The sequence below is a fragment of the Taibaiella sp. KBW10 genome, assembly GCF_003852495.1.
Classification (GTDB): Bacteria; Bacteroidota; Bacteroidia; order Chitinophagales; family Chitinophagaceae; genus Edaphocola.
The window spans coordinates 530,709-646,051 of sequence record NZ_QAJI01000005.1; the positions used below are offsets into that span (position 1 = coordinate 530,709).

The window sequence follows — 115,343 nt, forward strand, 5'->3', positions numbered from 1 at the left end:
TTGGTAACGGCCGCGTCCAAAGTGCTGCTTACTTCAAAAATAAGGTCGATAGTGCTATAGGGTGACGCTGTCTTGATATAGTAATATTGTACCCCACCTGTACTGGTAACCTTAGGCAGGTTGGCCGTATTGAAAGAGACAGGGCCACCTGCATTTTGGCCAATCGTGTCGAAAGCTTTGACGATCACGCTGCTATCATGCCATTGATTTACCGGGATCAGAATCTCTGCGAATCCGCCGTGAGCACGCTGAAAGCAGATGTTACTCTGCGCTGAAGCAATATGGCTAAGGACTAAAAAGAGGAAAAATAAAATAGATTTCATAAAAAATAGTTTTTGGTTCGTACAAAAGTCTAAGGTTATTTCCTAATTAAATGAGTATTTTTAATGAAATGATATTTTTTTTTAATGAAATGATATCTTTATATAAAATATTAATATTTATTTCATTTTATATAGTTACAGATACATGAAGAACTATTTTAAGTCTTTTTTTTCTCTTTTATTTGGGCTGTGTTCTGTTGTCCTTGTCTATCCGCAACTTCATTTGAAACCGCAACCTGTTTATATACAGTATAATTCTTTTAACAGTAGTCTCCCTGCCGATATGGTCTATAAAATTATTCCGGATCCATATGGTTATGTCTGGCTGGCCACAGAAAAGGGCCTGGTGCGCTATAACGGCAAAGAGTTTACTTTGGTCGCTACCGGCCGGTTTGAAGATGTAATATCTATTTATAAAACAAATGCAAATATCCTGTGGTTATTTGCCTATACTGGTCATACCAGAGGATTAAACCTTAATAATCATCAAATTATCAATACAGACAGCTTGTATGGGCTGGATAAACTCAAGCTATCGGGCAAGCCCTTCCTTGTGGCAATGCAATGGGGAACAAATCTCTTATTGCGACGCCAGTCAATGAAAAATGGCGTCTGTATAGAGCTCGATAATCGCATAAGTTATTTTTCATCTGATCTTGCCACGCAAATAGCGACACATTATCATTTGCCTCAAAAGGTGAAATCGGAAATGGATACTATTTTAAAAAATAGTAATACCGGGATTTACGTAAATAATGATTACCTAATCATCGGCAATAAAATTTTCGGCATCGCCGGGGGGAATGCGCATGCTAAATTGATATTTGACGGAAATGATTATCATATACATGAATACATCCAAGCTGCAGTGCGCCTGGGCACTGATTTATACCTGGCGGGGATTAAGCATTTAGGCCTGACCAAGATCAACGGCTTTTTTAGTGTACCCAAAAGCCAGCAGGTAATTGAGAATATCCTTCCGAACGAGCAGATCACCGATCTCCGCAAGGACTATTTGAATAACCTTTGGGTAAGTTCTTATTATAACGGTATTTTCTTTTTTCCTTTTTCGGAAGCAGGAACCTTGCATTATAATAAAGCGACCAGTGGGCTTTATAGTGATGAGGTCTCTATGTTGAAGCAATACGCGGGTCATGGTACTGTAATTGGCTATAATGCATGTGCCGATTTTATTTCGGGCGGCAAACACAAGCGATTTTTATTGCCGGTTAGTGAGCATTTGCCAAGGCTGCTATCGGCCGAAAAAATGGCCCACAACTGGATCCTGCTCACAAGGTTGGAGGCATTCCGGGCACATTTACCCGGTAGTACTCGCTTTATACCTGCGTCGGTTGAGCCTTTATTACCTGCAGAGCGGGGCATCGCAAGAGGTTATAAAAATGGTGCGTTGCTTCATGATATTTTCTATTATGCCGGTGGCAACGGGGTGCTTACTATTGATCGTTTAGCGAAGATGCACAGATATAATCCGGCCTATGCCTTAAGCGAAAATAAAAATACATGTATTCTCCCCTTATCCGAAGCGAAAATGTTTATCGGCACGGTAAGGGGTGGATCTGTCAATGGCATAGCTTTGCCTTATCTATCCGATGATCAATTCTACAGTATACACACATTTGATAGTCTGATTGTGTTTTGTACAAACACAGGCGTGTACACGATAAAGGAAAAAAGGTAATGGATAAGTCATTCCTGAAAAGAATGGCGACGGGTGCAACTTACGACATCAAACAGGATGGCTTATATTTTTACCTGAGAAACAATCAGGAAGAAATTGTAATTATCGACAAGAAGAAATTAAAACCTGTTAAGGTGATTGCATGCAAAAAATATGTTATCCCATTTAGAGTGAACGATTTTCAGGTTGATGAAAAATACATAACAGTGGCGGGCACTAAAGGAATATTTTGTTTACCAAAAACAAGTCTTTCCTCTATTCCTGATCGGTTGGCGCCGATTGTCCATATTCTTTCCTCTCTGTATGGATTTTCTCCGGGGAATACTGTATTTGAATGTGCCTACGATAAACATTTTTCCGCTTCGTTTGAATTGGATATAATGGATTATCGGGATGATACAAAAATGATTATGTACAGGGTAATAAAAGACGAAAAAGAAATGTACCGCCGCACCGGCGTCAGCGAAAATACGCAGATGAACTTCCAGCCGGTTGGCCCCGGTAAGTACAGAATTGAATTTCATATTGATTTTGATGATCTGCAAAGGGCCAGGCAAGTTGTATCCTTTACCATAATCATAAAGCCGCTTTGGTACCAGCAACTTTGGTTTATCCCGATGCTCATCCTTCTGGGTGCTAGCATCGTGTTTTATTGCGCCATTAAAATAACTAACGATCAGTCTGTCCAAAAGCGGAAGAAACTGCAACAGCAACTCTATATATACGATCTGGAAGCTAGAAGCCTACAGGGGCAATTGAAATCTCATTTCATTTTTAATCTATTAATACCGCTACAGCGCTATTTTCTGAAAGGAAGTAAAATGGAAGGCTTGATTTATCTAGACAGCTTTTCGGCGCTTATGCGTGGTATTTTGACCGGTATGAGAGATCGGTATGCATCGCTCCAGGCTGAATTGGATTTTGTAAAACATTATCTCAATGTGCAGCAAAAAAGGTTTAGTAATAGTTTTTCCTACAGGATCAATGTTGCGGCCAACATTGTACCTTCTGAGCACATAATACCTACGCTGCTGATACAACCCCTGCTGGAAAATGCTATAGAACACGGAATAGATAAAGCGCATAATGATGGTATGATAACGATCAGCATTATGCAATGGGGACATACGCTGTGTCTCACTGTTACCGATAATGGAAAAGGACTGCCAGACAATTTTGAATTAGTCGATAACCATGCACTTAAAATTATTGAGGAGCGAATAACACTTTTGAAAAAGAAGACAAATACAGGCGGCTTTAGTATATCGAATAATATGCCTCCCTTGACGGGGGTGTCGGCTGTTTTACACTTACCCCTAAATATAGGTATATGAATATTATTGCGCTTATTGTAGATGACGAACAACCGTCGCGTGAAGCCATTCAGGAACTTTTACAGGAGTTTTGCCCGCAAGTTCGGATTGTCGGCGCAACAGGGAATATTGAAGAAGCAATGCTGATGATCGGCGAGGTCAAACCTGATGTGCTTTTTCTTGATATAAACCTCGGAAAGCGCACTGGCTTCGATTTATTAAATATGCTTGGCCAACAAGCTTTTGATGTGGTCTTTATTACAGCCTATGAAGACTTTGCCTTGAAGGCTTTCGAATACGCTGCAGTGAACTATTTACTAAAACCTGTAAATTATGAGCAACTAATAGAAAGTATACGCCGGATAGAACGAAAAAAGAGTACAAATATTAATAGCATGTCCAAGTTGATCTCGGATGTCTTGCCGAACACCCGTCCATTGCCCGGGATAATTCCCTTATCAGACATGCGCAGGACAGATTTCGTTCAAGTGGATACCATTGTGTATCTGGAGGCAAAAGGCGCTTATACAGTGTTATATTTAAATAATGGCGAGAAACATGTTAAATCGAAGAACCTAAAATTATATGAAGCTTTTTTCAAGTACCATAGCCAGTTTGTCAGGGTTCACAAATCTTACATTGTCAATAAGAATTACATTAAGGCTTATAAAAAAGATACGGCTGAATTGGTTTGCGCTAATGGGATCCTTATTCCAACTACACTTGCGTACAAAATATTACTCGGGTTAATTATATAACCAACGCATAAAGCAACCCTTAATGCTTTGTTTGTTTACGAAAAGTCTGTGTAGCAATGGGTGGTAATTGGTTTTAATCGGTGCTTCATCTTTACAAATCGGGTATAAATAGCAAGGAATAAGCACCCATAGAAATAGGAGCACATTTGAGCTCCTATTTCTTTCATTTAAAATATTTGTTCCTTAGTCCGGTTTATTACCATCCAGGAAGGTATTGATTGTACTGATATTTCCTCTGCCTTCCTCATTCACATTGTATGAAGATAAAAACGGCTTAGACGATTCGTCAATGGTTTCTTCTGTATTGGTATTACGACGCATATAAGCAGGTACGTTCTCAATTTCATCTGCATTGTTGCCATGAAAATTAAAGCTCATTCTTCTCAGGCGTTCTGCACGTTCTTCCAGGATTCTTTTTTGTTCTTCAAAACGATTGCGTTCTTCGATCTCATCCGGTGTTAAGTAGCGTTCTCCTACTTTCACATTATTATCGGCTGCTGTATTAGAAGCTTGCTGTGGCGCTTGTGGTGCCGGAGCGGGCATAACAGGCATAGGTGCTGCTTCCAGCGTCACCACTTGCTGAGGAGCACTGGCGATAAAGTCTCTTGGCTCTTCTGCTGTTTTAGGCAATTCCAACTCAAACGTATGAGTTACAGGTGCCGCTGCCGCTGCGGGTGCCGGAGCAGGTTGTGGCTGTACCATTTCCTGAATCAGACGCGGAGCCATAGGATCTACAACCGGAGCAGGTGTAGCCGCTACCGGAGCTGGCTCCGGAGTGGCAGGTGCCAGAGGTGTTGTCTCCTGTTGTAAAGACACAATTACTTTTTCTGGTTCGGCTGCAGGTTGTTTTGCTTTGGCAATGGCCGCTAGGTTATCTTTAATTTCATTTTGTTGAAAACCGGTAGCAATAATGGTTACCGCAATATTGTCGCCCAGGCTTGGGTCATGGCCCATACCTAAAATGATATCACAGTTATTGCCTGCCTGGTCTTGTACATAGCCCTGGATGATGTCCAGTTCATCTAAAGTGTGTTCGTTTTCTCCCTGAGAAGAGGTTACGTTCAACAAAATCCATTTAGCACCGGAGATATCATCATCGTTCAATAACGGAGAGTTTAACGCTTCGGTAACCGCAGTATAGGCGCGGCTTTCACCATTGGCGACAGCACTACCTAAGATCGCGACACCACCACTTTTCATCACCGTTTGCACATCATTAAAATCCAGGTTTACGCGGCCATCTACGGTAATCAGATCCGTGATACATTTTGCCGCAGTAGCTAAGATATTATCAGCTTTGGCAAAGGCCTGAGTAAACGGAAGGTTACCAAATTGCTGACGCAATTTATCATTCGAGATGATCAGGATCGTATCAACATGCTCTCTCATCGAAGCAATCCCGTTTTGCGCCTGGTTTAAACGCTTGCGGCCCTCATATGTAAAAGGTGTGGTTACGATACCAACCGTAAGAATACCTAAGTCTCTGCAGGTTTTGGCAATAACCGGAGCACCACCGGTACCCGTACCACCGCCCATACCGGCCGTGATAAAGGCCATACGGGTATTTACACTCAGTATTTTTGATATTTCGTCAATGGATTCTTCTCCTGCTTGTTTTCCTATCTCCGGATTGGCACCCGCACCCAAACCCTGGGTTAAGTGTGGTCCTAATTGGATTTTGTTAGGAATCGGACTTTGTGCTAAAGCTTGTGAATCGGTATTACAAACTATAAAATCTACGCCTTCTATTCCAAGATTATACATGGAGTTTACCGCATTTCCGCCACCGCCACCTACACCAATTACTTTGATGATGGATGATTGATTTTTTGGAATTTCAAAATGTATCATAATAGATTTTTTTAATTATGGGTTAATTAAATAAAGTTCTGTGTTTATATATGTTTAATTTAATTGCTGATCTTCATTTTCGCTGAACAATTCTTTGATACTGTTTTTTAAGGTACCAAAGATAGAGGCCACCCTTTGCGATACTTTTACGCCCGGGTTTTCCTTTGTTGCTTTCGGCTCTTCAATAAAGTCATCTTCAAAAGCCATATCAGCCGCTTCAGGAGCTGCAGTCGTTGGGCTTACTTTTGGAGGAGCAACAGATTCTGTATTGTTCAATGTTGGTCTTGCCGGTTCAGGCGTATTCACCTTAGCCACTTCATTTGGTTTGATCACATGCGTGGTCATATTATTTTTCTCCAGATCCAGATAGCCTTTCAGGATCAAACCGATACAGGTTGAGTACATCGGATTGTTCAGCACTTCATCATAGCCGCCCGATAAATGCTCCGTAGGGAAACCAATACGGGTATTTAAGCCGGTCTTGAATTCCGTCAATTGTTTTAAATGCTTCAGGCTGCTGCCACCACCGGTCAGGATAATACCGCCATGCAGTTTCTTATCCAGGTCATGTTGTTTCAGGTGATACACTACATATTCCAGAATCTCTTCCATTCTTGCCTGAATAATGTTAGACAAGGTTTTGGTCGAAAGGTTTCTTGCCGGCAAGCCTTTAAGACCAGGAATGGCGATATACTGATTGCTGTTCGCTTCATCTGCAATGGCCGTACCGAATTGTACTTTCAGTTGTTCTGCCTGTGCTTTTAAAACACCCAGGCCATTCTTGATATCATTAGTAATATTAGTTCCTGCAAATGGAATAACAGCAGTATGTTGTAAAATGCCATCTACAAATACAGCCATATCCGTTGTGCCACCACCGATATCCACGATCGCTACACCCGCTTCCAGGTCATCATCGGCCAATACTGCAGAAGCAGAGGCCAAAGGTTGCAAGACCAGGTCTCTGGTCGATAAACCCGCGCTGTCTACACAACGCTGTATATTTTTGATCGCCGTTTTATCACCGGTAATGATATGGAAATTGGCACCGAATTTAGTTCCATTCATACCCACTACAGAGCGCTCAGATACATTATTAATATTATCTACAGAGAACTCTGTGGGAATAATGTCGATAATCTCATCACCGGCAGGAATATGCGTCTTGCGCTGATCACTCATCAGCATTTCGATCTCTTCCTTGGTAATGATCTGCTCCGAAGAGGTCCTTACCCTGTCGCCACGGGAAGGAATGCTCTTAATATGTTGCCCTGCAATGCCTACATATACATTGTGTATATCCAGGTTAGGATTGTTTTCATGCAGGTTGTCGATGGCTTTCTTAATCGATGTGATACACTGATCCAGATTCAGCACGACGCCATGGCTCACACCATTAGACTCGGCTCTTCCAAACCCGATGATTTCGATTTTCCCAAATTCGTTTTTTCTTCCGGCGATGGCTACAACCTTGGTGGTACCAATGTCCAGGCCTACAATTATGGGGTTGTCATTCTTATTCATATCACAAAGATTTTAAAAATTATGCTATACTTATTTTTTAGTTGTTGTTTTATTTTTCCCGTTCGTGTACTGGTATTTCGGTTGCGCATCTGCAGCCTTTTTTACCGGCTTCGGGTCTTCTTTTTTTGTGCTTGCTTTTGGCTTAGGCTCAGGTTTTTTTACCGTTACCGGTGCTTCTGGCTTCTTCTTGTTTACTTCTTTTGGTGCTGCTGTTTTTGCAGTAACTACAGCAGGCTTAGCGGCTGCCGGGGTTTCATTGTCCTCTTGAACTGCTATAGTCGCAGCGGCCTGTTTTTGCAACACCACGATGTTGGTATCTTTAGGTGGTGTCCATCCGATAGAGGGGCTCGCTACTACCTGGTCTTTAAAACGTACATCCAAAGTCTGGTACTTATTCCATCCGATCTTATTGGAAACCTCCCGGTAAAAGGAATATAAATTATTCAGCTTACTATGCGCATTGGTTGTGTCTCCGAACAGAATTTTTTGTTTTCCGATGGTCGTATAAAAATTAAACCGTCCGTCATTCGACACTTCCACCTGCGTAACCTGATCATTCCAAAAGGTATCAGCCTTCAGGATGTAACTCAGGTACACCATTTTTCTTTTCAAATCATTATAAAGACTATCATTAACCGGTTTGATCACATTGGTAAACACTGCTACCGGGTAGGCATAGCGCTCACTTAAAGGCATTTCAAAACCTGCCGTGTCCATATAAAAACTCTGCCCTTGTGCGGTGAATACGCGCGCTACGGGTAAGCGTTGGGTCACCTCAATGTTTAGTTTATTATTATTGTCTACATATACTTCGGCTTTTTTTACCCATGGGTTTGTCTCCGCAAGTTTTTCAATATTGTTGAGATCCAGTGTCGCAATACTTTTATTCAGGATATCAATATGATTATTGGTCACAAATAACTGCTCCACATCTTTAGCCAATAAGAAATTCTCTTCTTCACCCTGGTTCTTCAAGGTGACTTTGACACCCAGGATTTTGCCTTCGGATTGCTTTTTCGTAGCAGCAAATAATATGAACGAAAAAGCCCCTAACAATAGCGTCGCTGCTATGAATCGTTTGACTTTTCTGTATGATATTTTTTTACCTGCTGACATTATATTGAATTCAAATACGGTTCTACTATTTTGCTGCTAATATTTCCCCGATTGGCGCGACCAGTTTGTCTATATCACCCGCACCGGCAGTAATAAATAAGTCTAAGGGTGCATTCGTTACATAAGATAATAAACCTTCTTTAGACAAGATCGTTACATTCGGATTGCCCATTTTGTTTTTGATCATTTGTGCATCTACTCCCTCAATCGGTAATTCTCTTGCCGGATAAATGTCTAACAGGATCACCTCATCTGCCATATCCAGGGCATGCGCAAATTCTGCTGCGAAATCACGGGTACGGCTGTACAAATGCGGTTGGAAGGCGATGACGATCCTGCGTTTCGAGAATAAAGTCTTTGCACTTTTGATCAGTGCGGCTAATTCTTCCGGATGATGCGCATAGTCGTCTATGTACACCACCTTTTCATTCTTCACAATATATTCAAAGCGGCGTTTTACGCCTTTAAAATTGGCGACTGCAGCTTTGATGTCGTCATCTTCAATTTCCAATTGCTTGGCTACCGTAATGGCCGCAATACAATTTTCTACATTGTGCATACCCCCTATGTCCAGGTGTATGCCTGTGATGAAAATGCCTTTTCCTTTCACGTCGAAAATATAGCCACCATTTTTGATTTGAATATTATCGGCATAGGCATCTGCACCCGTATTTTGTAAACTATAGCTTTTCTTATGCGCTCCTTTTAATAAATTCCCGTTTTTTAATCCGTGTTTTTTAATCAGGATACCATCGGGTTTTATATTTTCCGTGTATTGTATATAGGCTTCCTGGACGGCCTCTGCAGTGCCATAAATATCCAGGTGGTCGGCATCCATAGCGGTTAGTACCGCTACGTCCGGTTTTAGTTTCAGAAAACTTCTATCATATTCATCCGCCTCAATCACCGCTACCTTATTATCTGAACTCCAGTAATTGGTATTATAATTTACAGAAATGCCACCAAGAAAGGCATTACACCCATAACCACTTTCTCTCAAAATATGGCCGATCATGGTACTCACGGTTGTTTTGCCATGCGTACCGGCTACAGTAATGGAATACATCGCTTCAGTAATCCACTGCAACGCATCAGAGCGTTTGAAGACGGGAACATTATCGCGGCGATAGGCATTTAAAATAACATTATCCTGAGGGATAGCCGGTGTATAAATCACAACGTCTACATCCTTCTTCATCTCACTTTCTGCATCCGTATATGTCACACCGATCTCTTCCTGTACCAGTGTACGGGTCAGGTCCGTTTCTGTTTTATCATAACCATTCACGTCTACACCACGTTGTTTGAAGAAGCGGGCAAGAGCACTCATGCCAATACCGCCAATCCCAACAAAATATACTTTCTTTATCGCCTCTATATTCATGATCTTAGTTTTTTAGGTTCACTATATCGGTTATTATTTGTGCGATGCGTTCATCTGCATTAGCAATTGCTTCCTGCTTGAGGTTACGGTGCATCTGTTGCTGTTGTTCTTCATTCTTCAACAACTGTAACAGGCTGCCGGCCAGCTGCAGCTGTGCTTCGTCATTTTTAATCATGATTGCCGCATCTTTACGCGTCAGCGATAGGGCATTGCTGGTCTGATGATCCTCCGCCGCAAAGGGATAAGGAACAAAAATGACCGGTTTTGCCACTATACAGAGTTCTGCAATAGCCAGTGCACCTGCACGTGAGATCACGATGTCGGCTGCTGCATAGGCCTGCTCCATTTGGCGGATAAAGGCATGTACCTTCACCTGTGGATAGTCGGCTGCTGCTTTTACGGCTTCGGCATAGAAGGGTTCCCCCGTTTGCCATATGATCTGCAACCCTGCGCTGGTTAATAGTTCCAGGTTGGCGGCAATCGCTTCATTAATGGCTTTAGCTCCCAGGCTTCCGCCCACGATCAGGAGCGTTTTCTTATCTTCCCGTAAACCGAAAAAACCGATTCCCTCGCTTCTGCTTATGGTTGATTGGGCAATGACGGCTCTCACCGGATTACCCGTTTTTATGATGCGTTCAGCAGGGAAAAACACCTGCATCTCGTCATAAGCAACACAGATGGCTTTTGCCTGTTTGCCTAATATTTTATTACTCTTTCCTGCAAAAGAGTTTTGTTCCTGTATCAAAGTCGGAATGCCGAGCGACTGTGCGGCATTCAGCATAGGAAAGCTGGCATAGCCACCTACACCAATCACGATATCCGGTTTGAACGTGGCGATAATCTCTTTTGCTTTTTTACGGCTTTTCCAAAGCTTAAAGGGTAAAGACAAATTCTTTAGCCAGTTACTTCTGTTCAAGCCTGCAATATCTAATCCGATGATCTTATATCCGGCCTGAGGCACCTTCTCCATTTCCATCTTCCCCAAAGCACCTACAAACAATACTTCTGTACCGGCATCCATGCGCTGCAAAGCATTAGCTATTGCTACTGCCGGAAATATATGCCCGCCTGTTCCTCCGCCTGCGATAATTGCCTTCATCATTTATGAATTGTTTTGTGCAGCTGCCAGTGCCGCTTTTTCCTGTTCTTCTTTTTCTATTTGTTTCACCAGTTGTTGTTTTCCTTCCATTTCATCTACATACCGGCTCACACTCAAGATAACGCCAACCGCAATCGCGGTAAACACGATAGACGATCCCCCTTTACTGATAAAGGGTAAGGTCTGCCCTGTAACCGGCACTAAATGCACCGCCACTGCCATATTAATCATCGCCTGGAAGACCAGGGTAAAACTGAGCCCGATTGATAGGAAGGCCCCGAATGCATAAGGGCATCGCCTGAAAATATTAATGCTGCGCCATAAGAAAAGCAAATAACAGAACATCACTACACTTGCACCAAAAAGGCCGTACTCCTCAATCACAATGGCAAATACAAAATCGGAATAGGGGTGTGGTAAAAAGTTTTTTGCATAACTGTTTCCCGGGCCTCTTCCTAATATCTTCCCATTGGCAATAGCAATATTCGCCTGGTCGGTCTGATAGGTATCATCTGCATCGGCGTTTTTACCCATAAACACTTCGATCCGTTTTTGCCAGGTACCGCCACGTCCCTTACCGGTTAGTTTTGATATTGCAAAAATGCATAGTACTAAACCGATACCGGCCACAATCAGCAACAGAATATGTTTCATAGGTATGCGACCGATAAAGAACATAAAGCAACAGGTAGCCCCTAAAAGCAGTGCTGTAGAAAGGTTTGCCGGAGCAATAAGCCCACAGATCACCAAGACCGGGAACAATACCGGAAAGAATCCTTTCCAGAAATCGCCGATTACTTTTTGTTTTAAACTCAGCTGACGGGCCAAAAAGGTAAAAATGGCCAGTTTGGCTAAGTCTGAGGTCTGTATGGTAACGCCCACAAAGGGGATACTGATCCAACGAGACCCGCTATTCAACTCGGTACCGAAAAATAAGGTGTATAAGAGCAGGGGTATACTGGCTAAAAACAAGTACACCGACCACTTCATAAACCGGGTATATTTTATTTTATGGAAAATATATACCGTACCTAAACCCAGGATCAAATAAAAAATCTGTGAGATTAAGAAACGGAATGGCGTAGAATTGTGCTCCAGTGCCAACCTGTCTGTGGTACTGTATATCAAAAGCAGACTGAACAATGATAGAATCACTACCACTGACCAAATTACTTTGTCTCCTTTTATATTTTGCAACAATTTTTTCATGCCTTCTCTTTTGTCTTTTTACAAGCTTTTTACTGCCTCTTTAAATTGTGTTCCTCTGTCTTCGTAGTTTTTAAATAAATCGAAGCTCGCACAGCCTGGGGATAGTAATACCACATCTCCTTTATCGGCCAGGGCATAACAGGCGTTTACAGCATCTTTTGCACTGGCGGTATCCACAATCTGTGATACGACACCATCAAACGCTTTATGAATAGGACTATTGTCGATACCCATACATACGATTGCTTTTACTTTCTCCTGCACCAGTTCCATGATCTCGTTATAGTTATTGCCTTTATCTTGTCCACCTAAGATCAGTACCACCGGTTTGTTCATGCTTTCCAGCGCAAACCATACAGAATTCAGATTGGTTCCTTTACTATCGTTGATAAAATCTACGCCACGTACGGTCGCTACATATTCCAAGCGGTGCTCTAAACCGTCGAAGGTTTCAAAACAATCTCTGATCTTCTCTTTACGAATACCTGCCGCTCTTGCAGAAATGCCTGCTGCCATAGAATTGAATTGATTGTGTTTGCCTTTTAATGCCAGATCATGCACAGTTGTTTTCATATCATCACCATCCCATTTTATGTGCATTTCGTCATTGTTCATATATGCTCCGTCTTGATTATTATGTAGCTGATCGCTCATTGTGATATATATTGTTCGTGGGTTAATAGTATGTTGTTCTAAATATTGTTGTGTTGCTTCGTCTTCCTGGTTCAGTATAATAAGGTCTTCGTTGGTCTGGTTGTCGGCAATCTTAAATTTCGCTGCGGCGTATTTGTCAAAACTATATTCGTATCGATCCAAGTGATCGGGTGTGATATTCAATATCAGGGCAATGTCCGGTCGAAACGTTTTGATATCGTCCAGCTGGAAACTGCTGATCTCGGCCACATACCATTCTGCAGGTGCTTCTGCAATTTGTTTGGCAAAGCTGTATCCGATATTCCCGACCAGAGCGACATGCATTCCGTTTTGTTTCAGGATATGATAGATTAAGCTGGTTGTGGTACTTTTCCCGTTACTACCCGTTATGGCAATGATCTTACTGTCTCCTTTATAGCGATAGGCCCATTCTATTTCACTGATCAATTCTATTCCTTTGGCTCTGATCTCTTTTATAATACCTGCTTTTTCCGGTATGCCCGGACTTTTGATGATCAGATCGGCATTTAAAATCTGTTCTTTGCTGTGTCCTTGCTCTTCAAAGGCAATATCATGTGCTTTGAGTTCTGCTTTATACTGTTCTTTTATCGCGCCGAAATCAGAGACAAAAACATCAAATCCTTCCTTCTTTGCCAATATTGCGGCTCCATTGCCACTTTCTCCTGCACCTAATACAACGATTCTTTCCATTTGCTCTTTATTGTAATTTCATAGAAACAATACTCAATACAGCCAGTATAAGCCCGATGATCCAAAAGCGGGTTACGATCTTTGTTTCATGGTAGCCTAGTTTCTGGTAATGGTGGTGTAAGGGTGCCATTTTGAACAAACGATGTTCCCGGGCATATTCAACACCATTCTTTCTTTTTTGATATTTAAAGTATCCTGTTTGCAGCAATACGGATAAATTTTCTACCAGGAAAATGCCACAGAAAATAGGAATCAGTAATTCTTTCCGGATGATAATCGCCATACAGGCGATAATGCCGCCAAGCGCCAGGCTTCCGGTATCGCCCATGAAAACCTGTGCCGGATACGTATTGTACCATAAAAAACCGATACAAGCACCTACGAATGCCGCCATGAATATGGATAATTCTCCCAAGTTCGGGATATGCATAATGTTCAGGTACTCGGCAAACACATAGTTTCCGGAGAGATAAGCGAAGATACCCACACATACACCGATAATAGCAGAGACCCCTGTGGCCAAACCATCCAGACCGTCGGTCATATTGGCTCCGTTACTCACCGCAGTAATGATAAAGATCACGAAGAGGATATAAATGATCGGCGTTACCCAGTCTACATTCTTCTCTCCGAAAACAGAAGCCATCTTGGCGAAACTGATTTCATGATTTTTATTAAATGGTACGCTGGTTACAGCCGATTGTACTTTTACATACTTCCTTATACGGCCATCGTTTTCCTTTCTGAAGGTTGGCTCTCCAATAATTTTTTCTGCACTGTTATATACCGTAGGTTTTCCGTCTACCACTTCACGGGTCGTAACGACGTGGCTGTTGAAGTACATCATAGAGCCTATAATCACCCCCAGTCCGATCTGGCCGACCACTTTGAATTTACCTTTTAAGCCTTCTTTATTCTTCTTAAATACTTTTATATAATCGTCCAGGAAGCCGATAATGCCCAGCCAAATGGTACTGATCAGCATCATCAGGATATATACATTCGTGATGCGTGCGAAAAGCAGGGTCGGGATCAGGATACCCGCGATGATGATGATACCACCCATAGTAGGCGTACCTTTCTTTGACGTTTGTCCTTCTAAGCCCAGCTCTCTGATCGTCTCTCCAATTTGTTTTTTCTGCAAATATTTGATCACTTTCTTACCATAGATCATCGTAATGACTAATGATAAGATGATGGCCATAGAAGCACGAAAGGTAATGAACTGAAAGACGCCTGCGCCGCTCATTCCGAATACTTTTCTAAGGTATATAAATAAGTCGTAAAGCATTTCCTGATATTATTTGTCTAATAAGTTGAACATTTCTAATAACACTTCTTTATCGTCGAAATGCTGGCGTACGCCTTTTATTTCCTGATAGGTTTCGTGCCCTTTACCCGCAATTAAAATAACATCGTGTTCCTGTGCCATGCTTACGGCTGTTTTTATCGCTGCCTTACGGTCGCTGATGCGTAAGGCTTTGCGCATTTGTCCGGGTGTTAATCCCGCTTCCATATCGTCCAGGATCGCTTCAGGGTCTTCGCTGCGCGGATTGTCTGAGGTCAGGATCGCTTTATAACTCAAATCACAGGCTACTTTCGCCATCTCCGATCTTTTCGTGGTATCCCGATCACCGCCACATCCGATTACCGTAATAATATTCGCCTGTTGCCCGAACTGTTTGATCGTCGACAATACATTTTGTAAGGCATCCGGGGTGTGGGCATAATCCACAATACCCAGAATGTTTTCTTTAGCAGAATGATAGGTCTCAAAACGCCCCGCTGCCCCCTGCATATTGCTTAAAGCCGTTAATACGTCAATTTTATCCTTTCCACACAAGATCGCTGCGCCATATACCGCTAACAGATTGTAGGCATTGAACAATCCCGACATTCTGAAGTGAACATCCTGTCCGTCTACACTCATGATCAGCCCCGTCAGGTTATTTTCAAATACCCGGCCTTTAACATCACATGGGATTCTTAAACCGTATGCCTTTTTTAAGGCTTTTGTATTTTGCAACATTACCATACCGCGTTTATCATCAATATTGGTAAGGGCAAATGCGGTTTTAGGTAAATGGTCAAAGAATTGTTTTTTTACCCTGATATATTCGTCAAACGTCTTGTGATAATCTAAATGATCATGCGTGATATTCGTAAAAATACCGCCCTGGAAATGCGTGCCGCCAATACGGTGCTGGTGTATGGCATGAGAACTTACTTCCATAAAGGCATAGCTACAGCCCTGATCAGCCATTTGGCGGAATAAAGCCTGTAGACTGATCGCATCTGGTGTCGTATGCGTAGCAGGTGCAACTACCGCCCCTATTTTATTTTCTACAGTCGAGACCAGCCCGGAGGTCTCGCCCAACTCGTTGAATAATTTGTATAATAAAGTGGCTACCGTTGTTTTGCCATTGGTTCCGGTCACACCGATTACCTTCAGCTTTTTGGTTGGATGATCGTAAAAGGCTGCTGCCATAATACCGACCACCGCCGAAACATCAGCTACCTGTATATACGTTACTTCAGGTGAAAGGCTATCCGGTAACTGGCTGCAAACAATCGCAACCGCACCGGCTTCGATTACCGCAGGGATATATTGATGCCCGTCGGTAAGCGTGCCTTTCTGTGCAAAGAAGAGGGCGCCCGGCTTTGCCTTGCGGGAATCAATGATCAGTTCATTGACCGCAATGTCGGTATGCCCTTGTATCGAAATAACCGATACCTCTTGTATGAGTTCTTTTAACCGTTTCACCTTAACTTAATTGTATTGATATAGTTTGTCCTTTCTTAAAAGCATTGCCTGCCGGTATCGACTGGCTGTTTACGCTTCCCGCGCCACTGATATGTACTTTCAATCCTGCATTTTCTAATAGATACAGCGCTTCTTTTACACCCATTCCGATCACATCAGGCACAATGTCTGATTTTACTTCTTTGGCTGCGATCTTCAGCCGGTTTTGTGCATCGTTCTGTAAAGAGGCCAGCATCGCATTACTGTTTTCTTGATAAGGGCCATAGCCCAGTATTTTCAGGAGATAGAACAATTGTTGCGAAGGTGCCGCCTTGGCTACTAATAGCTTGTCTTTACCTAAAGAATCCGTATCTACTTTCCAGCCACCGATCTTAGTGGTATATAATTTGTCTGCAATAGCTTTGAACACCGGAACACCCAGTGCCGCGCCATAATAAACACCATGTGGTTTTGACCGTACTACCACCGCTATGGTATATTTAGGTTTGTCGGCAGGAAAATATCCTACGAAAGAACCTTGTTTTACCCCATCGGCATAACTGTAAAATACATCCCCGATCTTATCGGCCACCTGTGCCGTACCCGTTTTGCCTGCTGCAGTATAGAAAGGCGATTGTGCCGCTTTGGCGGTACCTTCTCTTACCACGGCACGGGTTACCTGTTGCAATTGTTTTATAGTTGATTCTTTACCTATTTTTTCAATCAGTACTTTCGGCTCTATTTGTCTCACCACGCGGCCATCCTGCTTGATGGCACTCACTAAGTAAGGTTGCATCATCTTGCCGTTATTGGCTACCGCATTGTACACCATACAGGTATGCAGAGGTGTAATCATACTTTCATAACCATAAGCAATCCAGGGCAAAGAGGTTACCGTATTCCAGCTCTTGCTTTTTGTTGTTTTAATCACCGGCGTGCGTTCGCCTGCCAGGTCTATTTGTGTTTTCTTATCTAATCCGAGAAATTGCAAATGCTTGATGTATTTCATCGGATTGTCCTTGTAATACTTATTCACCAGGGTTGCAAAAGCGACATTGGAAGACTGTGCAAAGGCTTTCTCTACTGTGATTGAACCTAGTCCGCCATGATCGTCTCTTACTGTTTGTGTACCGAATCTGGCCTGGCCGCCCATGCAATTGACCAAAGAACCGGCGGTCACATAATCATCTTCCAGCAGGGCGTATAAAGACATTAACTTAAAAACAGAACCCGGTTCAGAGGGTAGCATAGCATAGTTAAAATCTTCCCAGTACTGTCCGTCTTTTTGTCTGCCCAGGTTGGCAATGGCCCTGATCTTACCTGTAGCCACTTCCATAACGATAGCAGTACCTTGCAGGCACTCATACTGCGCCATGATATCGTGTAACGATTGCTCTGTTACTTCCTGTATATCAATATCAATGGTCGATACAATATCTTGTCCTTCTACCGCTTCAATCTCGGAACCTACCAGAGGTACCCATTGTCCGCCTACTTTGTGGATAACGCGGGTACCGGCACGGCCGGCAAGAGCAGTATCGTACGTTTTTTCCAGACCGATGATCTGTGCGTTCTCGCGCCATAAACCAATGGTACGATAGGCTAGCATGCCGTATGGATTCACCCGCTTCATCTGCGCTTCTGGCATAAAGCCGCCTTTATTCTTCGGCTTCCTTAACAGCGGTAGCGAGCGGATTTGCTGATAATCGTAATAAGCTACACCATTCTTTAGGGTCCAGTATTTATTTTTTCTTCTGTAGCCCTCTCTCATTCTCTGCTTTAAGGAGCTGGCTGTTTCCTCCTTCAGGATCTTAGCCAATGCTTCACAAAGCGTATCTACATTGCTGTAAAAAGTATCGTTATTAATTACCGAGAGGTCCATCTTCAAGTCAAACTTGGGAATGGTTGCCGATAAAATCTTTCCTTCTTCCGTATAAATGTTACCGCGGTCAGGGTATAAAGTTTCATTGTCTGAAAAAGACTTATTGGCCTGTGCCCTTAAGCGTTCTCCTTCGTTGATCTGTGTTAGCCCTGCTTTGGTAATAATCGCGGCACCCAATAGTACAATAGCACCAAAAGACAGGTTTACCCGTCTGCTGATGTCCTTTTTTACGCTGGATTTTCTTTGCTGTGCCAATGCTCTACGCTTTACTTTTTTGGTGTTTCTTTTATTTCAAATGCCGGTTTTGATAAGGGGGAAACCCCGATCGCCTCGGCCTGTTCACTGATCTGTCTTTCGGAGGTGTAATAGATCAGGCTTGCCTGAGCATCCTTATACCGCCACCGTACTTCTTTTAATTCCTTCTTTCTTTTTTCGATCTCCCGCGACAAAGACAAGCCTTTGTTGCTGTTAGAAATATACATCACGGCCAAAAGCGCTAAAAATATAAGATAGGGCACATTGAGTACCACCCCTCTGTAAGAGATGTTATCAAAGCGCTCTTTGATGATATTAATTTTATTTTTAGCTTTTTCCTCCGTCATGAGCTTAATTTCCTATATACTCCGCAATGCGTAAGCGTGCGCTTCTGGATCTGTTATTTACGTTTAATTCTGCTTCAGAAGGCAATACATCTTTCATCGCTTTAAAAGGATTTTCAAATGTTTTTCGGCCAAAGGCATCTGTTGTTATTTCGCTCAAAGTGCCGTTCTTCATCATTTTCTTGACCAACCGGTCTTCCAGAGAGTGGAAGGTGATGATGGCCAGTCGTCCATTCGGTTTCAGGCAATCTTTACTTTGTTCCAAAAACTGGCTTAATACCCCGATTTCATTGTTCACTTCTATTCTCAAGGCTTGGAAAACCTGTGCCAGATAGCGGTTTGGATTCCCTTTAATACAGGGAGCGATGGCATTCTTAAAGCCCTCTATCGTTTGCACGGTACCATTCTTTCTGCTATCCACAATGGTTTTGGCCAATGTTTTTGCATTACGCACCTCACCAAATTCCTCAAATAATTTGTGCAGCTTCGCTTCGCTATATCCTTTGATAATGTCGGTGGCGGTAAAATCCAATCGATCATCCATGCGCATATCCAGAGGTGCATCGAAGCGAATGGAAAATCCCCTTTCGGCAGTGTCAAAATGAAAAGAACTAACGCCCAAATCGGCCAGAATACCATCTACTTTAGGAACATTGTGCAGGCGTAAAAAGCGTTTCATGTACTGGAAATTTTCTTTTACCAGTAGAAAACGCTTATCATCAATCTCATTTTTCCAGGCATCTTTATCATGGTCAAAGGCGATAAGCCGGCCATGCTTGCCCAGCCGTTCCAAAATGGCCCTGCTGTGCCCGCCACCGCCAAAAGTACAGTCGACATACACGCCATTGGGCTTAATGTCCAAGGCGTCTATACTCTCCTGGAGCAATACGGAAATATGATGATAGGCCTGCTCCATGATGTTTAATTAAATAGTTCGTTTGCTAAATCTTCTTCTTCTGATTGCTGATCTGCTATATATTGTTCTTTACGGGCTTTGTCCCAGATCTCTACTTTATTACCCTGTGCCCAAAACACGATCTCCTTATTCAGTCCTGCAAATTCCTGCAGGGGCTTGGGGATCAGTATTCTTCCGGCACTATCTACTTCTACCAGGTTAATGCCATCCAGAAACAAACGTTTGAATTTTTGTACTTTAGGATTGAAGGCACTCATTTCGTCTAATTGCTGACTTAATTTCTCCCATTCACTCAATATATACAAGGTCAGGCAATTATCTAGTCCACGCTTTACCACATAAGTATGTACGTCCGTTTCCGGCAATTGCTTGCGGAAGTCGGCAGGAACGAGCAGTCGTCCTTTTGCGTCCATAGAAACCTTATATTCGCCGTAAACTGAGGCCATTAGGGGTGATTTGTGAATGATGCTACAAAATAACACAAATTCCCACAATTTACCACTATGGAGTTGTTTCTCATTTATCCACAATTTGAATGATTGTATATTGTTGATATTCAGTTAATTAACAATTTTAAATAAAATGTGGAAAAACAGAATGTGGATAAAAATGTGGATAAAATGAGCGGTTTTTGGTTCGTTTGATCCATGAAGTGGTGATTTGTGTCTGAAATGCGCATTTTTATCACTTGCCTATGCTACGCGCCTGATAATTAGGTACCTTTAGGGGCAAAATTTCTGGAGATGAAAAATGATATTGCTTCGATAGCAGATGTACAATTGTTTGTAGATGAATTTTATGCTGCAGTAGGAAGAGATGGCGTGATTGGCCCGATATTTGAAGCCAAACTACAGGGCAACTGGACACCCCATCTGGAAAAGATGTATCGATTTTGGCAAACGATCTTACTGCATGAACATACTTATAGTGGCAGTCCTTTTTTACACCATATCAAATTACCCATTTATAAAGAACATTTCGAGCTTTGGCTACGTTTGTTCCATGCGACCATTGATAAGCATTTTGAAGGAGCGGTTGCAGAAGAAGCAAAGAGCCGGGCTGGTAAGATGGCGGTTATGTTTGAGGCAAAGCTGGATTATTTGAGAAATAATCCGGATACCGTACCTTTAGTGTAAGCAAAGTGTACAAAGATGCGCTCATTTCGGAAATATTTCCTTAATCCCTTACTGGATTTACTCTATCCACAGTATTGTGTGGTCTGTGATACCCTGATTCCGGGTACTTCACAAGTATTGTGTCTGGCCTGTGCCCACAGGCTTCCTTTTACCGGATTGGAACAGATCGCCGATAATGAAACGGATATCAGGCTTTATGGGAAAATACACCACCTGAATGCGGCTCCTTTATTATATTTTATAGAAGAAGGGATGGTGCAGGTCATGATGCATCAGTTAAAATATAAAAACCGGCCCGATATAGGGCATTATCTGGGTACGCTTATTGCAGCACGCTATGCAGAAACAGAATGGTTTCAATCCATAGAAGCAATCGTCCCGGTGCCCTTGCATCCCAAAAAAGAATATCGGCGCGGCTATAACCAGGCACAGTGCATTGCGGAGGGGATTAGTGCCTATAGCCATATTCCTTTATTGCAAAAAGCGGTTGTCCGAAAGATTAATACAGACTCGCAGATCCATAAAAGCAGAGCAGCACGGCTTGTGAATGTAACCGGTGCTTTTGAGGTACACAAAGCACCGCAACTAAAAGGAAAGCATATTCTTTTGGTTGATGATGTCTTTACCACAGGTGCAACGATTGCTTCTTGCGGAAATTGTATCCTACAGGTTGAGGGCACTACTTTGAGTATGGCTACCGCTGCGATGGCGATCCTGTAACTATTTCTTTTTTCAATTATCTTTGCGGGCAAATCGAACAATAATAATGACAACATTACCCCAACATTTAATCATAAAGGAGATACCTCAATATTTAACGACACAGATCAGCTTATCTGAAGAAACATTACAGAAAGTAAGGGCCAACAGGGCTTTTCTGGAAAAAAAGATTGCGAGCGGGCAGACTTATTATGGGATCAATACCGGTTTCGGAAGCTTATGCAATGTGCGTATTGAAGATGATCAGCTGGGTCAGTTGCAACAAAACCTGGTATGTTCTCATGCCACCGGCTTCGGTGATGAGGTGCCGCAGGAAATTGTAAAAATTATGTTGCTGCTCAAGATCATGGGCCTGGGTCAGGGCTTCAGCGGTATTCATGAAGAAACGATACAACGTTTAGTTTTCTTTTATAATCATGATATTCTGCCTGTAGTATACGAACAGGGTTCTTTGGGTGCTTCGGGCGATTTAGCTCCTTTGGCACATCTCAGCCTGACTTTAATCGGGCAAGGTTTGGTTTGGTACAAAGGCCAGAAGCAACAGGCGATCGAGGTTTTGAACGAATTAGGCCTTACGCCGTTGACCTTAAAAGCGAAGGAAGGACTGGCTTTATTGAACGGGACACAATTCATGAGTAGTTATGCAGTACACAGCATGCTCGAAAGTTTGAAACTGCAAGACTGGGCTGATATGATCGCGGCCATGTCGCTGGATGCTTTTGACGGAAAGGTAGAGCCTTTTGCGCATCCGGTACATAGGGTAAGGCCTCATTCCGGCCAGATCAGTACAGCGGCCAATATCCGTAAGATCCTGGAGGGAAGTCCTATGCAGCAAAAAATAAAAACACAGGTACAGGATCCGTATTCCTTCCGTTGTGTACCACAGGTGCATGGCGCAACCAAAGATACTATAGCACATATTTATACCGTTTTTGAGACAGAGATTAATTCGGTTACGGATAATCCGATTGTATTTGAAGAAGAAGACCTGATCATTAGCGGGGGTAACTTCCATGGGCAGCCTTTGGCATTGAACCTGGATTTTATGGCGATTGCCATGGCGGAACTGGCCAGCATTTCTGAGCGCAGAACCTATTTACTGATCAGCGGACAAAGAGGCTTGCCGGCATTTCTGGCACAAGATCCGGGATTGAATAGCGGATTTATGATTGCACAGTATTCGGCTGCAGCGATAGTAAGTCAAAGTAAACAATACTGTACGCCTGCTTCTGTAGATAGTATTGTGAGTAGCAACGGACAGGAAGACCATGTGAGTATGGGTGCCAATGCCGCGACAAAATTGAAAAGAGTTATTGATAATGTGCGTAGGGTATTGGCCGTAGAACTGATGTGTGCCGCACAGGCATTAGATTTCAGAAAGCCCGACAGTTCTTCTGTGCTGGTAGAGAAAACTTATGCTGATTTTAGAAGCGAGGTTCGTTTTTATGATACAGACCGTTTGTTGCATGATGATATGATCAAGGCAGAGGCATTTTTGAAAAATAAAGCAATAAGCCTTTAAGGTAAACGAAGTGCTGATATAGCTAATAGGATAAAGTAGTAGGTAACTATTTTAAGTCCTACAGAAAAACATCAATAATGGAACATTATTTCCTATTATTGATGTTTTTCCTGTACAGTAGGTATAGCATGATCCTATTTGTAAGGAGATTATATTATTACTAAGTAGCGTAACTATTTTTAGACCTCTTATATATTGAAGTTGGAAGGAACAGTATCGAAAGATATACGTCACAATAGTGTTTTTGGAGAGTCGGCTCGTTGGAAGCATTTATTTATCGGCAGTATTATTCTGGTATTTAGCGTTATGACGCTGATGAGTTTTTGGTATGGCATTTCGGGAGATGAGGTTGATATGAATAATTATGGGAAAGCCATTCTTGAATATTATACTTCTTTCGGAGCCGAAAGAAATGCTTTGGGCATGCCGAAAAACCTGGACCGGGATGGTGTGCTTCATTTCTATGGCGGTTTTTTTGATCTGCTTGCTGTATTGGTCAATAAGGTCAGTCCTTTTGAAACATATACCACAAGACATATCCTCAACGCATGGGTTGGTGTGTTGGGCATCTGGTATACCGGTAAAATATGCATCCGGTTTTCGGGTTACCGTACGGCTACGCTGGCAGCCTGGTTAATGTTCCTGGCGCCCTTCTTTTTGGGTCATGCCATGAATAATCCCAAGGATATACCTTTCGCCACGGCTTATATTGCCGGTATCTACTACTTTATCCGTTTTTATGATCGCCTGCCCGGGGTAAAATGGAAGGACTATATAGCCCCGGTTATGGCCCTGGCCATCGCGATAGATATAAGGGTTGCCGGTATTTTGCTGATTCCTTTCATGGGGGTTTATTATGTGCTTAACCAGGTGTTTCATCCGGCCGGTCGAAAAGGTTTGAAGCAAGTAGTGCTGCCCCTTATGGCGATCGCCGTATGTGGCTATTTTGGCGCCAGTCTGTTATGGCCCTATGCTTTGCAAAACCCTTTGTTGCACCCGCTGAAAGCATTATCGGAGCTCTCCAATTTTAAGGTGAGCATCGACCAGATGTATAATGGGCATCGTATTCCCAGCCCGGAGCTACCTGCTTCTTATCTGTTGAAGAATTTTATCATTACAAATACCTATATCCTTTTGGCCGGCATACTCTTATTTTTTGCCTTGATGCCTTTCCGGAAAAGAAATCGGTATACAGCAGGAGTACTATTCCTGATTTTTGTGACCTTCTTCCCGCTTTTCTATATTATCTATAAGCATTCTAATGTTTACCATGCATGGCGGCATGTATTGTTCATCTTTCCGGGAGCGGCAGCACTTAGTGCATTGGGTTTGGGTTATCTTATGGATCTAATAAAAGCTAAGAAAGTACGTGTCTTTGTTTCAATGCTAATCATAGCCGGTTTCTTAGAACCGGCATATTTTATCATTAAAACCTTTCCTGATACAATCACTTATTATAATGGTATGGTCGGAGGTACAAAAGCCGCTTATTACAATTATGAAATGGACTATTACTATAATAGTGTACGGGAAGCGGCAGACTGGTTTATAAAAAATGAACTGCCCAAAATTCCTAAAACGGATACGGTAATTGTGGGGAGCAATGCAGAACATATCCTGTCTGTTTATTTTAAAGATTATCCCAACCTGAGTGTTGAATACGTCCGCTTTCATGAACGTAGTATGCGTAAATGGGATTACGGCATCTTTCACAGGGCCTTAATCCGTGAAAAGGTATTGCAAAGCCAAAGCTGGATGATTGATGGAAAATTGTATGCCGCGACTATTGAAGGATTACCGCTGTGTGTAGTGTTTAAAAGGGTTTCTTATAAAGATATACAGGCATTTGAACTCGTACGGCAAGGAAAGGCGGAGCAGGCATATCCCTATTTTCAAGAATACCGAAACATTGATCCTATGAATGAAATTGTGGATACGGTACTTTCTTCATTTTATACCCCTGCAGGACAACCACAAAAAGAATTAAGGCTCTACGGGAAAGGACAACAGTAAAACTAACGAAACCAATCTATGTCTATATCAAATTTATGGCTTGTAATGCCGGTTTATAATGAAGAAGAAGCAATCGGAAGTGTCGTGGCCGAATGGACAAAGGTCCTGGAACAACAGCAGATTAAATATACCTTTTGTATTTTGAATGACGGCTCAAAAGATAGCACTTTGGCGAAATTGCAGGCGCATCAACAAGCCGATCCTAGAATAAAAATTGTCGATAAGCAAAATACAGGCCACGGTCAGACCTGCGTTATGGGCTATAGGCTTGCCCTGGAAAATAAGGCAGATTGGGTCTTTCAGCTTGATTCAGACGGACAGTGTGATCCGGCATTTTTTGAATCTTTTGTGCAGAATACAGCACAATATAAAGCGATATTCGGGTATCGTAACAAAAGAGAAGATGGGTTTCCGAGATTCCTGATCTCCAGGTTTGTTTCTCTATTTTCTTATGCCGCTACAGGTGTATGGTTGCGGGATGCCAATGTGCCTTACCGGCTTATGAATGCTGCTGTATTAAACAAAGTACTACCCTTCATACACGATGATTTTTATCTCGCAAATATCTACCTGTCTATCCTGATCCGGAAGCAAACCAAAATCCACTGGATTGATATTGTGTTCCGGGAGAGAGCCGGAGGCTCACCCAGCATCAAAACCTATTCCATCATGAAGCATGGGATTAAACTATTTAAACAGTTAAAAGCAACCGCAAATGCAAAAGTCTAAAGCATACGATTACCTGATCATCGGTTCCGGCTTATTTGGCAGCGTTTTTGCACATGAAGCACATAAAAGAGGTAAAAAATGCCTCGTGATTGAAAAGAGAAATCATTTAGGGGGCAATGTGTATTGTGAGGATGTAGACGGGATTAACGTACATACTTATGGTGCGCATATCTTTCATACCAATGATAAAGGCATTTGGGAATACGTAAATCAGTTTGCCACTTTTAACCGGTATATCAATACGCCTTTGGCGCATTATAAAGGTAAATTGTACAATCTCCCTTTTAATATGAATACCTTTTACCAAATGTGGGGATTGACGACCCCCGAAGCAGTACAGGCGAAAATTCAGGAACAGATTGCTCAAATGAATATCGGAGCGCCTTCCAATCTTGAAGAACAGGCCTTAAAGCTCGTGGGCCCAGATATCTATGAGACCTTGATCAAAGGATATACCGAGAAGCAATGGGGTAGAAAAGCGACGGCACTACCTGCATTCATCATCAAAAGGCTTCCCCTGCGTTTTACCTTCGATAACAATTATTTTAATGATACCTACCAGGGCATTCCGATTGGAGGATATAATAAAATCATTGAGGGTTTATTGACGGGCATTGCGTGTAAGACGGGGGTAGATTATTTTGAAGATCGTCATTATTGGGATAGCCTTGCTGAAAAAACAGTGTATACCGGAAAGATTGATGAATATTTCGGATATGAGTTTGGCAAGCTGGATTACAGAAGCTTGAAATTTGAACAAGAGCGCCTTGAAATACCAAATTATCAGGGTGCAGCCGTAATGAATTATACCGATGCGGCAGTGCCCTTTACCCGGATTATTGAACACAAACATTTTGAGTTTGGCGAGCAATCACATACCATTATTACCAAGGAATATGCTACGGAGTGGACACCCGGAGCGGAACCCTACTATCCTGTAAATGACCGGCAAAATGACGCTTTAGCAAAAAAGTATAAAACACTTGCAGATACTTTAAACGAAAAGGTGCTTTTCGGAGGCCGTTTAGCCGAATACCGTTATTATGATATGCATCAGGTTATCGGATCGGCTTTAGTGAAAGTGAAGCATGAATTTAATCCCGGCTAAAAAAGGATTGCTATTGGTGTCGGCAAGTAAACATAAAACAAGGGGTGTCTGAAATACAGACACCCCTTGTTTTACAATATATTGAGATAAAATTATCCTTTTGCTTTATTAACCGCTTCAGTCAATTTAGGCAGAATTTCAAATGCATCTCCCACAACGCCATAATCGGCTGCTTTGAAGAAAGGCGCATCTGCATCTTTATTGATTACAACAATCGTTTTAGAACTATTTACCCCTGCCAAATGTTGAATAGCACCGGAAATACCTACGGCTACATATAAATTTGGACGGATGGTACCACCTGTTTGACCCACATGTTCGTGGTGCGGGCGCCAGTGTGCATCGGCTACCGGACGGCTACAAGCCAGGGTTGCGTTCATTGCTTTGGCCAGATCTTCCAGGATACCCCAGTTTTCCGGTCCTTTCAGGCCACGACCACCAGATACGACGCGTTCTGCTTCACTTAAAGGTACTTCTCCTTTAACCACATCTTCCGATACAAATTTCACACCGAAATCAGTATCAGCGAAGTCTACGCTTAAGGCTTGTACGCTTGCCGTACCACCCACTGCTGCTACCGCAAAAGTATTGGGCGTCAAGCTGATTACTTTCTTATCAGAGTTAATATTAACATGTGCAAATGCTTTACCAGAAAAAACAGATTTCTTAATGCTGAATCCGTTAGTTGTATTCGGGTAGTCTACGGCACCGGCAACAATACCTGCTTTTAATTGTGCGGCAACCATAGGGGCAACTGCTTTACCATTATTATTGGCAGAGACAACAATTACGGTAGCTCCGGACTGGTTTACTGCAGCCACAACCGCTTTGGTATAGGCTTTGGCACAGAAATGATCCAAACGGGTGTCATTACAGTGCAGGATTTGTGTTGCACCATAATTGCCCAGTGTAGCTAATTCACTGTCAGACGCGCTACCCAGCACCACAGCGACTACGTCGCCACCTGTTTTTTCTGCAGTTTTTGCTGCATAATTTATCGCTTCAAAGGCATTCTTTTTAAACGTACCCTGAGCGTGATCTACAAATACTAAAACAGACATTTTATATATAAGTTTTATGAGTTAGGATAAATAGGGTGTACACCCGGATAATATTAAAGTACTTTAGCTTCGTTTTTTAAAGCCGCTACTAAATCATCCATCTGATCGATGGTGAATAATTTTACCCCTTGTTTTGCAGGAGGTAATTCATAGCTTACGATTTGCGTTAATGCATCGGCCGCTATAGCAGGCACTACATTCAACGGCTTCGTACGTGCAGCCATAATACCGCGCATATTTGGAATACGGGGTTCTGCCATACCTTTTTGACAAGAGATCACAACAGGGAAATCACAAGTAGCCGTTTCTTCACCACCTTCGATTTCACGGGATACAGTAGCCGTTGTGCCACTCACATCCAATTTGCTTGCATTGCCAATATAGTTATACCCTAATATACCTGCGATGCAGGCACCAACAGCACTATTGTTATAGTCGATAGATTCTTTACCGGTTAAGATCAAATCATAACCATTCTTTTGTACCAAATCAGCGATTTGTGCTGCAATGGTATAAGGATCGTTACTTTCAGCATCTATTCTGAAAGCGTTATCGCCACCTAATGCTAAAGCTTTACGGATAATGGCATCTGTAGATGCATCTCCAACACTCACAAGGTGTATTTCACTTGCCGCTCCGCTTTCTTTCAACTCTATGGCACGTACCAAAGCATACATTTCATCGTATGGATTGATGATAAAGGTTACACCCGCTTCGTTGAATTTACTATCATTATCAGTAAATGAAATCTTAGAAGTCGTATCCGGTGCTTTCGCAATACAAACTAATATCTTCATATTTCGTTGTTTAGATTAGATTTTAAATTAAATATTTGTGCAAATATAGCACTTAGCCTATAATATAATTACATTGTTTTTGCCTCAAACAGCTTTGCGCGGCATTGTAAGGAAAGTTTTACATTAACACTTTTTTAAAGGTTTAACCTATATCTTCGCCTCTTACCAAAAGTAAAACCGAAAAAAATGCGTCAATTCTTAACCATTCTATCGGCTTGTATTATCGGGTCAATAACAACAACAAACGCGCAGAGAGCGCATCGCAATACGCAAATAGCCAGTGCAGAGGTGGAAGCAACAAATGATGCACCACGATTCATAGAAGGCCTTAGCCTGAATACGCCAACGGCTACTAAAAACATTTCTGTTAAAAATACAGTTGCCGTAAAAGAGAAAGTAGTTCCGGCCAAAGTAGAAATAGATGAACCGGTTCCTACGACCAAGGACAAAAAGGAAGCGGCAGAGAAAATTAAAGAAGGTTTAAGAAAAAATACGAGTTTATATTCATTCATCCAGGATTGGTACGGTACACCTTACCAAATGGGGGGGACAAGCAAAAAAGCAATTGATTGTTCTGCCTTTACCCGTCAGCTTTTATCTGATGTATATGGAAAGACCCTGGACAGAACAGCTGCGATGCAGTTTATGATGACCAAGCGTATTTACGATCAGGATGATTTGAAAGAAGGTGATTTAGTATTCTTCAGCATTCATACCAAAAGAATTTCGCATGTAGGCGTATATTTAGGCAACGGAATGTTTGTACATGCTTCTTCCAGCCGTGGCGTTATGATCAGCGAATTAAGCCAGGCTTACTGGACACGCTTTTATGCGGGAGCAGGACGCTTAAATTAAACTATTTTCAATTTTTTATAAAAAGGAAAGGACTTCATCGAAGTCCTTTCCTTTTTATATCCTATTTCTTGGATTCATTATCTCCATTTGCATTAATCTTTCTGAGCGCTGCTGTAGAGATAGTTATTAAGTTTGGTCCATTAGCAGTCCATATACTCACATAATCTTTACTGACAACTGTATGCTGCTTCCATTTTGTAAAAGGTGCATACAATAATAAAGTACAGATATCGGTTGGCGTCATTAACGGACCTGTTTCCGGAAGATGGGTATGTACTGCCTCCTTTATCTCTTCCCCCGCTGCTCCGTGGTTAAAGGGTATAAGGCTTTGGTGTAATTTCTTTTTTGATTTTAGTTGATTATTGTTGCTAAAGGACAATAAATAGTCATTCCCCAGAAAAACAACTCCTTCTTTTTGGCTACCTGTAATGATATAAACCTTTTTCTCTTTTTTATAGATCAAGGGTATAATATTATAATTGGTATTTTCATAGCTTTTAAAAAAGCCGTCCTTATTTTCACTAATGACTTCGATTGCTGATTGTCTCAGGTGGTATATAGATGATTCTAGGTCTGTAAATGTTCTTTCCGTGAGATTTATTTCTGCCGTGTATATATTATAAGTGGAATCAAAGCTAATTGTACCAATCACTTTGGGGGCTGCATCTTTGGAAAAGAAAATACACTTAGCATTATTTGAATCTTCGACATAAGAAAAATATCCACCAATATTGTCATGTTTTGTATAGTGCTCCCCGAAAAGGTCTGTACCGTGCCAGGAAGCTTTTTCAGACTGATATAACCGCATCCCTTCTTCAAGTATTGCCTTGTTTTGCTTTTCAAAATCTCTCTTTGCAAAGGATTGGAGCGTAGTGAATGATAAAATAAAGATGAGGATCTTTTTCATTATTTTAAAGAATGATTGAATTCGGAAAATACGGATTTCTGCGTAATAATAGTCTATAATTACAATACCTCTACCAGACTCCTGATTACGCCTGCCAATCGTACCGATTCAAAAATCTTCTGCTCCGAAACCCCATGTTGTTTTACCGAAGCTTCGTGTGATTTGATACACATTTCGCAGTTGTTCAATGCGGAGACCATTAAGCTGGCCAGCTCAAAAAACGCTTTTCCACTTACCGGGTTCATCATGATGTTCATGCGCAGGCCCGCAGGGGTATTGTTATATACGGTGTTCTCCTGAAAATAGTGACGGAAACGATAAAACACATTATTGGTGTTCATCAGAGAGGTCAGGGCATACATTTCCGAAATTTCTTCGGCGGTAGCCTCATGGCTCAACGCTATTTGTACCAGGCCTTTACCCAAAACGTCACAGCGATCATTAGCCGCAACACAAAGGGCTAGTAAAGCCACCTCTTTTTTATTTAATGCCGTATTCTTATTTAATACGGTGGCGATATTCAGTTTCAGATCTCTCAAATACTTACTATCCGTTGCCACCAGCTGCTCCAATGCAAAAGATGTATGGTTTGTATCTATCTTTAATTCTGTAAACAGGCTTTGTACTGTTTCGTGTGTGATACTCATAATCGAATTATATTTTTTGAAAAATTATCAGATATAAGAATGGCTGTAAGATCTGCGCTTACAGCCATTCTGTATCTTATTATAATAAGGTAATATTAGTTGTTAGCCATTTGGTGGGTTAGGGTGTCTTCTCCTTTTTTCCAGTTACAAGGGCATAATTCATCTGTTTGTAAAGCATCCAGTACACGCAATACTTCGTCTACATTACGGCCTACACTCAGGTCATTGATGTTTACCCAACGGATGATTCCTTGAGGATCTACGATATATGTCGCACGATAAGCAATTTTTTCATCTGCCTGTAAAATGCCTAACTCTTCCGCTAAAGATTTTGAAGTATCCGCAATCATCGGGAATTTTAAACCACGTAAATCATCATTTTCTCTTCTCCAGGCTAAGTGTACAAATTCTGAATCGGTAGAAGCACCTAATAAAACAGTATCTCTGTCGGCAAACTCACCAAAAGCATTATTGAAAGAAGCAATTTCTGTAGGACATACAAAAGTGAAATCTTTAGGCCACCAAAACATAACCATCCATTGGTCCGTAGCGGTATGAATTGCATTCGAAACCGTTTCAAATTCTTTTCCCGGGGCATCTGCATTTAAAGCATTTGCAACAACTGCGATCTTTTTAAATTCTGGAAATTGGCTACCAACTGAAATTACCTTGTTCATTGTCTTAATACGTTTTTTATTTTTTTTATGATTTTTTCAAGTGCAAATGTCTGATAATATTTGTAAACCCCGATTTAATTTTTGCTATTTAGATATAAGCATTGTCAATAGAGGATAAAATTAATAGACAATTTGTCAAATGATTATGATAGTTTACCGTACTTTTGCCCTACGATCGCATGATTAAAAAGAGTGTTCATATTATCCTGATCTCTATCCTGAGTCTGGTGCTGTGTTTTAATACCGGCATCCAGCAGTATGTACATAGCTTTGAACATCATCAGGAGACGGTCGATCATATCCACAAGGATGATCGCTGTGGCAGAGGAGATGGCGGATTTGCTTTTGAAGAGCAGCACCACCACTGTGATTACCTGACACAGGTATTACCACACTTTATTAAAAGTGAAGTAAGCTATGCCTTACTTTTCCTCAGCCCTAAACAATATCTTACCTATACGGTAACAGATTATACCGCATGGTTTGATAATGAACATTTCTCTTTTCTGCTTCGGGGGCCGCCGGCATTCCTTTCCTAGATTACGATATTGAGCGCATGTAAAGCATTTTTGGCTTTGGATGTCGATGACTATGTACACCACAGCATAGTGAGCTGTTCTGTATACAATAAGCAATCAGCACTCAATTCATTCCATTTTTTCTGTTTTATTAATAATTTATATGCCACATATTTTGGCAAAGCATATAAAATATCTCGCCCTGCTTTTAGGAATGGGCTTGTATTATAATGCTGCCGGGCAAAAGCCTAAATGTAACCATACCCTCGCTGTATTGGTTAAGGATGCCGCATCGGGTGAAAGCCTCATCGGAGCGGATGTACAAACGGATAACCTTCATATCCAAACCGATGTTGCCGGGCTGGCACCATTACAAAATGTATGCCCGGAAAGCCGTATTCATATTCACGTGACGCTGGAGCGGTATAAAGCCATTGACGAAACAATTCTTATCGGCCAGACGGATACCATAACACTTTCAATGCAACCTTTATCAAAGGATTTAAGTGAGGTACAGGTAATCGGGCATCATACGGAAGTAAAATCTGCGAATGCACAAGCCAGCATTGCCGGAGCAGCACTGGAGCAGGTCAAAGGCAATAATATTGCGGCCATGGCCAGCAAGCTCAGCGGTGTGACGATGCTGCAGACGGGAGCCTCCATTGCGAAACCCGTAATCAACGGTATGACGGGCAACCGTATTCTTATACTGAACAATGGCGTGCGCCAGGAAGGACAGCAGTGGGGTGCAGAACATGCTCCTGAAATAGACGGGATGACCGCCGATAATATTACGGTGGTCAAAGGAGCAGAATCTGTCCGTTATGGCAGAGATGCCATCGGTGGCGTCTTACTCATTAATCCTCCTGCATTACCATATCACTTTTCCGGTATACACGGAACCGTAAATCTAATGGGCATGAGCAACGGCCGAAAAGGCGTAGGAGGGCTTATGTTGAACGGTGCTTTAGGGAAACAGAAAAACTGGGCCTGGCGGGTACAATCAAGTCTTGCCGAAAGTGGGAATTACCGTACACCCGAATACTTTTTAGATAATACCGGAACGCGGGAACGGAATTACTCTGCAGCATTGGGCTATAATCAGAAAAAATGGAATGTGGAAGGCTATTACAGCCATTATAATAACGAGATCGGTATTTTTAAAGGATCTCATATCGGCGACACCACCGATTTAAAAGCACGTATTGCCAATGGCCGTCCTTTCGATAACGGTAGTTTTTACTACGGCATCGATGCGCCCAGGCAAGTAGTACAGCATGATCTGGGAAAACTGAAGGCCCACTATCATCTTAATGAGCAATGGAACCTGGATGCACAATACAGCTTGCAGCATGATCGCAGACAAGAGTATGACATTCGCCGTGGGGGCAGAACCAGTATTCCTTCTATAGACCTTAAACTGCTCTATCAGGAATTGAATATTGAAGCAGCCTATACAGAAGGGAAACACTGGAAAGGGAATATAGGGATCAATGGAAGTACAACAGTGAATAACAATGAGCCGGATTTATACACCGTACCTCTGATTCCTAACTATGATGCCCAAAACCTTGGATTGTTTGCCCTAGCGCGCTACCTGGGTAAAGACTACACCATAGAAGGGGGGCTGCGTTACGATTATCAACGGCTTAATGCCGCCGGATATGATGCGGCTAATCATGCATATGGAGGACGTAAATCTTATGAAAACCTCAGTGCGACACTTGGCATAAACTATAGCCCTAACAATCGTTGGCGGTTGATGAGCAATGCCGGAACGGCATGGCGTCCACCTACGGTAAACGAGTTATACAGCACAGGTTTGCATCATGGTGCAGCGCAGTATGAGCTCGGCGACAGTACCCTGCGCGCAGAAAAAAGCGTGAAGTGGATGAATACGATTGCCTTTACCAATTACAAAAGAAACCTGTCGGTAGAGCTGAATGCGTATGTGAATTATTTCGATAATTATATTTACCTCAATCCTTCACTCACCTATTTTCAGAGTTTGAGGGGTGCCTTTCCCGTATTTAATTACAAAAGTACCAATGCCCTTTTCACAGGACTGGACCTTATGGCCAATTATGCCTTGAACACACATTGGGATTATAATATTAAAGGAAGCATCATTCGTGCTAAAGATATATCGAACGATCGTTTTCTTCCTTTTATACCCTCCGATCGCCTGTCACACAGTATCAAATACAGTACAGCGATTGCTAAAAATGTGAAATCGGGCTACATATCCCTGGAGCATGTAATGGTCGCCAAGCAAACGCGATATGAAGCGGGCAGCGACTATGCGCCACCGCCGCAAGGCTACCAGTTACTTAACCTTGGTGCCGGCCTGGACTGGACATTGGGTAAACAATCAATCAACATTAACCTTGGGGTCAATAACCTCACTAATCAATTGTACAAAGAATATATGAACCGCTTTCGCTACTATGCCCATGACCTGGGCCGCAGTGTGGAATTAAGGATTGCATATAAATTTTAAAAAAATAAAAAAATAATTATTATGAAAATCAACATCGCAAACATCGGAATTATAGCAGCATTTTTGGCCTTAGGAACTTTAGCTTCTTGTGATAAAAAGACGCCGCAACCCAATAACCAGAACGAAGAATTTGACGCGATAAAAGTCAATTTTATCAAATTAGAAAGTAATGGAACACAAACAACAGATACCACAACCGTATCGTTTAATGCCAGTGGTGTAGCCACTCCGGCAAATACAAATCTGACTACAGATAAAAAATACCGCACTTTAATCACGCTATATTCCAATGGTGCCAGTATTAATCATGAGATCATTGAAGAAGCCAGTGAGCATAAGTTCTTTTTCTTTGCCAATCCGCCATCAGGTGTAGGTAGCTATACCTATAATGATGGTATCGGTTTAGATGGGGTGATGGAGATTAAAGGCAGTACGGCTTTTAACCTTCAGATATTGTTGCGTCACGGATTAAATAAGAACCATGCAGATGCGCAGGCCTATAATAGTCCGAACTATCAGAATGCAGGCGGAGATAATGATTTAAATATTAATTTCAATATCACACCGGGACAATAGTTGATCCGGAAGAAGTAATTCTTTTTCAACAAAAGGGAACAGGCATTCAAAACGCCTGTTCCCTTTATTCTTGAACAGCCTGTTAATTTTCACGATAAAACCTTATCTTAGGAACAGATATTGTACTTTCGCCCTTTAAAATATTATATTTTATGAGAAAAATTCTATTATTACTTTCTTCATTTGTTACTTTAGCAAATGCTTCTTTTGCCCAGGATGCTCCTATGCAAAGTTCTTCTTATGGTATCGATACCAAAAAACTGCGTTTTGGGGCCTATGTAGCACCTACTATGAGCTGGATGCGCGCTACCTCTAAAACAGACGATAATAAAAATTATAACATCACGAACGACGGGACTAAAGTAGGATTTACCTATGGCTTGATGGCAGAGTACTATTTTCAGGATAATTACGCAATCGTTACCGGTTTACAGATGAATAGCGGTGGCGGAAAGCTTACCATGGAGCGTGTTTCCTCTGTTGGAGAAGCGAATACCGTTCAGAAAGGAGTATTCCAATATAATATCTCTTACCTGGAAATACCGGTAGGGATTAAATTAAGAACAGATCCCATTTCTAACTTCCGTTTATTCGGCCAGGTAGGCTTAACCCTGGGGATTAATGTTGCTAAAAAAGCATCTTATGATCTGAACTATTATGATTCTGATACCAAGATTCAGTCCATCTCACAATCAAAAGATAAATTGACTACATCCTCTACCTTCGGTACAGCTGTTGCTCCGGTAATGCTGTCTATGAATATCGGTTTGGGTGCGGAATATCCTTTGACGGATAAATTAGCAGGTTACATTGGCATTTTCTTTAACAATGGATTTTTACCCGATGCAACAAGCCCGCAGAATTATGAATTATATGACAATGCCAACAATAAAATAAAAGTGAACAGTACCTTTAAAGATGGTAACGTACGCTTTAATAACTTCGCATTACGTTTAGGTGTTTTCTTTTAAAGAAATCCATACTACGACAAAAAAAGGCTGCAGCATACCTGCAGCCATTTTTTTATGGGTATAGAATCAACCTTGTTTAAACATAATAGATTATATATGATTTTTATTATCTTACGTTTTAATAAAAATCCCACCTTATGCTTATGCGCCAAAATAGAATGCTTGCATTGCTTGTGCCACTAATGTTATTAGCAGTAATCGCGCAGGCGAAGGAACAAAAAGCAATGCGCTTATCTTTGCTCCAGGCTGTTAAAGAACATAAGGTAATCATTACGGCCAAAAGCTCGTCTACCCTATATAACCAGAAGGGGCTGCTGTTAAGCATAGAAAACACGGGCAAAGAAAATATAATTCTGGAAGTCGATCCTGCTATGGTCTTTAGTCCTGAAGACGCGCAATATCAAAACCTGATTATAGAGGGTTTTGATGTGTTGGTGGTCAATGCCGGTAAATCGCGCATCATTGGAATGCAGTCCTACTGCGGAGAAAGCAGTGACAGGGCTCCTGTAGCAGATCTCCCTTATCGTTATGCGCGGCAAGGAGACAGTATAATGATCAAGACCCTGAAATTTATCAGAGATAATAAGGTCAAGGAAGATATGGCACAACATGCCTTATGGGTATTGACCGATAACCATGATTTAAGTGATGTATATGACGAGCGCGATCCTGCGCTGTCAAGGCACTTTACCGCATTTATGGGCAAGCTATTGGGCGTGGCCGCACCGCAATATTTTACCGTAAAAGAGTTGAATGCTACACCAGGCGAACTGGTGAGTAATCAAAAAGTATTAAAGCTGGTGACGAATCTCCAATGGAGCCTTTCGCGCCCGGAAAGCCTTTCTTTAAGCATCTATAATACTTCAGGGGAAAAAGTAGCTTCTTATTTTGATCATAAAGCATTTCCTAAAGGAGAATATGATCTTAATGCCTCTTTCGAAACGATCGATTATCCGGAAGGGCGATACACCATAAAATTATATTCCGATCGGGAGACCTTAAAACAAATGATTGTAGAACTACAATAAAGAGCCCTTATGTTTTTTGGAATTTGAACATACCGTTAATAAGCGCAGGGAGTTTCTTTAGTGGGGCACAGCAGCCAGAATGCCCGGGAGGAACTATAGAATTATCATGATTTTGTCAAAATAAAATCATTAAGAATGATTTCTGTAGCGGCTCCGCTACATTGATTAAATTTGCTTTCAAAATTTAGAAATCATGATAATGAATGTCAAATCTTTGGTATTTACGCTTGTTCTGGCCACAGCGCATCTTTTTACCCATGCCCATACCATGTGGATCGAAGCCGCTAATAAAGGACAACTTGGAAAAGCGCAGGATATTAAAATATTTTTTGGGGAATACAGCGATGGTAAACCGACTAAAACTGTAAAATGGTTTTCGGACCTGAAAGAATATAAACTGATGGCCACGGCTCCCGATGGTACTGTGAGTGAATTAGGCAAAGTGCAGGATTCTACTTTTTATAAAGCATCATTTACCCCCACACAGGAAGGCACATATACTTTTTGGCTTGATCATGAAGTGAAAGATGTGTTTAAAGAAATGAAAATTACGTATACCGCAGGCGCTTTTGTAACTATAAAAGGAAAGAAAGAAGCTGCGACCATAGGAAAAGGACGCTATCAGATTAAAGTACCCAATCCGCAAAAAGCAAATACAATTGTCGTTTTAAAAGATGGCAAGCCACATGCTAATGCAACCCTTAACCTGGAGCAGGTGAATCATAAAGAAGGACAACAGGTACAAACCGATCAAGAGGGTAAATTGATCCTTCCAAAGACAATGAAAGGGGCCTATCTTGTAGAATTGCCGATCCCGACAAAAGTAGAAAATGGTCTGCATCATGACAAACCTTATGCAACACACTACCTTAATTTTACCTATTTGCTGCAACTGTAAAGCGGATGATAAAGTACCGGTAAAAACCTTTAATTTTACGCAAATTTTATCATAATGAAAGTTATTGTAGTCGGAACGGGTTATGTGGGATTGGTTACAGGTGCTTGTTTGGCAGATGTAGGTGCAGAAGTATGTTGCATTGATATTGATGTACAAAAAACGGAAAACCTGAAGAATGGAATCCTGCCTATTTACGAACCCGGTTTAGAGGCAATTGTAAAACATAATTTTGAAAAAGGCAGGCTTACGTTTAGTACCTTACTTGCGGAAAATATAAAAGGTGCCGATGCCATCTTTATATGTGTGGGCACACCTCCAGGTGAAGATGGGAGTGCCGATATGCAGTATGTCTTACAGGTATCGAAAGATATTGGGAATAGTATAGAGGATTATGTATTAGTGATTACTAAGAGTACGGTTCCTGTGGGGTCTTCTCATAAAGTGCGTAAGGCAATAGCCGATGCTTTGGAGGCGCGTGGTACCCGGGTAGACTTTGATGTGGCTTCTAACCCTGAATTTTTAAAAGAAGGGGCCGCCATAAAAGACTTTATGAGCCCGGATAGGATTGTTGTGGGTATTGATAGCGATCGGGCAAAAGAAGTAATAGATACCATTTACAAGCCCTTTTTATTAAATGGGTATCGTATTTTGTATATGGACATTCCTTCGGCAGAGATGACCAAATATGCGGCAAATGCCATGCTGGCGACACGCATTTCTTTTATGAACGATATTGCCAATTTATGCGAGATCGTGGGCGCCAATATCAACCATGTGCGCAATGGGATCGGTACCGATCCCCGTATCGGAAAAAAATTTCTGTATGCCGGAGTTGGTTATGGCGGTTCCTGTTTTCCAAAAGATGTAAAAGCCTTGGTCAATATCGGGCTTGAAAACAAGAAACCTATGCGCCTGCTCGAGGCCGTAGAAGCGATTAACGAAGACCAGAAAAAAGTGATCTTCAATAAAATTTCCCGCTACTTTGGTGCCGAACTACAAGGTAAAACGATTGCCGTTTGGGGATTGGCTTTTAAACCCAATACCGATGATATGCGCGAAGCACCTTCCCTTGTGCTTATAGAAGCGCTGACGGCGGCAGGAGCTAAGGTAAAAGCCTTTGATCCCGTCGCATTGGAAGAAGCGAAAAAATACCTGCAACATAATCCGGAAGTGACTTTTTGCGAAGATGTGTACGAGACCGTAGAGCATGCCGATGCGATTGCACTGGTTACAGAATGGAACGAATTCAGGTTGCCCAATTGGGACAAAATCAAAGCGACCCTGAATACGCTGGTGCTTTTTGATGGCAGGAATATATATGATGATGTGCAATTGGCTAAAGATGGATTTACCTATTTCGGTATTGGTAACAAGGGTTAAACTTTGCCTTTTGGTCATACTTTTGTAAATTTGTCGCCGTACACATTTAAAAACAACACAAATGTTTAATCTTATTCTTTTTGGCCCTCCCGGTAGTGGAAAAGGCACACAATCCGCTAATTTAATTGAAACCTATGGCTTGAAACATTTATCTACAGGCGATTTGTTGAGAGACGAAATTAGCAGGGCAACGCCATTAGGGTTAGAAGCCAAGAAGTTTATGGATGCAGGGCAGTTGGTACCCGATGCGGTCGTGATTGGCATGATTGGTTCAAAACTGGATGAAAATCCTGCAGCACGTGGTTTTATATTTGATGGCTTTCCGCGTACAACGGCACAGGCCGAAGCTTTGGATAACTTATTGTCCTTAAAGAAAACCGATATTTCAGTATTGCTTTCTTTAGAAGTACCGGAAGAAGAATTGAAGAAAAGATTATTATTAAGAGGAGAAGTTTCGGGTCGTAGCGATGATAATGAAGAAGTAATTCAAAATAGAATTGCAGAATACAAGGCAAAAACAGAACCTGTAGCCAATTTTTATGAAGCACAGGGAAAACTAGAGCGTATTAAAGGATTGGGTACAGTAGAAGAGATTTTTGGTTTATTGAAAAATCAGGTAGAAAAGTTCGTTTTACCACAATAAATCCTAAGATCGCTGTATAAATTGAGTACAATTGAAAATAATATAGCATCTTTGCAAAATATAAGTAAAGCCTTCTGTATAGAAGGCTTTACTGTTTAATAATGTGAGATTATGGAAAAAGCGAATTTTGTAGATTATATCAGAATTTTTTGTCGCTCGGGAAAAGGCGGTGCAGGAAGTATGCATTTTATGCGGACCAAGTTTAATGCAAAAGCAGGTCCTGATGGTGGAGATGGTGGGCGTGGCGCGCATATTATTTTGAGAGGAAACAGTCAGTTATGGACCTTGCTCCATTTACGCTATCATAAGCATGTCTTGGGTGAAGACGGACAATCAGGCAGCGGAAATAACTCTTCCGGAAGACAAGGAAAAGATGTGATTATAGAAGTGCCTTTAGGTACCATTGCCAAAGATCAAGAGACCGGTGCGATTGAGGCAGAAATTCTGGAAGATGGACAAGAAGTGATATGGGTACCCGGAGGACGGGGCGGCTTGGGTAATTCCAACTTTAAGTCACCAACCAACCAGACACCGGAATATGCACAACCCGGAGAAATGGGCATCGAGGCATATAAATACCTTGAATTAAAAGTATTGGCGGATGTCGGTTTAGTAGGTTTTCCTAACGCAGGAAAATCAACCTTACTTTCGGCTATTTCTGCCGCGAAACCTAAAATTGCCAACTACGCTTTTACGACCCTTACACCAAACCTGGGTATTGTTCCTTACAGAGATCATTTGTCTTTCTGTATGGCAGATTTACCGGGTATTATCGAAGGGGCCGCAGAAGGAAAAGGGCTTGGACACCGGTTTTTAAGACACATTGAACGAAATTCAGTGCTCCTGTTTTTGATACCGGCAGATAGTGATAACCACAAAAAAGAGTTCGATATTCTGTATAATGAGTTAGAACAATACAATCCGGAACTTTTACATAAAAAAATGATTATTGCTGTTAGTAAAAGCGATATGCTGGATGAAGAACTGAAAAAGGAAATAAGTAAAGAATTGCCGCCAAATATTCCGCATTTATTTTTCTCTTCAGTAAGTCAACAAGGGATCATGCAATTGAAAGATACGCTTTGGCAAGCCTTGAATGAGCAATAAAATGACGTAGATATAAAAATAAAAAAGCTTGTGGGAGACCACAAGCTTTTTTATTTTTATTGATGGCTAACCCAAACCAGCTGATCGGTATCATATCCGATACTTTGGGCTAATTGTAAGTACTGTTTCCGGATGTCTTTGGGTATTGTCTTTGTTCTGGACAAGATCCACATATATTTAAGACTCTCTCCTACTACCAGAGCGTATTGGTATTCCTCGTCGATCGCGACTACATTATAACCGGAATAAAAGGGACCGAAAAAGGAAACTTTTAGTGCAGCAGTTTCTTTATCGCCGGCAAAAATAGCGATACCGGTGGCTGTTTTATATTGCTGTTTTACGGTATCGTATCCACGGTTAAGGACCCTTACCTTGCCCTCATCGGTCAAATCATATTCGGCAGTCGTATTGTTCATGTTCCGTTCAAACTTAAAGTCCATACGGGCGATCTCATACCATTTTCCTAAATATTTTTTAATGCTGAAGTGGGTTACCGGAACCGCTTTTGCGGGCTTTTGCGCTTTGAAAACCCTGGATAATACCAGTGTTCCGGTGGCAGCGCCAAGAAGCCCTATAATCCATTTACGCTTATTCTTCATGCCCGTTGTTTTTAGTATGATACGAATTTAAGCTTTATCAACCACTGATTTAGTATAAGAAATCTTAAAATTCTCTTTGTGTTGTCGTGGGTGGCCATTTCAGGACAGGGAATTGCTATCATAGAAACAGGGCTTGCANNTGCAAGCCCTGTTTCTATGATAAATTAAGTATTATTTAGCAACACTGAATTTGCTGATTGCCCTTGCATCGTCTGTAATTAACTCGATAGAGTACATACCGTTTGACAAAGAAGACATATCTATTTTGAATGATTTTTTTCCGATAGCTTGTTTACCATAAGCTTGTGTAAATACAACACGACCAGTCACATCAAGTACTTTTACAGTAGCAGTAGTGTTCTTAGTGAATGTATAGTCAAAGTTTACATCGCTTTTAGTAGGATTAGGATATACTACTAATGCTTCTTTAAACTGATGGCCTTTGATGACATCAACTAAGCTAGTTGTACCACATTTATCCGTAGCACCACTACCAATAATAATATTATTAGCTGCATTGATGTTGTTTCCGGAGAAAGCTGCTTTTACTGCAGCAGCAGTAGTAGCGGCATTGAATGCAGCTAAATTGAATCCGGCATCAGCAAATACAGTCCGATCCTCATCAAAACCAAAGATAGAAACCCAGGTACAGATTTTTGCGTCATTTGGAATAGGTACGGTTGCCGATTTGACAAAAGAAAAAACGAAAGTATCTTTTTGTCCTGAAGCAATATTAACCTGAGGGCAAACAAGTCGTGTCAAGGATTGTGTTAAACCTAAGAATCCGATATCCATATAAGACGTTAAAGTATCTGTTGTTGCTAACGCATCTGGTCCGTTATTACTTACCTCAATAGCAACCAAAAGCGTATCGCCATTTGCTAAATTATTATAAGTTCGAGCAGTAACAGGCAGTAAAAATTTTACGCCTAAGTCCATCGTTTTTTGTTGGGCATTTGCCACTGTCATAAATGCTCCGATAAGAGCAAGTGTAGTGAAGATTTTTTTCATTTTTTCGATTTTTGATTTTATTGAATCCCCGAATTTAGGGTAAAAAACCGAGTAATCTTTTTAAAACGCAGGTTTATATTTGTTAATATTATATAAGCTTTATATACATGTGTTTGTGTTAGGTGATATATAAATTTTGAAAAGAGGCAGTGCCTTTATCCTCCTAAAAATAGCGATTTGATGAGGATTTTCCCGGTTTTGCTCTGTCTTGCAGTATTAGGGCTAGAAGCCACCTTGTAATAAAACAAATAAAAGAGAAAAGGTCAATTGAACACCCAAATATATCCAAAACAAAAAACAGTAGCAGCACATTGGCCACTACTGTTTTTGATTGTAATTTATCTTTTAATTAATCCTGTATCTTTTTGAGACCGGGCAAATCAAAGATTATTTAGCAATACTGAATTTATTGACTGCTTTAGCATTGTCTGTGATTAATTCAACAGAGTACATGCCATTTGGCAAAGAAGATAAATCTAATTTGAATGATTTTTTTCCTGCTTGTTGTTTACCATAAGCCTGAGTATATACTTCACGACCGATAGCATCAAATACTTTTACAGAAGCAGTAGTAGCACCTTTGAAAGTATAGTCAAAGTTGATTTCGTTTTTAGCAGGGTTAGGATAAACGCTGATTAACTCTTTGGTTAATTCGGTTTTTTTGATAGAAGTAGGAAGCGTGCCTAAGATATAAGCAGACTCTGCATGGTTAGTACCCGTTAAAGTACCGTCGCCATCAGGGTTACTGTTATCTACACCAGGATCATTGAACAATACACCACCTTGTGCTCTGCCATAACCCTCTACTACCACAATATTCGTATCATTATCGAAGAACCAGTTAATGGTAGTATCTGTACCTGAAACAGTACCAGATCCTTTTGTTACCCAATAAGATACTTCTTGAGATTGGTTAGCTGCAATGTTAAAACCATATTGTCTTATTCCTCTCCAAACTGATTGACCGCTAGCAGTATTAAAACTGTAACCTGCAATCCAGAAAGTTAAAGTATCTGTTGGTGCAACAGCATCAGTACCTAAATTTTCAACTTTAAATTTAATATTCATGCTATCACCTGTAGGAATATTTGCGTAAGTCGCACCATTTGCAGGATTAACAATAGAGAATTTTAAATTTACATTTTTCTGTGCAACCGCACCTGTAATGAACGTACCGATAAGGGCAAGTGTTGTAAAGATTTTCTTCATGTTTTTCTATTTAAAAAAATTTTTGAGTCCCAAATGTAGCGCAAAAACCGCAGACAGGCTTGAGAAATTTACGCACACATTTGTTAAAACTACTTGAATATCAAATGTTTTGCATTTGAAAAATTCCGTATTTAATCCTCTTTGATTTAAATAGCTATGGCAGTTATGTAAGGAAGCTGTACCTTTATCCTCCTAAAAAAATAATAAGAAAATGAAAACTTCTCAAGCTTTGGTCTGTCTTGCGGCATTCGGTTCTGTCGCGGCCTGTAATACAACCAAGAAAAGCCAAACGGTTAATTATAAAGCTATGAATAATCCCTTTTTTGTAAAGAGTTCTTTGCAGTATCAAGCACCTGTATTTGATAAAATAAAGAATGAGCACTTTAAGCCCGCATTTGATTTGGGCATGAAGATGCAAAACGATGAGCTCGCAAAGATCACAGGGAATAAAGAAGCCCCTACTTTTAAAAATACAGTTGTGCCCCTGGAGACCAGCGGCGAAATATTGAAACGTGCCCAAAGTGTTTTTTACAATTTTACCAGCGCCAATACCAGTCCGGAGATACAGGCATTAGAACAGGAATATGCGCCTAAATTTTCCGCACACAGAGATGGTATATTTCTAAATGAAGCTTTGTTTGCACGGATTAGTAAATTATACGGAAACCGCTTTGCTTTAGGTTTGGATGCAGAAGATAAAAAACTGCTGGAGTATTATTACGAGCAATTTACCATCGCGGGCGCCAATCTCTCCGCACCGGATAAAGAAAAGATGAAAAAGCTGAATGAGCAGGAAGCGGGATTGATCGCAAGTTATACCACAAAATTATTGGCAGCCCGTAAAGCCGGTGGCGTATTTTTTGATCAGGCTTCAGATTTGGACGGCTTGACTGCAGAAGAGTTAGAAGCAGCCAAGAATGATGCGAAAGCAGCAGGTAAAGACGGTAAATATTTACTGGCTTTACAAAACACAACGCAACAACCTTTATTGCAAAGCCTCAAAAATCGTGCAACCCGGGAGAAGTTATTTAAAGCCTCCTGGACACGTGCCGAAAAAGGAGATGAAAATGATACCCGTTCCCTGATCGAACAAATTGCAAAACTGCGTTTGCAAAAAGCAAAGCTTATGGGTAAGCCGAATTATGCAGCATGGAAACTGCAGGATCAAATGGCCAAAACGCCTGAAGCTGCAAAGGAAATGCTGAAGCAGGTAGCTACACCGGCTGTGGCAACGGCCCAAAAAGAGGCATTGGCACTTCAGGAGTTGATCGATCAGCAAAAGGGCGGATTCAAATTGGCTGCATGGGACTGGAGCTTTTATGCAGAGCAGTTGCGTAAAGCGAAATATGATCTGGAAGAAAGCGAAATCAAACCTTATTTTGAAGTAACAACAGTACTCGAAAAAGGGGTATTTTTTGCTGCGGAACAATTGTATGGAGTGACGTTCAAGAAACGTTCCGATATACCCGTATACCACCCCGATGTGGTGGCTTATGAGGTGTTCGACCGCGATGGCTCTTCTATTGCGATCTATTACCTGGATTTTTATACCCGAGACAATAAATCGGGTGGGGCTTGGATGAGTAACTATGTAGACCAGTCTTTTGTATTGGGGCAGAAGCCTGTAATCGTGAATGTATTTAATTATCAAAAGCCCGCACCGGGCAGACCGTCTTTAATCAGTTTTGATGATGTCAGTACCATGTTCCACGAGTTTGGACACTCCATACATGGCTTATTTGCACATCAAAAATATGTAACACTTTCCGGAACGTCTGTACCCAGAGATTTTGTAGAGTTCCCTTCTCAAATTAATGAACACTGGGCACTGGAACCATCTGTGTTGAAAAACTATGCGCTCCACTATCAAACCAAGCAGGTCATACCACAATCCTTGTTGGATAAGATGAAAAAAGCAGGTACGTTCAATCAGGGCTTTAATGTAACGGAATTAGCTGCAGCCGCAGCGCTTGATTTGGAATGGCACAGTATTTCTGATGAAAGTCAGGTGACCAATGCAAACGACTTTGAGCAGAAAGCATTACAAAATGTGGGTCTCTTAGTAGCAGAAGTGCCTCCACGTTATCATTCCCCATACTTCTTGCATATTTGGGGTAATGGCTATTCTGCCGGCTATTATGCTTATATCTGGTCTGAAATTCTCGACAATGATGCTTATGAGTGGTTTAAGGCTAATGGCGGCATGACCAGAGCCAATGGGGATCGTTTCCGCGAATACATTTTATCTGTAGGAAACACCATGGATCTTAATGAAGCATTTAAAAACTTTACCGGTCACAAGGCAGATATAAAGCCTTTGCTGCGTAACAGAGGTTTTATCCAATAATAAATGAATTCTATACGTTAATAGAGAAGGGTGATGCATAAAGTGTCACCCTTCTCTATTCAATACGGGCAGCGATCATTAGCCACCGCTTGTATTTTAATGAGGTATTAACGAATTATTATTAAGGATACACTAAACTTAGGAAGCCCTATTGCGTCTATGTATTTATAAAAAGAAAATTTACAAAACGAAATTAAAATATAATACCATGAGCACCTTATTCAGCACATACAGAAGATACGCCTTAGCGGCCGGTTTGGGCATGATGACCCTACTCGGCTTAAGTACAGAACAGGCGCATGCGCAATACACGAATGATAACTATAATAATGGTTATAACAATGGTTATAATAATGGCAATAACTATGGTGATGATAATTATAACAATAATGGTTACTCCAGTTATAACAATGATTATTCCGCATTCTATGATGATCTTTCTCCTTACGGACAATGGTTTCAGGATCCTCAATATGGGATGGTATGGTCGCCTCGCGTAGGCCGTGATTTCACACCTTACCAAACCAATGGGTACTGGGCCATGACACAATATGGTAATACCTGGATGAGTAATTACAACTGGGGTTGGGCGCCATTCCACTATGGCCGCTGGACCTATAACCAATACTATGGCTGGTTGTGGATTCCCGGAAATGAATGGGGCCCTGCTTGGGTAAACTGGCGTAGCGGTGGTGGTTATTATGGTTGGGCACCATTAGGTCCCGGCATCAGTATCAGCATGTCTGTGGGCTTCAATGCGCCTATGAGTTGGTGGACTTTTGTGCCTCAGGGAAATATCTACTATACCGGTGGCTATGGTCGCTACCACAATGGTGGTAACATGTATAACATTTACAATAGCACCACGATAATTAATAATTATAACAACTATGGTGGCCGCAATTATATTGTGGGACCAAGCAGGGGTGATGTAGAACGTTCTGTGCGCCGTCCGGTCAGCGTCTATAATTTAGGCGAAAGAAATACCCGTGGCCGCTCTTCTGTAAGAGGTAATAATATTGATATGTACCGTCCTAATGTAAGCAATTTGGTACGCAGTAACAGTACAAGAATAGATACCAGAAGTGTACAAACCATCAACAGAGGTACCGGACAAACGACCACAACTCCAGTAAGAAATAGCAATAATGGTGGAAGGCCGGGTTCTAATAATTATGACAGAGGTACCCGTACAAATCCGACAACACCTAATGTGAATAATAATGGCGGAAGGCCCGGTTCTAGTAATTATGACAGAGGAACGCGTACAACTACGCCGACACCTGATGTGAATAATAATGGTGGAAGACCCGGTTCTAGTAGTTATGACAGAGGAACGCGTACAACTACGCCGACACCCGATGTGAATAATAATAATGGTGGAAGACCCGGTTCTAATAGTTACGACAGAGGTACGCGTACATACACGCCCACACCAAATATGAACAATAACAATGGTTCGAGACCTGGTTCTAATAATAGTTATGACAGAGGTAGCCGCATGAATACGCCGGCACCACAGCCTGTACAAAACAATAATCGAGTGATCAGCCAACCGGCACCTTCTAGAAGCGTAGAACGTGCACAACCACAACAAGTGCAACAACAAAGACAATACAATGCACAACCTAGCGTGCAACGTTCAGAAACCAGAACGGCTGCACCACCGGAACGCCAAATGAACAATACGCGCAGCGATAACGGTTCAAGACCTTCGGGAGGTGGCATGGATAGGGGCTCAAGAAGATAAAAAATCGGAATACCCATATAATTGACCAATAAAAAACGATAAATAATTTAGTTTATTTATCGTTTTTTTGTTCCATAATAACTAATATTGTGAGGTCGTGACAGAAGTCCTGATAACACAGTTGGTTAAATTTGAAAAATTTTTAGAAAATATTAGCAAAGGCTTTGCATTTCTAAAAGAAAGTTATATTATTGTATCGCTTTTCGGTATAATTTTTATCGAAACAATGTAAAATAAACATTAATAACAGATGAAAAGAGCAATATTTGGTATTAGTTTGCTAAGTGTAGGTTTCGCTACAGTATTGACATCATGCTCTTCTAATAAAGGAAGAGGGGTCTCTGAAAAAACAGGCTGGAATTATAATGATTCCCGTTTGGGTGGCTTTACCGCCGCACAGAATTACAAAGGTATGCAAACCGGTCCCGGATTGGTATTTATCGAAGGTGGTAGCTTCACAATGGGTCAAACGGATGAGGACTTGTATTATACTAGAAATAATACACCACGCAGAGTAACCGTTTCTTCTTTCTACATGGATGAAACAGAGGTGGCAAACGTTCATTACCGTGAATATATTTATTGGTTGCAACGTGCTTATGGCGCCGATTATCCGGATGTTGTAGATGAAGCGAAACCGGATGAAACCGTTTGGCGTTCTGCATTGTCTTATAATGAGCCTTACGTGCAATATTATTTCAACCATGCATCGTATGATCAATATCCTGTAGTAGGGGTAACCTGGATGCAGGCCAATGATTATGCTAAATGGCGTTCTGACAGGGTTAATGAGCAAATCCTGATGAAAAATGGTTTGTTGAAGAAAAATCCTAATCAGGTAAATGAAGATGTATTTACTTCTGAAACATACGTAAACGGACAATATTTAGGTGCTACCGGTAGAAGCAAGCAAAGAGATTTGGATCCTACGGGTTCCGGGTCTAGAGCGACCAACTACGCTGATGGTATGTTATTGCCTAACTATCGTCTGCCAACAGAAGCTGAGTGGGAATTTGCCGCTTTAGGTGCTATTGCCAATAACCCTTCTGCCCGTACAAAACGTAGCCGTGGTGAAGAAGCCTTTACAGATCGTCAATCCAATACCTGGGGAGATATTCGTTCAGTAAGATACCAAGAGAAAAATGCTCAAAAAGGTGAAATGCTGGCGAACTTCAAACGCAGAAGCGGAGACTATATGGGTGTAACCGGTGGTTTGAACGATAATGCTGATGGTCCTGCTGATGTACATAAATACTTACCTAATGCTAACGGTCTGTACAATATGGCTGGTAACGTTAACGAATGGTGTTTAGATGTATATCGTGCTACTTCTTTACAAGATTTTGCAGGTCGTCGCCCATATGTAGGTAACGAATTTACAAAAACGAAAAGAGAAAGCGATTATACCATTTCTGAAAAAGACAGCTTAGGCCGTTTAGTAGTAGCGGATATTGATTCTACCGATTTAGCAGGTCAATATAACAGAGACTATAAAAAAGCAGATAACAGAGGTGTTTTAGAGAACGAAGGCCAATACCGTTATGACTATGGCAAACAAAGCCTGGTTAATAATGACAGCCGCGTAATCAAAGGTGGTTCTTGGGATGATAATTACTATTGGTTAAGCCCTGGTACAAGACGTTTCCAACAATCAAACCAACCTACTTCTACAACCGGTTTCCGTTGTGTAATGGATAGATTAGGAAGCACTATTTTAGATGCACCATCTGGTAATCAATTCAGAGCATCAAAAAAACGTAAATAAGATATTCCTTAAAGGAACATAAATATTCCATAAGCCCTTCTCCATAAGAGAAGGGCTTATTTTTTATGGCTAATCAACTGCGCTGAGAAAATAGCGGGCATAAGCAGCCCGTCGTACATCGCTAGGCGAATGTCTCTATAAGAGGAAATGAGGAGCCTGGTGCAAATACCTGTGCCGGAGGCTTACTTTAGGATATGGATAACTAACCACCGGAAATCCTTGACGCCCATCGATAGTGTCGATGTATGATAATAAAATAACCTTTTGGAAACTCCATATGATCCGTTGCCCGCTTATGTACACCTATGGCTATTGTGTAATTGTTGAAACATGCTGGTGTACATAAGCGATATATAAATAAGCTCATCGCGGCTTTCACATAGTTGTGCTCCTCTCTTTAGGATGAAATAAGGATTACCATGTATTTTTAATGAAAAAAAATGCCCCCAAAAATCTTTGGGGGCATTCTAATGAAAAACAATCTTTGTTTTGTTAGGCTAATTTCGGTTTCCGGCTTACGATATACAGACCGATAAAGGTGATCAGGCCATTGAGGATAATCAGTTCTACGCCTATCTTATAGGCACTGTAGTTCGTGACCAAATAATTGATGAGGTAAGTAATCGCCGGTGCCAGTAAAGTAACATACAGAATTGCATATTTGGTTACGATTTCCCTTTTCGTGAAAATACCAAAAGCAAACAGGCCCAACAGAGGTCCATAGGTGTAGCCAGCAACCTCCATAATCAGATACACAATCGATTTATTGTTGATCATTTTGAAGACCATAATAAGGATAAAAAAGAGCACCGTGAAAACCAGGTGTATGCGCATCCTCAGTTTTTTCTTTTGTTTTTCCGTCTTAGTCGTGTCCTCATTCAGTTTTAAAAGGTCTACGCAATAAGAACTGGTCACAGCGGTTAAGGCACCATCTGCAGACGGAAATAAAGCCGAAATGAGGCCGATGATAAAGATGATGGCGATAATCATAGGGAAATGTCCTTGTAAGGATAAGGCCGGGAAAAGATCATCTCCCATGACACTCGGCCCACCAGATTTTAATATAAAACCCTCTGCGGTATAAGATGCGCCCTGTTGTTGTGCATATAAATAAAGCAATCCACCGAGAAATAGAAAGGCTAGGTTCACCACCAGCAGGATGCCGGCAAAACTGAGCATATTCTTTTTGGCGTTCTTGACATTATTTACAGAAATGTTTTTTTGCATCATCTCCTGATCCAAACCCGTCATGGCAATAGTGATAAACATCCCGCCCAGTATCGTCTTTAAGAAGAATGTTTTAGAATTGATATCAAAATTAAACAGCCTTGTATAATCTTTTTTAGAGAGTTGTGTGAACGCTTCTCCTACAGAAAGATCCAGGTGAGATAAAATGTAGATGATACAGGCCAGCAGGCTGATGATCATAAAAGAAGTCTGCAGGGTATCCGTGATTACAATCGTTTTCACGCCGCCTTCAAAAGTATAGAGCAAGACCATCAGCAGCAAGATCAAAGAGGTGGCCCAGAAGGGGATACCCAGGGGCTCCAATAAGAACAGCTGCAATACATTCACCACCAGATACAAACGCGCAGTGGCACCAATACTCCGGGAAATGATAAAGAATATCGATCCTATTTTATGGGCTTCTACATTAAATCGTTTGCCCAGATAAGTATAGATAGAGGTGAGGTTCATCCGGTAATATAAAGGCAGCAGAATAGCCGCTACAATGAAATAACCGATGAAGAACCCGATCACCATCATATAATATTCAAAGCCGCCAAAAGCATAAGCGCCGGAAGTCATCTTACCTACCGTACCCGGTACGGATATAAAGGTCACACCACTCAGGCTGGTGCCAATCATACCAAAGGCCACCAGCATCCAGTTGCTATTCCGGTTGCCAATAAAAAAAGATTCATTATTAGAATTTCGGGAGGTGTAAAACGAAACGCCTAAGAGCAATGCGAAATAGGCAATAATGATGATAAGTAAAAGTGTAGCATTCATAGCTTGAATTATAAATAAAAGAGTACCAAAACATTGGTACTCTTTTTATGGGAAAAATAGGAATTAGAAACCGATACCGAAACCAATCACCGGTTGTAGCGCCCCATAGTAAGGGCTGCCTACCTGTCCTTGGCGACCGTTAGAGCTGGTCACGGTTTGTAAGGTACTCTTTTGTAGTACATCATAATATAAGCCCAGATAAAGGCTTATTCTTTCCGAAACCGGAAGGCGGTATCCTGCGCCTACCAGCAAAGTCGGGATAGAATAATTTGCCTTAACCGATTCTTTACCCGATCCACCACCTAAAGTGGCCGCTTCCGTCCATTTCACATCAGAAATATGGTATTCAAAATGCGCCTGTACAAAAAACTGGCTGAACAGGTTATAACGTACCCAAGCCCCCGGAGAGAACATAGAATATCTTCTGGGATAGTTTTCATAACGGCTCGTCGTTGTATTGTAAAACGTGGTATAGTTACTCTCCCGGAAATATTGATATCCGATACTGACACCGGCCATCAGGTTATTCGTAAGCTTGTACCCTACCAAAGGAGAGATACTGGCATTGAAAGAGCCACTACCAAATCCTAAACCAAAGCCGCCACCCATGACCAGGCGCTGCGGATCAAAGCCGCCACTGCTGCTTTTAGGTTTACTACTATGTCCGCCGCTGCTGTATCGATCCTGCGCAAGCGCGCTGATACTTAAAAGTAGTCCTATCAATATGACGAATCCTTTTTTCATGATTGCTTATTTTTATGAGATGTCTGTATATTTATTTAACGCCTTTTTCCTTCATTACCTGATTAAGCCACTTCAATAAAACAAAACCGATAGCAGCCGAAACTAAAAGTAAACCACAGTTTACAATAAAGAAATTCGCTTTATTATCGTACTTATACCAGGTATTCGCCAGGATACCACTCAGTTTGTTCCCGATAGAGGTAGACAGGAAGAAGCCACCCATCATCAGGGCTGTTAATCGTGTCGGGCTCAATTTAGACACCAAAGATAAGCCCATTGGACTTAAAAATAACTCTCCGACCGTAATAACCCCATAACAACCGATCAGCCACAAGGCAGATACCTTTTCCAGGCCATTATGGCTATAATATACTGCGGCTACCATGACTAAAGCGGATAGGGCCGAAATAAACATACCCCAGGCAATTTTCGCCGGCGTTGTCGGTTCCTTCTTTTTACGCCTTAGGAAGCTAAAAAATGCCACGACCAAAGGGGTCAGCGCCACGACCCAAAACGGATTGATCGACTGGAAGAGCTCTGTATTCATGACCGAAATCGGTTGACCATCAGTCGGGATCTTATCTGCAGGTGCATTTTTGAAGTAAACATCATGATCCACCACTTTAATTACTTTTCCATGATCATCTTTTTGTGCCCTGAACTGTGCATCATATAAAGTCACGCTATCCTTTTTAGAAGGAATGCTTTCGGCCAGGTACAATTTATTGGCTGCATCTTCTACACCACCCGTCACCTGACGATCGGTATAATACTTAGCCCAGCGGGTCAATACTGTGCCGTTTTGCTTAAAGACAGCCCAGAACATGATACTTACCGCAAAGATGGCGAGCAGGGCCGCAATGGGCCGCTTATCGTTACCATTGGCGCGTACATAAAGACTGATAAAGAAGATTATGACCGGAACACAGGCAAAGATGAAGGCATCAGAACTGTCACTGCCAAAAATATTACCGGGAATAATCCATCCGATAGCCCCAACGACCATTGCGGGCAGAAATACATATAACAAGACCTGTGAGATGCCGATATCGCCCTTCTCTGTCGGTTTAAGGATATTGGCATGCCGGTAGTGCTTCAGGCCAATGCTGAAGACTATCAGCCCCACGAACATACCGATACCCGCTGTAAGGAAGGCTGCACTCCAGCCGTATTTATTGCGCATAAAAGCAGCAATAATATTACAGACGAACGCACCGATATTGATGCCCATGTAAAAGATATTGAAGCCGGCATCTTTTTTGGCGATATATTGCTCCTCCGAATAAAGATTACCGAGCAGCGTGGAGATACTGGGTTTGAAAAAACCATTACCAATAACGATTAAAGCGATAGAAGAATAAAAAGCCCCTTCACTATGAACACTTAGGCCCATATAGCCAAGCCCCATAAGTACCCCACCAATATACACCGAATTGATATAGCCCAGTTTCCGGTCTGCTAAAAAGCCACCTAGGAAAGGCGTTAAATAAGTAAAGGCGATAAACGTACCGAAAATATCCTCTGCTTTTACATCAGGAAACTGCCAGCCGCCATTCTTAGTATCGATCATATATAATAAAAAGATACCCAGCATCAGGTAATAACCAAAGCGTTCCCACATTTCTGTTAAAAATAAGAAGGGTAGGCCTTTAGGATGGTTACGTCCTTTCTGGGAGGGAACCCCCGAAAGGGCATCTTGCTGTTGCGACATATTTGTTATGATTAGCTTGCTAAAATAATAAAATAATGCTAATTCTAAGCAGCATAAGTTGCCGCCTGTATTTTAATGATCTTTATGCCAGCTTTTTTACCTAACTTTGTCGCTTGCTTTTTTTGGTCCAATTTATCTCATGTCCTTACCCGAACTACTCAAACATATTTATCACAACGCTACCGATGAAGTAATCCGTAGAGGAAAGAAAATTTTTCATACTTCAGGGGTGCAAATGCTTGAAAATGATCCGCTCACCGAACAGGTGGCGTTTCGTGTACGGAATGATGTGTACAATAATTTTTACAAGGTAACAGTTAATAACTATTTACAGCCGGGTAAACTTTCTATGCGCTGCCAGTGCCCTTATAATATGGGACCGGTGTGCCGTCATCAGGCTGCAGCATTATTCCAGTTAAACGATTTGCTGCAAAGTGGCTTTTTTGAACATGCACACATTGATTATAATCAGGAACATACCACCGTGCGTATGCGCCAGATTACCGGCAATTTCCTGAAACTGTTCTCTTCAGAAACCATTACGGCAGTAGCCGAAGACTGGTATGCTGAAAACAGGATCAATATCATTGAGGCGAAGGATGAAGCGGTAAGAGCTGATGTCACGGATGATGAATCCCGGAAATTTACGGTAATCATCAAACAAAATGAAGAGCGCTATTTCGATACGACTTGTAGTTGTACAGAGAAAAGCTACCCTTTATGTATCCATAAGGTGGCCGTATTCCTGGAAATTCTCTATAGGCACGGCGCAAATTATTTTAGTTCGCTGCGCAACTGGGATACCCAGAAAAATAAGCTGCTGGCTCTGTATGGCTTTACTGTAGACGACGATCTGACCAACAAATTTGAGTTTTCCTATCATGAAGGCAAGCCGTTTTTGCGCGTATTGGATAAGACCATTAAAAAAATTGATTTTAATAACGCCGGGAGCAGACCAGTATTAGAAGCGAAGAAAGAACCGGTTAATACCATAAAAGAAGAACGCAAAAAACTGGGCGTATTGGTGCGCAATGCCAGCGACTATTACCCATACTCCTCTTTTGAGCTGGTGGCCGGTGTGCCCAATGCCAATACAGATGGTTATGAACGTAATATTGAGCTTGTACAATACACGCAATACATCGACCCCATTTATTTAGATGACAGAGAGAAAATACTGATTACCGCCCTGCGAAAGCAGAGCCCGGACGAATTAGTAAAGTGGCTGAAGAAAAACTCGCCTTTCGGCGATTTTCTGGATGGTGTGGATAAAGATCTGCGCAATAATCCCAATAATGACCTGAAACAACAAGTCTGGGATTTCACTATTCCCCGTTATCAAAGGCTTTTTGCCCAATACAAAGATTATCCTTTTATATACTATACCAAAAAGCCGAACAGCACAAAGCTGCAGGATTTGATTAAGTGTAATTTCAGCGAACAGGTATTTACAGCGCATATTGATGTACGCCCCTTCAAAACCGGCGTGAATGTTGCCTTGCAGATCTGTATCGGAGACAATATTCTGGAAACAAGCGAGCTGGAATTGTTGAATGCAGGTTTAGTATTATACAACCATACCTTTCACACGATCGGAAATGTTGATACCATTGATATCATCAGTAAATTCGATAAGTCGGGTGTGATGCATATCAATAAGACAGAGTGGCCCGAATACCTGGAAAAAGTATTACTGCCCCTGTCTGCTAAGACGACCATTCATTTTCATGAAAAACTACAAGAGCGCGTGATTTCGGAAGAACCGAAGTACAGACTCTATTTGAAAGAATCGGATAAAATGATGGCCTTTAAACCGGCTTTCTCATACGATGGTATCGAAAAGCATTGGTTAGATACCTCCTCTGCCGTAAGTGCCAAGAAAGGGAAAGTTGTGGTGTATGAGCGTAATGAAGCAGCGGAACAAACCTTCCTGAACCTCTTGCGTTACCTGCATCCTTCCATGCAGGAAAGCCGTAAGTCTCAGTCCTTTTTGCTCATGGCTGCCGAGGCCCTGAAAGGAAGCTGGTATTTCCATTTTATGGATACCCTGCGGGAGCATCAGGTAGAGATTATCGGTTATGAAAACCTGAAACAGATGCGCATCAATCCGCATAAACCGATCACCAATCTGAATATGAAGAGCGGGATCGATTGGTTTGATGTAGAGATGAGCGTGTCCTTTGGCGATCAGCTGGTATCGGTGAATGAAGTGAAAAAAGCATTGACCAAAAAGCAAACCTATGTGCAGTTGAAAGACGGCAGTATGGGCTTGTTTACCGATGAGTGGATGGACAAGTATGCCCTGATGCTGAAATTGGGCCAGGTGAAAGACGGAACAGTGCGCCTGAAGAAATTCCACTTCTCCGCATTGGAAGGAATACAGGAAGAACTGGGGCAAAATGAAGAATTACAGGATCTTTATGAAAAGAAAGAGCGCCTGATCAATTATACTTTTGATGAGAATGTACCGATAGAAATACCGGACAATGTATATGCAACCTTAAGGCCATACCAGAAAGCAGCCTTCCAATGGCTTACCTTCCTGAATGAAACAGGATGGGGTGGTATCTTGGCGGATGATATGGGTTTGGGTAAAACCCTGCAAACCCTGACCTTCTTACAGTCCTATCAGAATAAAAATCCGGATTCTAAATTTTTAGTAATCTGTCCGACCTCTTTGATGCATAACTGGTCAAGTGAGTTGAAGAAATTTACGCCCGACCTTAAAAGCATGATGCATCATGGGTCTAAGCGGAACAGTGCTATATCGGATTTTGATCCTGTCCACGTGATTATTACCACTTATGGTACATTACGCAGCGATATTAAGATGTTGTCACAGATCAATTTTGATTATGTGGTGATGGATGAATCGCAGGCCATCAAAAACCCTATTTCTCTGGTGGCCAAGTCGGCCTTACAATTGCAAGCCAAAAACAGGCTGGCCTTGAGTGGTACACCGGTACAGAACAATACCTTTGACCTGTATGCACAGATGAACTTCTTAAATCCGGGCATGTTTGGTTCTATTGATTTCTTTAGAAATGAATTTGCCAACCCGATCGATAAAAATCAGGAAGAAGAGGTAAAAGTGCAATTGCGCAAAATGATTTATCCGTTCTTGTTACGCCGTACCAAAGAGCAGGTAGCACCAGATCTGCCTAAAAAAGTAGAAATGGTACTCTTCTGTGAAATGGGGACGAAACAAAGGAAGATATATGATGCCTATCGCTCCGAATACCGTTCCAAAATACTGGGCGAGATCGAGGCCAAAGGGATTGAAAGGGCACAGATGAGCATTTTGCACGGTTTGATGAAACTTCGTCAGATCTGTGATTCTCCTGCGATCCTGAACGAAGCCGAAAAATTTGAAAACCATTCGGTGAAGATTGATGAACTCGTACGTGAGATCAGTGAAAATACCAGTAACCACAAGGCCCTTATCTTCTCTCAATTCCTGGGTATGTTGGGACTGATCCGGGAACAGCTGGAGAAAATGGGTATTCCTTATGTCTATTTTGATGGTAGTACTTCCATGACAGAGCGGGAAAAAGCCATTAATGAATTCCAGAATAGTGAAGACTGCCGTGTGTTCCTGATCTCCTTAAAAGCCGGTGGTGTGGGGCTTAACCTTACTGCGGCCGACTATGTATATATTGTAGATCCATGGTGGAATCCTGCAGTAGAGCAGCAAGCGATTGACCGTACGCACCGTATCGGGCAGACCAAAAGTATCTTTGCCTATCGCCTGATCTGTAAAGACACAATCGAAGAAAAGATTATGATGCTACAGGAACGCAAACTAAACTTGGTGAAAGACCTGATTGCGGATGACAGCGCTTTCCTGAAAAAACTAACCAAAGAAGATATTTCTTACCTGCTAAGTTAAACTATAAGCATAAGGGCGCACCGCAGGTGCGCCCTTATTTTGTCTATAATGTTATTAAATAAGGACTTAGATATTACATTATCTAAACAATAAATTTAAAAACAAGCCGGCGATCTATGAGGAGTATTGCATAATTCATCTTAAATTTGTGCAATGAGCCAAATGCCCACACTTTTTGATGATGAGGATTACTATGTGCCCCCGCCACAAAAAGAAACCAAGAAAAATACTGCGGCAAACAAAGAGACAACCGATGCTCCGGAATCGGCTGAAGAGGTAAGTGATGCCCTGTCCGAAGTGCCTGAAGAAGAAGTGATCCTACCTGATACAGAAGAAGCACCTGTAATGGAGGCTGATCCGGCAAATGCGCGATCAGAAGAAGAAAGATTACCGGAAGAAGCCGAAAGTGAAATTATAGAAGAGATTGTTGCCATAGATCCAACTGAGGATACCGTGGCCGCAGCAATACCGGAAGAAGAAGTGCTGCCGCTTACAGAAGAGACTGCTGTAATAGCGGCCAATCCTGAAACACCACAAGCAGCAGCAGAAAATGAGGTAATAGAAGAGGTACCCGAAAATGCGGTTATAGCCGAAGTTCCCGAAGAAGAAGTTATACTGATTCCCGAAGAAGCGCCCTTATTGGAGGCCGATCCGGTAATCGAAACACCGGAAGAGATCGTCGCAGTAGCTGACAGTGAAGAGATTGAAGAATTGGATGAGGAGGCACAACCGGAAATCGCTATACCTGCAGTGCCGGGTAATATTGCCTTTGAAATTCCGGAGGAAGAAGCGGCTGAAACGTCTGAACAGGAAATTTCTGTTGCCCCCATACAAGATCAACCGGTACAGGATTTGGACCGGCTTATGTTTTCCGAAATGGTAGCGATGCACTATGCCGCTTATGCAGGGCTCACCTTCGAACCGTCAAATGATAAGGATGCGGAAGCAATACCATCGACTGAAGCGGTATTAGAGACCGATGAGGAAAGCGTTTCAGAAGAAGAAAATATAGTAGAAGAGGCGGTTGCAGCAAGTTCAAATGCACCTCTTGTGCCCTTGCCTGAATTTAACCTTGAAGATAAATATTATAGTATCGGTGAAGTTGCGGCAATGTTTGGCGTCAATGTATCCCATATCCGGTTCTGGACGACTGAGTTTAGCCTTAAAGTACGGACAACCCGCAAGGGAGACCGCTTATTTAATCCGGCTAATATTGCCAAATTGCGATTGATCCATCATCTGGTGAAGGAACAAAGACACACGATTAAAGGAGCAAAGGAGAAGCTGAAGCATAGCAAACAAGCGATAAATGCACAAGTGGATTTAAAAGATAAATTATCGTTCCTGAAAGAAAAACTGGAACGAATCAAGCGCAATTTGTAAGATGAAGTACTATAGTGCAGACCGTATACATGACGGATACCAATGGATCACCATGCCCTCTGTATTGGTTTTTGAAGAAGACGGTACCTTCGTGAAGGCGGTACCTGCCGAAGAGATAGACCATACCTTAGTGGTACATTACAGTGGAACCTTAGCGCCTGCTTTTGTGAATGCACATTGCCATTTGGAATTGTCGCATACCAAAGGGCTTATTCCGGAAGATACCGGTCTGGTGGCGTTTTTGGGAAAGGTTGTGCTGCACAGAAGTGACAATGACATAGAAAAAAAAGAAGCCATCCTGAAGGCGATGAGTGATTTGCAAGATAGCGGATGTATCGCAGTAGGAGATATTGCCAACACCCTCGATCTTGTTGCGCTCCGTCCGGAAGCACAGATGCACATCCATACTTTTGTGGAAACAATGGGTTTTATCCCGCCGACCGCGGCGCAACGTTTTGCGTATTCTGAGCAGATATACCGGCAATACCAGGAACAAACCGTTGCTAAACACGGCTATACCTTAAGACAGTCTATTGTGCCACATGCACCCTATTCTGTATCAGAGACCCTTTTCGGGCTTATTAATTCCTTTGAATCAGCTAGCCTGATCTCTATTCATAATGAAGAAACTGCTGCAGAAAATGCCTATTTTGAGGACAAAGCAGCCGGTATGCACCAATTGTATGAAGCGCTCAGGATCGATGATACTTATTTTCAGCCTTCCGGCAAAACATCGCTACAGACCTATTTGCCTTATTTCGATACCGCGCATCCTTTTATTTTAGTGCATAACACCTTCATGTCGCAAGAAGACCTTGGTTTTATACATGCCGGTGGCTATAAAGCATCGCTGTGCTTATGCCCCAATGCCAATTGGTATATAGAGAGAACCCTGCCTGATATAGAAATGCTGGCACATTCCGGTCTGAACATCTGCTTGGGTACCGATAGCCTGGCCTCCAATCATACCTTGAATATCTACGATGAGGTGTTGAAAATACAGGAGCATTATCCCCATATATCCGAAGAAAAACTTTTGTGCTGGGCTACTTCCGGTGGTGCCAAAGCATTGCAGTTAGCACATGTAGTAGGTAGCTTTACGCCCGGTTTAAAGCCCGGTTTGGTACAAATAAAAGATAAGGTGTCGAAAAGGATATATTAATCCGAAGCAGCTTGTTCCTCTTTATGTTTTGCTACATTGTCCCGAAGGGATTGCATAAAGGCTTCCTGCTTTTCGCGTAAACGCTCTTGGCGTTGCTCTTTTCTGGCCTGGCTTTTCTGCTTCATATAGCTAAACACACCATATGCAAAGATAATAGCCAGGAGAATAAGTATATTAAAGGTCATACAGAAAAATATTAATGCTGTAAAATATCGACCGGCAGGCGCTTGGCAATGGCCTTACCTAAAGTAATCTCATCTGTATATTCCAGTTCCCCGCCAAAAGCCACCCCACGGGCAATGCCCGAGATTAATACATTTACGCCTTTTAATAATTTACTGATGTAATATACTGTCGTGTCTCCCTCGATGGTAGGGCTCAAAGCCATGATCAGCTCTTTTGGCTGATGCAAGTGTACGCGCTCCACCAGCTGGCCAATGTACAATTGATCAGGACCGATGCCTTCCAAGGGAGATAGTAAGCCACCCAAAATGTGGTATACACCGCTAAACTGCCCCGTATTCTCAATCGTGATCAGATCCCGGAAGTTTTCAACCACACAAATCAGCTCACGGTTACGGGAAGGGTTTTCGCAAATACTACAGATTTCTGCATCGGCAATATTGTTACATTCCCTGCAAAAACGGATATCCTCACGCATTCGCTGAATACGTTCTGTAAACATCGTGGTCACCTCAGCCTGCTCTTTTAGTAAATGCAAGACCATGCGCAAAGCAGTTTTCTTGCCAATACCCGGTAATTTACAAAAAGCTTCTACAGCATCTTCTATCAGTTTGGAGGTAAATATCATGTTTATGTCTAAATCAAATCTTTATGAATACGTTCTGCAAAAATATCAATTTAACAACATCAAAGTTCAATATTTTATGGGCATACTACAGAAATGATGTAATTTGCCGATATTAAAAAAAATCTGCAATAGTGAATAGGGTTTCGAATCGTTTTAGCAAGGGAATATTTTTCTTATTGGTTTTGTTATGTGCTGCAAGTGGTTATAGTTATGCACAAAAATCCAAGCCCGTAAAAATTTTATTTTTGCTGGACGGCTCCAGCAGTATGCTGGATGACTGGCAACCCAATACCCCGCGTTTTACTGCGGCCAGCCGTATTATTGTCAATATTGTAGATAGCATTCAGCGCGTTAACCCCTATGTAGAGTTTGGCGTAAGGGTATTCGGACACCAATACCCGATGTCCGCTAAAAACTGTTATGATAGTAAGCTTGAAGTAAGCTTTTCTGCCCAAAATATAGAACAGATCAAAGCGCGTTTGCGAGACTTGTCCGCAAGAGGCGTGTCGCCCATTGCCTGGTCGTTGCAGCAAACTGCCGACCTAGACTTTATATCCAGTGACCGGTATGCGTACAGTATTATCCTGCTTACCGATGGGGGGGAGAGCTGTGGCGGAAATGTTTGTGAAACCGTGCGAAAACTATTAAGCGGCCGCATTACCTTTAAGCCTTATATCCTGAGCTTGGTAGACTATGCACCTTTAAAAGGCGAGTACGACTGTTTCGGTAAATTTCTTACGGTAGCCACTCCTGCTCAGGTAAATCCGGCCATCAAAACTATTGTAGATGATAATAGAATCATGTTTGAACGGAATGATGGTAATTTAGTGACCACCAAACCTAATGATGTCATCGATACCCCTACAGTAACCAAAAGAGGCGCAGATTTGATTAACCCCAATGCGCAAAGGCGTTCCGAACTGGAAAAAGCATTGATTTATCTTAAAGTACCTACCGGGTCTCAGATCAGCAATATACCCAGCAAATGGTTTAATCGGATGGAGATCAAGAGCAGCCCTATTAAGCCTCCGGTTCCTAGACCATACGTATATAAAAGGGATTTGCCTCTGGTCAATTTTTCAAAAGATATAGAAGAACCATTAGTTGCCCGCTCCCTTACTCCTTTATTCAACCTGAAACGGCTGAGCAGAATACAGCGTATCAATAACCTGATCTCAAAGCCTGTATTGAAGCGTACCAGACAGACTCCGATGCTGGCGAAAGTGGACTTTTCAAAAGATATAGAAGTACCTGTCGTACTACAACAAATGCCTTTGTTTAGCCTGAGAAAGCTGACAAAAGTGCAACGCATCCCCAATATCATGGTGTTTCCTGAAGCGAGGTCTAGCAGGATAAAAACAACTTTAGGAAAAGTGAGGTTTGCTCCGGAAGAGCCGCAGACAGTAGCCGTGGTCCCTAAGCCCGAAAAAACGGTTGTGCCCAAAGAAGTAAAACCGCAGAAAAATAATCCCCCGCCCACACCCAAAGAAGATGCCCCGATCACGGTCGTAAAGCAAAAATCGGAAGACACAAAAGTATTGGTCTATTTTACCAATGGGAAAGGTAAGTTCTATAAAACAGAGCCCAGCATAGATTTTTATGATGTCAATGCCAAAAAAGTGGTACAGTCGAGTTTTCGTTATATCAATAAATCGACCGGAGAACCGGAACCCATCAAAATTGCACCGGGCACCTACAAGATTACCAAGCCGGGCACTTATTTTAAATCCGCTACCGTAACTATTGAACCCAATACTACCGATAAAATCGTTGTAACGGTAAGCTCCGGATCTATTAAGTTTGAATACAGAGGTAATAAAAGCCGTCCCGTAAGCGAATTTACTGCCTTAGTGAGCAATCGTTTTGAATCGGCTCCGGTGGTCAAGCAAGCCTGCGATTCTTTTGTAGAGTACGAGCCGGGAAGATATCATATCGAGATCAACACCCTGCCGCCGACGATGGCTTATATTCCGGAACTGAGTTTTATGCAAACCCATATTGTGGAGATCCCGGAGCCCGGAACAGTACAGATTACCAATACCAATATGAAAGGTAAAGTGCAATTTTACTACTTGAACGGCAGTAATTTTGAGCCCTTTTATGATATGAGCCTGAACGGAAATCCCGAAGCGCAAAAAATCGAATTTCTGCCGGGACAATATCAGGTTTATTTCTTTAAAGACGGATCAGAACAGATGAAGCAATTTCAGGTGAAAAGTAATAAAACCATCGCCGTAGAATTATAATCATAAGCAATGAAATTTGTCAATTTTCTATACATATTTATTTTCCTGTACACCATTGCTGCGCTGTCTTTTTGGGGACATAGCCTTAATGTGCAAAGCCAGACCATTTATGAATACGAGCAAAGGGAGCTGCGCAACAGCGTAGATCCGGTAATTAATTCGGTACAGTACAAGATTGGCGAAAATGCAATCCAGGAACGCTTACATACCCGGAACAGGCAGTATATAGGCGAGGGTATTACCTTTTTGGTGATCATCCTGATCGGTGCAGGGGTTGTTTATACCGCTTTGCACAGAACGCAATCGCTCTCCAAGCAGCAGCACAACTTTATGTTGTCCATCACCCACGAATTGAAATCACCTATTGCAGCGATAAAGCTGAACCTCGAAACCATTCATAAACGCAAGCTTACCGAAACACAATTACATACCTTGCTTTCCAGAAGTATTAAAGAGACCAACCGGCTCAATGACCTGTGCAACAATCTGTTGCTGGCCTCTCAATTGGAAAGTACGCGGTTTAAATCGGCATTAGACCGCATTAGCCTGACCAGTATTGTAAAGGAAGAGTTGGAACAGTATATAGACCGGAACAGCCATTCGTTTTTGTTAGATATTAAGCAAGATAGCTTTATCCTCGGCGATAAAGTCTTATGGAAACTGGTCGTGAGTAATCTGATAGAGAATGCCTGTAAGTACAGTCCTCCGGATGCACTGGTTACCGTCAAACTGAACAAAACCGATGATCAGCAATGGGTGCTGCAGGTTGCCGATCAGGGACAGGGTATTGCAGATGAAGAAAAGAAAAAAATCTTTCAAAAATTCTATCGCGTGGGTAGTGAAGAGTCCCGCAATACTAAAGGAACGGGACTAGGCCTGTTTATTACCGCACAGATCGTAGATAGGCATAAGGGTAGTATTGTCGTGCGTGATAATGAACCCAAAGGAAGCATATTTGAAATCACTATTGCTGCAGAATAAGCAGCGCAAACAGCGTCAATTTTGAAGAAAGCATTAATTCAGATGCACCTTGCCGTGCTCTTATGGGGATTTACCGGGATACTGGGCCGGGTGATCACGCTGTCTGCACCGGTTTTGGTATGGTATAGAATGGGTCTGACAGCATTATTCATCGGCATTATCCTGAGCTATAGAAAGCTATGGCAAAAACTGGAACGAAAAGATGTGAAAAAGGTGGTTGGGATCGGGTTGCTTTATGCGATACATTGGGTCGCCTTTTATGCCTCCATCAAATTGGCCAATGCCTCGATCGCTTTGGTCTGCCTCTCTACTGCAAGCGTATTCACGGCGGTCTTAGATCCCATACTCAATAAAAAAAAGATCAACCCCCTCGAGATCGGGCTCAGCCTTATCGCAATCCTGGGGGTTTATTGTATTTACGTGATGTATCCGGCTGAGGATGAATTGAAGCCGGATAAGAAAGCCATGCTTGATTTCCCTTTGGGACTGGCATTGGGTATCCTGGCCTCCGTGATCAGTGCCATTTTTACCGTCTTTAATAAACCACTGGCTGGAAAATATGAGCCAAGATTATTAGTATTCTACGAAATGATGATCGGCTTTATTTTCCTGACCATAGTTGCGCCACTGTATATCTATCAGAATCCGGCGGAGCCGTTGATCCCTTTTAATTGGGATATTATTTGGATCTTCTGCCTGGTGTATTTTTGTACCGTATTAGGACAGTCTTTGGCCATGACAGCCTTGAAAGACCTGTCGACCTTTACCGTAACTTTTTCAGTCAACCTGGAGCCCGTTTATGGCATTATACTCGCCTTTATCTTTTTTGACGAACAAGAACAGCTATCCGCCGGTTTCTACATCGGTATGGGGCTTATCGCACTGTCTGTATTGCTGCAGGTAAGCCTGCTGATCAGAAATAGCCGGAAGCAAAAGGTATTGGTATAAATAGAAAAGGCAGAGAAGACCATACTATAATTTAGAAAAATAGTGTTTTCTTTGCTGTAAATAGTGTATTCATATTTTATAAAAGAAGATAATAGATGAAAAGAAAATTAATAAGACTGATGTGGACGGTTTTCATAATAGGAGTCGTCTTTTTCGGGGCCATAGTTTTCGGTATTGAGAAGGGGTATATGGGAGAGATGCCGTCTATGGAAGAATTAGAAAATCCTTCTGCAGCCACAGCTTCAGAGATTTATGCCAATGACAAGAGCCTTATTGGTAAATATTATATCCTGAATAGGTCCAATTCTAAATACGGAGAAATCTCTAAAAATGTAACCAATGCGCTCATTGCCACAGAGGATTTCCGTTTTCAGGAACACTCCGGAATCGATGGGGTATCGGTATTGAGAGCAGTACTACTTTTGGGTAAAAAAGGGGGTGGTAGTACCATAACCCAACAACTAGCCAAAAACCTTTTCCCCCGCGAGAATCCGTCTATCTTCCAATTACCTTTTGTGAAGTTAAAGGAATGGATTATGGCTGTGAAACTGGAACGTAACCTGACCAAAGAAGAGATCATAACCTTATACCTGAATACAGTACCTTTTGGCGATAATACTTATGGTATTAAAAACGCTTCCCTGACTTTCTTCAATAAATCGCCGGACAAACTTTCTGTAGAGGAAGCCGCAGTATTGGTAGGGATGCTTAAAGGAAATACATTGTATAATCCACGCCGAAATCCGGAGATTGCCCTAGAACGTAGGAATACAGTAATTGACCAGATGGAAAAGTACAACTATCTTTCCGCTGCGGAAGCGAGTGCTTGTAAGGCCAAGCCCTTAAACCTGGATTATAACAAACTGGTACAGTCCGATGGTTTAGCACCCTATTTCAGACAAGTGGTAGAGCAGGAAGTGCGTAAATGGTGTAAGACCCACCTGAAAGAAAATGGAGAACCTTACAATATTTATAAAGACGGACTAAAGATCTATACGACCATTGATCCTATTTTACAGAAATATGCAGAAGAGGCCGTAGAAGAACAAATGAAGCAATTGCAGCGTTTGTTTGCTTCCCAAACGCAAATCCGTACCGGCTCTATCTGGAAGCAAGACCAACCGGCCAGGGTTTTGAAGCGCCTAATGGAGTCTTCCGATCGGTATAAAAATATGAAAGACGGAGGGGCTTCGGAAAAAGAGATCGAAAAAGCCTTTAATGCCAAAACGAAAATGACGGTATTTACCTGGGCCAATAAAGATCATGAAAGGGATACGACCATGACCCCGCTGGATTCCATAAAATATATGCGTTCCTTTATGCAGGCCGGATTTTTAGTAATGGATCCGCTGACCGGAGAGGTGAAAGCATGGGTAGGGGGTATCAGCCATGATTTCTTCAAATACGACCACGTAAATCTGGCCACAAAACGTCAGGTGGGTTCTACCATAAAACCTTTGTTATATTGCCTGGCTGTGGATAATGGTTATTCCCCTTGTGACAATGTGAGTACCGCACCGCAGAAATTTGCCGGACAAAGCAAACTATATAATGCAGGTGGAAGTAAATATGGCGGCATGTCTATGAAATCGGCCTTGGCGCAATCGGTGAATAATGCCTCCTTATACCTCTTGAATCAGACAGGTATTCGATCTTTTATAGAATTTGCACAGCGTTGCGGGATCAGTAGTACGATGCCGGAATTGCCTTCAATAGCCTTGGGGGCCTCCGATATTTCGCTGTACGAAATGCTTTGGGCCTATACCATGTTCCCTTCGGGCGGTATCAATACACAACCACAGTTTTTGGTGAAAATTGAAGATAAAAACGGAAATGTAATCGAAAATTTTGCGCCCGTTCAGAAAGAAATTATCAATTCCAATACAGCGTTTAAAATGGTGAAAATGATGGAGGGAGTTGTTGAAAGCGGTACGGCCAAACGCCTTAAAGGCCGTTTTGGACTGAGTGGCGATATCGGTGGTAAAACCGGTACGACCAATGGTCAGGCAGATGCCTGGTTTATCGGGTATACGCCACAACTCTTAGCCGGAGCCTGGGTTGGTAATGATGACCGTTTCTTACGGTTCAACAGCACTGCTTTAGGTCAGGGTGCCGCAGCGGCTTTGCCGATCTGGGGTTATTTCTTCCAGAAAGTATATAACGATCCGAAATCGAAATATAAAAGTGGTACAAAATTCGTAGAACCCGATGGATTTAATCTTTGTGGTGATGCTTATGGTACCAGTAGCGCCGGCGGCGGCACCAGTTATTACGAGCAGGAGTTTCAGGTGCAACGCCCTGTGTACAGTGGCTCCGATTCTTCCGGTGGAGATGATGATATCTTAGAGGAAGTGCCAAACCTGGATGATATCCGATAGGGTAAAAAATAGAAAATCAGTTTCCTTATAAAAAATTAAGGGCTGCTNNAGCAGCCCTTAATTTTTTATAAAATGCAAAGAAGATGAAACTTACAGTTTATCCAAAATGCCGTCTACGATGCCGTATTTAATGGCTTCCGGAGCATCCATCCAGTAATCCCTTTCCAGGTCTTTCAATACTTTTTCATAAGGCTGTCCGCAGTTCTCCGAAAGGATTCTTGCACCCAATTCCTTTGTTTTTTGAATTTGTATGGCATGGATTTCCAGGTCAGCACTTACCCCTCTGAAATAACCACCCAGGCTCGGTTGGTGAATCATCACTTCCCCGCTTGGGAAAATAAATCTTCTGCCTTTAGTACCGGCGCTTAACAGGATAGAACCCATACTGGCTGCCAATCCCATACAGATCGTACTGACCGGCGATTTGATCATTTTCATCACATCATGGATCACCATACCGCTGGTGACTACACCACCGGGGCTATTGATGTAAAATTTGATTTCTACTCCGGGTTGATCTGCATCCAATAACAGCAATCGGTTTACGATATCCTTGGCAGACTTATCTTCTACCGGTCCCCACAAATAAATATTGCGGTTCTTGAAAAATAATTCTTCTTGCTTTTTAGCCCACATACCACCGGGATTGTTATCTACCTGTGGTTTTTCTTCTTCTTCCTCTTCTTCCTCGTCTTCCTGACGAATATTCAGCTGATTCAATTTATAAGCGTTCATTTGTCGATAATTTTAAGGAGTTAAACAGATTTTTTAGCCTTACGCGGATTGCTCATCAAAACTTCATCTACGATACCGTATGCTTTCGCCTCTTCAGCAAGCATCCAATAGTCCCGTTGACAGTCTTCCGCAATTTTATCAAAAGGCTGGCCGGAGTGCTCAGAAAGAATGGTATACAGGTTTTCTTTGATACGCTTAATTTCTTTCACCGTAATTTCGATATCCGTGGCTTGACCCCCGATTGCACTGCTTGGCTGATGCAGCATAATACGGCTGTGGCGTAAAGCGGTACGTTTACCTTCGGTACCCGCACACATCAATACAGCGGCCATACTTGCAGCCATTCCGGTACAAATCGTAGCGATATCAGGATTGATTACCTGCATAGTATCGTAAATACCTAAACCGGCATATACACTACCACCCGGGCTGTTGATATACATTTGTACATCGCGGGAGCGGTCTACGCTTTCCAGAAACAATAATTGTGCGGTTACGATATTGGCCACATAATCATTTACCGGTTCGCCCATAAAAATAATCCGGTCCATCATCAACCGGCTGAATACGTCCATAGAGGCAACATTCATGGGGCGTTCTTCAATAATATATGGGGTAAGGGCAGTCGGATCAGCGCTTACATGGGCCGCATAACTATCAAAAGTATTACTGCTGATACCCTGATGCTGTATGGCGTATTTTCTAAATTCTTTAGGATTCATCATTTTGAATACATTTATTTTATCTAATCCTTACAAATATCAAACCAAATAATAAGAATGCCAAATTTGCAGTATTAGACAGGGCAGTTTCTGTTTCCTATCGTTTATATGCAATAAAGACAATGTTAGGGATAAGATAAATACAGTGTACGTCATGGTATAAATGCTGCAAATGATGGTGTAAATTTTTAGCATGCTCCGGATCGGTGCCAATATAATTTAACACAAGGATGCCATTTGCGGCAAGCGCCTTATGACACTGTATGGTAAACTCGTTAGAATAAACAAAAGAGGGCAGATCGGTATCGAGGAAAATGTCCACCACGGCCATGTCAAATTGTTGTTTCGGAAAAGCCATATATTCTGCGGCATCTTCGCATACACAGCTTAATTTCCCTTTAAATGCTTCGGGAGCCGTTTCTTCCGTAAGCTCCAGAAAGTCCTTTTCGATATCTACCAGCGTACAGGAAGGAAAGTATTTTAACCGGCTTAAGATCTGCAGGCCACTGCCCAGGCCGCAACCAAGAAATAAGATATTATTCGCCCGGGATAAGAACTCTTTTATGTGCGCAAAAGCTATTGCTAAAGGTTTATAATGGTATCCCTGAGAATATATGGCAGTCGGCGTAGATAACTGTAGTTCGTTACGATGCAAGACCAACTGCAGGTTACGGCTATAGTTACCGTTCCATCTTCTCAGCGATAGCGGAAAAATGTAGCTCAGCAGCTTTTTGTATTTCGGGATATTCATTTTATAATAATACGAAATATTATTAACATATATGTGACATCAATATGTTAATAAGGTCTGCCGGTTCTAAAAGAATCGCTACCCGGAGGAGATATTTGAAATGAACAATCATGTTTATTATAACAAGATAAATAGTACATTTGCACATTAAACATTAATCGAAACTATGCAGTTTTTGGATTTTGAAAAACCTATTGAAGATTTAAATCAGCAATTAGAAAAAATAAAAGCTTTATCGGAAAAAAACAATGTAGACATGTCTGCGTCTGTGGCCGAACTGGAAGCGACTATTGATAAAACCAGAAAAAATATTTACGCCAATCTTACACCTTGGCAAAGGGTGCAGTTGAGCCGTCATCCCGAACGTCCTTATACCCTGTACTATGTGGGTCAGATCTGTAATAAATTTACAGAATTATTTGGCGACAGAAATGTAGCGGATGATAAAGCTATTATCGGTGGTTTTGCTGATATAGACGGAGAGCAAGTGATGCTGATCGGGCACCAGAAAGGAACCAATACCAAACAGCGTCAGTTACGTAACTTCGGTATGGCCAATCCGGAAGGATATCGTAAGGCTTTGCGCCTGATGAAACTGGCTGAAAAATTCAACCGTCCTATTGTTACCTTGATTGATACGCCGGGCGCTTTTCCGGGTTTAGAAGCAGAAGAACGCGGACAGGGTGAGGCGATTGCCCGCAACCTGTTTGAAATGATCAACCTTAAAGTACCGGTTATCTGCATCATTATTGGTGAAGGAGCATCTGGTGGTGCTTTAGGAATCGGTATCGGAGATAAAGTAGTGATGCTGGAAAATACCTGGTACACTGTAATCTCTCCCGAAAACTGCTCTACGATCTTATGGCATAGCTGGGATTACAAAGTTAAAGCGGCAGAGCAATTGAAATTGACTTCAAAAGATATGTCTTCCTTCGGATTGGTAGACGATGTGATCGCAGAGCCGGAAGGCGGCGCGCATAACAAACCGGAAGAAATGGCGGTATCCTTAAAGAAATATATCCTGGATACCATCAAAAGCCTGTCTAAGATCGCTCCGGAAAAGAGAATCGATCAGCGCATAGAGAAATTCTCCAAGATGGGTTTCTATGATGAACTATAAATTGAGCTATACAAATTAATAAATTACAATAATGATGTTTAAGGGTACCGGTGTCGCTTTGGTTACACCATTTAAAAAAGACCAGTCTGTAGATTTTGAAGCACTAGAAAAATTAGTAGATTTCACCATCGATGGTGGGGTAGATTTTTTAGTGGCGTTAGGAACAACCGCCGAGACGCCTACGTTGACAAAAGCAGAAAAGCTGGACGTTTTAAACTGTATCATTAAACATAATCAGAAACGGAAACCGATTGTATTAGGTTTAGGCGCTAATAATACGCAAGAATTATTAGCGGGTTTAAACGAATATCCCATGCAGGAGGTAGACGGTATCTTAAGCGTAGTCCCTTATTACAATAAACCTTCTCAGGAAGGTATTTTCCAACATTTCAGTGCCCTAGCCGAGGCAACCGATAAACCGATCATTTTATACAATGTGCCCGGAAGAACGGTGACCAATATGTTACCGGCTACAGCCCTGAGGTTAGCGAATGCCTTTCCCCATATCGTAGCCATTAAAGAAGCCAGTGGCAATATGGCACAGTGTATGGAACTGGTACAGGGAGCCCCTGCTCACTTCGCAGTATTATCGGGCGATGATAACCTCATCGTACCCCAGTTGTCGATTGGCTTTAAAGGGGTGATCTCCGTAGCGGCCAACAGTTATCCAAAAGATTTTTGTGCCATGGTGAATGCCGGCTTACAGGAAGATTTTGTGACGGCCCGCAACCTGCACTATAAATTACTGAAAGGAATTGACCTGCTGTTTGCAGAAGGAAACCCTACCGGGGTGAAATATGTTTTACATAAACTGGGCTTGTTGGAAAACGTATTGCGTTTACCCCTGATCCCTGCCAGCGAGACCTTGAGTCAACAACTGGATCAATACCTTAATTCCTAAAAAATCAGCATACTTCGATGAAGCATTTGCCTAATATTCTTACCCTGTGTAACCTTGTTTGCGGCTGTTTGGCGATCACTTTTATTCTGGGAGCCTATCCCGAATTGAAGACCGTTACCGGCGAAAGCTTTTTTCCTGTATTAGGCGCACATAAGTTAGTTTATGGCAGCCTCTTTATCATATTGGCAGCCCTGTTTGACGTCTTAGACGGTTTGGCAGCCAGAAGCCTGAAAGCCTTTTCTTCTATAGGCAAAGATTTGGACTCTTTAGCAGATGTGGTTTCTTTTGGCGTCGCACCGGCCATGATCATTTATCAATTACTATGGATGGCCTTCATGTCAGAGCCTAACGCCTTAGCGGTAAATCCTTTGGTCACCTTACCGGCATTTTTATTACCCTGTTTTGGTGCCCTGCGTTTGGCAAGATTCAATCAGAATAACCTGGCACAGTCTAGCTATTTCTCCGGAATGCCGATTCCTGCAGCTGGAATCATGGTTGCTTTGCTGCCCCTTGTACTTACTTATGACCAGGGTGCTATCGTCACACAATTGGGTGGCAAATGGGCTTTATATGCTATTGTCGTATTGCTGAGCTATTTTATGGTGAGCAAAATAAAATTCTTAAAATGGAAAGCACCGGCAAAAGGTATTGCTGCCTGGTGGCCCCATATATTGATTACACTTACAGCCGTTATCGGGTATTTTACCCTGGGTTATAGTGCCTTATTACTTGCATTTGTGGTCTATATCATTACCTCAATGCTGTATAAATATCCTGAAACAAAACAATTCGCTTAATTTTTTACAATACTTTAATTATGAAATTTACTGCCAATATTACGGTAATGCCTTTAAAAGAATTATTAGACCCTCAAGGTAAAGCTGTTACAGAAAGCTTACACAAACTGGGTTTGTCTCATCTGGAAAATGTAAGAGTGGGAAAACACATCACCCTGCAAGTTACAGCGGCTACAGAAGCAGAAGCAAAAACAAAAACAGAAGAAGCCTGTAAAAAATTATTGGTAAATGCCGTAATGGAGTCTTTCGAGTATACCTTAACGGAAAACTAATTTATTCGGGTAATGAAGTTGTATTTAGTACCAACACCTGTCGGTAATCTGGCAGATATCACTTTGCGTGCATTGGACATTCTCAAAAATGCCGATGCTATCTTGTGTGAAGATACCCGCACGAGTGGTAAGTTGTTGAAGCATTATGATATTCAGAAACCCTTATACAGCTATCATCAGCATAACGAACATAAAGTAACCGAGGTTTTAGTCCAGCACCTGCAAGCGGGTAAAACGCTTGCATTGATTACCGATGCGGGTACACCTGCCATTTCCGATCCCGGCTTTTTCCTGGTAAGGGCTTGTTTGCAACAAAAAATTCCGGTAGAATGTTTGCCCGGTGCCACGGCCTTTGTGCCAGCATTGGCACAGTCTGGCTTGCCGACCAACCGGTTTTCTTTTGAAGGATTTCTGCCACAGAAAAAAGGGCGGAAAACAATGCTGGAAAAATTGGCTTTGGAAGAACGTACCATAATTCTGTACGAATCGCCACACCGCTTGGTGAAATGCCTGGAAGAGCTGAAAGTTCATTTGGGTGCGGAACGACAAGCATCGGTGAGTAGAGAAATCAGTAAAATGTTTGAAGATACCCAAAGAGGTACTTTAGATGCGCTGATTGCTTTCTATACCCAACACCCGGCAAAGGGAGAGATCGTGATGGTAATTGCCGGTAAACCGGAAAAAGAAAAGAAGTCTAAATACGCTGCTCTTGATGAAGAAGAGGAGGAAGAAGATGATCTTTAAAATACGTATACGCAAAACCTATCAATAATGAATAAAGTAAACACAACCTTCAGCAGCCTTGCCATACTGTTAGGAACAATTTTGCTCCTTGCTGCTTGCGGTAATAAAAAAGGAAATACAGAAAAAGCAGCAACCGCTACAGAAACCAAAACAGGTACGGTGAGCGGGGTGAAACTGGCTTATGTAAACGGGGATACCTTAAATGCTAATTATATTTTCTTAAAAGAAAAGAAAGCAAGCTACGAGAGAAAGCAAGCCGCCTTTGAAGCCGAAATGGCACAAAAAGAAAAGGCTTTGCAAACAGAGTATATTGCCTTTCAAAAGAAAGCGCAGGCGGGAACCGTAACCGAAGCAGAAGGTGCGGCCACACAAAAACGTTTGGGACAACAACAACAGGCTTTGGAACAACGGCACCAAACGATTTCAGCGCAGTTGCTGAAAGAGCAGTCGGCCATACAAGAGGAGTTTCAAAATAACCTGGATGCCTTTTTAGAGCAATATAATAAAGAAAAAAAATACGACTTCATCTTTACCTATTCCAAAGCCGGAGGACAAATTTTATATGCCAACCAGGCACTGGATATTACAAAAGAAGTGCTGGATGCGATGAATGCAGCGGGCGGCGCGCCTAAAGAGCCGACTAATCCGCTGATGAAAGCTACAGCCGATACAACAAAGAAATAAGGGTTTAACCCCTAGGATAAAAATCGCTACCCATATCAAAAGGGAGCGATTTTTTTATGGGTAATCGTAAACAATTTCTTTGCTTATAATTTATCTTTGCCCGCACAAATCATAAAGATGCAATACTGGAAGAAACTAAGCCATGAACAGCAGGATGCCCGCATTACCGAAGCCCTGGAAGAGAATATAGATTACAGCAAAAGGGTTTCGCTTGGCGTGCCGGCTTCAAAGCTCGACGGACAGGTATTTTATGACAAGGCTAGTTTTTTGAAAGATGCACCTTTATTACGCACCGTAGTGCAAAATCCGAATCATATCGGTTGCCATACGATTACGGAATCGGAACCCTTTTTTAGGGGCACACAGAAAATTGAGCAGGAGCTAATCGAAACCCTGGCGGTTGATATGTTTGGTGCGGCGGTCAGTTCTTGCGATGGTTATGTAGCCACAGGGGGCACAGAAGCTAATATACAGGCCGTATGGATGTATCGTAACCTGTTTATGCAGGACTATGGCGCTACCTTGCAGGAGATCGCGATACTGGCCTCTACAGATACACATTACTCTGTGGTAAAAGCAGCCAACCTCTTGAGTATTGCCTATTACCCGGTAGCGGTCGAAGACGATACGCGCTGCATCATTCCGGAAGCCTTAGAGCAGACGATCATTCAAGCCCTCACGCAAGGCATTAAATATGTAATCGTACTGAATAATATGGGTACGACCATGTTTGGTTCTATCGATAATCCGGATCTATATGCTGCGTATTTGCAAAAGCATAATGTTCCGTTTAAACTACACCTGGACGGGGCTTTTGGCGGATTTATCTATCCGACTTCCCATCCCGAAAACAACCTTAATTTTTCTAATCCTCATGTTTCTTCCATCACTTTAGATGCCCATAAAATGTTGCAGGCACCTTACGGTACCGGTATCTTTTTATCTCGGAAAGATTTGATGAAATATGTGTTCACCAAAGAAGCCAGCTATGTGCACGGTATGGACATAACCCTTTGCGGGAGCCGTTCCGGAGCCAATGCAATAGCCGTTTGGATGATCTTGTATAACTATGGGCCTTATGGCTGGTTAGAAAAAATAAATACTTTATTATATCGTACCGAATGGTGTTGCCATGCGCTGGATGCGATGGGTATTCCCTACTATCGTCATCCGAAAATGAACATCATTACCATCCGCGCCCATGCCATCCCGGCACAGGTTGCAGCAGATTTTTTACTTGTGCCCGATGCCCATGAGGGCAACGTAAACTGGTATAAAATCGTAGTGATGGATCATGTCGAAATTGAGCACTTACAAGCATTTATAGGGGCAGTAAAAGCACATCAATCATGATAGATAATATAAAACACATCATCTTCGATCTGGGCGGAGTACTGCTCAACCTTGATTATGCCCTTACCGAACAGGCTTTTGTGGCCCTGGGGGTTGATGATTTCGGTCTGCGTTATTCTCAGGCCGCACAAACGGATTTATTCTCCGACTTTGAGATTGGGAAGATCGATGAGGCGCACTTTGTGCAAACCCTTAAAACATGGTGCCCGTCGGGAGTATCTGATCAGGAAATTATTGATGCCTGGAATGCCATGCTTCTGGACTTTCCTTTGCGCCGGCTGCAGATTTTACAACAACTCCAATTGCATTACGATATTGTTTTGTTGAGCAATACGAATGAAACGCATGAACGCGCCTTTAATCAAAAATTAAGAGAAGTCTGCGGGTTTAATAATGTAGGGGTGTTTTTTGACCGCGTTTTTTACAGCCATCATATTGGCATGCGAAAGCCACATCCCGAAACCTTTAAGTATGTACTGGATTATACCGGCTTTGATCCGGCCTATACCTTATTTCTGGATGATAGTAAACAGCACATCGAAGGGGCTAAAAGTTTAGGGATACAGACCATCTGGATGGAGCCCGGAATGACCATGGAAGAAACGATTTTTAAACCCAAACAATAAAGCGCTTTAGCCTATATTTGTTCTATAGCATTCCCATTTGAGACCCTTACCCGACATAGCGCAACTAAAAGAAGGCATACTGGCCGGTAACATTGCCTTGCTGAGCCGTGCCATTACCTTAATAGAATCGACCAATCCCGCACACCAGGTATTGGCCGGTGCACTGATCGATCAGCTCCTGCCTTATACCGGCAATTCTTTAAGGATAGGCATCACGGGCGTACCCGGAGTAGGGAAGAGTACCTTTATTGAATCATTTGGTATGCACCTGATCGGGAAAGGGAAAAAGCTGGCCGTACTCGCGATCGATCCGAGCAGCAACATCAGTAAAGGCAGTATCCTGGGCGATAAGACTCGTATGGAGCAGTTATCCGTACATCCTATGGCTTATATCCGTCCCTCTGCGGCAAGTGGTAGTTTAGGCGGCGTAACCTATAAAACCAGAGAAACAACCTTATTGTGTGAGGCTGCAGGCTTCGATACTATCATCATAGAAACCGTAGGTGTGGGTCAGAGTGAAACAGAAGTCAGCCAGATTTCCGATTTCTTTTTGTTGCTCATGCTGGCCGGTGCCGGAGATGAATTGCAAGGAATCAAAAGAGGTATTATGGAGATGGCCGATGGTCTGATCATTACCAAGGCAGACGGAGACAATATCCTGAAATCAAAATCGGCCAGAAGCGAGTATGCACGGGCTTTACACTTCCTTCCCCCCAATGCTTCCGGTTGGATACCCGAAGTGAAGATTTGTTCGGCTTACGATCGTACCGGTATCATAGAAGTAGATGCGATGATTGAAAAATTTCATCAGCACCAGCAAGCCAATGGCTATTTTCTGAAGAAGCGGAATGAACAAAATCTGTTTGCTTTCCGTCAACTGCTGAACGAAGCTTTATTCCGTCAGCTGTTAGCACAACAAGGTATTAAAGATCAGGTTAAGAAAATGGAGACTTTAGTGTTCAATAACCAGGTCAGTCCTTACTCTGCAGTGCGTCAGGTCTTAGATTTATTGCCGGGTTTTCACCATTCTTAATCAATTTTTATCGCCTCCTGTTTGCGTACCGGAGGTAAAGGCAATCCTGCCATTTCACAAAGCGAAAATTCTACTGTTTCAGACAAGGCATTCAGGGCAAGATCATTTGGCTCTGTACCGAAAGGTTCCTTGATCTCATCAATTACCGCATCCAAACCAATAAAAGTGTAGCTGATAAAGGTGGTGATAAAAGGAGTGAGCCAACCCAAAGTACCCAATAATCCGAAGGGTAGTAAGAGGCTATAGATATAAATCGTACGATGCAGCAAGAGATAGTAAGGGAATGGGATTGGGGTGTTATGGATCCGCTCGCATCCGCCAACGATAGTAGAGAGATTGTTCAGGTTTTGGTCAATCTGCATTTTGGTATATACATCAATTCTACCCTGCTCCTGTGCCCTTTGCAAAAAAGCAGCCATTTCATCCAGTAAAAAAACAGGTTTGAATTTTATGGGAGTGATTACATGCAACAGTTGTTCCGGTAACAGGCGCTGTAAATCGGTGCCGGCTTCTTCTTCCCTCAATTGATGCTTGAGCGCATAAGTATAGGCAATCGTTAGTTTTGTGAAATAAGATAAGCGGTCTTCCGCTGCCGTGCCTTCTTTTACGTATGCTTTTACTTGCCGGATGATGGAGCGGGTATCGATCACGAGCGCACCCCAAAGCTTGCGCCCTTCCCAAAAGCGATCGTATGCCGCAGTATTGCAAAATCCGAGAAAGATAGCCAAAGCAATACCGATCAGGGTAAAGGCAAAGGGATTCATACTCAGGTTTAATCCAAAAACAATGCCTTTGTAATAGGTGACTAAAGCAGAAAAGGCAAACAGGCCCAACAGTTGAAATCCTATTTTGGGAAGAATAGATCCACGCATAATAAACAGCATCCTAAACCAGCTTACCCGCTCTCTAATGATCATAACCTTCCTTTTAACATACAAAGTTTCATAAATAAGCGCATTATATCAATTTTTAGCCACCATTTTACCCTCATTATTTTTGGCCTTAGCTTTGGGATATTTTCTATCTTTGCGCACAAGTTCTACTATACATGTCCCTTTCAGCAGATTATATGAGCATACAGTATCCGGTTATGGAGCATTTCTACACCTTACAAGGTGAAGGCGCCTATGCCGGCCACGCGGCATATTTTATACGCCTCGGCGGTTGTGACGTAGGTTGTGTCTGGTGCGATGTAAAAGAAAGCTGGGATGCGGACGTGCATCCTAAAATGAGTGTTGCCGAAATGGTAGCGGCTGCAGCGGCACATCCGGGACGCATTGTGGTCATTACCGGCGGAGAACCCTCTATGTATGACCTGGCACCTCTGACCAGGGCTTTGAAAGAAGCCGGCTTCAGAACGCATATTGAAACGTCCGCCTCTTCTCCTTTAAGCGGAGAGCTGGACTGGGTAACCCTTTCGCCCAAAAAATTCAAAGCACCCTTAGCCGAGAATATGGCCTGGGCACATGAGCTGAAGATCGTGGTTTTTAATAAACATGATTTTAAATGGGCCGAAGAATATGCGGCGCAGGTACCCGAAAGCTGTAAACTCTATTTGCAGACCGAATGGGATAAAAGGGAGAGTATCACCCCGATCATCCTGGAATATATACAGCAAAACCCAAAGTGGTCCTTATCCTTACAAACACATAAATACCTAAACATACCGTAGCGTTATGAATTATATTCAAGCGATTATCCTTGCTATTATAGAAGGACTGACCGAGTTTTTACCTGTATCCTCTACCGGGCACATGATTATTGGTAGTGCCGTGATGGGCTTGCAACCTTCTGCTTTTGTAAAGCTGTTCCTGATCGTGATTCAGTTAGGCACGATACTATCGGTACTGGTATTATATTACAAGCGTTTCTTCCGGTCTTTGTCTTTTTATTATAAACTCATTATTGCCGCAATTCCGGCTTCACTTTTAGGCGTATTGCTCAATGATCAGATCGATGCTTTGTTAGAAAGCCCCATGACGGTGGCCGTGATGCTCGTAGTCGGTGGTGTGGTATTGCTGTTTGTCGATAAATGGTTCAATAAGCCCGCGATTGAAGATTCGGATAATATCTCCTATAAGCAGGCTTTTATTATAGGCTTATATCAATGCCTGGCCTTGATTCCCGGTACTTCAAGATCGGCTAGTACCATTGTGGGTGGGATGACCCAAAAACTAACCCGTAAAGCCGCCGCAGAATTTTCTTTTTTCCTGGCACTGCCGATGATGTTTGGGGCTTCACTGATTAAAGTGTTGAAATTCTTTAAGGATGGAAATACCTTTACCTCTGAAGAAATTAAATTGCTGGTTGTGGGTAACCTGGTAGGCTTTGTAGTCGCCATCGTCGCCATTAAAACTTTTATCAACATCCTTACCAAATACGGGTTTAAAGCATTTGGCTGGTACCGCATTGTGCTTGGGGTACTGATTATTGGATTGCTGCTGAGCGGTCATGAATTAAATATTATCTAAGCCGCTCTTTCGATAGCGAAGCATACGCAAAAAAGATTTCCATATTTTTTATGGAAATCTTTTTATTTTACCATCTTGTATCATATAAATCCCTTTGTATGAAAAGATATTACGTATTGCTTGGGCTCCTCCTGAGCATCATTTCCGGTGCTTACGCGCAAATACCAACCCTTACCGTAGGAGACGGCTCCAGAGATGTGGTGATCGACCGGGTGAATACCGAGGTGAATATTATCGGTAATATAGCGACGACCAAAATTACCCTGACCTTTAAGAATAACAGCGACCGTACTTTAGAGGGAACCCTCACTTTTCCCATGCCAGAAGGCGTAACCATTAGCGGTTATGCACTTGATATTAATGGTAAAATGCGCCAGGCCGTTCCTGTGGCAAAAGCAAAGGCTACTGAGGTTTTTGAAAGTATTCAGCATCGAAATGTAGACCCGGGTATACTGGAACAAGTAGAGGGCAATAATTTTCGTACGCGTATCTTTCCCTTTCCAGCAAGAGGCACCAGAACGATTGCGATTTCTTATGAAGAAGCCCTGAAGCTTGATGGGCAACACAACCTGAAGTACCATTTACCCCTGGATTACCCCAATGCTTTATCCGCTTTTGACCTCAAAGTGACGGTTACCGCAAGTGCAGAAAAGCCTTCGTTTATAGAACAACCGGATGGTAGTTTGTCTTTCAATAATGTGGGCCCTTCATATATTGCGCAAATGCATAAAGAGCATTATAAACCTACAAAGACGCTAAGTATTCAGCTGCCCAAAAAGATAAATACTGTAGAATCGGTCTATGCGCCGAATGAGGATGGTAGTGCGTATTTCCTGATTAATGACTATGCACAGCCACAAAGTAAAGCAAAGGTATGGATGCCCAAAATTGACCTGATCTGGGATGTATCTTTGAGTGGTTTGAAACGCGATCATGCGAAAGAGTGGGCGGTGTTGGACCTGTTCTTTAAAAAGAATCCCAATACGACTATTGATTTAAAACTGCTGAATACTTATTTTAGAGAAGCAGGTACTTATGTGATCAGCAAGGGTAACTGGAATGCATTAAAGCAAAAACTGCAATCCTTAATTTATGATGGGGGTACCGATCTTAGTTTATTAAGCAAATCGTATCTGCGTAATAAGATGGTCAAAGATGTACTATTGTTCACAGATGGGATGAGTACTTTCGGTGATGACGCACTCCCGGTAAATGCCAATATTTATACGTTCATTGCCGGACAAAAAGCCAATTATGTGGCCATGCAGCAATTGAGCCGTTCGGGAAAAATGGTGAACCTGAATGCCACTTCAGCGGCCGATGCGATACAACAGATCAGCAGTACTTATTATCAGTTCTTAGGTATCGCCCAATCTGAGGTGACACAGGTGTATCCTGCAAAGGCGACCGCAATTGCCGGCCATAATATCGTAACGGGCCTTATTGCCGGTACGGCTAAGCAAGTAACCTTATTATATGGTTGGAATGGTGTAGTGAGCGAACGTCGTACGGTTACCTTATTGCGTAACAATAATCCTGCGCTTAATCTTCACAAGCTTTGGGCACAGCAAAAGATCAATACATTAAACCAGGATTATAAAAAAAATGCAGCAGAGATTGCAGATATCGCGCAACAATTTGGCATTGTAACCCGCAATACCAGTTTGATGGTCTTAGAATCGGTAAATGATTATGTGCAGTATGATATCACGCCGCCGGAAGAATTAATGGCGGAATACCTGCAACTGAAAAAAGATAAAAGTGTATTAGAAGAACAAAGGATTACCGATTTATTGGCCCAGGCCATTCAGATGACCACCAACCTTAAAGAATGGTGGGGTACGACATTCAGGGCACAAACGCGTTTTCCAAAGCCACAAAAGGATATCAGTACGAGGAACCAGATGGTGAGTGAAGACTACCAGGTGGGAACAGCAGATGCACCGCCACCGCCGCCATCTGCGACGGCAATGTATAGAGCGGCACCGGCTGCGGAAGAAAAAAGAATGGAGGTACGCGATGAAAAGTCAGCCTCCACTAAGGATATGGCGTCTGTAAATATTACGGACCCTGCGCGAAAAGCGGTGCAACAATACACCGTGGAAACGCAATATACGGCGGGTGCTGCTGAAATGGCAAAAGCACCGGTTGCAAATGTAGCTGCAGCGCTCGACGGCAGTGCTCCCGGAATGCCTGTTGTCACCGATAATATCAGCATGGACGGACTGCTGGGGACTTATGCCTGGTCGACAGATATTGTAGGTCAGGTGGAAGGCGAGACAGACTACCGGGAACCTGAGCCGGTAATGCCTTCCAAACAAATGCCCTATATGATTGCAATCAGGATGAGCAAAAATCCGTATCGTACCTATCTGAGCCAAAGGACCGAAAATATTAATAAACCAACTTTTTATTATCATGTTGCCAATTATTTTTTCAGCAAAAATGCAACCGATACGGCAATGATGATCCTGAGCAATATTGCTGAACTGGATATTGAAGATGCTCCTTTGATGAAGATGCTGGTGTATAAGATGAAGCAATTGGGCAAATATGAAAAAGAACTTTGGTGTGCGAAAAAGGTGCTGGAATGGAGACCAATGGATCCACAGAGCCATAGAGATTATGCCTTGGCTTTGGCCGATAACGGGCAATACCAGGCGGCTTTAGATAATTTATATGGTATTTTACAAGGGAGTTATAGTCCGGAAGCGGCCAACAGGGATGATGGTATTGAAGAAGTAATCGTCATGGAGATCAATCAACTGATCAGTAAACATCGTTCACAATTAAGCATCTCTAAAATAGATCCGGAACTGATTAAAGATTTTCCGGTAGATATACGTGTCGTTTTAAACTGGAATCATATGGATACCGATATAGACCTTTGGGTGACACAACCGAACGGAGAGCGCTGTATGTATAGTGCGCCTACAACCACGGCAGGAGGAAGGATCAGTAACGATTTTACACAAGGCTATGGCCCCGAGCAATTCTTATTGAAAAAGGCGATTAAAGGAAAGTATATAATTGAAACCAACTATTTTGGAGAGTCACAATTTGTATTGAGTGGTGCCACTACAGTGATGGCAGAGATTTACCTGTATTATGGTAGCGGCAAAGAGGAACGTAAGGTGGTTACCTTACAAATGAGTGATGCGGGCAATACCACCGAGGGTATGCTGGTCGGTAGTTTCACCTTTTAAAAAAAGGGTTGTTTCATCTGAAACAACCCTTTTTTTAGTTACTTTTTAACCATAACTGAAACTCTTTTTGATTCAGATCCGGCACATTGAGCTTTCGGATAATCGTTGTGTCCTGGAGCCAAAACATGGCAGGCACATACATACCGGCAATCTCTCTGAAAGGATCCTGTGCTAAGAAATTGTAAGGGATATTATTGGCCTTTGTATCCATCATGAAATCTTGAAGCATATCCGTTTTTACCGTATCATTCTCAGGGTCCATAAAGACAAAGTATATCGGCAGGCTGGTATCGGCAGCTTTCATCTTTCTAAGGTCTTTTGCCGCTTCTCTGCAATGCGAGCAGGAAAGGCTCAGGAAACCCACGAAGTGTTTTCCTTTTCTTAGTTCTATCTGAGGTATTTCTTTATTTGCCGGATTATATAATTTAGAAAGGGCTACGGTTTTACTTTGGCTTGGAAACAGGGCAAAAGGTACGGCAACCACAATGGCCAATACAATGCTGGCGAGCCAGTGAAGGGTATTGCTACTTTCTGAAGTCGATTTTTTCAGCAATAAAGCCAGTAAGCACAACAGCGCAATATTCTTAATAATAGACACGACCGGTGTCATGGGAATCATACTGCCCATGCAACCGCAATTCACATCATTCCCGGCATTGAAGTATAAGATGGCGAGGTGTATGGAAAAGGCTACAATAAGCCAGAATGCCATTTTAATCACCCATTTCCCCCGTCCGTAAATATTCAGGAGTAACAACAGGCCCAGCCCAGCTTCCAGCCCTATAAAGAACCGGGCGAAATAGGCCGCGGTATTTTGGGATAAATGTAATTGGGCATATAACGTGTACTCAAAGAATTGTATGGGTTCTGTCTTGGTATAAGCCGAAAAAATAAAAAAGCAGCCTAATAAGGCAGAGAGTAAATAGATCAGGAATTGCTTGAGTGTAAACTTCATAGAAATCAGATTGTTATTGTACAAAAATAAAACCGATATCCTACATTTAGAATATCGGTTTCACTATATAAAGTTAATGTTTTATTGAATGTCAAATTTACCTTCTGTCAATACCGCTTTATTTGAGGTATTACCCACTTCAGCAACCGTTGCATTAAACGTACCGACATAATTTCCGGTAGTGGTTACATAAAAGTTTGGATTGGTAATGCTTGAGGTAAAAGTAGTCGTAGCATTATTTACCACAATGGAATAGATAATTTGGGTAGTACCACTGATCGGGTATTTCGCATTACCATTATAATTAGAAATTCCGATACTGACTGTTTGATAATCGCTGGTTGTTCTTTCTGCACCATATCTTGTAGCAGTTACGGTCAGGGTTTTCACACCATTTACTTCAGTTACTTTTGCACTCTTTTGCTCCCCGATAAACAAATCACCATTGATCTTGCAGGTAAAATTTCCTTTTAAAGGATTATCTGTGATGGGTTCTGTAACATCGGGTGTTGAATCATAATCTTTTTGGCAAGAGGCAAAGGTGAAGCATAAAGCTAAGAGCAGCGCCGATAAATTAAAGATTTGTTTCATAATGAATATCTAGGATTAAATATGTGTAAAAGGTAAAGATAATTATTAGAACGATAATTTCAAAACATTTAAGCTTTAAAAAATGGTTGCGCTACTGCTTGGTTAAACTCTTTCCAGATTTGGTCTACAATGGCCGCCGCCGGCAGGATATCGTTGATCATGCTGCTGATCTGGCCAATCTCTAATTCTCCCTCTTCTATATCCCCTTCAAACATTCCTTTCTTAGCTCTTGCCCTTCCTAAGAGTTGCTCCAGCGTAGCCAGGCTTGCACCTTCACTTTCTGCGAGGGCTACTTCATTATAAAATTTATTTTTTAATAGCCTTACCGGAGTATGCTTTTTTAAAGACAGCTGGGTGTCTCCTTCCTGTGCGTCCATAATCGCTTTTTTAAAGGCCATATGGCTGCTGGCTTCTTCGCTGCATACAAACCGGCTACCGATCTGTACCCCTTCTGCACCCAAGGCCATAGCGGCATACATACCTCTTCCGGTACCAATGCCTCCCGCAGCAATCAATGGAATCTCAATAGAGGCCCTTACACTCGGTATCAGGCAAAGGGTAGTGGTTTCTTCACGACCATTATGTCCACCGGCTTCAAAACCCTCTGCGACCACGGCATCTACACCGGCATCCTGGCTTTTTAAGGCAAATTTTGCACTGGAGACGACATGTACAACCTTAATACCTGCTTCTTTCAACGTTTTTGTCCAGGTTTTGGGATTGCCGGCTGAAGTAAAAACAATCGGCACTTCTGCCTCGATAATGTGTTTGATATGCTGATCTATATCCGGGTAGAGCAGAGGTAAATTCACGCCAAAAGGTCTATCAGTAGCGGCTTTACATTTGTCCAGGTGTTCTTTAAGCACTTCGGGATACATGCTGCCTGCCCCGATCAGTCCGAGACCGCCTGCATTACTCACCGCCGAAGCAAGCCTCCATCCGGAAGCCCAGATCATTCCCGCTTGTATAATGGGATAATTAATATTGAATAATTGGGTGATTCTATTGTCTGCTAACATAATTATTAAAAAAAAAGAGGCTATTTTATTTTCCGAAATCAATATCTGTATTGTCTCCAATATTCAGGCTTTGGCTCATTCCCCTTACAAAGGCATCGCTCCCGATAATGGAAGATTTGAGCACCACTTCTTCCAAAACCGCAAAAGAACCGATAATGGAATTGCTCACAATAGAAGAGGTAATTGTAGAGTGCTCGCCGATGGTAGCATTGGGGCCAATAATCGAGTTCTCAATTTTACAGCCTTCAGCAATACTTACCGGAGGCAAGATCACCGTATTGGCAAAACGATCATTGTTGATGCTGTTATTTTTAAGACCCTTGAGCAGGGTTGCGTTGGTCTCTAATAAAGTGTCTTTCTTGCCACAATCAAACCAGTTATTCACCTTAAAAGCCTTAAATACCCCACCATCATCGATCATGAGTTGCAGGGCTTCGGTCAGGTGATACTCACCGTCAATAGAACCGATATTATTTTCAATACAATAGTCTAGTGTTTTATATAAAGCCTGAGTTTCTTTGATCTTAAAGATGCCCACCAAGGCCATATTAGACTTGGGAATCATCGGTTTTTCGATCAGTTTGAATACCGTTCTGTTGTCTCCGATTTCCGCAACCCCAAAATACCTTGGATCGTCTACACGGCGCACGCCGATCTCAGAATGCGGGCTGTTGATTACTTCCTGGATATTATAATCACAGATCGTATCTCCATACAAAATGAATATCTCATCATCATTCACAATGTCTTTAGTAAGCCAGATTGCGTGACCAGTACCCTTTCTGTCATTTTGCGTTACAAAATGGCATTTCAGGTCTGGATATGTCTTGTTGATATAATCCTGTATTTTATCGCCGAGGTAACCGATAACAAATACAAATTCATTAATGCCGTTTTCCAGCAATTGTTCAACTAAAACACTGAGAATTGTTTTGCCGGCGATTGGTATGAGCGCTTTGGGTTGCGTATACGTATGCGGTCTTAATTTTGTGCCAGCTCCAGCCAGTGGAATGATAGCTTTCATCGAATGATTTATTGTTACTGCAAAATAAGTTAAATCGCCCGCCTAAAAAAGTTATTTTATTTTTATCATTTTCAGAAAAGGATTTCACCTAAAATATAATACCTTTATTAGACAAATTGCTCACTCTTAAAACAAAACACTATGAGTAACATTATTTTCTGGATTGTATTTGGAGGTATTGCCGGGGCATTGGCAAAATTTATCATGCCCGGCAAAAATGAGCCGCAAGGCTGTATCATAACGATCATTTTAGGGATCGTCGGTGCCTTGGTCGGCGGCTTTATCGGAGATGTATTATGGAGTTCTACCGGAGTCACAGGCTTTAACTTAAGAAGTTTTGCCCTGGCCGTTGGTGGTGCCCTAGTCGTGCTCTTTATCTATGGTAAAATTGCCGGTAAAAAGTAGTTTAGACATGAAGCAGTAAGTAGTATCACGGCTATTTTGCCTCAAACCATAAAGGTTTGGAATCATTCCAATCACCATTATAATTGATCAGCAATTCTTCATTAGCTCTTATATTACTTACTGTTTTTATCATGATTACCTGCTGATCAAAATCCATATAGTACTCACAATTGGACGTATAACTATGGTTATACATGGAGAGATAACCCCAGGCGACACAGCATAATTCCTGCTGCGCACCCCATTCAAAAATATAATCATGCAAAGGTGTCTGGTCCAGGTGTTTCCTGTCGTCTGCACTCATAACCAATACCGGAGAAATTTCTATAATGGCATTTTCCGGAAGATCCTCGCTGGTATACACCCCTCGCCCTTTATCTCCCGACTTATCTATATACAAACAAGCTGCTATCTGTAAAGACATTAATGGATGGTTTAAAAAAAGTGCATACCGGCTTAAGGTATGCACTTTTTGATATGATTGAATTAGCTTGCTGACCTCAAAACGTCCAGTTTCGAACGATCCAGTTTTTCGCGTGCATAATCTAAGGTAATGGTAAAGGTGCCATTGTGCTCTGCAGAAGGCATTTCATACATAGCATCGGTCAGGATCATTTCACATATTGTTCTTAATCCCCTTCCTCCGAGTTTATACGTATACGCTTTGTCTACCATATAGTCCAGCGCATCATCGTCTACCGAAAGCACAATGTTTTCATATTCGAATAAACGTTTGTACTGACGGATCAGCGCATTTTTAGGCTCTGTAAGAATCCTTTTAAGTGCGTCTTTATCCAAAGGGCTCAGATAAGTGACTACCGGCAAACGACCCAGTAACTCCGGAATCAAACCAAAAGACCTGAGATCCTGCGCATTTACGTATTGCAATAAATTACTCCGGTCTAGTTTGTCTTTTTCTTCCGAACTTTTAAATCCGATGGCGCTCGTCTCTATCCTGCGGGAGATCATCTTATCGATGCCCTCGAAGGCACCACCACAGATGAACAAGATATTTTGCGTGTTTATTTTAACCATTTTTTGATCCGGGTGCTTCCGGCCACCTTGCGGGGGAACCAAGACTTCCGAACCTTCCAAAAGCTTTAATAAAGACTGTTGCACCCCTTCGCCGCTCACGTCGCGGGTAATAGAGGGGTTGTCGCTTTTTCGCCCTATTTTATCAATCTCATCAATATACACAATGCCTTTTTCCGCCGCTGCCGTATCATAATCGCAAGCCTGTAATAAGCGGGTAAGGATGCTTTCAACATCTTCCCCTACATATCCGGCCTGTGTAAATACCGTAGCGTCGGCAATGGCAAAGGGTACTTGCAGAATGCGCGCAACGGTTTTGGCCAGTAAGGTTTTACCGGTACCCGTTTCGCCCACCATAATGATGTTTGACTTTTCTATTTCTACATCATCTGTTGTAACGTGTTTTAATCTCTTGTAGTGATTGTACATCGCTACGGCCATTACTTTCTTGGCATCATCCTGTCCGATAATATACTGATCCAGGAAGGCCGCAATTTCTTTCGGCTTTAAAATCTGGTGTTGGTTGACATCATATTTTGCGGAACCACTTTTCTTCGGGGCAGTGCCATCATTGAGCATAGTGCTCGCCTGCTGAATACAATCATCGCAAATATTGCCCTGTACGCCGGTGATGAGTAATCCTACTTCACTTTCACTTCTGCCACAGAAAGAGCAGGATTGGCCACTTTTTTTAGCCATATAATTTTATCTCTTTATTAATTTTGATAGATACAGCACTCTTTATATTACTATAAATGTGCGATTATTTTTTGTTGAATTTCCGCTAAAGCTTCAGCGCTCAACTTCATTTTCTCATTCGTAAAGTTGATGTCGTCTGCATTATTAATAGGTAACAGGTGCATGTGTGCATGTGGTACTTCAATGCCGATAACGCTCATGCCGCAACGGTTGCAGGGAAAAGCCTGTTCAATCGCCCAAGCAATAGGTTTGGCAAAGGTGAGCCATTTAGATAAAATATCATCCGTTACATCCCATATTTTATCCGTTTCTTTTTTAGGCACTACCAGGACATGCCCTTCTTTTAAGGGAAATATATCCAGGAAGGCATAAAATGTATCATCTTCCGCGATTTTATAAGAAGGTATTTCTCCTGCGATAATCTTGGTGAATATAGACATAGCTTAATTAATAATTAAAAATGAGGCTGTCGTTCTCTTTATATTTTAGCGGAGCAGCAATAATTGCTTTTTTATAGCTGCTGATCTGGGTCCAGTATATGATCCAGCAGATAAATGCCGCTAAACCGGCCAGCGAGCCCAATATCGGGATAAACGTAATGCAGGATAAAGTACTCATTGCAATGCCAACACCATTTGCAGGATTGGCATCCCGTAAAGCGAATTCCCTCACTTTTGTTTCCTGTAGGATCGATTGTGACAGTTTATTCACTACAATAAAAGACCATACTATGTTAAACAACGGAATCAGGAGTAGCCATACATTACCTACCGGCATTGCCCGGTTCTCCGGACTAATAGCCTTTAGGGTGTTAGCCAACGTCATGATATACAGGACCCTGATGAGTACATAAACACCCAGTACTGCAATAATGCCTAGCCATGCAAAGCCAGAGAGGTCGTTTTGATATATATAGCTACTGGAGTACATCTTAAATGCTGATTTCTTCGATTCTGAATTTAAGAGTGCCTGCAGGTACTTGAATTTCTGCTATTTCTCCAATTGCTTTTCCCAGTAATCCTTTCCCGATAGGAGAGGTTACCGATATTTTTCCCAATTTCAAGTCTGCTTCTTTCTCGGAAACCAGATGGTATTCTACCTTCTTTTTGGTCTTCATATTGGTAATCATTACCTTACTCAATACAGATACTTTACTCAGATCCAGATCTTTAGTGTCAATTACCCTGGTATTGGCCAGAATGGTTTCTAATTTGGCAATTTTGGCCTCATGGAGGCCTTGAGCCTCTTTGGCCGCGTCATACTCTGCATTTTCTTTTAAATCGCCTTTTTCGCGTGCTTCAGAAATGGCTTGAGCGATCTCCGATCTACCTGCAGTTTTTAATTCTGTAAGTTCTCCTCTCATCTGCTCCAAGCTTTCTTTCGTTACATAGTTTACCACTGACATAATAATCAATTTTTAGGTTATTACATAAAAATAAAACACACAATGTATTCGTTTTGACGGAGATACATTGCGTGCATTAGTTAAAGCGAAGATATGCCTTTTTATTTAATTTTTCAAATTATAAATCCTAATTTTTCCCTTAAAGTAGTGCTCATTTTATAGATCGCGTCATACGTGTAACCACCGATATGAGCCGTACCGATAAAGTTAGGCATACTCAGTAAAAGCTTAGCCTGCGTGTACATTGTTTGTGCCATTTTAGGCGTGGGTTCTTTCTCCCAAACATCTAGTGCCGCCGCTATTATTTTGCCTTCTGTCAAGCCTTTGTATACCGTATCTTGACAAGCGACCTCACCTCTGGATAGATTTAGCAGGGTGAAGGGCTGTTGCATCCTATCGTAAAAGGCATCATTAAAATAATGATGTGTGGTTTGGTTATAGGGGACGTGAAAGCTAATCATCGTTGCCTGAGCATATATTGCGTCCAGGCTGTCTGTTATTTTAATCGCCGGATCTTCCGGATAGGCTTTTGGCGCAATATCATAAGCCAGAACAGAAACACCCAGGGCGCTTAGTTTTTGTGCAAAACGATAGCCATTATTACCCAGGCCAATAATGCCTGCGGTAGTGCCTTCTATTTCATAGCCTCTGTTCTCTTCCCGAAGCCATATATCCTTTTGTAATTCCTGATGCGACTTTACAATACGATGTTGTAAGGCCAGGTACATACCCAATGCCTGTTCTGCGACTGCATTAGCATTACCTTCAGGGCTACTGATGCATTGGATCTGTTTTTGCTGCGCATAGGGCACGTCGATGTGCTCCATACCACTGCCCATTCGGGCAATCCAGCGCAACTGTGCTGCTTTGTCCAGTAAAGCCCGGTCAAATTTTATTTTGGTAGAGGTAATAATGCCCGTGTAGCTTCCAATATGCGCTTGTATACTATGATAGTCAATGGTATGATCTTCAATGAGTTCAAATCCCTTCCCGGTCAGAAATGCAGTAAGCACCGGGTGAATAGGGGTAATGACTAATACTTGTGGTTTACTCATTTTTTGAAATAGGTGTTGTATAGAGTGACAAAATCTGCCACAGACAATTGTTCTGCTCTTTTATTAAAGATCTCGTCCCCCAATTGTTCCGGAGCTATTAAAGGTCTTAACGCATTTCTCAGGGTTTTTCGTCTTTGGCCAAAAGCTGTTTTGACCAAACTCAGAAACTTAGGAAAACTATCAATTGCATATGGATTGTTGGCATTCCGTAAACGGATCACGCCGGATTTTACTTTCGGTGGCGGCGTGAAGCAGTTTTCATGCACATCAAAAAGATATTCTGCCGTGAAATAGGCTTGTATTAATACACTTAAGATACCATAGTCCTTTTTTCCGGAAGGCGCGACTACCCTTTGTGCCACTTCTTTCTGAAACATGCCGACGACCTCCGTTACTTGGGTCTGCCATTCTAATACCTTAAACAGGATTTGGGTAGAGATATTATAAGGGAAATTGCCAATAAGGGCAAAACGATCTTCGAAGGGTACCGGCGCTTTTAGGAAGTCTACATGAATCAGCTTGTCTTTAATAGCCGGATAGGTGTTGTTCAGGTACTGTACCTTATCATCATCTATTTCGATTGCTTTATAGTTAATGTCTTTAATCTCCAGTAAATATTTAGACAGGGCACCGCCGCCCGGGCCGACCTCCACCAAATTGAGTTGTGCTGCTATCGTTATCTGATCCACTATCTTTTTACACATATTTTCATCATGTAAAAAATGTTGTCCTAAACTCTTCTTTAAAATATACATATCTTGAAATTAGGGTACAAAAGTAAGCATAAAAAGAAAGCCTGCGAGATTAATCTCGCAGGCTTTCTTTTTATGATCGTTTAAGTCGTTAAACCTAAAGATTATTTAGTATTTCCTAAGTGAGGGTGTGGAGGAGCTACAGAAGAAGGACCTTCTTCACCTTCATTAGCAGAACGATACATTACAGAATTCACATCTCCAGTTGCACCAGAGTATTGGAAGATGAAACGATCGCGGCTGATGCTTTGAGTTTCAGTCATGTATTCGATTACGTTGTTCACGCGATCCCAAGCACGTTGTTGTTGTACTTTAGAAGAACCTGCGTTACCCATAACCACTACTTTACATCCTGGATTAGCGTTCATTTGAGCTGCTAAGTTAGCCAATTGGCTTTGAGCAGCAGGCGCTAAACGAGCAGAGTTGTTAGTGAAGCTGATTGCACCGGCACCAATGTTACCACAAGCAGCTACTTTATCACCACCACATCCATCAGGACAAGGGCATTTACCAACACCGTCAGCATCAACTGGTTGACAGTAAGTAGGTGTAATTAATTCTTTATCTAAATAGTCAGGAACACCGTCACCATCTGTATCTAAAGGACAACCAGTAGCGTCAACTTTAACACCAGCTTGAGTATCAGGACATTTATCGAATTGATTAGCAACACCGTCTTTATCATCATCAGCCAAAACCGGATCAGGTAACATCATGTGACGTGGCGCTGCGATTTCGTTGTAGATATGATCCATTGGGTTAACCCACCATAATGGTTGAACGTTTCTTTTCTTGTTACCTAAGTTAAAACCTAAACCAACAGAAGCATAGTTAATGATATCTTTATCATTGTTAGTCATTACAGCGCTTTCAGTTGCATCTAGATGATCAAGACCAGTCCAGGTAATTTTATCTTCAAATTGTAAAGATACGCGCTCTCCTAATTTGAATTGGATACCAGCACCACCTACTAAAGCAGGAACCAGACCCCAAGTTTTGTCACCAATGTCTAATTTAGCAACACCTTTGTTTGTTAAGTTGCTACGGTTGTAGTCAACATAAACGGCATCTTTAAGTGCTTTTTTGTAATCTTTTTGTGCATCTTTAGTTAAACCGTCTGCATCAACAGCCCAGCTATTAAAGTTGAACTTAGTGTTGTTCGCTTGCATTGTACCAACTTGTGTGTTCCACAATAAGGCACCAGCACCTACGAAACCATAGAAGCTGAATGCATTCTTAGCTTTGTGGAAACGGATGTTGTTGGTATTTGCAACCAATTGTAATGTTAATTCATGGCCACGGTATTTGTAGTTGTTATACACTAACTCACCTGCACCATTGTAAGCGTTCCATGCTGGACCAGCTTGAACACCGTCACGGCTACGGTAATCGATACCTTGTGCGTTTTGGAAGTTGTATTGTAAACGACCAGAGAACGTGTATCCGAATGCTTTACGGATAGAAGCTCCGAAACCGATTGCGTTGAACGGAGTAGAAGCGCCCCAAGGCATTTTGTCCGTTACATCAGAAAATAAGTTTTGAAAACCAGCGCTTACACCAACTTCCCACATATTACGTGGTTTTGCAGGGAAGCCATACTGATAATTCAGGTATTGGCGTTGTTGCTCCATTCTACTTTTTGGAACATATGCAGTGTCTAAAACATCATATACCTGACCACGGTAGGTCATATCCCTACCGCCCCATGATGTAGATGATTGTTGTGTTTCTTGAGCAAAGGCTGGTTGTAAGGCCATTGCTGAACACAAACCTGCTAACAAGATGTACTTTTTGTTTACCATAACGAGATTTGTTTATTAAACGTTTTTAGTTTTATTTCTATAGTATTGGGGCAAAGGTATAGTCTATTTCGAGAAAAAAAAAATAAATAGTACATTTTATCCCATATTTGTCGATTTTTTCAATTTGATAACATCTCGTTTGCTAAAGGTTATCAGCCGCTAAGGGATTAGCATACTTTGTAGTGCAGGCCTGTAAAATACGTAAAAATATATATGTATTCGTTTCTTAAAATATAACTATTTTAGCGGTACGTTTACTTAACTGTTGATATTAAATTATAAATGAAGCTAGCCAAAAAAGTAATAGAAGAGGAACTGAGGATTTTTGAAGACAGGTTTTCTGCTAATGTAAAAAGTGGAAATGGACTTTTAGACCGGATCATGAATTTCATTATTAAAAGAAAGGGAAAACAGATGCGCCCGATGTTTGTCTTTCTAGCGGCTAAAATTGTGGGCGATACACAAGAACGTACGTTTAGGGCTGCTTCACTCATCGAATTATTACATACCGCTACATTAGTGCATGACGATGTTGTCGATGAAGCCAATATGAGACGTGGCTTTTTTTCTATTAATGCAATATGGAAAAATAAAGTGGCGGTATTGGTTGGCGACTACCTTTTATCGAAAGGTTTGCTACTATCTGTTGAACATCAGGACTTTACTATTTTGAAAATTGTTTCTACTGCCGTAAAGGAGATGAGCGAAGGGGAATTGTTGCAGATTGAGAAGACACGTAAGCTCGATATAAAAGAAGAAGTTTATTTTGAAATTATCAGAAGTAAGACGGCCTCTCTGCTGGCTGCGGCCTGTAGCGCCGGTGCCTGGTCGGTTAATGAAAATATGGAAGAGGCCGATAGAATGAGGCTTTTTGGAGAAAAGTTGGGTATCAGCTTTCAGATTAAAGATGACTTGTTTGACTACGGGCATGATAATATCGGTAAGCCGACCGGAATCGATATTAAAGAAAAGAAAATGACTTTGCCGCTGATCTATACACTCCAACATGTAGACGAAGCGACTCGTAGGAAGATCATCTATATTGTTAAGAATCAAAATACACAAAAAGATAAAGTAGCAGAAGTCATCGATCTGGTGAACAAGAACGGAGGCATCGACTATGCCAGATTAAAAATGGAAGCGTACCAACAGGAAGCGATTGATATTTTACATACTTTTCCGGCTTCCGAGGCGAGAGCTGCTATGGAAGATCTGGTCGCTTATGTAACCAGCCGAAAATATTAAGTAACCTTAATTAGTTTTTTATGAAAAACAGTACATACATATTATTTTGTGCCTTAGCCCTGGGAACGGTTTTAGGAAATGAAAGCTGTGTCTCCAGCAAAAAATACAAAGCGGCTAATGCTAGTATTGCTTCGTTGAGAAGTCAAAACCGGGAGTTGAACAGTAATATCGACAACCTGAGAGACCGCCTTCAATTAATGGAATCGGCCAATAACAGCGCCGCACAGGAAATACAGGACAAAGAATCTACGATCAATGCTAAACAGTCTGAATTGGCCTCTAAACAAGCAGAGATCACCTCACAGCAAGAAAAGCTGCGTACACTTCAGGAACTGATTGACCGGCAAAAGACAAAGACCGATGCCTTAAAAAATAAAATGGCAGAAGCCCTGAAAGGATTTAGTGCCAATCAGCTTACTGTATCACAGAAAAATGGAAAGGTATATGTAAGCTTGCAGGAAAGCTTATTGTTTCCTTCCGGTAGCGCAGTAGTTAATGCAGAGGGTAAAACGGCCTTGTCAAAACTGGCAGAGGTGCTCAATGCCAATCCTGAAATTAACATAGGTGTGGAAGGCCATACCGATTCTATTCCGATCAGATTAAAATTTGAAGACAACTGGGCATTGAGTGTGGCGCGTGCCACTTCCATCGTTCGGATACTGATCAAAGATTATGCTGTTGATCCTACACGCATTATCGCCAGCGGGAGAAGCCAGTTTTTTCCGGTTGCGGCTAATGGTAACCCGGAGGGCAGAGCCCAAAATAGAAGAACGGAAATTATCCTGGAACCTAAATTGGATGAACTACTCAATTTAATTGAGAGTCAATAACCATAACAAAACGATATAACTAAAAAGGTGTTNNAACACCTTTTTAGTTATATCGTATGATCGATAACCGTTTATAATTTTATAAAATCATCTGTGTGTGTATCTATAAATTTATATTGGGTAATCGGGAAGTCATTATTCGGTTTCAATTTCAACCAGATTTTATGTTTCTTATACCATTTCCATTGTAATGATTTCCAGAAACCACCAAACTTAATATAAGATTGCAGCATCGGATGACACATTAAGGCAAGGTGTTTATGTCCTTGATTAATCAGGTATTGAAGATCTTTAGACACCTCATCGGTAATTAGAATAGAGGGTTCTATTTTGCCGGAACCTTTACAGGTAGGGCATACTTCTGTAGTGGTAATATTAATCTCCGGGCGTAAACGCTGACGGGTCAGTTGCATCAGTCCGAACTTCGAAATCGGTAATACCGTATTCCGGGCCCTGTCCTGCGTCATAAATTTGGCCATAGCATCATAAAGCGTCTTACGGTTATCCGGAAGTTTCAGGTCAATAAAATCTACAATAATGATTCCGCCAAGATCCCTGAGGCGCAATTGCCGGGCAATCTCTTCAGCAGCTTCAAGATTCGTTTTTAAGGCACTCTCTTCCTGGTTACTATCAGCAGCCCTTGTTCCGCTGTTCACGTCGATCACATGCATGGCTTCCGTATGCTCTATGATCAGGTAGGCGCCGCTGTGAAGGTTTACCGTTTTGCCAAAAGAAGCTTTTACCTGTCTTGTGATCCCAAAAGAATCAAATATAGGTTGCTCCTGATTGTAAAACTGGATGATCTCTTCTTTCTCCGGGGCGATGCGGGCAATGTAATCCTTTGTTTCACTAAGGATGCCCTTATCGTTAATCACTACTTTTGAAAAGCTGTCGTTCAGCAGGTCTCTTAAGATAGAAGTCGTTTTGGCTTTTTCACTCAAGATCCGTTGCGTGGGTACGGCACCTTTCAGGTTTGTTTGGATGTTCTGCCAGGTAGTTGCCAATTCAGACAGATCTGCATGCAGTTCCGCTGTATTCTTTCCTTCGGCAGCCGTACGTACGATAACCCCAAAATTTTTAGGTTTAATACTTTCTACAATTTTCTGAAGGCGTTTACGCTCTTCTGCAGAATGGATCTTCCTGGAAATAGAAACAAAGTTGTTGAAGGGAGTCAAGACCACAAAACGGCCGGGAAGCGATAATTCACAACTCAGGCGTGGCCCTTTAGAAGAAATAGGTTCTTTAAGAATCTGCACCAGGATTTCCGGTTTCGGATTAAAGATTTCAGTAATCTTTCCCGTTTTCAGAATTTCATCTTCATTTTTGAAATTTCCGAAATCAAAACCGTTAGGATTCGTATCGAATCGTGCAGCTTGGGTAAATTTTATCAGTGAGCGCACATATGGGCTCAAATCGGTATAATGGAGGAATGCGTCCTTCTCGTAGCCAACATCTACAAATGCGGCATTAAGGCCTGGCATAAGCTTTTTGACTTTGCCAAGATATAAATCACCTACAGCAAAAGCAGTATTGCTTTGCTCGTAATGTAACTCTACAAGTTTTTTATCTTCTAATAACGCTATTGCTACTCCGTTATCCGATGCATCGATTATCATTTCTTTATTCATGAGAAATATCTTTTACATCGAACCCCAGGCGTTTGCACCAACTGGGTTTCGGCATTTTTTGACGCTGTGTGTAAATGCTTCAAAAGGTTTTTAGCAAAAAAGAGCTAAAAGAAATGTTGAACCGGTAGCAGCATCAAAAAAGCAATTTTAAATTAATTTGACTGCAAGATCAGTTATTTGAATAGGCGAACCCACATGATTGTTGTGCTATGCACGCAAAAATTCTGGGCAAGCTTATCTAATTCCATAACAGATTACAGGATACGACACAAAATAAGAATACAGATACTCGCAAAAAGTATACAAGTATCTGCATCAAATATTTTAAAATAAGGGAAAAGTCCTACTTATTTCTTTTTGCTTTTATGACGGTTTTTTCTTAAACGTTTCTTGCGTTTGTGTGTTGCAATTTTATGACGTTTTCTTTTCTTACCACAAGGCATAATTAATTGATTTAATTAAGTTAAAAAATTGATTACTATATATATTTTCAGAGCACCGCCCTACAAAAATTTTAAGGTTCTTGCTTTTTGAAAGTTGCGATGTAAGCATCAACATCTTTCGTAAAAGCTGGGTTCTTCATAATAGCCTTGGCTTCCGTAAACAATTCAATTGCTTTGTCTGCTTTCCCCAATTCCTTATAGGCTTCTCCCATAAACAGGCGGGCTTCAATATTGTTTTTATCCAATTTCAATACCATCTCCCCACGTTCTATCGCTTTATCCATTTGATTGGATTGAACGGCCATTTTCCCTAAGGTTACCTGTGCCCTGATATTTTGCGGATGTTGTGTTGCAAAATCTCTGAGTTTGAATACCCCGTTCATCACATCGCCTTTGTCAATCATTGCAATAGCAACATCGATTTGTGCAGTGTCATTTTTAGGATTAATGCTAATTGCCTTATTCAAAGAAGCGATCTGGCCATCGGCCAGCCATTGTCTCACTGCTGCGTTTTTCTCTTCAGATAGTGCTTCCTGAAACAAATGGGCGGCAAAGTTCAGTATTTTTTCTGAATTTTCCAAATTACCCGCTTCGGCGAAGTAATGAGCCGCAATTCCGAGTTGGTTCATTTTCTGCCAACGCTTGCCCAGGGCTTCATTAGCAGTAAATTTTGCCTTCGGATCGGTACTTGTAATTGCCTCGGTTTCCAGCTGATTAATCTCTGCAGCAGACTGCGGCGATAAGAGTTTTTTCTTTGCATCGGCCAGTAAAGAGTCAAAATTGGCCGGTTTTGCCATCGCTCCGGGAGCACCTGCGCCCATCATGGGACCTGTGGCGGCATCCTTACTGTGGTCATGGCCATCATCATGACTATGTTCTGCAGCTGCGGCCTGCGCGCGGGGCTTAGCATTGGTCGTGCCAAAGTATATTCCGATAACTGCTACGATGCTAACACCTATAGCGATGAGTTGCTTACTGTTCAAAGTATGAAAATTTGTGCAAAAATAAGAAAACTTAGTCTTGCCATAAGTTAAAACAAGGACAAAAATGCAGGACCTTATTCCCAGTTTGTTTTAAAAAAGTCCGTTGATTTCAGCATCGATCTTACTGATGACCGCCGCAAAATCGTCTGTGTTTTCTGCATAATTACAATTGTCAATATCAATCACCAAAAGCTTTCCGTCCTTATAATTATTGACCCAATGATTATAATGCTCATTGAGCCTTTTTAAGTAATCCAGCCGGATATTGTCCTCATAATCCCTTCCCCGCTTCTGTATCTGATCTACCAGCGTAGGTATGGAGGCCTTAAGATAGATCATCAGGTCCGGAGGTTTTACCATACTCTTAATGGTCTTGAAAAAATGAGCGTAGTTCTCAAAATCGCGGGAAGACATTAAGCCCATTTCATGCAAGTTGGGCGCGAAAATATGAGCATCTTCATATATCGTTCTGTCCTGAATCACGGTGGCTTCGCTCTGCTGTATCTCCAGGAGCTGCTTGAGACGGCTATTGAGAAAATAAATTTGCAGGTTAAAAGACCATCGGTGCATATCATTGTAGAAATCGCTCAGGTAAGGATTATTCTCTACCGATTCAAATTGGGGCACCCACTTATAATGTTTCGCCAGAAGATTGGTGAGGGTCGTTTTGCCCGCGCCTATATTACCGGCTATCGCAATATGCTTTAATTTAGTCACTACTGGTGTTTGAGAATAATGATTAATAATAGTTGATGCCGATGGCTTTTCTGGCTTCCGATAAAGTTTTCGCCGCACTTTCCCTTGCTTTTTCGGCTCCTTGCTTCAAGATCTTCCTAAGGCGCTCTTCATCTTTTTGTAACTCGGCTGCCTGTGTCCTGATCGGGCTTACAAACTGTACCATATCCTCTGCCAGTTGCTTTTTGAAATCACCATAACGGATGCTGCAACCGTTAAATTGCTCGCGGAAAAGCGCACTTGTATCGGTTGGGGATACCAGGTTCATAAGGTCAAAAAGGTTCTTAATATATTCGGGCATTTCGCTGTTCGGCTCGCTTGGGCCGCTGTCAGTTTTTGCCTTCATTATTTTTTTTCTGATCGTTTCATCATCATCACTCAGGTAAATGGTCGCATTTTGGTTTTCACTCTTGCTCATCTTGCCATTACCGTCAAGGCTCATGATCTTTACCGTACTTTCATCAAAACGGTACACATGTGGTTCCGGAAACAGATCCACATTATATCTTTGGTTAAACCGGTTTGCAAAGTTGCGGGCCATCTCCAGGTGTTGCTCCTGATCCTTTCCTACAGGCACTTTTACCGCACGGTGTATCAAAATGTCTGAAGCCATCAATACCGGGTAAGTCAGTAATCCGGCATTTACATTATCCGGATTGAGTCTTACCTTGTCTTTAAAAGTGGGTACTTTTTCCAGCTCGCCTTTATAAGCAAGCATATTCATCATCAGGTATAATTCCGTGATCTCGGGCACATCTGATTGAGCGTATAAAGACACCTTTTCGGGATCAAGGCCGCTGGCAATATTTTCAGCTGCTACCCGAAATACATTTTGTTTCAGGTCTTTAGGATCGGGATGGGTGGTTAAGGAATGATAATCTGCTACAAAGAAGTAACAGTTATAATCATTCTGCATTTTTATATAATTATGAATGGCACCAAAATAATTGCCTAAGTGTAAAAATCCAGTGGATCTGATGCCACTGACTACGATATCTTTCTGCATAACAATGCAATTTACATTATTTGAAAAATACCCGGAGGTATTTGTGAGGATAAAATTTTAGGATAAAGCTTGTGTCGTAATTATTGTTGTCTTGTCCAGGCGCAATCGCCAGACAAATAAAGTGAAGAACAGATAGACCAGCACACCAAACTGTACTTCCAGCATCGGTTCCACCATCAGGGCAAAAATAAGGACCGCCGCTACGGCTATGGGGTATATGGCCTGTGGACCCTTGCTGCATAAAGGAGCCGATATCATCAGGATAAAGATGAGGCTCAACACACTACCCAAGGCCACCAAAACATATAATAACTGATTGTGTGGGATCAGGCGATTGGCTTCGGGAATCGCGGGGTAATGAGCTTCGTATTCTTTTTTCATTTCCTCGGTCACATCGCCTACCCCCACACCAAAGATCGGCTTGGCTTTAATGATATTTAAGGCAAGCTGATACGAAATGATGCGCCCCTGATCGCTGTAGTTGTAATCCAACTGTGCATTGGGCGTATTCGCTAAGGCAATTTCTTTTTGTACATAATCTACTTTTGCCCTTATGGTGGGTACTTTAAGATAAGCGATAAAAGCCAGTAAGGGTAGAAGGAGGACAAAAAGCAAGGCAAATATTTTCTTCTTTTTAAACAACTTTCCAAAACCGATAATCGCGATCATCATATAAAAGCTCAGCAGCCCGGTCTTCGTAGCCAGTAAATGATTGAAGGCCGTCAGTACAAGGATAATGATACCGATTAATACTTTATCCCATGATTTCAACTGAGTCCATTTCTCGATCAATAAATATAAATTCAGCAGGATGGTTAAGACCAAGGTCAGGCTAAAGCGGATGTAATCATTGTAAATAGAGGTCGGAATTAGTTTAGAAGCCCCATACGACTGGATATAATAGTCGGAATTCTGAAAAAATACGCTTAAACTTTGAAAGACATTGAACATTAAAATAGCCGAAATGCCATAGATGACGATCCGTAGATATTTTATCTTTTCTGTGGGCAGGCTCAGAAATCCAAAGGGTAAAAGGAGGAACGGCAGCTTGATGACCACCTTTTGTCCCCATGCGGCAGTGTCTGTACTCCACAGTCCAGAGATCAGATAGCTGGCAAAAAACAATATGGCCAGTTGTGCGAACCGGCTTTTCTTCAGCAGCTGCCAATGGATGTTGAAGGAACCCGGCAAACAGGCATTAATGAATAATAGAATGACCCCTATACTCACCAGTGCTCTGGCATGCAGCATACCGGCTATCATCATGAGGCAGGCAAGTACGGCGGTCCAGTTTTGAAGCTGGCTGTAGTCTTTTTTTAAGGCGATGGGGCGCTTGTCTGTCATTCCGGTATGTTTAGGGTAAGTGTTTGGCCGCAAAATTCCATTATTAATGTAATAAAACAAAAAACGGCTATATTTTTCTAAGCAATAGAATACATGTACTTTTGAAAACCTAAATATAATTTACTTGAGCCGATATTCTCATCATAATCTTTTTGCGGCGCTGTTGCTTGGCCTGTTTCTATTGGGGGCTGCCTCTTGTGCCAATATCGTACCTCCCTCGGGAGGAGCGCCGGACACAACACCTCCGAAGTTGCTTTCGATGACTCCTCTAGACTCCGTCACCAATCAAAAGGTAAAAAAGATTGTTTTACACTTCAATAAATTTGTTGAGATAAACGACTTGCAGAAAAATTTGGATCTGTCTCCGCAATTGGACATTCCACCAACCGTAGTAGCGAACGGGAAACGTGTTGAGATTAAAATTGTTGATAGCCTCTTAAAACCGAATACAACCTATCGTATTTCTTTAGGCAATGCCATTACGGATAACAGAGAGCGAACGCCCTATGGGAACTTTAAATATACTTTTAGTACCGGTAGTTATTTTGATTCGTTGCAGTTGCAGGGAAATGTGCTGGACGTTGTTTCGGGAAAGCCGGATACGGGTGTAATTGTGGTGCTGTATGCCGAACCCTTTAAAGATTCTATGTTGCTGACCAAAAAGCCCATGTATGTAACCAGGACTGATGGTGCGGGAAAATTTAAATTTGGAGGACTCCCGGCCACTTCATTTAAAATCTATGCTATTGCAGATGCCGATAATAATAAAATGTATGGCGTCGAAAATGAAAAAATAGGATTCTGGAAGGCTGCGGTTCAACCCAAGGCAGCTGCCGATTCTTCGCTTATTACTTTAAAAATGTTTCAGCAGGAGCGTATCATACCAAAATTGCCGGATACAATACCCAAGCCGGTAAATAAGTATATTGGTAAAGTGATATCGACAGACAAGAATGCCGTAAAATATATGGTACAGGCCGATTCTTCTAATCTCGATAAGGAGACTTTTGCATTAAACAAGCCTTTGAATATTTTGTTGAATGCGCCGGTCGCAAAGATTGATTCGGCAAAGATTTATTTAAGTTATTTGAATACAGGGGGTATCGAGACGGAGGCCAGGCGTACCTTAAGTACGGATAGTACTTCTATTAAAGTACATAACTCATGGCAGCCCGAAACGGTTTATACCTTAAGATTGATCAAGGGGTGGGCTGTAGATACCGCCGGTAAGGAACTACCGCCCGCTAAAGTCAGTTTTAAGACAAAACGTAAAGAAGATTATGCCCAAATGAATATTCATATTCCCGCAGCATATTTGTCGGATAAGTATATCCTTAGCATCTATAAAGAACAGGATTCTATCTATCTGAAGCCGGTTACGGATAGTATTGTAAGCCTTTCTCTGTTAGAACCGGGAAGCTACACGCTAAAGATCATTGAAGACCAAAATAAAAACGGGAAATGGGATGCCGGAAATGTGTTTACACAATTACAACCCGAAGCCATATTTCCACATCATATAGAGGTCATCCTTAAGCCCGGCTGGGAAAATGATATTGATTTCAAATACGAACCTGATGCTTTTGCTCCTGACCGGAACCGCCCGGGGGCAATACCGGCAAGACATTAAAATTGCTTCAATAGAAAAACGGAATGTGCGCGCACATTCCGTTTTTCTATTGAAGCTTAATATGATCGTCTGCTATCTGACTAAGGTTACATTACCTTGTTTTTTGGCGCTGGTGCCATCTATGAAATCTGCGGTTAAGATATAGCCATAAGTATCCATCTCTTGAAGAACGCCTTTATAAGTGCCATCCCATCCTTTATCTACTTGGTTGGTTTCAAATACTTTTTCTCCCCAACGGTTGAATATCTGCAGGTTTACTTTTTCAATACCATATCCTCTGATGCGTAAGATGTCATTTTTGCCATCTGCATTGGGGCTAAATCCGGTAGGAATATCTACAACCGGGTATATAGTTGCCTGTAATGTTTTACAAATCTTATCACTACAATTAAAGTCATTTGTTGCAGTTAAGCAAACCGTATACGTACCGGTGCGGTTATACTCATGAGAAGGATTGGTTTCCGTACTGGTCCGGCTGTCTCCGAAGTTCCATAAGTAACTACTGGCTCCGCTACTTTGATTCGTAAAGAAAAAAGGCTGATTGGGCTCGCCTACTAAAGGGCTAAAGGTAAAGGCCGCAGTAGGTGAGGGGTTCACCGTGACTGTAGTAAAACTCGTATCGGTTTTATTACAGGTATTCGGATTGCTCACAACCAAACGTATGGTATAGGTTCCGGCTGTGGTAAAGGTATGACTTACCGGCGAGGTGGTGGCTTGTGTACCGTCTCCAAAATCCCATAAATAAGATGTAGCATTGCTGCTGCCCAAAGGGAAATCTATAGCCGTATTCACACAAGCGGTCGCGGCCGGAATATTATCGGCATTAACGTAAAGGTTAGAGAAGTTGATTGTTTTGAGCACGCTGTCCGGAGTATTACAGGCACCCGCAAGCGTCATTTTTAATTTCACCGTAAAGTTACTCACCGTAGCGTAGGTATGTAAAGGTGGGTTGATTCCCGTAAAGGTAGTACCATCTCCAAAGTCCCAAATGAAAGTTGCGCCGCTGATCGGTCCGCCATTAACGCCGGTAGAGGTATTGGTAAATTGTACTTTCGGATTAAAACAGCTATCCTGTATAGTATAGGTAAAATTAGCATTAATGGTATCGTTACGCACCGTAATGGTGGTATAACTGGTGTCCAGGGTACGACAGGCATCCGGATTGGAACCGATAAGCCTTACGGTATAGGTACCCGGAGTAGTATAGGTATGGCTGGGTGTCTGTGCCGAACTGCTGCCTCCGTCTCCGAAATTCCAGTTCCAGCTTGTCGCATTCGTAGAGTTGTCCTGAAACTGAACCGTAAAGGGTGCACATCCTGTAGCGGAAGGGCTGGCGGCGGCATTGGTTGTTACACTACCCAGGTTAAAGGCAATTTTTACGGCACCCAGATTACAGTTTCCACTGTTTTCTGTAGCTGCCCATGCACCCGGTGTTGCCGGAAAGGCTGAGCCCGGACCACAACTGGCACAAATCGCCTGGTACACTACCCCATTAGGGTCGAAACGGCTGGTACCGCCATCTACGTGCTCTTCTTTACCTGCAGAACCGAAATAAGTACCGTAGAGCAAACTTGCGGCATTTCTGCTGAGTACAATGAAATAGAAATCTGCCCCGTCGGTATTTGGTTGTATGGCGGTAGTGGGGGTAATCGGCATGCCGATTACCGTTGTATTAGGCCCTGCATTTAAACCGCCCCAACCGGATATATAAACATTCTGACAGGTATCTACCAAAAAGGCAACGGGCGATATATTTACATTAGGAATGCTACTGCCACTTCCGAAAACAGTCGAATAGATTCGGGTGCTCAGTGTACTGTCTATTTTTAATATAAATTGGCGGGAACCGGGATTGTTATATACGCCCGGGCTTACCGGAAAATTCCCTAAGGTCTGCCCCATGACGTACACATTGTTTTCCATGTCAATTTGTACCCCGTAGTTTTGATCATAAGCGGCCGTACCAATGTAGGTCGCTTTTAATAAAGGGTAATTACCACTATTTTGAAAACGCATGATAAAGCCATCTATATTGCCCGAATTAGTAGGTTGATAGGCTCCGGCGGTGGCTCCGCTGTGAAAGTCGGTACTCATGGTACCTCCGGAAATATATACTTTTGTTTGTGAATTGTCCAGCGCGATGCTATAGGCACCGTCAACACTACTTCCCCCGATCAGGGTGCCATAGATCATGGTGGTCAGGGTCGGGTTAAACTTGAGAAATACGCCATCCTGTGCACCGGTAAGTGTGGATTTTAAGGCATTTGAAGTTACCGGAAAGCCGGTAGACTGTGTATTACCCGACAGATAAATATTACCCGCATCATCAATCATCACCTCACTGCGCGAGTCGTCTCCATAATTATGTTTTAAGGTTGCGTAAGAAGAATAGTTGGCATTAATATTAACCCCATCAGAACCACTGCCTCCCACGTAAGTAGAACCGATCAATGCAGTACCCGTGCTGTTTAATTTGGTCAGGATAATATCGAAGTCGCCATTATGTGTCGGATCAAAAGAACCCGTGGTTGTAGGATAGTTTGTAGAGGAACTCTTTCCACCGATGATCAGGTTGTTGTTATTGTCTACCACTAAGCTATGCGGCATCTCATTGCCATTGCCCCCAATGTAGGTAGAGTAAAGTAGAGCCGTTCCAGATGCATTGAATTTAGATATAGAGATGTCACAGTCTATGCCAAAAGCAGCATTGTTACTGCCACCGCCATAGGTAGGTTGTAAGGCTCCTGTACTCAGGGGATAACCGGCACTGCGGGCAATACCACCCGCGTATAAATTACCTGCCGCGTCATGTGTTGCTGAAAAACCCCAGTTGTCTGCTACCGACCCGGTCAGGGAGGCGAAAACCAATTGTGGATCGATTGTCAGGATTTGTGTTTTGTCATATCCTTTCGGAAATTTGAAGCTTACTTTATCGCCGTCCAACTGATACTCACATTTCACCGTTACTCTTTCCCCTTTCACATATTGGTAGGCATAGGGTTTGTTCTCGATCACCTTACCTACAGAAGTTTTGATAATCAGGTTCCCTTTTTCAATCAATAGGCCGTCTGTGCCTTCATATTGCAGCTGTATATCCTGTACCTTGGCATTTGGCTGTACGATCAGGTCATATTTCAGGTTGCTGCTTTGGGTATAAAAGTAAAAATCTATACCGGGATATATTTCTTTATAAGTCACATTGCCATATAAGGGCACATTACTTTTCCAGCTGCTTTGGTCCTGACCTAAAAAGTAGTTGTGATAATAAGTTTGTTTGTTTTGGGGATTGGTTGTGGCATTGCTATTACCTCCAACCCATTTCATTTTATAAGCATGAAACTTTAAAACGGGCGGCTCGCTCGTTTTGCCATCTTTATACGCTTCAATCAGCGTATTGTTGTCCGCTGCTCCTGTTACGTAGGTTACGCCCTGTTTTTCCAGGTAGATGTCCACATTGGGGGTAATGCCTTTATAAAGGAAATCATTTTTCCATTGCCCCTGATTCGGTACAAATAATACCGCGCTCGACGCCGATGTTTCGCTATGAGCATAGCTACTTTGGGTGCAAAGCAAGAGGAGGCAGCCAATAAGCCAAAATGCCTGTTTCATAATTAGATAAAGAGTTTATGGTAAGGGAAAAGGGGTTATATAAATTTATTCATTTTCGCTGTTTTGATGGCATCTGCTTTAGAATGCACATCCAATTTACTGTATATATTTTTAAGGTGCGATTTTACCGTTTCCAGATCAATGAAGAACTCATCTGCTATTTTGCCTCTTGTTTTGCCATTAGCGATCTGCTCCAGGATTTCTGTTTCTCTCTTGGTAAGCGGAGACTCGTTGCTCCTTTGAAAAGAGTTCACCACCATCCGGGCAATATGTGCACTCATCGGACCACCGCCCAGCATCACTTCATTAATCGCTTCCAGAATTTTCTGTGGCGGGGTATTCTTAGTAAGGTATCCCGAAGCACCTTTGCTGAGGGCTTCAAAAACAGTATCCTGAAGTTCGTTAACAGATAAAATAATAATAGCCGTATCCGGAACCAGTGTTTTGAGCTTTGGTAAGGCCTGAAGTCCTGACAAGCCCGGAAGTTGAATATCCAATAAGATGACATCGGGGTTGAGACCGACGACGTTTTTAAGCGCACTTTCAGCATCGGCAAAGACGGCCTTCACATTATAGCCCTCTGCTTCGTTCAGCAGGAATTGAAAACTTTCTCTGATAATGGCGTCGTCTTCAATTAATACAATGACAATATCACTTGTAGTAGAATTATTTTTCATTTTTTGCATTATGCTAACAAATTTAGCTATTTATCCTTTATACTACGTAAGAGGGTGTAAAACTATTTATGTCCTGATTCAGTAATCGTAGATATACCAGTGCTGTGGTAAAAATATCATTGCGGCAATACCGGGCAATATCTTCCAGTTTGTGTTCCTTCCAGTAGGCATGGCCCACTTCACTTCCGTCCATCTCTGTCTTAGAAGACGGCACTTTTAAGATTTGGGCAAGTAAATCCAGTGCAGTATAGTGTTTATGATCGCCAAATCGCCAGAGTTCAAGGGTGTCGATATGGTGAATTTGCCAGGGTTTCAGTCCAGAAAGTTGCAGGCTTGCGGGCAGCGGTATTTGATGGATGGCACATCTCCGGCAGATATAAGGAAGGTCAAACTCTTTAATATTATGGCCACAGAAAAGCAATTCCTTATTTTTGAGGGCTATTTTATCGACCAAAGCGATAAATTCCTGTAGCAATGCAGCTTCGTCGTCATTTTGTAATGATTTGATCCTTATTGTTTTATGATCCTGATCAATAAAGCCCAAACCGATACAGACTATTTTGCCAAATTCAGCGTAGATGCCGGCGCGGTTTTCATAGCTCAGGGCACTATCGTTCGCTTCTGCCTCACTCAGTTTTAGAAAAGCCGCCTTTCGTTGCCAGTGTGCCTGCATTGCTTCATTGAGCGCTGTATATTCCGCATACATGCTTACCGTTTCGATATCAATCACTAGAATTTGGGACAATTGAGACATTTTCATATATTTTATATTGTATACTCCGATAAATGTGCTATATTGTACTATGTAATAAAGTTATTATTTATTAACCTAAGTAAATAAAAGTAATATAAAATCGTAGTATTTTTACTACAAATTAGATTTAACCCCGGTTGCCCTAAGCATTCCCCTAACTCATGTATCCTCCAATATGCGCCATTATATCAGTATAAAACTTTGTCTTTTATTTGTGTTACAGATGTTTGCAGGTAATTTGTTTGCACAGGAAAAAAGCCCTTATTTCCAGGGCAAAATTTCTTATGTGCTCAATTATTCCGATTTTCAGGGCAATAATATTAATAAAAAGGTAGCTGCATTCTTTGACCGGGAACAACATTTGTATATCAATGATCAGAATTATAAAATATTGGATCAGTATAATAATCATGTGAAGCTGTATAATGCGCTTACCAATTCCTATTTCTACTTCAACAGAGATAAAACTGCTTATAAGATTGACGTGACCAGTAAAACGACCCAAAGGATAAAAGTATTCGAGGTAGAGGATGTGGATACTATTCTCGGCTATGCCTGTAAAGCCGTAAAGGTTGAGGCTGACTTCAGGGCGTACATATACTTTTACTCTCCTTTGATTAAGGTCGACTACCACGTATATCATAATTATAATATGGAAGAGTGGAACGCATACCTCAAGGCTTCTGAAGGCGCGTTGCCTTTAAAAGTCATTACCCTTGACCTTCGTGGCAAATACGTAGAAGACAAGGAAGCGGTATCGGTTACGCCCATGCTCCTCGCAGCGGCAGACTTTTCTTTTCCTAATGATGTGAAATTGAGGCGCTTGAAATATGGATTAGACCTGATTTGGTAACAAATGCTATATTAATTAATTATTAACTCTCTGTTCGCATCCCCTAAGCTCGCATTATAGTTAATACATTTGCCCCAAATTTTAATAGCATAATCAAAATTATATGGGTTTAAATTCATTTTTGAAAGCCTTCCTTCCTAAGGATAAAATCTTTTACAGTTTGTTTGAGCAAATAGGGGAAAACCTTCAGGGTATGTCCAATGCCTTTGTATTGGCACTGAACGAACCTAACTACGACAAACGCAGAGCGGACCTGGAAAAGCTGGAGGATTGGGAGCATAAAAACGATAACCTTTCCCATAAAGTATTTGTTGAATTAGGGCAAAACTTTATTACCCCTTTCGATCGTGAAGACATCCACTACTTAGCTACGGCGCTGGATGATGTAGCCGATTTTATGTATGCAGCCGGTAAAAAGATCGTGACTTATAATGTTACCGAACCCAACGATTATATGAAGCAAATGGCTTTGATCGTTCAGGAGTCGGTAAAGCACTTATCTATTGCTGTTGATCACCTGAGAGATATGAAAAACATCAGGGCTATCACCGAAAGCTGTGTTAAAGTAAACAGCCTGGAAAATGAGGCAGATGATGTATACACGGCAAGCATTACCGATTTGTTCTCTTCTAATCTGCCGGCTATTGAGATCATCAAATTAAAAGATGTATACCAGGACCTGGAGTTTATTACAGACAAATGCGAGGATGCCACAAATATTATTGAATCGATAATAGTGAAATATGCTTAATCCGCAACAAACGGATTAAACACTTCTTTTAAATTTATCTCAATAGTATTTATTCTATTATTCTATGTTAACATTACTCATTGTCATCATTGCATTAGCCTTAATATTTGATTATATTAATGGGTTTCACGATGCGGCAAATGCCATTGCCACAGTAGTTTCTACCAAGGTATTAACACCCTTACAGGCAGTGGTTTGGGCAGCATTCTTCAACTTTGCAGCATATTTTATTTTTGATCATGGCGTCGCGAATACGATTGCCAAAACGGTAAAAAGCGAATACATCACCCTAGCCGTAATTCTGGCAGGGTTGATTGCAGCCATCGGCTGGAACCTGATTACCTGGTGGTTCGGTATTCCATCCAGTTCTTCCCATACCCTAATTGGTGGTTTCGGGGGTGCTGCGATTACACATGCCCTGTTGTCGACCAATGGTGGGGTTAGCCTGGCAGCCATCGATGGCCCTACTATTATTAAAATTATCAGCTTTATTATCCTGGCTCCGTTTATGGGGATGCTGGTCGCCTTTATTATTTCCCTTTGGTTTCTGCACTCCTTTAAAAAAGGACCCTGGCCCAAAGTTATTTCTATTGCGATCATTGCCTTATCCATCAACTCTCTGTCCTTACTGATCGAAACGCCTAACTATGCTATTGATCAGGGCGAGAAAAAGATTGAGCAGGTCAGTAAAAAGATTACCGCCTTATCTCTTACTCCCGATCAGGATGTTAAAAAGATCACGGATGAAAAATTAAAAGAAGAGGCGACCCCTTTATTTAAAGATTTAAAAGAAGCAAAAAAGAAAGTAGCCTCGGCGCAGAAATCTTTAGATAGTTCAAAACCGCATTTCCTTAAAGTTTTACTGTTTGGGCATAATATGAAATGGGCTTTATTGTTCTTCATTTTAATGTCGATGTCTCTGTTTACTTTGTTCTTAAGTTCCCTGAACTATGCTCAATCTGAGCGTTGGTTTAAGCGGATGCAACTGGTCTCTTCGGCGGCCTTTAGTATCGGACATGGTGGTAATGACTCTCAAAAAGTAATGGGTATCATTATGGCGGCCTATATTGCTTATGATCCCGCAAACTATAGTTTAGACCATATGGTGGCCTGGGTGCCTTTAGCCTGTTATACCGCGATTGCCTTAGGTACGATGAGTGGTGGCTGGAAGATCATCAAAACCATGGGTACCAAGATTACCAAAGTAACGCCTTTTGAAGGAGTAGCTGCAGAAACAGCGGGTGCTTTGACCTTGTTTATCACTGAAATGATGAAAATACCGGTGAGCACTACCCATACCATTACCGGTTCTATTATCGGGGTGGGGGCAACCAAGCGTTTATCTGCAGTACGTTGGGGTGTAACCATTAGCTTGCTATGGGCATGGATCATTACCATTCCGATCTCGGCCTTATTTGCAGGGCTCATCTACCTGGTTTTATCCTTATTCGGACTAAAATAGAAGTGCAAAAAATAATTAATTTCCAAAAGGTTGCTGTTATAAACAGCAACCTTTTTTTGTCGGCATATCGCGCACTATCCTGAAATACACGGTATGGGCGGGATAAAGTAAAATACTTATCTTTACCCACAACATACGTAAACCGTTTTTTTTATGTCAAAAATTAAAATAGGAATGATGATGCTAACTGGAGCATTAGCATTAGCTTCTTGTAAGGGCTCCACATCGGGTACTGGTACAGAAGCTGCTGAAAAAGCCGACGCCGGCTATAGTAAGGACTTTAAAGTAGAAGCCGATGCTTTTGCCGATTTGCAATTATTACGCTACGAAGTACCAGGTTGGAGCGAGTTGAGCTTGCAGCAAAAAACGCTGGCCTACTATTTGTATGAAGCTGCCTTGAGTGGTAGAGATATCTATTACGATCAAGCCAATAAACATGGTTTGACCTTACGTAAAACTATCGAAACAATTTACACGACATACAAAGGTGATAAAAACACGGAAGACTGGAAGAAATTTATGACCTATGCCGGTCGTTTTTGGTTCAGTACGGGCAATCATCACCACTATGCAAAAGATAAGTTCATTCCCGAGTGTTCCGAAGCCTATTTTCAGTCTTTGGTAAAAGGAAGTGATACCACAAAATTACCCTTAGACCAGGGCGAAAGTGTAGATGCATTCCTGACCCGTATTCATGCACCTTTGTACGATATGAAGTACATGCCTAAAATGGTGGATTTGCGTGCAGGCGTAGATAATGTGGTTAATTCTTCTAACAACTTTTATGAAGGGGTAAGCCAGAAAGAAGTGGAAGCGTTCTATAACGATCCGGCTTTATTTCCGCATTCAGATAAAGAACCGGAATGGGGGCTGAACTCTAAAGTGATGAAAGATGCTTCCGGTAAACTGGTAGAGCATGTATGGAAGCAAGGTGGGATGTATGATGCCGCTATCAGCAAGATGGTTTTCTGGCTGGAAAAAGCGGTGACTGTTGCCGAGAATGAAGCGCAGAAAAAAGCCCTGTCCCTGTTGGTAGAATACTACAAAACCGGCGACCTTAAAAAATGGGATGAGTATAACATTGCCTGGACGGTAGATACGGCAAGCCGTATCGATGCTTCTATCGGGTTCATTGAAGTGTATAATGATGCCATCGGTAAAAAAGGAAGTTATGAAGCCGTGGTTTCTTTGAAAGATCTGGCGACAACAAAAATTGTTTCTAAAATTGCCGGTGAGGCGCAGTGGTTTGAAGATAATTCTCCATTAATGCCGGAGCATAAGAAAAAACAAGTAAAAGGAATTACCGCTAAAGGGATCACCGTGATTGTGGAAGCCGGAGATGCGGCACCAAGCACGCCTATCGGGATTAACCTGCCCAACTCTGACTGGGTTAGAAAAGATCATGGTTCTAAATCGGTTTCGCTAACGAATATCGTACATGCTTATAATGAAAGCAGCAAATCCAGCGGAATGCTTGAAGAGTTTGTCGATAATCCTCAGGATATGGAGCGTATGAAGAAATATGGTAGCTTAGCGAGCGATCTGCATACAGATATGCATGAATGTATCGGGCATGCTTCAGGACAAATTAACCCTGGCGTTGGTACACCGGACAAAACCCTGAAAACCTATGCCAGTACTTTAGAAGAAGCGCGTGCCGATCTGGTAGCCCTATATTACATCATGGATAAAAAGCTGATCGATATCGGGGTGATGCCTTCTCTGGAAGTAGGACAAGCGGAGTATTACAGCTATATGATGAATGGTTTAATGACCCAGCTGACCCGTTTGAAACTGGGCGATAAGATCGAAGAAGCGCATATGCGTAACCGCGCCTTAAACGCTTATTGGGTTTATGAAAAAGGTAAAAAGGATAATGTAGTGGAGTTGATCAAGAAAGACGGTAAAACCTATGTCAAAATCAATGATTACAATAAACTGCGTACTTTATTCGGCGATTTATTAAAAGAAATACAGCGCATCAAGTCTGAAGGCGATTTTAATGCCGGTAAGCACCTGGTAGAAACGTATGGCGTAAATGTAGACCAAACCTTGCATAAAGAAATCCTGGATCGCTATGCCAAATTAAATACAAAACCTTATCGCGGCTTTATCCAACCTCGTTTGGTTGCGGTAATGAATGGTGATAAGATCACAGACGTGAAGATCGAATATCCGACTTCCTTCTACGATCAAATGGTAGAGTATGCAAAAGGCTATACCTTATTGCCGGCTAAGAATTAATTAAGCATACCAATTCATTACATAAAAAGAAACCGCNNGCGGTTTCTTTTTATGTAATCCTGATTAGGAACTTATCTTAATCTATCGAGTGATTTGATGAGCTTTTCATCTTTTCGGATGCCTCTTAAGGCAAAAATTAAAAAGAAAACCGTAATAAAAGGTAAGAACATTCCGATCCATAAGTTTCCTTGTGCGCCGGGATAGTTGTTCCAGAAACTATTTAAGCCTACAAAAAGCCAGAAGAGCAAGCCTATGCTCAAGAGTATATTGATCCATATCAGTCCTATTTGGCGTTTCCTGTTTTTAAACATAAAGATGCTCACCAAACTGATTATAGTACTCAATCCGGCTAAAACAATGGCCAGGTAATCGTTCTTGATATTCGTGATTTTTCGAAGGCTATTCAGCGCTTCGGCAGTAAGCTCCATCGTTGGCGAGCTTTGATAAACATTAAAATAGAACATCCCCGCCATC

Annotated in this window: 101 protein-coding genes (1 of these 101 only partly in view); 49 read left to right on the plus strand and 52 right to left on the minus strand. The window is 41.9% G+C overall.

All coding sequences use genetic code 11. From position 1 onward, the window contains the following. On the minus strand, positions 1-323 hold a 323-nt coding region (locus DBR32_RS15585; RefSeq protein ID WP_158605992.1), incomplete at its 3' end, for a hypothetical protein. A gap of 145 nt (positions 324-468) precedes the next feature. Between DBR32_RS15585 and DBR32_RS12745 the strand changes: the two genes are divergently transcribed. From DBR32_RS12745 to DBR32_RS12755, 3 genes are read left to right on the plus strand one after another with little or no spacing between them, the layout of a single operon-like run. Next, on the plus strand, positions 469-2,022 hold the full coding sequence (locus DBR32_RS12745; RefSeq protein ID WP_124636717.1) for a hypothetical protein: 1,554 nt from the start codon (positions 469-471) through the stop codon (positions 2,020-2,022). Beyond that, positions 2,022-3,356: a sensor histidine kinase gene (locus DBR32_RS12750; RefSeq protein WP_124636718.1), complete on the plus strand. Its 1,335-nt coding sequence runs from the start codon at positions 2,022-2,024 to the stop codon at positions 3,354-3,356. Before DBR32_RS12745 ends, DBR32_RS12750 begins: the two co-directional genes overlap by 1 nt. Continuing rightward, on the plus strand, positions 3,353-4,093 hold the full coding sequence (locus DBR32_RS12755; protein ID WP_124636719.1) for a LytTR family DNA-binding domain-containing protein: 741 nt from the start codon (positions 3,353-3,355) through the stop codon (positions 4,091-4,093). Before DBR32_RS12750 ends, DBR32_RS12755 begins: the two co-directional genes overlap by 4 nt. 183 nt (positions 4,094-4,276) lie before the next feature. Here the strand turns inward: DBR32_RS12755 and ftsZ are convergent, their stop codons facing one another. The 13 genes from ftsZ to mraZ are packed head-to-tail and all read right to left on the minus strand — an operon-like array spanning position 4,277 to position 20,227. Continuing rightward, positions 4,277-5,944, minus strand: coding sequence for a cell division protein FtsZ (gene ftsZ / locus DBR32_RS12760; RefSeq protein ID WP_124636720.1), 1,668 nt, complete (start codon positions 5,942-5,944; stop codon positions 4,277-4,279). Positions 5,945-5,998: 54 nt separating this feature from the next. Then, positions 5,999-7,468, minus strand: coding sequence for a cell division protein FtsA (ftsA, locus tag DBR32_RS12765; RefSeq protein WP_124636721.1), 1,470 nt, complete (start codon positions 7,466-7,468; stop codon positions 5,999-6,001). Between the two features lie 30 nt (positions 7,469-7,498). Then, a complete protein-coding gene (locus DBR32_RS12770) occupies positions 7,499-8,584 on the minus strand; it encodes an FtsQ-type POTRA domain-containing protein (protein ID WP_124636722.1) in 1,086 nt (361 codons plus the stop codon). A 25-nt stretch (positions 8,585-8,609) separates the two neighbouring features. Continuing rightward, positions 8,610-9,968: a UDP-N-acetylmuramate--L-alanine ligase gene (gene murC / locus DBR32_RS12775; protein WP_124636723.1), complete on the minus strand. Its 1,359-nt coding sequence runs from the start codon at positions 9,966-9,968 to the stop codon at positions 8,610-8,612. A 4-nt stretch (positions 9,969-9,972) separates the two neighbouring features. Further along, positions 9,973-11,070, minus strand: a complete 1,098-nt coding sequence (gene murG / locus DBR32_RS12780) for an undecaprenyldiphospho-muramoylpentapeptide beta-N-acetylglucosaminyltransferase (RefSeq protein WP_124636724.1) — start codon at positions 11,068-11,070, stop codon at positions 9,973-9,975. Further along, complete coding sequence (locus DBR32_RS12785; RefSeq protein WP_124636725.1) at positions 11,071-12,276, minus strand: FtsW/RodA/SpoVE family cell cycle protein; 1,206 nt, start codon at positions 12,274-12,276, stop codon at positions 11,071-11,073. A gap of 18 nt (positions 12,277-12,294) precedes the next feature. Next, the gene (gene murD / locus DBR32_RS12790) at positions 12,295-13,641 is read right to left on the minus strand and encodes a UDP-N-acetylmuramoyl-L-alanine--D-glutamate ligase (RefSeq protein ID WP_124636726.1); all 1,347 of its coding nucleotides are present in this window, start codon (positions 13,639-13,641) and stop codon (positions 12,295-12,297) included. A 7-nt stretch (positions 13,642-13,648) separates the two neighbouring features. Further along, positions 13,649-14,932: a phospho-N-acetylmuramoyl-pentapeptide-transferase gene (mraY, locus tag DBR32_RS12795; protein WP_124636727.1), complete on the minus strand. Its 1,284-nt coding sequence runs from the start codon at positions 14,930-14,932 to the stop codon at positions 13,649-13,651. Between the two features lie 9 nt (positions 14,933-14,941). Continuing rightward, positions 14,942-16,405: a UDP-N-acetylmuramoyl-L-alanyl-D-glutamate--2,6-diaminopimelate ligase gene (locus DBR32_RS12800; protein ID WP_124636728.1), complete on the minus strand. Its 1,464-nt coding sequence runs from the start codon at positions 16,403-16,405 to the stop codon at positions 14,942-14,944. A 1-nt stretch (position 16,406) separates the two neighbouring features. Beyond that, a complete protein-coding gene (locus DBR32_RS12805; protein WP_124636729.1) occupies positions 16,407-18,521 on the minus strand; it encodes a penicillin-binding protein in 2,115 nt (704 codons plus the stop codon). Between the two features lie 11 nt (positions 18,522-18,532). Continuing rightward, positions 18,533-18,868 (minus strand): FtsL-like putative cell division protein, encoded by a 336-nt coding sequence (locus tag DBR32_RS12810; protein WP_124636730.1) that lies wholly within the window; start codon positions 18,866-18,868, stop codon positions 18,533-18,535. A gap of 4 nt (positions 18,869-18,872) precedes the next feature. After that, positions 18,873-19,781, minus strand: coding sequence for a 16S rRNA (cytosine(1402)-N(4))-methyltransferase RsmH (gene rsmH, locus DBR32_RS12815; protein ID WP_124636731.1), 909 nt, complete (start codon positions 19,779-19,781; stop codon positions 18,873-18,875). A 5-nt stretch (positions 19,782-19,786) separates the two neighbouring features. Further along, positions 19,787-20,227: a division/cell wall cluster transcriptional repressor MraZ gene (gene mraZ / locus DBR32_RS12820; protein WP_124636732.1), complete on the minus strand. Its 441-nt coding sequence runs from the start codon at positions 20,225-20,227 to the stop codon at positions 19,787-19,789. A 297-nt stretch (positions 20,228-20,524) separates the two neighbouring features. On the opposite strand from mraZ, the gene DBR32_RS12825 reads away from it, so the two are divergent. The 6 genes from DBR32_RS12825 (at position 20,525) to glf (ending at position 27,009) form a co-directional block, all read left to right on the plus strand. Continuing rightward, positions 20,525-20,917: a group III truncated hemoglobin gene (locus tag DBR32_RS12825; RefSeq protein ID WP_124636733.1), complete on the plus strand. Its 393-nt coding sequence runs from the start codon at positions 20,525-20,527 to the stop codon at positions 20,915-20,917. A gap of 15 nt (positions 20,918-20,932) precedes the next feature. Continuing rightward, positions 20,933-21,637, plus strand: a complete 705-nt coding sequence (locus tag DBR32_RS12830; protein WP_124636734.1) for a ComF family protein — start codon at positions 20,933-20,935, stop codon at positions 21,635-21,637. A gap of 46 nt (positions 21,638-21,683) precedes the next feature. After that, positions 21,684-23,159: a histidine ammonia-lyase gene (gene hutH / locus DBR32_RS12835; protein WP_124636735.1), complete on the plus strand. Its 1,476-nt coding sequence runs from the start codon at positions 21,684-21,686 to the stop codon at positions 23,157-23,159. Positions 23,160-23,360: 201 nt separating this feature from the next. Continuing rightward, complete coding sequence (locus DBR32_RS12840) at positions 23,361-25,172, plus strand: glycosyltransferase family 39 protein (protein WP_124636736.1); 1,812 nt, start codon at positions 23,361-23,363, stop codon at positions 25,170-25,172. A gap of 18 nt (positions 25,173-25,190) precedes the next feature. Further along, the gene (locus DBR32_RS12845) at positions 25,191-25,901 is read left to right on the plus strand and encodes a glycosyltransferase family 2 protein (protein ID WP_124636737.1); all 711 of its coding nucleotides are present in this window, start codon (positions 25,191-25,193) and stop codon (positions 25,899-25,901) included. Then, entirely contained in the window at positions 25,888-27,009 is a 1,122-nt protein-coding gene (glf, locus tag DBR32_RS12850; protein ID WP_124636738.1) for a UDP-galactopyranose mutase, read from the plus strand. Before DBR32_RS12845 ends, glf begins: the two co-directional genes overlap by 14 nt. A gap of 92 nt (positions 27,010-27,101) precedes the next feature. On the opposite strand, the gene DBR32_RS12855 is transcribed toward glf, so the two are convergent. Next, positions 27,102-28,070, minus strand: a complete 969-nt coding sequence (locus DBR32_RS12855; protein WP_124636739.1) for an electron transfer flavoprotein subunit alpha/FixB family protein — start codon at positions 28,068-28,070, stop codon at positions 27,102-27,104. Positions 28,071-28,123: 53 nt separating this feature from the next. Beyond that, a complete protein-coding gene (locus tag DBR32_RS12860; protein WP_124636740.1) occupies positions 28,124-28,867 on the minus strand; it encodes an electron transfer flavoprotein subunit beta/FixA family protein in 744 nt (247 codons plus the stop codon). Positions 28,868-29,053: 186 nt separating this feature from the next. Here DBR32_RS12860 and DBR32_RS12865 point away from each other — a divergent pair, with 186 nt between their 5' ends. Continuing rightward, entirely contained in the window at positions 29,054-29,722 is a 669-nt protein-coding gene (locus tag DBR32_RS12865; protein WP_124636741.1) for a C40 family peptidase, read from the plus strand. A 61-nt stretch (positions 29,723-29,783) separates the two neighbouring features. On the opposite strand, the gene DBR32_RS12870 is transcribed toward DBR32_RS12865, so the two are convergent. The 3 genes from DBR32_RS12870 to DBR32_RS12880 all read right to left on the minus strand — a co-directional run bounded on the left by DBR32_RS12870 (position 29,784) and on the right by DBR32_RS12880 (position 31,953). Beyond that, a complete protein-coding gene (locus DBR32_RS12870; protein ID WP_124636742.1) occupies positions 29,784-30,629 on the minus strand; it encodes a hypothetical protein in 846 nt (281 codons plus the stop codon). Positions 30,630-30,688: 59 nt separating this feature from the next. Beyond that, positions 30,689-31,276, minus strand: coding sequence for a carboxymuconolactone decarboxylase family protein (locus tag DBR32_RS12875; protein ID WP_124636743.1), 588 nt, complete (start codon positions 31,274-31,276; stop codon positions 30,689-30,691). Between the two features lie 95 nt (positions 31,277-31,371). Then, positions 31,372-31,953 carry a peroxiredoxin gene (locus DBR32_RS12880; protein ID WP_124636744.1) on the minus strand — a complete coding sequence of 194 codons (582 nt, stop codon included), beginning with the start codon at positions 31,951-31,953 and terminating at the stop codon, positions 31,372-31,374. Between the two features lie 179 nt (positions 31,954-32,132). On the opposite strand from DBR32_RS12880, the gene DBR32_RS12885 reads away from it, so the two are divergent. From DBR32_RS12885 to obgE, 9 genes are all read left to right on the plus strand, one after another. Further along, a complete protein-coding gene (locus DBR32_RS12885; RefSeq protein WP_124636745.1) occupies positions 32,133-32,492 on the plus strand; it encodes a hypothetical protein in 360 nt (119 codons plus the stop codon). A gap of 142 nt (positions 32,493-32,634) precedes the next feature. Further along, complete coding sequence (locus DBR32_RS12890; protein ID WP_124636746.1) at positions 32,635-34,971, plus strand: TonB-dependent receptor; 2,337 nt, start codon at positions 32,635-32,637, stop codon at positions 34,969-34,971. Between the two features lie 21 nt (positions 34,972-34,992). Then, a complete protein-coding gene (locus DBR32_RS12895; protein ID WP_124636747.1) occupies positions 34,993-35,547 on the plus strand; it encodes a hypothetical protein in 555 nt (184 codons plus the stop codon). A gap of 152 nt (positions 35,548-35,699) precedes the next feature. Beyond that, complete coding sequence (locus DBR32_RS12900) at positions 35,700-36,518, plus strand: porin family protein (RefSeq protein ID WP_124636748.1); 819 nt, start codon at positions 35,700-35,702, stop codon at positions 36,516-36,518. 143 nt (positions 36,519-36,661) lie between these two features. After that, complete coding sequence (locus DBR32_RS12905; RefSeq protein WP_124636749.1) at positions 36,662-37,546, plus strand: hypothetical protein; 885 nt, start codon at positions 36,662-36,664, stop codon at positions 37,544-37,546. 199 nt (positions 37,547-37,745) lie between these two features. Further along, a complete protein-coding gene (locus tag DBR32_RS12910; protein ID WP_158605994.1) occupies positions 37,746-38,444 on the plus strand; it encodes a DUF4198 domain-containing protein in 699 nt (232 codons plus the stop codon). A gap of 54 nt (positions 38,445-38,498) precedes the next feature. Next, complete coding sequence (locus tag DBR32_RS12915) at positions 38,499-39,824, plus strand: UDP-glucose/GDP-mannose dehydrogenase family protein (RefSeq protein ID WP_124636751.1); 1,326 nt, start codon at positions 38,499-38,501, stop codon at positions 39,822-39,824. A gap of 61 nt (positions 39,825-39,885) precedes the next feature. Beyond that, entirely contained in the window at positions 39,886-40,467 is a 582-nt protein-coding gene (locus DBR32_RS12920) for an adenylate kinase (RefSeq protein WP_124636752.1), read from the plus strand. Positions 40,468-40,578: 111 nt separating this feature from the next. Next, positions 40,579-41,574 carry a GTPase ObgE gene (gene obgE, locus DBR32_RS12925; protein WP_124636753.1) on the plus strand — a complete coding sequence of 332 codons (996 nt, stop codon included), beginning with the start codon at positions 40,579-40,581 and terminating at the stop codon, positions 41,572-41,574. 56 nt (positions 41,575-41,630) lie between these two features. Here the strand turns inward: obgE and DBR32_RS12930 are convergent, their stop codons facing one another. The 3 genes from DBR32_RS12930 to DBR32_RS12940 form a co-directional block, all read right to left on the minus strand. Further along, positions 41,631-42,173 carry a lipocalin family protein gene (locus DBR32_RS12930; protein WP_124636754.1) on the minus strand — a complete coding sequence of 181 codons (543 nt, stop codon included), beginning with the start codon at positions 42,171-42,173 and terminating at the stop codon, positions 41,631-41,633. A gap of 171 nt (positions 42,174-42,344) precedes the next feature. After that, a complete protein-coding gene (locus DBR32_RS12935; protein WP_124636755.1) occupies positions 42,345-43,184 on the minus strand; it encodes a T9SS type A sorting domain-containing protein in 840 nt (279 codons plus the stop codon). A gap of 387 nt (positions 43,185-43,571) precedes the next feature. Beyond that, the gene (locus DBR32_RS12940) at positions 43,572-44,393 is read right to left on the minus strand and encodes a T9SS type A sorting domain-containing protein (RefSeq protein WP_124636756.1); all 822 of its coding nucleotides are present in this window, start codon (positions 44,391-44,393) and stop codon (positions 43,572-43,574) included. Positions 44,394-44,604: 211 nt separating this feature from the next. On the opposite strand from DBR32_RS12940, the gene DBR32_RS12945 reads away from it, so the two are divergent. From DBR32_RS12945 to DBR32_RS12955, 3 genes are all read left to right on the plus strand, one after another. Next, positions 44,605-46,740: a M3 family metallopeptidase gene (locus DBR32_RS12945; protein WP_124636757.1), complete on the plus strand. Its 2,136-nt coding sequence runs from the start codon at positions 44,605-44,607 to the stop codon at positions 46,738-46,740. 208 nt (positions 46,741-46,948) lie between these two features. Then, positions 46,949-48,490 (plus strand): DUF6600 domain-containing protein, encoded by a 1,542-nt coding sequence (locus DBR32_RS12950; RefSeq protein WP_124636758.1) that lies wholly within the window; start codon positions 46,949-46,951, stop codon positions 48,488-48,490. A gap of 250 nt (positions 48,491-48,740) precedes the next feature. Beyond that, positions 48,741-50,255, plus strand: coding sequence for an SUMF1/EgtB/PvdO family nonheme iron enzyme (locus tag DBR32_RS12955; RefSeq protein WP_124636759.1), 1,515 nt, complete (start codon positions 48,741-48,743; stop codon positions 50,253-50,255). 492 nt (positions 50,256-50,747) lie between these two features. On the opposite strand, the gene DBR32_RS12960 is transcribed toward DBR32_RS12955, so the two are convergent. From DBR32_RS12960 to DBR32_RS12970, 3 genes are all read right to left on the minus strand, one after another. Beyond that, the gene (locus DBR32_RS12960; RefSeq protein ID WP_124636760.1) at positions 50,748-52,268 is read right to left on the minus strand and encodes a sodium:solute symporter; all 1,521 of its coding nucleotides are present in this window, start codon (positions 52,266-52,268) and stop codon (positions 50,748-50,750) included. A 63-nt stretch (positions 52,269-52,331) separates the two neighbouring features. Continuing rightward, on the minus strand, positions 52,332-53,012 hold the full coding sequence (locus DBR32_RS12965; RefSeq protein ID WP_124636761.1) for a hypothetical protein: 681 nt from the start codon (positions 53,010-53,012) through the stop codon (positions 52,332-52,334). A 31-nt stretch (positions 53,013-53,043) separates the two neighbouring features. Beyond that, complete coding sequence (locus tag DBR32_RS12970; RefSeq protein ID WP_124636762.1) at positions 53,044-54,723, minus strand: peptide MFS transporter; 1,680 nt, start codon at positions 54,721-54,723, stop codon at positions 53,044-53,046. A 139-nt stretch (positions 54,724-54,862) separates the two neighbouring features. Between DBR32_RS12970 and DBR32_RS12975 the strand changes: the two genes are divergently transcribed. The 3 genes from DBR32_RS12975 to DBR32_RS12985 all read left to right on the plus strand — a co-directional run bounded on the left by DBR32_RS12975 (position 54,863) and on the right by DBR32_RS12985 (position 61,157). After that, on the plus strand, positions 54,863-58,612 hold the full coding sequence (locus tag DBR32_RS12975) for an SNF2-related protein (protein ID WP_124636763.1): 3,750 nt from the start codon (positions 54,863-54,865) through the stop codon (positions 58,610-58,612). Positions 58,613-58,765: 153 nt separating this feature from the next. Next, positions 58,766-59,995, plus strand: coding sequence for a MerR family transcriptional regulator (locus tag DBR32_RS15655; RefSeq protein WP_199724484.1), 1,230 nt, complete (start codon positions 58,766-58,768; stop codon positions 59,993-59,995). A 1-nt stretch (position 59,996) separates the two neighbouring features. Continuing rightward, positions 59,997-61,157 (plus strand): amidohydrolase family protein, encoded by a 1,161-nt coding sequence (locus DBR32_RS12985; RefSeq protein WP_124636764.1) that lies wholly within the window; start codon positions 59,997-59,999, stop codon positions 61,155-61,157. On the opposite strand, the gene DBR32_RS12990 is transcribed toward DBR32_RS12985, so the two are convergent. Both DBR32_RS12990 and recR read right to left on the minus strand, forming a co-directional pair. Then, on the minus strand, positions 61,154-61,342 hold the full coding sequence (locus DBR32_RS12990) for a hypothetical protein (RefSeq protein WP_124636765.1): 189 nt from the start codon (positions 61,340-61,342) through the stop codon (positions 61,154-61,156). The genes DBR32_RS12985 and DBR32_RS12990 overlap by 4 nt on opposite strands. An 11-nt stretch (positions 61,343-61,353) precedes the next feature. Further along, positions 61,354-61,968, minus strand: coding sequence for a recombination mediator RecR (gene recR, locus DBR32_RS12995; RefSeq protein WP_124636766.1), 615 nt, complete (start codon positions 61,966-61,968; stop codon positions 61,354-61,356). A 131-nt stretch (positions 61,969-62,099) separates the two neighbouring features. Between recR and DBR32_RS13000 the strand changes: the two genes are divergently transcribed. The 4 genes from DBR32_RS13000 to DBR32_RS13015 all read left to right on the plus strand — a co-directional run bounded on the left by DBR32_RS13000 (position 62,100) and on the right by DBR32_RS13015 (position 68,521). Further along, positions 62,100-64,214, plus strand: a complete 2,115-nt coding sequence (locus tag DBR32_RS13000; RefSeq protein ID WP_124636767.1) for a vWA domain-containing protein — start codon at positions 62,100-62,102, stop codon at positions 64,212-64,214. Positions 64,215-64,223: 9 nt separating this feature from the next. Beyond that, positions 64,224-65,195 carry a sensor histidine kinase KdpD gene (locus DBR32_RS13005; protein WP_124636768.1) on the plus strand — a complete coding sequence of 324 codons (972 nt, stop codon included), beginning with the start codon at positions 64,224-64,226 and terminating at the stop codon, positions 65,193-65,195. 21 nt (positions 65,196-65,216) lie between these two features. Continuing rightward, positions 65,217-66,143 (plus strand): DMT family transporter, encoded by a 927-nt coding sequence (locus tag DBR32_RS13010; protein WP_124636769.1) that lies wholly within the window; start codon positions 65,217-65,219, stop codon positions 66,141-66,143. A gap of 95 nt (positions 66,144-66,238) precedes the next feature. After that, entirely contained in the window at positions 66,239-68,521 is a 2,283-nt protein-coding gene (locus DBR32_RS13015; RefSeq protein ID WP_124636770.1) for a penicillin-binding protein 1A, read from the plus strand. 90 nt (positions 68,522-68,611) lie between these two features. Here DBR32_RS13015 and DBR32_RS13020 read toward each other — a convergent pair whose 3' ends face one another. The 3 genes from DBR32_RS13020 to DBR32_RS13030 all read right to left on the minus strand — a co-directional run bounded on the left by DBR32_RS13020 (position 68,612) and on the right by DBR32_RS13030 (position 70,729). Next, positions 68,612-69,256: a ClpP family protease gene (locus DBR32_RS13020; RefSeq protein ID WP_199724486.1), complete on the minus strand. Its 645-nt coding sequence runs from the start codon at positions 69,254-69,256 to the stop codon at positions 68,612-68,614. A gap of 20 nt (positions 69,257-69,276) precedes the next feature. Continuing rightward, positions 69,277-69,981, minus strand: a complete 705-nt coding sequence (locus DBR32_RS13025; RefSeq protein ID WP_124636771.1) for an ATP-dependent Clp protease proteolytic subunit — start codon at positions 69,979-69,981, stop codon at positions 69,277-69,279. Positions 69,982-70,075: 94 nt separating this feature from the next. Further along, positions 70,076-70,729, minus strand: coding sequence for a spermidine synthase (locus DBR32_RS13030; RefSeq protein ID WP_124636772.1), 654 nt, complete (start codon positions 70,727-70,729; stop codon positions 70,076-70,078). 166 nt (positions 70,730-70,895) lie between these two features. Between DBR32_RS13030 and DBR32_RS13035 the strand changes: the two genes are divergently transcribed. The 9 genes from DBR32_RS13035 to meaB all read left to right on the plus strand — a co-directional run bounded on the left by DBR32_RS13035 (position 70,896) and on the right by meaB (position 78,259). Beyond that, positions 70,896-71,849 carry an acetyl-CoA carboxylase carboxyltransferase subunit alpha gene (locus tag DBR32_RS13035; RefSeq protein WP_124636773.1) on the plus strand — a complete coding sequence of 318 codons (954 nt, stop codon included), beginning with the start codon at positions 70,896-70,898 and terminating at the stop codon, positions 71,847-71,849. 31 nt (positions 71,850-71,880) lie between these two features. Beyond that, entirely contained in the window at positions 71,881-72,750 is an 870-nt protein-coding gene (gene dapA, locus DBR32_RS13040) for a 4-hydroxy-tetrahydrodipicolinate synthase (protein WP_199724487.1), read from the plus strand. A gap of 17 nt (positions 72,751-72,767) precedes the next feature. Beyond that, positions 72,768-73,547, plus strand: coding sequence for a phosphatidylcholine/phosphatidylserine synthase (locus tag DBR32_RS13045; protein ID WP_124636775.1), 780 nt, complete (start codon positions 72,768-72,770; stop codon positions 73,545-73,547). Between the two features lie 20 nt (positions 73,548-73,567). Beyond that, positions 73,568-73,819 carry a phosphoribosylformylglycinamidine synthase subunit PurS gene (purS, locus tag DBR32_RS13050; protein ID WP_124636776.1) on the plus strand — a complete coding sequence of 84 codons (252 nt, stop codon included), beginning with the start codon at positions 73,568-73,570 and terminating at the stop codon, positions 73,817-73,819. Positions 73,820-73,831: 12 nt separating this feature from the next. After that, complete coding sequence (gene rsmI, locus DBR32_RS13055; RefSeq protein ID WP_124636777.1) at positions 73,832-74,563, plus strand: 16S rRNA (cytidine(1402)-2'-O)-methyltransferase; 732 nt, start codon at positions 73,832-73,834, stop codon at positions 74,561-74,563. A gap of 27 nt (positions 74,564-74,590) precedes the next feature. Beyond that, positions 74,591-75,247, plus strand: a complete 657-nt coding sequence (locus DBR32_RS13060) for an OmpH family outer membrane protein (RefSeq protein ID WP_124636778.1) — start codon at positions 74,591-74,593, stop codon at positions 75,245-75,247. A 117-nt stretch (positions 75,248-75,364) separates the two neighbouring features. Next, a complete protein-coding gene (locus DBR32_RS13065; protein WP_124636779.1) occupies positions 75,365-76,600 on the plus strand; it encodes a pyridoxal-dependent decarboxylase in 1,236 nt (411 codons plus the stop codon). Further along, positions 76,597-77,226, plus strand: coding sequence for an HAD family phosphatase (locus tag DBR32_RS13070; RefSeq protein ID WP_124636780.1), 630 nt, complete (start codon positions 76,597-76,599; stop codon positions 77,224-77,226). Before DBR32_RS13065 ends, DBR32_RS13070 begins: the two co-directional genes overlap by 4 nt. Positions 77,227-77,263: 37 nt before the next feature. Next, complete coding sequence (gene meaB, locus DBR32_RS13075) at positions 77,264-78,259, plus strand: methylmalonyl Co-A mutase-associated GTPase MeaB (protein WP_124636781.1); 996 nt, start codon at positions 77,264-77,266, stop codon at positions 78,257-78,259. Here meaB and DBR32_RS13080 read toward each other — a convergent pair. Next, positions 78,256-79,176 carry a bestrophin family protein gene (locus DBR32_RS13080; protein WP_124636782.1) on the minus strand — a complete coding sequence of 307 codons (921 nt, stop codon included), beginning with the start codon at positions 79,174-79,176 and terminating at the stop codon, positions 78,256-78,258. The two genes, meaB and DBR32_RS13080, sit on opposite strands and share 4 nt — an antisense overlap. A 131-nt stretch (positions 79,177-79,307) precedes the next feature. Between DBR32_RS13080 and DBR32_RS13085 the strand changes: the two genes are divergently transcribed. The 3 genes from DBR32_RS13085 to DBR32_RS13095 all read left to right on the plus strand — a co-directional run bounded on the left by DBR32_RS13085 (position 79,308) and on the right by DBR32_RS13095 (position 83,936). After that, complete coding sequence (locus tag DBR32_RS13085; RefSeq protein WP_233559736.1) at positions 79,308-79,931, plus strand: 7-carboxy-7-deazaguanine synthase QueE; 624 nt, start codon at positions 79,308-79,310, stop codon at positions 79,929-79,931. A 4-nt stretch (positions 79,932-79,935) separates the two neighbouring features. Then, positions 79,936-80,730, plus strand: a complete 795-nt coding sequence (locus tag DBR32_RS13090; protein WP_124636783.1) for an undecaprenyl-diphosphate phosphatase — start codon at positions 79,936-79,938, stop codon at positions 80,728-80,730. A 98-nt stretch (positions 80,731-80,828) separates the two neighbouring features. Beyond that, complete coding sequence (locus DBR32_RS13095; protein WP_158605995.1) at positions 80,829-83,936, plus strand: VIT domain-containing protein; 3,108 nt, start codon at positions 80,829-80,831, stop codon at positions 83,934-83,936. Between the two features lie 34 nt (positions 83,937-83,970). Here the strand turns inward: DBR32_RS13095 and DBR32_RS13100 are convergent, their stop codons facing one another. From DBR32_RS13100 to DBR32_RS13115, 4 genes are all read right to left on the minus strand, one after another. After that, positions 83,971-84,891, minus strand: coding sequence for a MauE/DoxX family redox-associated membrane protein (locus DBR32_RS13100; RefSeq protein ID WP_124636785.1), 921 nt, complete (start codon positions 84,889-84,891; stop codon positions 83,971-83,973). A gap of 81 nt (positions 84,892-84,972) precedes the next feature. Beyond that, the gene (locus DBR32_RS13105; RefSeq protein WP_124636786.1) at positions 84,973-85,482 is read right to left on the minus strand and encodes a hypothetical protein; all 510 of its coding nucleotides are present in this window, start codon (positions 85,480-85,482) and stop codon (positions 84,973-84,975) included. Between the two features lie 68 nt (positions 85,483-85,550). Next, on the minus strand, positions 85,551-86,501 hold the full coding sequence (locus DBR32_RS13110; RefSeq protein WP_124636787.1) for a nitronate monooxygenase family protein: 951 nt from the start codon (positions 86,499-86,501) through the stop codon (positions 85,551-85,553). Positions 86,502-86,526: 25 nt separating this feature from the next. Next, positions 86,527-87,525 (minus strand): sugar phosphate nucleotidyltransferase, encoded by a 999-nt coding sequence (locus DBR32_RS13115; protein ID WP_124636788.1) that lies wholly within the window; start codon positions 87,523-87,525, stop codon positions 86,527-86,529. 141 nt (positions 87,526-87,666) lie between these two features. Between DBR32_RS13115 and DBR32_RS13120 the strand changes: the two genes are divergently transcribed. Continuing rightward, positions 87,667-87,930: a GlsB/YeaQ/YmgE family stress response membrane protein gene (locus DBR32_RS13120; protein ID WP_124636789.1), complete on the plus strand. Its 264-nt coding sequence runs from the start codon at positions 87,667-87,669 to the stop codon at positions 87,928-87,930. A gap of 31 nt (positions 87,931-87,961) precedes the next feature. Here DBR32_RS13120 and DBR32_RS13125 read toward each other — a convergent pair whose 3' ends face one another. The 8 genes from DBR32_RS13125 to DBR32_RS15805 form a co-directional block, all read right to left on the minus strand. After that, a complete protein-coding gene (locus DBR32_RS13125; RefSeq protein ID WP_124636790.1) occupies positions 87,962-88,354 on the minus strand; it encodes an SET domain-containing protein in 393 nt (130 codons plus the stop codon). A gap of 62 nt (positions 88,355-88,416) precedes the next feature. Beyond that, the gene (gene clpX, locus DBR32_RS13130; protein WP_124636791.1) at positions 88,417-89,661 is read right to left on the minus strand and encodes an ATP-dependent Clp protease ATP-binding subunit ClpX; all 1,245 of its coding nucleotides are present in this window, start codon (positions 89,659-89,661) and stop codon (positions 88,417-88,419) included. 50 nt (positions 89,662-89,711) lie between these two features. Continuing rightward, positions 89,712-90,101 (minus strand): HIT family protein, encoded by a 390-nt coding sequence (locus DBR32_RS13135; RefSeq protein WP_124636792.1) that lies wholly within the window; start codon positions 90,099-90,101, stop codon positions 89,712-89,714. Positions 90,102-90,108: 7 nt separating this feature from the next. After that, the gene (locus DBR32_RS13140) at positions 90,109-90,591 is read right to left on the minus strand and encodes a hypothetical protein (protein WP_124636793.1); all 483 of its coding nucleotides are present in this window, start codon (positions 90,589-90,591) and stop codon (positions 90,109-90,111) included. 1 nt (position 90,592) lies between these two features. After that, on the minus strand, positions 90,593-91,066 hold the full coding sequence (greA, locus tag DBR32_RS13145) for a transcription elongation factor GreA (RefSeq protein ID WP_124636794.1): 474 nt from the start codon (positions 91,064-91,066) through the stop codon (positions 90,593-90,595). Between the two features lie 113 nt (positions 91,067-91,179). Further along, positions 91,180-92,121 (minus strand): NAD(P)-dependent oxidoreductase, encoded by a 942-nt coding sequence (locus DBR32_RS13150; protein ID WP_124636795.1) that lies wholly within the window; start codon positions 92,119-92,121, stop codon positions 91,180-91,182. Beyond that, the gene (gene rsmA, locus DBR32_RS13155; RefSeq protein WP_124636796.1) at positions 92,118-92,876 is read right to left on the minus strand and encodes a 16S rRNA (adenine(1518)-N(6)/adenine(1519)-N(6))-dimethyltransferase RsmA; all 759 of its coding nucleotides are present in this window, start codon (positions 92,874-92,876) and stop codon (positions 92,118-92,120) included. Before rsmA ends, DBR32_RS13150 begins: the two co-directional genes overlap by 4 nt. Positions 92,877-92,977: 101 nt before the next feature. Beyond that, positions 92,978-94,675: an OmpA family protein gene (locus tag DBR32_RS15805; RefSeq protein WP_124636797.1), complete on the minus strand. Its 1,698-nt coding sequence runs from the start codon at positions 94,673-94,675 to the stop codon at positions 92,978-92,980. Positions 94,676-94,957: 282 nt separating this feature from the next. On the opposite strand from DBR32_RS15805, the gene DBR32_RS13165 reads away from it, so the two are divergent. Both DBR32_RS13165 and DBR32_RS13170 read left to right on the plus strand, forming a co-directional pair. Then, positions 94,958-95,920 carry a polyprenyl synthetase family protein gene (locus DBR32_RS13165; RefSeq protein WP_124636798.1) on the plus strand — a complete coding sequence of 321 codons (963 nt, stop codon included), beginning with the start codon at positions 94,958-94,960 and terminating at the stop codon, positions 95,918-95,920. A gap of 20 nt (positions 95,921-95,940) precedes the next feature. After that, positions 95,941-96,750 carry an OmpA family protein gene (locus tag DBR32_RS13170; RefSeq protein WP_124636799.1) on the plus strand — a complete coding sequence of 270 codons (810 nt, stop codon included), beginning with the start codon at positions 95,941-95,943 and terminating at the stop codon, positions 96,748-96,750. A 71-nt stretch (positions 96,751-96,821) separates the two neighbouring features. Here the strand turns inward: DBR32_RS13170 and DBR32_RS13175 are convergent, their stop codons facing one another. The 5 genes from DBR32_RS13175 to DBR32_RS13195 form a co-directional block, all read right to left on the minus strand. After that, a complete protein-coding gene (locus DBR32_RS13175; protein ID WP_124636800.1) occupies positions 96,822-98,378 on the minus strand; it encodes an Rne/Rng family ribonuclease in 1,557 nt (518 codons plus the stop codon). Positions 98,379-98,892: 514 nt separating this feature from the next. Beyond that, on the minus strand, positions 98,893-99,804 hold the full coding sequence (locus tag DBR32_RS13180) for a tetratricopeptide repeat protein (protein ID WP_124636801.1): 912 nt from the start codon (positions 99,802-99,804) through the stop codon (positions 98,893-98,895). 90 nt (positions 99,805-99,894) lie between these two features. Next, positions 99,895-100,521, minus strand: coding sequence for a deoxynucleoside kinase (locus DBR32_RS13185; protein ID WP_124636802.1), 627 nt, complete (start codon positions 100,519-100,521; stop codon positions 99,895-99,897). Between the two features lie 22 nt (positions 100,522-100,543). Next, complete coding sequence (gene trpS / locus DBR32_RS13190; RefSeq protein WP_124636803.1) at positions 100,544-101,545, minus strand: tryptophan--tRNA ligase; 1,002 nt, start codon at positions 101,543-101,545, stop codon at positions 100,544-100,546. 57 nt (positions 101,546-101,602) lie between these two features. Then, the gene (locus tag DBR32_RS13195; RefSeq protein ID WP_124636804.1) at positions 101,603-102,889 is read right to left on the minus strand and encodes an O-antigen ligase family protein; all 1,287 of its coding nucleotides are present in this window, start codon (positions 102,887-102,889) and stop codon (positions 101,603-101,605) included. A 124-nt stretch (positions 102,890-103,013) separates the two neighbouring features. On the opposite strand from DBR32_RS13195, the gene DBR32_RS13200 reads away from it, so the two are divergent. After that, on the plus strand, positions 103,014-104,519 hold the full coding sequence (locus DBR32_RS13200) for an Ig-like domain-containing protein (protein WP_124636805.1): 1,506 nt from the start codon (positions 103,014-103,016) through the stop codon (positions 104,517-104,519). 72 nt (positions 104,520-104,591) lie between these two features. On the opposite strand, the gene DBR32_RS13205 is transcribed toward DBR32_RS13200, so the two are convergent. Genes DBR32_RS13205 through DBR32_RS13215 form a run of 3 tightly spaced genes read right to left on the minus strand, consistent with a single transcriptional unit; the run spans position 104,592 to position 109,559 of the window. After that, positions 104,592-108,128 (minus strand): gliding motility-associated C-terminal domain-containing protein, encoded by a 3,537-nt coding sequence (locus tag DBR32_RS13205; protein ID WP_124636806.1) that lies wholly within the window; start codon positions 108,126-108,128, stop codon positions 104,592-104,594. Between the two features lie 35 nt (positions 108,129-108,163). Then, positions 108,164-108,805, minus strand: coding sequence for a response regulator transcription factor (locus DBR32_RS13210; RefSeq protein ID WP_124636807.1), 642 nt, complete (start codon positions 108,803-108,805; stop codon positions 108,164-108,166). A gap of 37 nt (positions 108,806-108,842) precedes the next feature. After that, a complete protein-coding gene (locus DBR32_RS13215; protein ID WP_199724489.1) occupies positions 108,843-109,559 on the minus strand; it encodes a 3'-5' exonuclease in 717 nt (238 codons plus the stop codon). A gap of 214 nt (positions 109,560-109,773) precedes the next feature. Here DBR32_RS13215 and DBR32_RS13220 point away from each other — a divergent pair, with 214 nt between their 5' ends. The 4 genes from DBR32_RS13220 to DBR32_RS13235 all read left to right on the plus strand — a co-directional run bounded on the left by DBR32_RS13220 (position 109,774) and on the right by DBR32_RS13235 (position 114,869). Further along, positions 109,774-110,412 (plus strand): hypothetical protein, encoded by a 639-nt coding sequence (locus DBR32_RS13220; protein ID WP_124636809.1) that lies wholly within the window; start codon positions 109,774-109,776, stop codon positions 110,410-110,412. Between the two features lie 103 nt (positions 110,413-110,515). Beyond that, a complete protein-coding gene (locus tag DBR32_RS13225) occupies positions 110,516-111,163 on the plus strand; it encodes a DUF47 domain-containing protein (protein WP_124636810.1) in 648 nt (215 codons plus the stop codon). Between the two features lie 64 nt (positions 111,164-111,227). Next, positions 111,228-112,625 (plus strand): inorganic phosphate transporter, encoded by a 1,398-nt coding sequence (locus DBR32_RS13230; protein WP_124636811.1) that lies wholly within the window; start codon positions 111,228-111,230, stop codon positions 112,623-112,625. A gap of 153 nt (positions 112,626-112,778) precedes the next feature. Then, a complete protein-coding gene (locus DBR32_RS13235) occupies positions 112,779-114,869 on the plus strand; it encodes a hypothetical protein (RefSeq protein WP_199724490.1) in 2,091 nt (696 codons plus the stop codon). 71 nt (positions 114,870-114,940) lie between these two features. Here the strand turns inward: DBR32_RS13235 and DBR32_RS13240 are convergent, their stop codons facing one another. Further along, positions 114,941-115,343: the 3' portion of a DUF4293 domain-containing protein gene (locus tag DBR32_RS13240; RefSeq protein ID WP_124636812.1), read on the minus strand. 47 nt of this gene lie beyond the right edge of the window; only the last 403 of its 450 coding nucleotides appear in the window; its start codon lies beyond the right edge, outside the window; its stop codon occupies positions 114,941-114,943.

Bases quoted from the DNA above. Each gene is read 5' to 3' on its own strand.
- DBR32_RS12975 (WP_124636763.1), top strand. From the start codon at position 54,863: ATGTCCTTACCCGAACTACTCAAACATATTTATCACAACGCTACCGAT.
- rsmI (WP_124636777.1), top strand. From the start codon at position 73,832: ATGAAGTTGTATTTAGTACCAACACCTGTCGGTAATCTGGCAGATATC.
- DBR32_RS15805 (WP_124636797.1), bottom strand. From the start codon at position 94,675: ATGGTAAACAAAAAGTACATCTTGTTAGCAGGTTTGTGTTCAGCAATG.
- mraY (WP_124636727.1), bottom strand. From the start codon at position 14,932: ATGCTTTACGACTTATTTATATACCTTAGAAAAGTATTCGGAATGAGC.
- DBR32_RS12930 (WP_124636754.1), bottom strand. From the start codon at position 42,173: ATGAAGAATAAGCGTAAATGGATTATAGGGCTTCTTGGCGCTGCCACC.
- DBR32_RS13035 (WP_124636773.1), top strand. From the start codon at position 70,896: ATGCAGTTTTTGGATTTTGAAAAACCTATTGAAGATTTAAATCAGCAA.
- DBR32_RS12985 (WP_124636764.1), top strand. From the start codon at position 59,997: ATGAAGTACTATAGTGCAGACCGTATACATGACGGATACCAATGGATC.
- DBR32_RS13005 (WP_124636768.1), top strand. From the start codon at position 64,224: ATGAAATTTGTCAATTTTCTATACATATTTATTTTCCTGTACACCATT.
- dapA (WP_199724487.1), top strand. From the start codon at position 71,881: ATGATGTTTAAGGGTACCGGTGTCGCTTTGGTTACACCATTTAAAAAA.
- DBR32_RS13140 (WP_124636793.1), bottom strand. From the start codon at position 90,591: ATGTACTCCAGTAGCTATATATATCAAAACGACCTCTCTGGCTTTGCA.
- DBR32_RS13070 (WP_124636780.1), top strand. From the start codon at position 76,597: ATGATAGATAATATAAAACACATCATCTTCGATCTGGGCGGAGTACTG.
- DBR32_RS12770 (WP_124636722.1), bottom strand. From the start codon at position 8,584: ATGTCAGCAGGTAAAAAAATATCATACAGAAAAGTCAAACGATTCATA.
- DBR32_RS12870 (WP_124636742.1), bottom strand. From the start codon at position 30,629: ATGAAAAAGATCCTCATCTTTATTTTATCATTCACTACGCTCCAATCC.
- ftsZ (WP_124636720.1), bottom strand. From the start codon at position 5,944: ATGATACATTTTGAAATTCCAAAAAATCAATCATCCATCATCAAAGTA.
- DBR32_RS13065 (WP_124636779.1), top strand. From the start codon at position 75,365: ATGCAATACTGGAAGAAACTAAGCCATGAACAGCAGGATGCCCGCATT.
- DBR32_RS13230 (WP_124636811.1), top strand. From the start codon at position 111,228: ATGTTAACATTACTCATTGTCATCATTGCATTAGCCTTAATATTTGAT.
- ftsA (WP_124636721.1), bottom strand. From the start codon at position 7,468: ATGAATAAGAATGACAACCCCATAATTGTAGGCCTGGACATTGGTACC.
- trpS (WP_124636803.1), bottom strand. From the start codon at position 101,545: ATGCAGAAAGATATCGTAGTCAGTGGCATCAGATCCACTGGATTTTTA.
- DBR32_RS12935 (WP_124636755.1), bottom strand. From the start codon at position 43,184: ATGAAAAAAATCTTCACTACACTTGCTCTTATCGGAGCATTTATGACA.
- DBR32_RS12865 (WP_124636741.1), top strand. From the start codon at position 29,054: ATGCGTCAATTCTTAACCATTCTATCGGCTTGTATTATCGGGTCAATA.
- DBR32_RS12915 (WP_124636751.1), top strand. From the start codon at position 38,499: ATGAAAGTTATTGTAGTCGGAACGGGTTATGTGGGATTGGTTACAGGT.
- DBR32_RS13115 (WP_124636788.1), bottom strand. From the start codon at position 87,525: ATGAAAGCTATCATTCCACTGGCTGGAGCTGGCACAAAATTAAGACCG.
- DBR32_RS13030 (WP_124636772.1), bottom strand. From the start codon at position 70,729: ATGAATATCCCGAAATACAAAAAGCTGCTGAGCTACATTTTTCCGCTA.
- DBR32_RS13195 (WP_124636804.1), bottom strand. From the start codon at position 102,889: ATGACAGACAAGCGCCCCATCGCCTTAAAAAAAGACTACAGCCAGCTT.
- DBR32_RS12875 (WP_124636743.1), bottom strand. From the start codon at position 31,276: ATGAGTATCACACACGAAACAGTACAAAGCCTGTTTACAGAATTAAAG.
- DBR32_RS13025 (WP_124636771.1), bottom strand. From the start codon at position 69,981: ATGATGAATCCTAAAGAATTTAGAAAATACGCCATACAGCATCAGGGT.
- DBR32_RS13225 (WP_124636810.1), top strand. From the start codon at position 110,516: ATGGGTTTAAATTCATTTTTGAAAGCCTTCCTTCCTAAGGATAAAATC.
- DBR32_RS12900 (WP_124636748.1), top strand. From the start codon at position 35,700: ATGAGAAAAATTCTATTATTACTTTCTTCATTTGTTACTTTAGCAAAT.
- DBR32_RS12860 (WP_124636740.1), bottom strand. From the start codon at position 28,867: ATGAAGATATTAGTTTGTATTGCGAAAGCACCGGATACGACTTCTAAG.
- DBR32_RS13165 (WP_124636798.1), top strand. From the start codon at position 94,958: ATGAAGCTAGCCAAAAAAGTAATAGAAGAGGAACTGAGGATTTTTGAA.
- rsmA (WP_124636796.1), bottom strand. From the start codon at position 92,876: ATGTATATTTTAAAGAAGAGTTTAGGACAACATTTTTTACATGATGAA.
- DBR32_RS12890 (WP_124636746.1), top strand. From the start codon at position 32,635: ATGCCACATATTTTGGCAAAGCATATAAAATATCTCGCCCTGCTTTTA.
- DBR32_RS12810 (WP_124636730.1), bottom strand. From the start codon at position 18,868: ATGACGGAGGAAAAAGCTAAAAATAAAATTAATATCATCAAAGAGCGC.
- DBR32_RS12940 (WP_124636756.1), bottom strand. From the start codon at position 44,393: ATGAAGAAAATCTTTACAACACTTGCCCTTATCGGTACGTTCATTACA.
- DBR32_RS12830 (WP_124636734.1), top strand. From the start codon at position 20,933: ATGCGCTCATTTCGGAAATATTTCCTTAATCCCTTACTGGATTTACTC.
- DBR32_RS12825 (WP_124636733.1), top strand. From the start codon at position 20,525: ATGAAAAATGATATTGCTTCGATAGCAGATGTACAATTGTTTGTAGAT.
- DBR32_RS12845 (WP_124636737.1), top strand. From the start codon at position 25,191: ATGTCTATATCAAATTTATGGCTTGTAATGCCGGTTTATAATGAAGAA.
- DBR32_RS13060 (WP_124636778.1), top strand. From the start codon at position 74,591: ATGAATAAAGTAAACACAACCTTCAGCAGCCTTGCCATACTGTTAGGA.
- obgE (WP_124636753.1), top strand. From the start codon at position 40,579: ATGGAAAAAGCGAATTTTGTAGATTATATCAGAATTTTTTGTCGCTCG.
- DBR32_RS12990 (WP_124636765.1), bottom strand. From the start codon at position 61,342: ATGACCTTTAATATACTTATTCTCCTGGCTATTATCTTTGCATATGGT.
- DBR32_RS13045 (WP_124636775.1), top strand. From the start codon at position 72,768: ATGAAGCATTTGCCTAATATTCTTACCCTGTGTAACCTTGTTTGCGGC.
- murD (WP_124636726.1), bottom strand. From the start codon at position 13,641: ATGGAAAGAATCGTTGTATTAGGTGCAGGAGAAAGTGGCAATGGAGCC.
- DBR32_RS12955 (WP_124636759.1), top strand. From the start codon at position 48,741: ATGAAAAGAGCAATATTTGGTATTAGTTTGCTAAGTGTAGGTTTCGCT.
- DBR32_RS13100 (WP_124636785.1), bottom strand. From the start codon at position 84,891: ATGAAGTTTACACTCAAGCAATTCCTGATCTATTTACTCTCTGCCTTA.
- DBR32_RS12960 (WP_124636760.1), bottom strand. From the start codon at position 52,268: ATGAATGCTACACTTTTACTTATCATCATTATTGCCTATTTCGCATTG.
- DBR32_RS13090 (WP_124636783.1), top strand. From the start codon at position 79,936: ATGAATTATATTCAAGCGATTATCCTTGCTATTATAGAAGGACTGACC.
- DBR32_RS12910 (WP_158605994.1), top strand. From the start codon at position 37,746: ATGAATGTCAAATCTTTGGTATTTACGCTTGTTCTGGCCACAGCGCAT.
- clpX (WP_124636791.1), bottom strand. From the start codon at position 89,661: ATGGCTAAAAAAAGTGGCCAATCCTGCTCTTTCTGTGGCAGAAGTGAA.
- murC (WP_124636723.1), bottom strand. From the start codon at position 9,968: ATGAATATAGAGGCGATAAAGAAAGTATATTTTGTTGGGATTGGCGGT.
- rsmH (WP_124636731.1), bottom strand. From the start codon at position 19,781: ATGGAGCAGGCCTATCATCATATTTCCGTATTGCTCCAGGAGAGTATA.
- DBR32_RS13020 (WP_199724486.1), bottom strand. From the start codon at position 69,256: ATGAACGCTTATAAATTGAATCAGCTGAATATTCGTCAGGAAGACGAG.
- DBR32_RS13105 (WP_124636786.1), bottom strand. From the start codon at position 85,482: ATGAAACAAATCTTTAATTTATCGGCGCTGCTCTTAGCTTTATGCTTC.
- murG (WP_124636724.1), bottom strand. From the start codon at position 11,070: ATGATGAAGGCAATTATCGCAGGCGGAGGAACAGGCGGGCATATATTT.
- DBR32_RS15655 (WP_199724484.1), top strand. From the start codon at position 58,766: ATGAGCCAAATGCCCACACTTTTTGATGATGAGGATTACTATGTGCCC.
- DBR32_RS13110 (WP_124636787.1), bottom strand. From the start codon at position 86,501: ATGTTAGCAGACAATAGAATCACCCAATTATTCAATATTAATTATCCC.
- DBR32_RS12785 (WP_124636725.1), bottom strand. From the start codon at position 12,276: ATGAAAAAATTGTTGCAAAATATAAAAGGAGACAAAGTAATTTGGTCA.
- DBR32_RS13150 (WP_124636795.1), bottom strand. From the start codon at position 92,121: ATGAGTAAACCACAAGTATTAGTCATTACCCCTATTCACCCGGTGCTT.
- DBR32_RS12905 (WP_124636749.1), top strand. From the start codon at position 36,662: ATGCGCCAAAATAGAATGCTTGCATTGCTTGTGCCACTAATGTTATTA.
- DBR32_RS12855 (WP_124636739.1), bottom strand. From the start codon at position 28,070: ATGTCTGTTTTAGTATTTGTAGATCACGCTCAGGGTACGTTTAAAAAG.
- DBR32_RS12755 (WP_124636719.1), top strand. From the start codon at position 3,353: ATGAATATTATTGCGCTTATTGTAGATGACGAACAACCGTCGCGTGAA.
- DBR32_RS13235 (WP_199724490.1), top strand. From the start codon at position 112,779: ATGTCAAAAATTAAAATAGGAATGATGATGCTAACTGGAGCATTAGCA.
- DBR32_RS12745 (WP_124636717.1), top strand. From the start codon at position 469: ATGAAGAACTATTTTAAGTCTTTTTTTTCTCTTTTATTTGGGCTGTGT.
- DBR32_RS13215 (WP_199724489.1), bottom strand. From the start codon at position 109,559: ATGTCTCAATTGTCCCAAATTCTAGTGATTGATATCGAAACGGTAAGC.
- DBR32_RS13015 (WP_124636770.1), top strand. From the start codon at position 66,239: ATGAAAAGAAAATTAATAAGACTGATGTGGACGGTTTTCATAATAGGA.
- DBR32_RS12965 (WP_124636761.1), bottom strand. From the start codon at position 53,012: ATGAAAAAAGGATTCGTCATATTGATAGGACTACTTTTAAGTATCAGC.
- DBR32_RS12880 (WP_124636744.1), bottom strand. From the start codon at position 31,953: ATGAACAAGGTAATTTCAGTTGGTAGCCAATTTCCAGAATTTAAAAAG.
- glf (WP_124636738.1), top strand. From the start codon at position 25,888: ATGCAAAAGTCTAAAGCATACGATTACCTGATCATCGGTTCCGGCTTA.
- greA (WP_124636794.1), bottom strand. From the start codon at position 91,066: ATGTCAGTGGTAAACTATGTAACGAAAGAAAGCTTGGAGCAGATGAGA.
- DBR32_RS12920 (WP_124636752.1), top strand. From the start codon at position 39,886: ATGTTTAATCTTATTCTTTTTGGCCCTCCCGGTAGTGGAAAAGGCACA.
- DBR32_RS13205 (WP_124636806.1), bottom strand. From the start codon at position 108,128: ATGAAACAGGCATTTTGGCTTATTGGCTGCCTCCTCTTGCTTTGCACC.
- DBR32_RS13210 (WP_124636807.1), bottom strand. From the start codon at position 108,805: ATGAAAAATAATTCTACTACAAGTGATATTGTCATTGTATTAATTGAA.
- DBR32_RS13175 (WP_124636800.1), bottom strand. From the start codon at position 98,378: ATGAATAAAGAAATGATAATCGATGCATCGGATAACGGAGTAGCAATA.
- DBR32_RS13120 (WP_124636789.1), top strand. From the start codon at position 87,667: ATGAGTAACATTATTTTCTGGATTGTATTTGGAGGTATTGCCGGGGCA.
- DBR32_RS13170 (WP_124636799.1), top strand. From the start codon at position 95,941: ATGAAAAACAGTACATACATATTATTTTGTGCCTTAGCCCTGGGAACG.
- DBR32_RS12750 (WP_124636718.1), top strand. From the start codon at position 2,022: ATGGATAAGTCATTCCTGAAAAGAATGGCGACGGGTGCAACTTACGAC.
- DBR32_RS12945 (WP_124636757.1), top strand. From the start codon at position 44,605: ATGAAAACTTCTCAAGCTTTGGTCTGTCTTGCGGCATTCGGTTCTGTC.
- DBR32_RS12970 (WP_124636762.1), bottom strand. From the start codon at position 54,723: ATGTCGCAACAGCAAGATGCCCTTTCGGGGGTTCCCTCCCAGAAAGGA.
- DBR32_RS12895 (WP_124636747.1), top strand. From the start codon at position 34,993: ATGAAAATCAACATCGCAAACATCGGAATTATAGCAGCATTTTTGGCC.
- hutH (WP_124636735.1), top strand. From the start codon at position 21,684: ATGACAACATTACCCCAACATTTAATCATAAAGGAGATACCTCAATAT.
- DBR32_RS12885 (WP_124636745.1), top strand. From the start codon at position 32,133: ATGATTAAAAAGAGTGTTCATATTATCCTGATCTCTATCCTGAGTCTG.
- DBR32_RS13080 (WP_124636782.1), bottom strand. From the start codon at position 79,176: ATGATCATTAGAGAGCGGGTAAGCTGGTTTAGGATGCTGTTTATTATG.
- DBR32_RS13085 (WP_233559736.1), top strand. From the start codon at position 79,308: ATGTCCCTTTCAGCAGATTATATGAGCATACAGTATCCGGTTATGGAG.
- purS (WP_124636776.1), top strand. From the start codon at position 73,568: ATGAAATTTACTGCCAATATTACGGTAATGCCTTTAAAAGAATTATTA.
- DBR32_RS13095 (WP_158605995.1), top strand. From the start codon at position 80,829: ATGAAAAGATATTACGTATTGCTTGGGCTCCTCCTGAGCATCATTTCC.
- mraZ (WP_124636732.1), bottom strand. From the start codon at position 20,227: ATGGCCTCAGTTTACGGCGAATATAAGGTTTCTATGGACGCAAAAGGA.
- recR (WP_124636766.1), bottom strand. From the start codon at position 61,968: ATGATATTTACCTCCAAACTGATAGAAGATGCTGTAGAAGCTTTTTGT.
- DBR32_RS13135 (WP_124636792.1), bottom strand. From the start codon at position 90,101: ATGTCTATATTCACCAAGATTATCGCAGGAGAAATACCTTCTTATAAA.
- DBR32_RS13125 (WP_124636790.1), bottom strand. From the start codon at position 88,354: ATGTCTTTACAGATAGCAGCTTGTTTGTATATAGATAAGTCGGGAGAT.
- DBR32_RS12950 (WP_124636758.1), top strand. From the start codon at position 46,949: ATGAGCACCTTATTCAGCACATACAGAAGATACGCCTTAGCGGCCGGT.